This is a genomic window from Vibrio scophthalmi (genome assembly GCF_040869025.1).
In the GTDB taxonomy this organism is placed as follows: Bacteria; Pseudomonadota; Gammaproteobacteria; order Enterobacterales; family Vibrionaceae; genus Vibrio; species Vibrio scophthalmi.
In genome coordinates this window covers 342326-457668 of record NZ_CP134272.1, presented here as the reverse complement: position 1 = coordinate 457668, position 115343 = coordinate 342326, and the positions used below count along the sequence as shown (strand labels likewise).

Genomic DNA, 115343 nt, shown 5'->3' with positions numbered 1-115343 from the left:
TACTGAAGCTAAAATCGCAATCAGTAGATAAGACTCACCGTAACCCGCTTTGGCTGAGTTGAATTTTGCCATCATCACAATCGCTGCCGCCCAGCACAGCAGTGAAGAAATCACATACACATAGAGAGTGGCTTTTTGCGTGTTGATGCCTGAAAAGCGGGTCGCTTTTTCGTTCGAGCCCATCAAGTAAATGGTGCGACCAAGGCTGGTATGCTCAAGCAAAGCCCAAAGACCAATCGCAAAACCAACAAACAAGATCAGTGGCATTGGAATACCCATTAATGAGCCGTTTCCCAGTACCAATAACGCTTCAGGAAAGCCCGAAATTACGCTACCGCCTGAAATAAGCACATTAAGGCCATTAATGAGCGTCATCATACCTAGAGTGGCAAGAATAGGAGAAACACCAACGTAAGCGATTAACGCGCCGTTAAGCAGGCCAATCACGACCGCCGTCACTAAACCACCTGCAAGAGCTAAGACCAACATAGTCGAACTCTCTGGGGCTTGAGTAATGATGCTCGCCATCACTAGGCCACATGCGTTCGTCGTTGCGATGATCGAAAGGTTAATACCACCAGTCAGCATACACACGGCCATCGCCAGTGCGAGCAGACCCAATAGCGGCATCTGCGATGACATCGATTGTAAGTTACCGATTGAGAAAAATGCTTGGCCGCTGGTAAAGCCCATCACCGCCAAGATACCGACTAAAATAACCAACAAGTATCGAATGTTTTTATCCGTTGGCAGTCTTAAACTATTTAGAACCTGTTCCATTATGCCCCCTGCGCCGCTTGTTTTTTCTCATTAATTGCGGTCATGCTGATACTACAAACAATGATTAACCCCGTGACAACCGTGTGCCAGTAAGAAGGCACGCCTAATAGGGTTAGGCCGTTTTTCACCACGGCTAATAAAATCACACCAAGAATCACGCCAAATAGAGTCCCTTTACCACCCGTCATGCTGGTACCACCAAGCACCACAGCCGCAAGTACCGTTAACTCAAATCCCATTAATGAGTTCGGTGCTACCGATTGGGTAATTTGTGTTTGTACGACGGAAGCAATACCCGCCAAAGCGCCCATATAGCCATAAACAAACAGATTGATACCGAAGAGGTTAATACCGATACGGCTCGCTGCATCTGCGTTACCGCCAACGGCATAGATCTGGCGACCCAAGCGTGTTTTTGACATTAAGAATGAAGTCAGCGCAATCATGGCAATCAAAGTCAAGATTGGTAACGACAGCCCATAGTCATAACCATCACTGCCAGTGAAACTAAACAGCTCTACACCATTCATAAACCAATCTGGGAAGCCGTATAACCATTCGCCATTACTAAAGTAAATCAGCAGACCAAAGAATAGGTTCAAGGTCGAAATAGTAATAATGATTGCCGGCACTTTAAGCTTATAAACCAGTGTTGCGTTAATCATTCCCAATAGCATGCCGACCAACGCTGCAATACCAAAGGCAATCATAAAGTTACCGCCAATACTGAGAATGTAGCTGGCTGCCACATACTGAGCAATCGCAGCTGTCGCCGGGAATGAGATATCAATTCCGCCCGCAATAAGCACCACAAACAGGCCACAAGCCATGATGCCAAGTAGCGCCGAGCTGACCGACATATCGAAGATATTACCTAGGGTAAAGAAATCTTCCGAAGTTGCCGTTAACACCGCGACAATCAAGACGATCATCACAGAGAGATAAAACTCGTGACGCTTACTAAAGGAAGCCAACAAGCTTTTGGATTGATTAAGCATTGACGGCCTCCATAATTTCTTGCTCTGAGCAGTGAGTTGGTTGGAAGTCATGAGTAAAACGTCCTTCTTTCATCACAATCACACGGTGACTGTTGTAAAACACTTCTGGGATTTCATCACTCACCATGATGATCGCCATACCGTTCGCGGCGAGATCTTTGGCAATGTTATAAATCGCCTCTTTGTTGGCCACATCAACACCAACGGTTGGTGAATCAAGGATCAGCACTTCTGGCTCAGCGGCTATCCACTTGGCAATTGAAATACGCTGTGCATTACCACCTGACAGACTTGTTACAGGCAGTTTGGGATCAGCCACTTTAATCGCCAGTGAAGAGATAAGCTTTGCGACTAATTTATTGGCTTTCAAATGATCCAGTACGCCCGATGGCTTTTGTAAACGTTTTAGAACCGAAGCAGTAATGTTGTCTTGAATCGACTGCTCCATCACCAGCCCCGTCGACATACGGTCTTCTGAGACGTAGCCAATACCTTGAGCAATCGCATCACGATTGGAGTTAAATGAGGTGGCCTTACCATTGATCAGAATGTCACCACTGTCGGGCTGACTCATGCCAAACAGCGCCATACAAAGTTCAGTACGACCTGCACCAAGTAGCCCCGTAATCGACACAATTTCCCCGGCTCGAACTGACAATGATACGTCGTTAAATTGCCCTTTTTTGGTCAGGTTTTTAACCTCCAGCTTCACATCACCTTGCTGCTGATAGGGTGCTAAAGGCGAGAATTCAAAGCGCTGGCCTGTCATTAAAAAGGCCAACTCATCGCTGTCCACTTCGTCCGCTTGATACGTGCCAATGGTGCGGCCATCACGGATAACGGTAATGCGATCGGAGATCTCCATGACTTCATCCAGTTTGTGGCTCACAAATACCACCGTCACACCTTTCGATTTCAAATCGGCAACCACTTCGATTAGGTGGTTAACTTCGGTACGCGTTAATGAGGCGGTTGGCTCGTCCATGATCATTAACTTGGCATCCGATGCCATGGCACGACAAATCGCCACTAACTGACATTCAGCAATTGAAAGCTGCTCAACACGCTTATCTAGCGGTAGTTTTACGCCGACTTTTGCCATCGCTTTTATGGCAATTTCTTCAATGCGTTTTTGCTGAACCAGACCCTTTGTCCACTCAACATGATCTTGAATCGCTATGTTTTCCGCCACTGTGAGGTTAGGGAATAGAGACAGATCCTGATAAATAACCTGAATACCATGTTCAATCGATTGCTGCGGATTTAAGCGTGGGTAGCTTTTACCACCCAACCAAATTTCAGCACCTTTTTCTGGCGCATGAACACCTGAGATAACTTTAAACAGCGTACTCTTACCACAGCCATTCTTGCCTGCTAGACAGTGCACTTCGCCTTGGTTAAAAGTGAGATTGATACCATCCAACGCTTTAACCGAGCCAAAGTGTTTTGATACATGCTTGAGGGTAATAAAAGGAGTATCAGACATAAGAACTTCCAGAAATCAGGGGGCAGCGTTGCACTGCCCCATAGTTATGTATTGCTTTCGCCAGTCAGACTGAACGAATAGATCGAACGTAAGCGTTTAGAAACCAAGTTGACGCGCGTTGGTTTTATCGACTTCAAGGATCTTATTGAATTTTACTACGCGTTTTTCTGTATCGATTTCAGCATCGCCCAAACCTTCCACAGTGACGCCATCGGTAACCGCTTGGCCATCAAGCATCTGCTTCGCGACCGCAACCATTGCGTAACCTGCATCTGCTGGGTTCCATAAGTAACCTTTATCGATTTCACCACGCATTAGGTAGGGCGCAGCTTGGCTTGGCATTAAAATACCAACCACGCTGATCTTATCTTTGGCACGTTTTTTCTTGATCGCTTCACCGGCACCAATGCCACCTAGAGAACCGTAAGAGACAATCCCCGCCATATCAGGGTGTGCTTTCATCAAATCGTTAGTGGCAGCATAGGATTGGTCAATACTCTCAGCCACTGGCATACGGCTGGTCACTTCGTACATGTCTGGGTAAGTTTGCTTCTGGTAATCAATCGCTAAGTTCGCCCAGTTATTGTGTAGCGGAACCGTCAATGAACCCACATAAACTGCGTAGCCGCCTTTTTCGCCCATATTTTTCGCCAGTTCATCCATGGTTGCTTTCGCGTATGCTTGGTTATCGATGGTTTCGATATCCCAATCCGCGCCATGACCATCTGGCGATTCGTGAGTCAGAACGATGATGCCTTTCTCTCGTGCTTTTTTAAATACAGGTTCAAGTACAGTTACATCATTTGGTACAACAGTGATCGCATCGACCCCTTTTGCGATTAAGTCTTCGATGATCTTTACTTGCTGTGCTGGATCGGGTGTAGAAGGACCAAGCTGGCGAGCATCAACGCCGAAATCAGTTGCCGCCTGTTCAATCCCTTTGTTCATTTGGTTAAACCAAGGAATGCCAGACACTTTGACAACGTTTACGATTTCATAATCTTTGGCATGAACACCTGCGGCAGCAAGTGCAAGCGTTAACGCTGCTGCTTTTAATAAGACCTTTTTCATCTTCATCAATCCTTTTATGTTTATTACGTATGCGTAATTAGTTATGTGTAGGGTTAAGGTGAATCGATGACGTGATGGTAAGACGCGATTGGGCTGAAGCTCGTTAAATGAGCAGAAAACTGTGATGAACACACGTTAATGATAAAATACATAACAAGTAACGTTAACCAGTCGTTAACACAAAAGTGCGACGTAATTTTTCGATCAGTTAATACTGAATTGTCGCCACATAAACCAACAAAATTAGATCATTTCAATAACACCTAAATATGCCAGTTTGGCACTTAATAATTTTGAGCACCCAATCTGTACATAAAACCGGCTACGAGTTAGTCATAATCCGATTTTGATCACGAAAACATATTATTTGAATACAATACTAAGCCCAATTAAGCGCATGAGATGAGACACCGTGGATGACAAAATGTCATTTCCACTCGCCAATCTGTAGTTAAACTACAAAACACTTAATAAGCTCTATCTGGCGACGATTTACACAGCTTTACATCGCTTGACGTCACGTTACATTGCAACCACTAAGGTATAAGTTCACTAGGAGCTTATGCGATGAACAAACTCTATTTAACGGTGCTTGGGCTAGTTGCCACTGGCATGCTTATTTGGCTACAAGCCGAACCGACTATCTTTAGCAATACCAATTTTATGCAATGGCGAAGTAGCCTAATACAAGGCACTGGTATCATTGGCCTATTGCTGCTCACGCTGACGATGTTATTAGCACTGCGCTTGCCTTGGATTGAAAAGCTAACCGCAGGGTTGGATAAATCCTACCGTCTACACAAGTGGGTAGCTATTTGGGGCGTCATTCTTGGCGCTGCGCACTGGCTGCTCGCAATAGTGCCGAAAAAACTCGTGCAACTTGGCCTGTTGGAACGAGGTAACCATGCTCGACCTGAACTCGATCCCGACTCTTTGCAAGCCACTGTCATGGGCCTAAGAGGGGGCGCAGAATCAATTGGAGAGATCGCCCTTTATGGTTTTATTCTATTGACGCTCATTGCCCTGTTTGCACCGATAAAATACAAGCACTTTAAACTCACACATAAAGCAATGGCGGTGGCATTTATTGTGATCGCCTATCACTCAGTGGTACTGCTCAAACCGAGTTACTGGGATAATCTCATCACGCCGATGGTGATAGCCTTCGCTCTCATCGGTACTGCATGCGCCGTCGTTAGCTTGCTAGGACTGATTGGTAAACGTCGAACTCATCAAGGCGTGATCAGCGCTCTCACCTATAACCCAGAGAACCAAACGACGAAAGTGGCGATTGCCTTACCGACTTGGTCTGGCCACCAAGCTGGTCAGTTTGCTTTTCTCAAAGTTGCAGGTGAAGAGCCGCACCCTTTCACCATTAGTTCAAGCGCCGATGCGCCACAATTGGAGTTCACCATCAAAGCGCTGGGAGATTTTACTGCCACTTTGCACCAACGCTTAACGGTGGGCGAGAAAGTCACGGTTGAAGGACCCTATGGTAAATTTCAGTTTGATGATAACAGAGCCCAAATTTGGGTTGCGGGCGGGATTGGGATTGCGGCATTTAAAGCTCGCTTGGCCGAACGACAAAAAGATCAAAATACCACGCCAGTGACCTTGTACTATTGCACGCAAGCGCCATCTTCCATGTTTATTCATGAAATTGAAACGCTGGCAAGAAAGGCCAATATTGAGTTTCACGTGATAAACAATCGCATAAGGCAACACCTTACTATCGCTGATATCACGCAACAACAAGGGCCTTTAGATAACCACAGTGTTTGGTTTTGTGGCCCACTCGGGTTTGGGGAAGCGTTAAAATCACAGCTCTCCAGAGAGCAATTTGATTTGAAGCACTTCCATACGGAGCTGTTTAACTTTCGCTAATCCGCATAAAAAAGGCGCTCAATCGAGCGCCTTTGACGACCATCTACTTAGATATTTGGCCGTGCGGTTTCTGCTGTAGAAGGTGGTAAATGAGGTAATGTTACTTCCGGTTGATCCCCAGTAAGCGAGCGCAAGAACTCAGTGATCTTCTCCGCCTCTTGTTCATTAACACCCATCCCAAGCTGAATGTCAGCCATCAACATAACAGCCTCTTTCAAATCCCATACAGAGCCATCATGAAAGTACGGATAAGTCAGTTCAATATTACGTAATGTTGGAACTTTGAATACAAACTTATCAAAATCATTCCCCGTGATGGCTTTACGACCCACATCAGGATTGTCGGTCACAAATGGCTTCACTAACCCCATTTTTTGGTACATTTGACCACCAGCTAACGGGCCTGAATGACATGTAGTACAGCCTTTCGCTTTGAACAGGTTGTACCCTTCAAGTTGAACCTCTGTCAGAGCTAAATCATCGCCTTGTAACCATTTATCAAATGGAGCGTTAGGGGTGCGAAGTGTTTTTTCAAAGGTTGCAATGGCATCCGTAACTTCAACGATAGTGATGTCATCAACGCCATATGCCTCTTTAAACCAAGTTCGATATTGAGGAATAGAGCGTAGCGTATCAATCGCTAATTCATGAGTCAGCGCCATTTCTAACGGGTTGGCAATAGGGCCTGCCGCTTGTTCTTGTAGGTCTTTTGCGCGCCCATTCCAAAATTGAACAAAGTTCAAATCGGAGTTGAACACCGTTGGCGAGTTAATTGGGCCAATAGCCCATTTATGGCCTATCGATGTGACTAGGTTGTCGACACCGCCTCGCGCAACATTATGACAAGAGTTACATGAGATGGTATTAGATGCCGACAGACGCGGTTCAAACCATAAGGTTTTACCTAGATCGACTTTCTTTTCATCCAAACCAGCCATGGGTTCGATTATTTTGATTGGTTCTAATGCTTGGCGATCAGCCAATGCACCAAATGAGACCACCGACAGTACAGAGATTGCTATTATAGTTTTCATTGAGACTTCCTCTCTCAGAGATTTGATAAACCTCACTATATTGGCGTTCTTCTTCTCTGGAACGCTCTGGCAGCTAAACTAAAGTAATCACTAAATTTGATGAAATGTAAAAAAACGATTGAGGTAATGGTAATAATCGATTGTTAAATTGCATAAAATTCAAACAGATTGATTTGTCGGCGATTTTTCTTTATTGGTAACTTATTCGCAACAATATTACTTAAAATGCAACCGAACAACTTGTTGATTTTGGTCAATTATCACTCGATAAATAAAACCGCTAATAAATAAAAAGGCTAGGTTGATAACCTAGCCAAAGTCATTGTCTTTATCGTACACATGCGTGACTGCAATAACATTTCACGTCACGTCATTACCAGTATTTTTGATCATTTAATGCCGAAGCACATAACGTTTCACTATCAATGACACCCAATTCGCTTCCATCTAATTTTTGTCCCAACCAACCATGCGGATAACTCAGAACTAAAGGGGCTTTAATCTGCTCTTCAGTAATTTGCACAAAACCTGTTTTAGCGTAAAAACTTGGATCACCGTAAGTCACGACGACTTCAACACCGTGTTGTTTTAGCATATCCAAACCAAATTGAATCAGTTTTTGCCCCACTCCTTGCCCTTGTGTTGCCGTCGCAACTGCCGCTGGAGAAAGTAAATAGGCATTAGTGGTGTTGGATTTAAAATGGAACTTGGTAAAGATCACACAGCCAAGCAGTGCTTCACCTTCGCTTGCACCGACGATAATCATCTCTTCGCTGTCAGTCGTTGCAACAATTTGATTGGCCAAATCACCAATCACCGCACCTTCATCAACACCTTCAGAGTCGCTAAACGTATTTTGAAATAACGCTTGGATGTCGTCTTGGTGGGTTAAATCTAAAATTGAATATTTCATTGTTTTTGTCGTTTCTCTATTCGTTTTTAATACATCAGAAAGTTAACAACCAACCGCGGCTTAAGCTTTCATTAAAATAAACATTTGGTAGTCAAACTGACCATCTCTTTGGCGGTATGCATTCAGCTCTCGCTCAATATCTTTAATTGCTTGTGAGTTTGGCAACTCATCTTTTAGCGCCGCAACTTGTTGAGACAACGGTTGGTAATAAGCTTCCCACGCCGCATCACTAATTGGGAAAGTATCGACCAGTTGATAGCCAGCAGCTTTGGCCTGCTTAATTCGGGTCTCGACCGTGGTCATATCTGGGTATTCACTGCCCCAAAATGCTTTCGCCGTCTCATTGGCATCATCGGTTGACCAAACAAGATCGCTCAGCACCAAAACACCACCTTGATTGAGTAGTGGTCGCCACTGTTTGAAGGCATTTTCAACCCCCATGATATAGGCGCTACCTTCTGACCAAATCAAATCGAACGAGCGCTCGGCGTATGGCAAATCCGTCATGCTGGCACATTCAAAATGTATCTGTTCAGCATGCTCTTGATTGCTCGCCTGAAGCGCTTTGATCGCTTCTTCATCGTTATCAATCGCGGTAATCTGAGCATCACACTTCTGAGCCAATAAGCGAGTTGCGATGCCTTGCCCGCAACCAATCTCCAATATTTGGCTTGGTTTCATCGGCACTTTACGCAGCGCTGCCAAGGTATCAGATTCGCTGCCTGGACCTCTTCTCTCCAATAGATCAAAGATGCGATAAAAGTCTGCCATGTAGGTATCATGTGTATTCATGTCTTTGGATAACCACCGTAATCGTTGGGCATCAGTCTCACTAAACCCTTGCTTAATAAGCCAGTCAATATGAGCATCAGGCGCCAATTTATCTAAAGTTTCGTGCCATTGGTTCAGAGAGGTTTCACCCAATAGCGCAGCCAATAAGTCGCGTGATTGCTGCTTTTGGGCGATTTCTTGATCAAGATGCTCTAACCGCTCAAGCAACACAGCACGCTCCACTTTTGCTTCAAGACAAGCCTTACATTCTTTCAGCGTAAGCCCACCACTATGTAGTTGTTGAATTAAGCGTAATCGCTGCAGATCCATATCACTGTAAGTGCGATAACCGTTGCTTAACCGCTGACCACAAATTAGCCCCAACTTCTCGTAATAGAGCAAGGTGGTACGTGACAAGCCGAGCATTTGTGCCAACTCTGATATTCGATACATACCGATCTCCTTTAAGTGCCAACATCACCGCCAGCGAATCTTGAATATGTTTGCATCCTAAACTGTAAAGCTATAGACAGGTCAATGATTATTTACGTGATTTTCAATAACAAATCACAACGCTCAAAAAAACACGCTTACCAGTGCCATTTCACTCCTCAAACCAGTGACTAATCTCACTGCGATGCTCTCTAGGCCTTGTCCTGATTAGGGTTGCACTTACATCGATAAAAACGATTAATTTTGCAGCAAAAACTCATTTCCTCACCATACTTATTGGGTGCTATTTATAGCTCCGAACCACAGCAAGATGGTGATGTCACTGCGACATTGTGGTTGATTGAGCATCAAGCTCGATACTTTCAAAAAGGAAAATAATAATGAAATACAAACTATTACTTGCTGCTTTATGTGTGACTTCTACTGGTGTATTAGCGGAAGAACTTAACGTTGAAATGATTGACTTAAACAGCGGCAATTCTGCTGGTACGGTTGTCATCACAGAAAGTGAATACGGCACCGTATTTACACCACAACTAACAGGCTTAACGGCTGGATTACATGGCTTCCATGTCCACTCCAACCCATCCTGTGACAGCTCGGAGAAAAATGGCAAAACCATCATTGGTGGTGCCGCGGGTGGGCACTATGATCCGGCGAATACTGGCAAACATGGTAAACCTTGGACAACGGATAACCATCTAGGTGATTTACCCGCGCTTTACGTTGATATGGATGGCAATGCCAATCAACCGGTATTGGCACCTCGAATTAAACTGGCCGATCTCGATGACCGCGCTTTAATGATTCACGCTGGCGGTGATAACCATGCCGATCACCCAGCGCCACTCGGCGGTGGCGGTGCTCGCATGGTGTGTGGTGTGATTAAATAAAACCGCTAGTCCACCAAATTAATGAGGCCCTCTGAACCGACGTGTCCCCCTACTCGATAGGTTTTAAGGGCTTTTTTACCTTCAACTAGCGAGTCACTGCCAGCTTTGTTGCTTGCAATGCCGCGATGAAACTCTCCAAAACGGGGCCTGATGAGTGGCTGCGAGACACTAAGCAACCAGCCGTGGTTAGCCAACCATCTTTTTCGTGAGTCACCGGCAACGCAAGGAGCTTACCTTGTTCAACCAAAGGAGTGGCAATTAACTCCGGGATCACTGCCCAGCCGATACCTTGGCAGGCTAACTTGGCTAACATTTGGTGGGTATTGGCGTACCAAAAATTAGAGCTAATGCCATAGCTAAACCACAGCTCTTTCTGAGATGCACTGCGGTGAACGATTTGGCGATGCGCTTTCAAGTCTGAATCTCGCACGCGCGTTAAGTTCGCTAACGCATGTTCTGGCGATGCCACGGTTAAAAAACGCATTTGGCCTAGGGTGAAAAAATCCATATCTTCACGTAATTCACCATCAGCAAAGATAATACCCACATGGGCTTTATTGCTGCGCACCGCCTCTTCCACATCGAATGTCGCACTGATCGTGAGATCAAAATTAGTGATCGGAAATTGTTCCGCTAATTGGGTCAATATTGCTAGCAATTCATCAGTAACCAAACATTCATCAATCGCTATAAATAACTCATTTTCAATCGATTTATCCAACGACTCTACTTTTTGGTCGAAGTACTGCTGCTGGCTCAAAATCGATTTCGCGATGGGCAACAAAGCGTGGCCCGTCGCGGTTAATTTGGGAATGTTCTTATCACGAGTGAACAGATCTTGGTTGATGGCAAGCTCTAGATTCGCCACTGATTGACTCACCCCAGATTGGGCTCGTTTGAGTTTACGAGCTGCGGCAGAAAACGAGCCGCACTCACACACGGTGACGAAAATTTTAAGTTGCTCGAAGCTGTACATGATATGACCTATTCAAAGTGCGATATTGAGTGTGTGATAGTGCAATGCCAGCCAAGCTATCACGAAGTGTGATAGATGTTAACTTTCTTTCTATTGAGGAATCCGCATAATCGCCGCCTCTAAAGTCGAGACATTATTTTATTGGGGGAGTTTATGAGTCGATTAGAGCGTCTATTTCACGCCATTACATTTGAGGTACTAGCGGTATCATTATCGATTATTGGCCTAGCGATATTTACCGATCATAACGTGAGCCACTTATCAGGAACTATGATAGTTGTCGCCACTATTGCCATGATTTGGAACGTCATATTTAACTGGATCTTTGATAAGTTCGTACCGGGACAAAAAGAGAAGCGTTCACTGAAAACCCGCATTGTGCACGTACTATTGTTTGAAGCTGGCTTGCTGTTCGCCACTGTGCCTGTGATGGCTTACTTATTGAAGGTCAGCCTTGTTGAAGCACTCATGATGGATATTGGTGTTACTCTCTTTATCACCCTCTACGCCTTTGTTTTCAACCTCGCTTATGATCATATTCGCGCTTACATCGTCGCGAGAAAAACACCAGCACTCGCATAGGCAGAGTAAAGCAAAACCCGAGTTAGCGATTAAGCTGAACTCGGGTTGTCATCTCTCTTTTCTACTTAGCGTTTTTCTATCATGGCCCGCTAGTCAATCAGAGCCAACGAATCCAATATGCCTTGACCGCTATGAATGCCACCTTCGTTTTCACTCGCAGGTTTACTGCGGATCAAGTAACCCGCATACCCATGAAAATCCGTCACTGGCTGGCCTTGATAGTGAGCGGTAAACAAACCAATTTCGCTAACCAGATCAGTCACTAATGTTGCTTTACTATCACGAACTGCAACCGTTGGCGTTTCTCTCTCATGAGGGTATAAGCGTTGCATCAACGCCCATGCATCATATTCTTCCACTTTAAGAGTGGCCAATTTCGCACTAATCTCAGCGGCAAAAATACAGTGTCCACCACCCTCGCCTTGGTTTTTAAGCACCCACTCTTGCTGGTTGGCGTGCGTGTTAAACCACGCAATGCTTTCTGTGGTGATCGGTTTCATTTCCGCCAACACACTTTTGACTAAGTGTGCTTCTTCAAGGCTTAAACCCCAGCGAGTATATTGTTCTGCACTCATCATCGTCAGCAACATCTGCATCGATTTACTGGTCGCCAATTGCTGACTTACCGTGGCATTAACCGCAACATAATGCTGTTCTATAAACACGCGAGTTTGGCTAAGGGTATAACAGCACTCTTGTTCTTTCAGTTCTGGGGCGCAGTAGTCTTGATATTGGTAGCCTGCCCGCAAATAGACCGAATCAATCGCGCCAACCCCTTCTAGTATGAGTCGCGGCTTATTGGCACCATTCTGTGTATCATCACAGTTTATCTGGCTGCTTAACTGGCCACTTAGCTGGGCAAAGGTCCTTCTTACGGTGCGTACACCTAAGTTTTGCAGTGCCACTTCCAACAAGTGTTGATCATAAACATTATCTTCATCTGGCTGTACTACCATCAAAAACATCGGCTTGTTTGACTCAGCGGCATCATCGCCTAAGAAGTTATCTCTTACTTCACGCGCTGCTGTTGCAATCGCTAGTGCAAGTTGTTCCATCCCTACGTTATCGGCGGGCATTGCCTTAGGATCCACCACCCACTGATGGGTCGCCTCTCCCCATTGATCCGCAATGAATTGATGTAATTGCGTCGCACGTTGACCAAATGGTGCCATGCCTGCCGCAATGCCGTTGAACTCAATCACTTTTGCGCCTTGATGACGATCATCCATAAAATCGGTACGCATCAGCAGTAGAGGCTGACGCGGGGCGAAAAGCGCGCCATCACTTACCTTTGCATGGTGTTGATCTTGGTGATGCTTATATAAATACCCATGTAACTGAATATGCAGTTTCATCAGCAGACCAAAAAAGGGATCCGCTTGTGCCATCGTCGCTAAGCTCTGTTGTAAAAACGCATGATCTTCGGACACATTGGATATCAGTTTTGCAATCAATGGCGTGACATGACGAAGGTGTTGATAGGTGGAACGCTGCATCGTGGTTGGCGCAATACTAAACGGACAATGCCTTGCGGTTCTGTCTGCTTGTTTAAATGCCACACCATGCATTATTGCCCATTCACAAGCCTCATCTATCACTTGTTTCGGTATCAGTGCCGTAATGAGCGGCTTAATTGAATCCATCGTCAAAGGAGTTTGTTTCATCTTTGTCATTCACAAAATAAGGTAATCATCTCTAAGACGAACACCAACCAAAAAAGACGGCGCGAGTGTAAGAATTTTTTAGGCGACTGCAAACAGAAATCATCACGGAGCAAGCAAATAACCACAAACGGCAAAGAAGCTGACAAAGAGGCATAACCAAGCAAAATGCGATGACTCGCAATCATTAAGTCACAGAATTGCAATCTGTTTTTTTAACTCATTGCTACGGATTAAAGATGCCGATCGACTCGAATAAGTATAAAATTCACTCGTCGCTATATTGTCATTGTAGCGCGTAACATCGCCATCAAAGGAAGCATGAGGGGTGACCTGAGATCAGATGCGGTGAATATACGAGAAACGATGGATGTTAAACATTCATCAAGGCTCATGTATTCAGTTCAAGCCATTCGGTATTTACTATTATTCGCTGTAAAAAGCGAGTTTGCCGTAACTACCCTGAATTTCCCGAGGTAACTATGGAAATCGTGATTGATACTCACACACATACGCTGGCAAGTGGCCATGCGTACAGCACGCTGCTCGAAAATGCCGCAGCCGCCCATCGTAAAGGATTAAAAATTCTCTGCACTACCGATCACGCCCCTGAAATGCCGGGCGCGCCCCACTACTGGTTTTTTAATAACCAACGCATTATTCCGCGCTTTTTAAATGAAGTGGGTATTATTCGTGGCGTCGAAGCCAACACTTTGAACACCAATGGTGATATCGATTTGCACGCAACGACCGATCAACATTTAGATTGGATAATGGCCAGCTTCCATGAGCCGGTCTTCCCACCAGCCAGTGAAGCAGAACATACTGAAGCGTTAATCAATGTGATTAAAAGTGGCCGTATTGATGCCCTTGGTCACCTTGGGAATCCTAACTTCCCGTTTGATATTGAAGCGGTCCTAACTTGCGCTAAAGAGCACAACGTCGCGATTGAAATCAATAATTCTTCACTGCTCGGCCACAGCCGCATCGGCAGTGTTGAACGTTGCGATAACATCGCCCGTATCGGTAAAGAAATTGGCGTTTACTTTACCACCGGATCTGATGCGCATTTCTGTGAAGATATCGCCAATCTTGATTTGGCGATCGCACTGCTTGAAAAATACCAAGTAGATGAAGAGAAAGTCATCACATCAAGCACTAGCCGCTTCTTAAATTTCCTCGTGTTACGAGGCCGCAAGCCAATCGCTGAGTTTGCCGACCTTTACTAATTTAATTGCCTTAAACGTTTAAACGAAAACGCCCCTCTATCTTTCGATAAGGGGCGTTTTTTTAAATCGTTAAAAGAGCTAACTAAGGGCGAACGTTTTGATCCGCTTGCTGAGCAAAATCTGCCAAACGTTGGAATTGTTCAGGACGCCAAATCGCTTGTTGATCGATTGTATTTGGGAGAGCATAAAATGCGCTGTCTTGATCATCGGAATGCAGCTCTAAACTCACCCACTCTTCAATTCGCTGCTGATCAGCAAAACGATCCTCAAGCGCCAACGCGTGTACAGAGCCTGAGAAGTTTGGCATCAGATTAAGCGCTAAATGATAATCACGAAACAACACCACCCACTTATCTGGCAAGCGCTTATCGCTGTCCCACCAAACGCCATCCAATTGCTGTAACTTACTTCTTGTGACCGATTTAGGCTGCGCTTTTAACTTAATCAGTTGATTGGCAAACGCAATATCCATCGCCTGTGAAAACTGGGAAGCCGTCAAATGCGGCTGCGCCACCAGTATCTCTTGCGCCAATCTCGCACCAAGCATATTGGAATAGAGATCTTCAGAAGAAAAGGCTGAGGCGTACTCTTTAAATCCCGTCACTGAGACCATACCAAACCACTGTGCAATTTCATGCCACTGCGCCAAACGAAAAGCAATTAACGCCGCTGCTTGCGCACTGCGTTCAATACGTTCAAATTCAGAGAGCGGTCTCTCTTGTTTATGCCATTGAATGCGACGACTCTTGAGCTCTGATGGCAACGTCAAGTAGCCATTGTGTCCCAGCATCTGACGATTGAGTTGAAACAAATAGTAGCTATAGTCTGCCGTGTCGCGCACGTGGGCAGTATCAATAAACCCACCCAGTTCAGTAAAAATGATCCCATTACGTTCATCATTAAACCCCAGCAAACTGCCAGAGACGGACTCGCTACCATCATTGTAACGGTGTGAACCAATATTCGTTGGCTCAAGGACATTTTCTAATGAAAAGAATGGTACAGGGACACTGCCTAACTGCGCTTTTAGATCAACCCCAAAGGCACAACAAGGGCGCACACCAACAGGCGCTTTTAACGCTGAGAGCGCCTCTTGATCGACCGAATCTTGTGAAAGGTTTAAGCTTTGCAAGGTAATTTCATGTGCACTGAGGGTTTGATAGGCCAATAAGCCACCGCAAAAACTGAGCAATAACAGTCCGACTTTTTTCATCTCACACCTCAGAATGCTTCATTTATCTGAAAATAAAACCCACGGCTCTCTTTACCAATACCTAAATCAACTCGCACGTTGATGCGCGCCTTAAAGGCAAACCGATAGCCCACCCCTACACTTGGCAACCAATCACTTTCAAACAGTTGCGAATAGCTTGGAGCAACATTACCACCACCAAGCCATGCAACCACACCGTGGCGGCCTGACACCGTATGGCGGAGTTCAATTTGAGTCGAAATCTGATGTTTATCGCGGTATTGGCCTTGATAGTAGCCCCGCATGCGTTGATCATCGCCAAGCTGCGCATAATCAAACCATGGCGCATCACCAATAATCGATTGTGAATAGACTTCCATCGCAATGATGGTGGCCGTAGACCAAGGCTGGTAATGACGAATATTAGCAACAATATTGTCATAGCCATTATCGCTACCGAAGCTATCGCGGTTTGCAATCCATTCAATATCAATAAGCTGACCTCGTGCCGGGTTAGGCTCGAAGTCTCGCGAATCATATTCCAACCCCACAAGAGCACCACTACTGACTATGGCTGAACTTGATAGCATCTCTACTGGCAAGCGATCGCCATCAACCCCTTTTACATCGCGATAAGATTGGTACTGCCAACCAAATTTAGCGTAAGTATCGGGGAAGATCTCCACGGCAATCTTGGGACTAAATTGAACGCGCTGGCCTTGATATTGTCTTTTCTGATCGTCATTTTCCGCCGCATGTCGGCCAATCCCCCAGTAGTAACCCGGAGTATGACTGATCCAGGCTTCGCCTAGTAAACGCAAAGTATCATGATGTAAATAAGTACGGTTATTAACGCCTAAGCCATAAGATCCTGATGTCGAAGCGTACGAAGTGAGTGTGAGAGTAGAATAAGGATCATCTTGCTGCCAATCATAAGGGGTATACAAGCCAACCGCTGCAACACCGATACCAAAGCCTTGTTCTGGGTTAACAAATGGCCCTGGTAACACTCCCCAATCAATTAATTTGGATTCATCAACCGTTTCGCTAGACCCCAAATTAGTCAGCAAGTTATCAAACCAGCTATCCTCACTCGGCTCTGCGATGAGTATAGGAGAGTAGAACAAGGCAGAACTAAACATCGCAGCATAAGCAGCTTTTGGCAATGACATCAAACCCATCCTTCCCTGTAAAACAAATGAGTGGGCAAAGGTGGCATTGATAACCGATAACTCACTCTAACTAGAGCAATATTATCGCTAAGAACCAGAAGAGTAAACTCATAGGTTTACTTTTGATGTGCAGCTAACGCCCAACATAAGAAAGGCTCAATTCTTGCGAACTGAGCCTTGGGAGATAAGCCTTTTAGAATATGAGTAACGAATTAATCTACATCACTCTTCGCAACTAGTTACCGTCCATTAACCAAGCGACCGCTTCGTCATACTCTTCAAAAGAACGAATCTCACCATGAATAAACCAACTCCCCACCTTAGCAGCCCATTCTTGCCAACCATGTGAGCCGTACAAAGCTACACGTTCAAATTCCGAACCATGACTCATACCAAGTTTAAAATCATCCCAAGCCGCTCTCATCTCCCAGCCTTGAAACTCAGTCGCATCAAAAAACACGTTCACTTTCGGTTGTTCAATTTTCGCCAATGCGGCATCCAACATGGGAACGAGTCTTTGATAATCATCGTGAGTTAACTTTCCGACTGCTTTAATCGATAAAAAAACATCATTATCGACTCTATCAAGGCCGATAGAAATTCCATGTTTATTCATAATTCACCTCTGTGCTAGACCTTGTTCTAATTTAGTACAAATTTGCGTAAATAGAGGAAAATGAAAAGCCACATTTCGGTAAACAAAGTATGTAAATCTCAGCAATAGCCGCGCGCTCTAATAGCAAAAAACATTGATAATCTTATGCTAACCCTTATCTCAGAAAAAATCTAAACCATTGAAAATAAAGCCATAACAATTGAACGTTAACGATAAATCCAATAGGATAGGCGGCAATAATGGAGCTCAAGCCCAACACAAATAAGAGAATCCAACTTGACTGTTAGTAAGATAAATAGAAAAACGAAATTACTGATTGGAATCGGCGCTTGTATCATAGTGGGTGGCGGGATCACTTACACTCTCACCAAACCCTACTTCAAAGAAAGAGCCCGCATAGCGCTCTTGGCGGAACAACTGGATAGAAAAGACAGTGCGAGAGAGTGGCGCTATGCCTACAGATTTGAATTTCCTAATAATCCGAAAGTAGCCGATTGGAATACGGAAAACTTAGAAGTACCACAAATTTTATTTACCGTTGCAAATAGTGAAGATAAAACCAAACTCAGCTATTGGGCACTCAACGTCAATGGCGGAGAACCACAACTGCTTATCCCTGAAGGTCAATTACCGCCACCGCCTGCTCTAGGAAAGGGCGCCCGCGACAGCGCCAGTTATATGAGCCGCTCGCCTAATGGACGCTATATGGTTCTTCCACTCTCTATCGGCGTCGTGCTCTATGATTTAGCGACTGAAGAAATCACAAAACTCAATGACGAAAAGTTCACGTGGAATGCTGAGTACCTTTGGGCAGCCGATAGCAGCCAGGTCATTGTAAAAAATAGTGACTTACTTGTGTTGGTGAAATTGCCCAGTAAAGAGATTCTTGATTTTTTTGAGGTTAATGATCCTGACATCGAGGAGATATACTACTCTCCTCGCGATTACAACATTGTCTTCAACCGAGCAGAAAACCGCATCTATCTTCAAGAAAGCGGACATGGCTTAACGTGTATTGTTGACGCTACAACCTTCAAAGTGATTGAACGTAAACAGTACCTTCCAACTCGATATCAATGCAATGTTGAAGCAAGTAAGTTCGGTGATAGTTACATGTGTGATGGACATGGTGATGGCCGTGTCTTTAGCTCACAAGCCCCAAATAACAAGATAGCGACCTACTCGCCAGCTGAGCATATTGTCTCTCTAAACGGCGGGGATGTGTGGTATACCAATCAATACTATCATGGCCTCATTCGCAGACTCGCCCAAGCCACCCCAGAAAGCCCAACTCTAAAAATGAGTTATCATTATCTAGGCTATCAGAATGGGGAGCGTGTCTATATCTCACCGAAGAGCTTTGCTTTTAGCCGTTATGTCATCGAACATGCTGATAGCGAAAAATGGCGTGATTTTCTATACCCACTGCCCAGCCATGAAGACCTAAAGAAAGCCTTCGATACGCTTTATGACTGATCAATTCGACCAAGCTAAGTCATAGCGAGCTAAGCCACACTAAAAAATTGAGTGACTTAGCTTGTTATCGTATCTAGGGCTCGAAGTAATACGTAAATAAGAGACTATTTACGTCCCATAATGCGCAGAATACGTAGGAACAAGTTGATGATGTCCATGTAAAGCGCCGCAGCACTATCGACAGCGTTATCTAAGGTTTTTGGGATCTGATTTGCGCGACCCCAGTCATAACCGATGTAACCACAGAAAATTACCGCAACAGCCCAATCTATCCACGCTTGATGAATGCCCAAAACGAAGATTTGAAACAGCTCAACCACAATCACGGCGAGCAGCGCGATGGTCAATGCACCAGCGATCTTAGCGAAGAAATTCGGGAATAGAGTGCCAAGTATCATCATCACCCCAGTAACAAGCCCGGTCACTTGAATTGCCGATAACACCAATGCGGGATCGTATTGGGAGACCACCATATTAATGATCAGGCCAAAAGGCACCACCACGAAGTTATAGCCTAGAAAGCTGACTAACGGATTCGATGACGACCGAAAGAGATAAATACCGATAAAACAGCTAGCAAAATAGCCAATGAAAAAGACCCAAGGATTGATCGACGCAATCACCTCGACGGGAATGGCTGATACCATTAACCAGTTGATCCAAAACCCCCAACACAATACAGCGCCAATCGCCAAATTATAAAGGCGTGCACTAATCTCAGGTTCGCCAGTAAAACCGCGCTCAAATACGTTATCTTCCATTATGTCCTCACTTCCTTACATTTGATTTATATTGCCACGACTCTTGTCAGCTATATTTCCATTCCTATAGGTAACAGGAAAATAGTGACCAAAATTCACTATGCTTTTTTGACAAACTTCGCTGTCACCATCATTTCGCCTGCCCCATCCACTTTACAATCCAGTTGATGATCTTTGCCTTCAACAATACGTTTAATTATCGCTTTAGTACCAATCTTCAGTACCAACGAACTGCCTTTGACCTTGAGATCTTTGGCCAACGTGACTTTGTCGCCTTCAGATAACAAAGTGCCATTCACATCTTTGATATTTAAGCCTTCTTCGACCTCATCAGGGTTCCACTCATGCGCACATTCCGGACACACAAGATTGTTTTGATCTTGATAAACAAACTCAGACTGACAATTTGGACAAGCAGGAAAAGACATAACACACCTTCAATCAATAAACTTATTACACATGGTAATGGCTCTGATACGTCTTAGCGAGGGGATTGTGCAATGTGCCACCACTTCTATTGCGAATTATTGTCTAAATAAAACCGAGGAGATTCTGCCCCTATAACGAAAAATTCCCGCTAATGCGGGAATAAACAGATACAACGATTACGGCATTACTAAAACGCGTAGCGAGCACCAATATAGAAACCATCGAGGGTGATATCAACAGCATCAATCTCTGTATAAGCCGCTTTATAGCCTAAGTTCAAATCAATATTGTTAGCGAGACGTGTACCAATCTCAATACCCGCTTGAAACGCACTTTCAGACTCAGATTCACTCATATTTAGCGAACTTTCTTTAACATCTAGATTAACAATGCCAACACCAATCATCGGCGCCAAATAAACGTTACCGAAATCATACAGTACAAACAGCTTAGCTTTGGCATTAACAAAAAACGCATTTGCATCCACTGATAGCGTTGAATAAGAAGTGTTCCCAAAGTTTCGATATTCCAACTCCAAGCTTGGCTTTACTTGTTTGTGAGCGCTAAATTCATAGCCACCAACAACGCTAAAACCAATGTCACTGTTATCTTCAATCTTAGCATTGCCCAAACTCGCTTTAGCAGAACCGGCGAACTCAAGGTCAACACCTGCATAAAATTGATTTTTAGATTGTGTCACTTGATCGTTAGTCTGCGCATAACTCAATGGTGCTGAAAGTGAAGCCAATACCGCGAGGGCTAATGGTAGCTTTCTCATTTAACTTAACTCCTTGTCTAATATGAAAAATGATCACACTCATATCATACTACACACATAAAGGTTCATTTAAACTAATAGTCGTGTTTAATGAGTTTCCATTCAATCATTAGTACTAGTTCACATCCTTGACCACTTGATGGACGATATAATTGAATCACACTATTTCTAACAAAATATCCACTAAATTTAAGTTCTCTTCTCCCACCACAATCACTACAATTTGCGCGGTTAAAATCATTGAAACTCATAGGGAAATCACATGGCGTATCGAGTGCTGGATGTCAGCCAATGGGCGCGTGCCGAACACTTCAAATTCTATCAAGGCTTTAGCCATCCTTGGTATAACATCTGTTCCAATATCGATGTCTCTGCGCTATACCAATATTGTAAGCAGCACAATCATCGCTTCTTACATGCTTATCTTTATCTCACCCAGCAAGCGCTAAATAAATGTGAACCAATGGCTTATCGCCTAGTGAATGATGAAGTGCGTATTTACTCGCCTATGTGTGTTAGCGTCGCGCTGCTGGCCAACGATGATACGGTGCGTTTTTGCGATTTAGATTATCAAATCGATTTCGCTGATTTTACCGTTCGCGCAACGGAAGCCGAGGCTCGCATTAAAAACACACCATTTATCTTGGAGCAGTTCATTGGTCAGGAAATGAAGCAAAATACGGTTCATTTAACCGTGTTGCCATGGATAGATTTTACTAGCATGAGCCACGCGAGAGATGTCAATTTTCCTGATAGTGTACCGAAGATGGCCTTTGGCAAGTTGGTGCAGCAAGGCGAACAATGGCGTATGCCATTATCGGTTGAAGTGCACCACGGCTTGATGGATGGCTTGCACGTAGGGCAATTTCTCCAAACACTGCAACAACTCTTTGATGAGCCGACGCTGCTCGATATGAACTAAGTCAGTTTGCTTTCTTGCTTGGGCGAATGACTCAACTCGCCCAACTCACCACGATGTCAGTCAATCGATAATATCCGAACATCGGTATGCGAACCTGACCATCATCAATCCTTTGACTAACTCAATGAGCGCGTGAGAATTTTCTGACATTCAACCGCGCAAATATGCAGCGCTCACTAGTTAACTAATTCAATCGCAACCCATAGAATACGGCGCTTCAGTTACTGGATTGATTCTATGAATAAATATTGTTTGTCCCCACTGCTTGCTTGCGCATTGCCCGCGTTTGCTTCGCCTTATATTGGTTTGGAAGTGGGCCGTGCGATGCCCCATCACGACATCACCGTGTATGATCTGGCTACCGAGCAAAAACTCAGCCCTGATTCAACCGATGGCTTTATCGCATTATTGGCTGGCTATCACTTTGATAATAATTTCGCACTTGAAATGGGCTATCAAAAAAATTATCACTACCATGAGTCTGATAGCAACAATCTGTGGGATGTGTCATTAGAGGCTAAACAGTTTTCGTTAATGCCCGTCTATGCCCTATCACTGACTAATAGCCGCGATTGGAGCTTAAAAATGAAAGCAGGGGCGACCTATACGCAATATCAGCTTTCTGCCACCAAAGCAGGTGCAGATCCCCTCCATGCCTCCAAACAGAGCAATGAGCTGGGTATGGTTGGCGTGATTGGCATTGAATATCACCTAACCGACAATGTATCGATAAGTGCTAACTTCAAGTACCAAGCCGACAGCTTCTCAAACATGAGCATGATGACATTGGGTGGTCAGTACGACTTCTAATCCTCACTGATTCTAATCATCACAGAGAAATATCATAAAATAATCTCAATAAATAATAGAGCAGCCTTAATTTCTTAGGGGCTCTATTGTTTTTTTGAGTAGTGGCGATCCCATTTGCACTTTCACTCCCGTAAAATCTTACCCTATGGTATTTCCTAGGTTAAATCACTCCGCATTTTAAACTCGATATGATTACTATAGCGCCCCGACTCTAACACCCACGATTTCTTGAAAATAGACTCCGCGGTAGAATATAAATATAACAATGGAGTAGTATCATGTTCACTTCGCGAATCGCTCAAGCAGATGATTTTGAGTTTCTATTTGAACTTAAAAAAGCAGCGGAATATCTGCCGATAAAAGCGGTATTCGGCTGGGACGAAACAATCCAAAAAGAAATTCATCAGCAAGAATGGGATGAAGTAAAACCAACCATTATTGAAGTGAATAATCAACGCGTCGGCAGCTACTTAGTACAGCGTCATGATGATCATATCTACTTTGGCCGCTTCTTTTTACTTCCAGAAATGCAAGGTAAAGGGATCGGCAGCGTGATTCTTAAAAATGTCATTGAAGAGGCAAAGCAACTAGGATTACCGACTAAACTTGTGTATTTGCAAGGGAATCGTGTAGGAGAGCTGTACACCAGACTGGGCTTTGACATCACCTCTCAGGATCTGCAATTTGTCCGCATGACAAAAGCGAATTGATGGTATTAATATAAAAAAGGGTCGACTAAGTCGACCCTTTCTATTTTGCTATCAACAAATATCGCGAATATTACGCTTCGTTTGTCTCTGCTGAAAGTTTACTTTGGCGATGCTCTTCACGCTCACGTTTACTGAACATGCGTTCTACTACGACAAAGAATAGTGGTACGAAGAAGATGCCTAGGAAGGTTGAACCCACCATGCCACCTAGTACACCAGTACCGATTGCGTTTTGCGCGCCAGAACCAACACCAGAGCTGATTGCTAGAGGCACAACACCTAAACCAAATGCCAATGAAGTCATTAGGATAGGACGAAGACGTACACGAACTGCGTGCAGTGTCGCATCTCTCAGGCTTGCGCCTTTTTCGTAGTACTCTTTGGCAAATTCGACGATAAGAATCGCGTTCTTCGTTGCAAGACCAACGGTCGTCAATAGACCAACCTGGAAGAATACGTCGTTTGGCAAACCGCGTAAGTTCATCGCAACAATCGCACCAACTACACCTAATGGCACAACCAGAATAACGGCGATTGGTACCGACCAGCTTTCATACAGCGCAGCCAATACGAGGAATACCACTAGGATAGACAGTGCGTATAGTGCTGGCGCTTGGTTACCAGATAGACGTTCTTCATAAGAAAGACCGTTCCATTCAATGCCATAGCCCGGTGGCAGTTTGGTCAGCATGTTTTCGATGTCAGCCATTGCCGCACCTGTACTGTAGCCTTGTACTGGCGCACCTTGAATGTTCACCGCTGGCATACCGTTGAAGCGCTCTAGACGTGGTGGACCATATTCCCAGCTACCGGTTGCAAATGCCGAGAATGGCACCATTTCACCTTTACTGTTGCGTACGAACCATTTGTCCAGATCATCTGGTTGCATGCGGTATTGAGCTTCACCTTGCAACATCACTTTCTTGATGCGGCCACGGTCGATAAAGTCATTTACGTATGAACCACCCCATGCCGACGCCAATACCGAGTTCACTTCTGAAATGTTCAGATTCAACGCTCGTAGTTTTGTATGGTCGATATGTAACTGGTAGATCGGAGCTTCTTCTTGACCGTTCGGGCGGACACCCACTAGATTTGGATCTTGTCCTGCCATACCCAGCAGTTGGTTACGAGCCGCAATCAATGCGTCATGGCCATTGCCGCTACGATCTTGTAGGTAGAAGTCAAAACCACCTGCCGTACCTAGCTCCATTACTGCAGGCGGAACGAAGGCAAATACCATCGCTTCTTTGATCTGCATGAAAGCACCCATTGCACGATTAGCAACAGATTGTACGTCGGTACCTGGCTCGGTACGCTCATCCCATGGTTTTAGGTTGATGAACGCCATACCCATGTTTTGACCCATACCAGCAAAACTAAAGCCTGCAACGGTAAAGACTGATTCAACCGCTTCAGCTTCATCCGTATTGAGGTATGTTTCCATCTTATCCAGCACTTTTAGGGTGCTTTCTTGAGATGCATTCGCCGGTAGGATTGCTTGCGCAAACATAACGCCTTGGTCTTCATCCGGTAAGAATGCGGTTGGCATACGTAGGAATAAGAAACCAGTACCAATCGTGATCGCAAGGAAAATCATAAACATACGACCAGTACGTTTAATGATGCTTGCGACACCTGACTCATAGCGATTCGTCCAGCGATCAAACCAACGGTTAAATGCGCCAAAGAAGCCTTTATCAGTGTATGCGTGACCTTTTTCTACCTGCTTAAGCATCGTGGCACAAAGTGCAGGCGTAAGAACCATTGCCACCAACACTGACAAAGCCATTGCTGATACGATGGTAATCGAGAACTGACGGTAAATAACACCGGTAGAGCCCGACATAAATGCCATTGGTACGAATACCGCAGACAGCGTTAGACCGATACCAATCAATGCGCCAGTGATTTGATCCATTGATTTACGCGTCGCTTCCAAAGGCGTACAGCCTTCTTCCGACATAATACGTTCAACGTTCTCTACCACAACGATGGCATCATCCACCAGCAAACCGATGGCCAGAACCATTGCAAACATCGTCAGCATGTTGACTGAGAAGCCAGCCGCCGCCAAGACACCAAAGGTACCTAGTAGTACCACCGGTACCGCAATCATCGGGATCAGGGTCGCGCGGAAGTTCTGCAAGAATAGGTACATGATAACGAACACCAGTACGATTGCTTCTAGCAAAGTCTTCACAACGCCTTCAATCGAGCTGCTTACGAAAGGTGTGGTATCAAAAGGAACAACCATTTCTAGACCCGGAGGGAAGAACTCTTTCAGCTCATCCATACGCTCCATAACGGCATCTTTAGTATCCAGTGCGTTCGCACCACTTGCTAGCTGAATCGCCAAACCAGACGCGACTTTACCGTTGTAAAGACCCGTGATCATGTAGCTCTCAGCGCCTTTCTCCACTTTCGCTACATCGCTCAGTAGAACCTGTGCACCAGTAGAGTCAGATTTCAATACGATATCACTGAATTCTTCTGGAGTTTGTAGTAACGATTGAGACGAGATCGTCGCGTTAAGCTGCTGACCTTGCACCGATGGTGCCGCACCAAGTTGACCAGCAGATACCTGAGCATTTTGCTCACGAATCGCGCCAATCACATCATTGGTTGTCAGGTTGTACTGATTCAGTTTTAGCGGATCAAGCCAGATTCGCATTGCGTACTGCGCACCAAACACCTGAATATCACCCACACCCGCAACGCGGCTGATTGGATCTTGAATATTTGATGCAACGTAGTCGCCAATATCGGCTTTATCCATGCTGCCATCTTCAGAAACGAAGGCGACAACCATCAAGAAACCACTACCCGCTTTGTTTACGCTAATACCTTGCGCTTGCACTACTTGAGGTAATAAAGGCATCGCTAATTGCAGTTTGTTCTGAACTTGAACTTGCGCAATGTCGATATCCGCTTCAGCGTTAAAGGTCAGCGTAATTGTTGCGTTACCAAAACTATCACTTTGTGCAGAGATATAACGTAGATGGTCAAGACCAGTCATACGCTGCTCGATAACCTGAGTTACCGAATCTTCCACAGTCTTAGCAGAAGCACCAGGATAGTTTGCACTCACTACAACAGTAGGTGGCGCAATCGTTGGGTATTGCGATACTGGCAACGTGCTAATAGAAAGCACACCAGCCAACATAATAATAATCGCAATAACCCATGCAAAGATCGGTCGATCTATGAAATAACGAGCCATGTTGAGTTCCTGTTAGCTTGCTTGAGCATCGCTCATTACTGAAGGTGCAACCGCAGCGCCTGGACGGATTTTTTGTAATCCTTCCACTACGATTTTGTCACCTTCTTTCAGGCCAGACGTAATCAACCATTGATGATCGATTGCTTCTGCTGTCGTCACGACGCGCGCTTCTACCTTGTTCTCTACATCCACAACCATCGCGATTGCTTGACCACGAGGGTTACGAGTGATCGCTTTTTGTGGTACTAGAATCGCGGTTGGATCGGTACCCACAGTGACGATAGTACGGACGAACATACCCGGTAGTAGCATGCTTTCAGGGTTTGGGAATTCAGCACGCAGTGAGACTGCACCTGTTGATTCGTTAACCGTTACCTCAGCAAATTTCATTGAACCTTTGTGTTGGTAAACACTGCCATCTTCCAGAATCAAACGTACTTCTGCTGTTTCTGGTTGATGAAGCTGCCCGCTCGCAATACGTTGCTTTAGACGCAGCATTTGCGTACTTGATTGCGCAATATCGATGTTGATCGGATCAAGTTGCGAGATTTTTGCAAGAGCTTGACCTTGGTTAGCCGTCACAAGAGCACCAGGCGTCACGCTTGATTTGCTGATTTGACCCGCAATCGGTGCCGCAACTTTGGTGTACGCTAGATTGATCTCAGCATTATTGATTGCCGCTTTCGCTACCGCCACGCTCGCTTGCGCTTCTAAGTACGCCGCTTGAGCTTGGTCAAAATCTTGTTGGCTGATCGCTTTGGTTTTTAAAAGCTCTTTAAAACGTTTTGCCGTCGCGCCTGTTGATGCCAACGCCGCTTCTGCACGTTTTAGCTCAGCTTTAGTACTGATCAAGGCCGCTTTGTAGGTCGCATCATCAATTTGATACAGCGACTGGCCTTGTTTAACGTAGCCACCTTCGGTAAAGCTACGCGCAAGCACAATACCATTTACCTGCGGGCGAACTTCAGCTTCCATATAGGCACGGCTTCGACCTGGCAATTCCATTGTAATCGCTTGAGGTTGGCTCTTAAGTTCGATGATGCTTACTGGAACAGCTTGAGCGCCTTCTTGTGGTGCGGCGTGTGATGACATATCACAACCAGAAATCCACAGGGCAGCAGCAATCGCCGAAGCAATCCTAAGTTTGTTGTTCATTTAATCTCCAATATAAACACATTACGACTCTAGCGAAAATTGATGCACCGAACCAAATGATCGTCAGGAACACCCGAACTCCACAATTCAATCCAGAACGTCGTTAAGAATTAGAATAAACGCTTGAGTGCAATTTTCTCTTTACTATCCAAGTGGTAAGTAAGAGCGCTAAATATGCCACAAATACAAAAATCAATGTAGATAAAAATACCTCAAATAAGCATAAATTAATCAATTTATTCACATTAGATAAAAACGAATAAATAAAATTAATGATTACGATTAAATATACTTATCTCACTATTTTTTCCTTGCATACTGAGGGCAACTGTGAACAAGAATAGTCGCCATATATTTTTAAATAAAAACTCAAAACAAAACCACAAAACATTGATTTAAAAAGATAAATTTAAAAATACCGATAATGAGAGCAGTATTAACCAATGTAATTAAGATAATTATGAAATCGTTACAGATATTCTATTGACGCCAAAAGATTTATTTGTACAAACAAATTTAGCTGCAGAATAAAGTGGACATTAAGCCAATCTTGTGAGCAAAAGCACATCATATAATCCACCCCCACCCACCTAATATGGCATAACAATGCATATTTAAATCGTATTAGGCATCAAAATAAAATATTGCAATAACACAGCGATTTTAAGCACCATATTTACGTAAATTTACGCAATGATGCAAAGCTAAGCTCTATGAGATAGGAAAGTCGTGACGAAAAGAAACCAAGTGAGAAATAAGAGGTGAGAAGCGAGAAGTAGAGAGAACAGCCCTTAATTCACAAGAGCATATAGAAAACCTTGGGGAATATAGCCTGCCGAATAACCAAAGGTAAGAATCTGGCACTAGGCTCTCGCCAAAGGAAGAACCTAGAACCTCAAACCGCTAGCTGAAAGTATCAATATACAGAGCTTCAACTTTATCGCGAGCCCATTGGGTTTTACGCAAAAACTTCAAAGAAGACTTAATTGAAGGATCACTATTGAAGCAATTGATACGAATTCTTTGGTCCAGTCCGTTCCAACCGTAGTGTTCAACTAAGCGCGTCAGAATTTTTTCAAGACTTAAGCCATGTAATGGATTGTTTGGTTGTTGGCTCATTGAGCAGTTTCCTAAATCAAGATTGAGATCATCGTTATCACAACGAGGCAGCGCTACGCTCAGTAGCTGCTTGGATTGGGTGATTTTAACAGATAACCCATCATTCCCTATCGAAATTAATTCAGCAAATCCTTCTATACCCGTATAGAGCGCATAAAGCAGCACATAGCCAAAAAGATTTAGTGTGTTCAATCTCAACGATCACGACATAGTTTTCAATAAAAACAACACTTTGCTTACTCTTCAACACACTATATGATCACGTGAATTTATATAACCGTCTGTCTTTGTGTACGTTACGGTTCAGCCATACAGGTCTAATCAAAAGAGCATGAAAGGTTTTATTCTAGCTATGACATTGCTGATTAATCCCATTTTGGGATGTACTCATTACGCGATAGAACACCAAACAGGTAAAGAAACTTATGACCTTGGTGTTCAATACTATTTTGGTAATGGCGGATCAATAAATAAAGAGAAAGCCTTCGAACTCTTCAGCCAAGCCGCCACAGATGGGCACAGTGAAGCTCAATATTACCTTGGTCATATGTATTACTTTGGTGAAACAACACCAGTAGACAAAGCACAAGCAACACGGTGGATGGAACAAGCGGCAGAGCAAGGCAACATGCGTGCCCAATACAATCTCGCGACGATGTACTATCACGGTGATGGTATTAGTGAAAATCGATCTATGGCGTTTCACTGGTATTTAAAAGCGGCGGAACAAGGCCATGCCAAAGCACAACTTAACGTCGGGAGAATGTTGGAGTTTGCTCAAGGAGTAGAAGAGAATCTCCAGCAAGCACTGGAGTGGTACCACAAAGCGGCTGAGCAAGGTAACGCTGAGGCACAATATAATATGGCGGCAATGCTTGCTTATGGCATCGGTACCAATGAAGACTTAGGAGCGGCGCTATATTGGTACTATCAAGCTGCCGAGCAAAACCATCTTGAAGCTCAATACAGCGTAGCGTTAATGTTGGAGCTCGGTAAAGGCATCGAAAAAAATAAGCCCGAAGCAATAAAATGGTATCTGATCGCCGCACAACAAGGTCACGCCGAGGCTCAGTTTAATTTAGCTATGATGCTCTATTTCGGCGCTGGTATTGAGGAAAACAAACCCGACGCTTTCATGTGGTTCCTTAGGGCAGCAGAGCAAGGTCATGTAGAAGCACAGTATAATGTTGGCATGATGTACGATTTTGGTCTAGGCACAGAGCCAAATAAGACTAAGGCTTTCATTTGGTACCACAATGCCGCTGAGAATGGCCATGCCGACGCCCAATTTAGCTTAGCGTCGTTGTACGAACTCGGCGTAGGCACTCCCGTTAACAAAAAAGAAGCGTATTTCTGGTACGTCAAAGCGGCGAAGCAGGGCTCGGTAGCGGCTCAATATAATCTCGGTGTGATGCTAGAAGCAGGCAAAGGCATTGAGCAAGATATGGATGAAGCGATCGCGTGGTATACCATGGCGGCAGAACAAGGTGATGCTGAATCCCAGTACATTCTCGGTACGCTATATCACTCAAATCTCGAAGATTTTGAAAGTAAGCATTTGGCGATGATGTGGTATCAAAAAGCCGCCAAACAAGGCCATGAAAAAGCACAGCAAGCCCTACTGGCGAAAGAGTTTGAAATGGCTGCACCTAAAGCTCATTAACGCATTGTCATTCCTTAAACACGCCTTTGACTTTGCCTATATAGAACAATCCGCATCGAGATTGGACAAGTAACTAATCACAATGAGGGGTATCGCCCCTCATTGACTCTCACTCTTAGCTTTATGTCACTCCAAAGAAAACGCAATAACGACCCTGTTGCATCTCGCTAAACTGGATAAACCTTCTCAAACCGCTCTAACACCAGTTCTGACTCTTCAGTAAAACTAACGCCGATTTCTTGAGCGTATTGGTTAAAGAAATCGATATGTGCCTTGCGCCACCAAGCATAGGTGCCATCCCCCTCGCCTTCTGACTGGGCAAACGCCTCCGTCACTTGATTGAATGGGCAAATCTCAACGCTAGTCAGTTTAACAATGCAGATGGGTGTTGCATTCCAATCCAACACCACCGTTAAACGACCAACCACAGGCAAAGGCTCATCATCAATATCGTAGCCAGCTTTCAAACTGCATGAGGCGGTTTTGATCCCCAGACCGATTAAACGTGCACACTCATTCGCGTTGTATTCATCGGCACAAAAATACTCAGCCAAAAACTGCGGAATGTCGTTGCGCTCTGCTTCCGAGAATTGAGCAAGGTATTGGTCAAGAAACGCTTGTTGATTCGGAGTCATACTCTTCCTTGATATGCTATTGAAAACTCGAGCAATACTACCATGCACGACTTAGAGCGATAAGCCACATAGATGTAAAAAGAGGTGAACAACAAAAAGACGTAGTCGCAAAACTCCGCCCTTCATTTGGTACTTTGATTTTCATGATGAATTAGACGCGCAATACCCGCTCTATCTCAGCAATACTGGAGGGGTCATCAATCGTGGATGGCACGGTATAGCTTTCACCATCGGCAATCTGGCGGATGGTTCGGCGTAGAATTTTACCTGAACGGGTTTTCGGTAAACGCTCCACCACCAGAGCGTGCTTAAAGCAGGCAACTGCGCCAATCGAATCTCGCACCTTACTGACAAGTTCCCCCTCTAAAGTTATATCATCGATGCTGACACCGTCTTTGAGTACCACAAAGCCAAGTGGCAGTTGCCCTTTAAGCTCATCATGGATACCTACCACCGCGCACTCGGCAATAGCCGGATGGCCACCGACAATCTCTTCCATCTCACCGGTTGATAGACGATGACCGGCAACATTAATCACATCATCAATACGGCCCATGATAAACAGGTAGCCATCCTCATCGAGATAACCGCCATCGCCTGAAACGTAGTAATCTGGAAATTGGCTTAGGTAACCACTTTCAAATCGATCATGGTTACGCCATACCGTCGGTAAGCAGCTGGGTGGCAAAGGGCGTTTAAGCGCAATAAAGCCTTGTTGATTGGTCGCCACCGGCTGCCCCATCTCGTTTAAGATTGCCACTTGATAACCGGGTACAGGCATCGTGGCTGAACCTGCCTTCACTGGCATCATTTCAATTCCCGTCAAATTTGCCGCGATCGCCCAACCAGTCTCGGTCTGCCACCAATGATCAATCACAGGCTTATCGGTGCGGCTTACCACCCACTCTAAGGTTGGCGGGTCAAGGCGTTCGCCAGCCATGAAAATGGCTTTCAAATGAGAAAGGTCATATAGCTTAAGATATTCCCCTTGTGGATCTTCTTTCTTAATCGCGCGAAAAGCGGTTGGAGCGGAGAAGAGAGCATCGACGTGATACTCAGCGCACACACGCCAAAATGCCCCCGGATCAGGCGTCCGCACCGGTTTTCCTTCATACAACACGGTAGTGCAGCCATGAATCAGTGGCGCATAGACAATATAGGAGTGACCAACGACCCAGCCGACATCCGACGCCGCCCAAAACACGCCATCTCGGGGCATGTTGTAGATGGCACTCATCGAGTATTTCATCGCAACGGCATGACCGCCATTATCACGTACCACGCCTTTCGGTTTACCCGTGGTGCCCGAAGTATAAAGAATATAGAGCGGGTCAGTCGCCAACACGGGGACACAAGCATGGGGCAAGGCGTTTTGTTGTGCTTGCAGCCAATCAATATCGCGATCTTGATTAAGCTCAGCAAGGCATTGCGGCCTTTGCAAAACAAAGACATTTTCCGGCTTCCAGCGACTATCCATAATCGCTTGGTCGACCATCGGTTTGTATGGGATCAGCTTGTTGACTTCCACGCCACACGAGGCGGTCATGATCACTTTGGGTTCAGCATCTTCAATTCGCACCGCTAACTCACTGGGCGCGAAGCCGCCAAACACTACAGAGTGAATGGCTCCCACTCGTGCACATGCCAGCATTGCCATTACCGCTTCTGGGATCATCGGCATATAAATCACCACCCGATCACCTTTGCCCACTCCTTGCGCGGCTAACATGCCGGCAACGACCGCGACTTGATCGCGCATTTCAACATAACTATAACGCTGCTTAACGCCCGTTACCGGGGAATCATAAATCAGCGCGGTTTGCTCACCTCGCCCCTGATCACAATGAGTATCGAGCGCTAACCAGCAGGTATTCATTAGTCCATCAGGGAACCAACGTTCGATACCATTTTGATCCTTAGCTAGAATGGTTTGTGGTGCTTGAAACCAATCAATATTGTGCGCTTGTTGCTGCCAAAACTGCTCTGGGTGCTGTTGCGCCCACTGATATTGTTCTTGGTATGCCGACATAGTGCTTCCTCCAGTATGTCTTCGTTTCGACTTATACCAGCACAACGCAATGAGGTTGGAATGTCGTTGTGTTGGTAACGGCCTTTGCGAGAAATGCGAATGTATCGTCCTTGAATAAAGCGACTCACTGAGTTTATCTTTGCTTTAAACGAGGATGGGATCGAACGGAACTCGCACCATCCCTTCCATTAAGACTCGCGCACTGCGACTCATGGTGACTTTCTCTATCTGCCACTCATTGTCCGTTTGACTCGCCTGCGCCCCCACCTTTAGGGTTCCAGATGGGTGACCAAAGGTCACCGCCGAGCGCACACCTCCGCCCGCCGCAAGGTTGACCAGCGTTCCGGGGACACACGCCGCGGATGCAATCGCCACCGCTGCCGTACCCATCATGGCGTGATGCAGTTTGCCCATCGACAAAGCGCGAACCAGTAAATCTACCTCATCGCGAGCAATGACATTACCACTGGAAGAAAGGCTCTCTTTGGCTTCAGAAACAAAAGCGATCTTGGGGGTGTGTTGGCAACTTGTAGCTTGTTCAATATCACTGATTAAGCCCATTTTGAGCGCGCCATAGGCTCGAATTTTTTCAAACTTAGCCAGCGCTTGCTGATCAGAGTTAATCGTCTCTTGCAGCTCTGTGCCTTGATAGCCAAGCGAGTGCGCATCAATAAAAATCGTAGGTATGCCGGCGCTGATTAAGGTTGCGTTAAAGTTGCCAACTCCCGGAACTTCAAGATCATCAACCAAGTTGCCAGTCGGAAATAGCAGTCCAGAACCATCCGCTGGTTCGACAAAATCAACTTGGATTTCAGCGGCAGGGAAAGTGACCCCATCTAGCATAAAGTCGCCGCACTCTTGTACTTGCCCATTGAGCATCGGCACATGTACCACGATGGTTTTGCTGATATTGGCCTGCCAGATACGCACCTCTGCGATGCCGTTACGCGGCAGACGCTTGGCATCGACTAGCCCAGCGTGGATCGCGAACGGGCCGACAGCGGCAGAAAGATTACCGCAGTTACCACTCCAATCGACGAACGGTTGATCAATCGAAACCTGACCAAATAAGTAATCAACATCATGATCAGCACGCGTACTTTGGCTGACAATCACCGATTTACTGGTGCTGGAGGTAGCTCCGCCCATACCATCAATCTGCTTACCATAAGCATCAGGACTGCCAATCACGCGCAGAAATAATTGGTCACGCGCCTCACCCGCGACCTGCGCCGCAGGCGGCAGATCATTGAGGCGAAAGAACACCCCTTTGCTGGTGCCGCCCCGCATGTAAGTCGCAGGTACTTTCATTTGCATTGCGGTGGAATGTTCACACTGACGCTCTTCGTTGTGGCTTGCTGCCGAATACCCTTCTTGTTTTGAGCATGGGGGTTGTTTTAAGAAACGAATTTTATTCATGATCTTCTCTCCCTCACTCAGCCAAAAAATCTTGAGCAAAGCGCTGTAACACGCCACCCGCTTGATAAACATGCACTTCATCGGCGGTATCTAGGCGACACCTCACTGCGACATCGAGCTTTTCGCCATTGGTTCGGGTGATCACTAAAGCCAAATCAACACCAGCGGCAATCTCACCGACTACGTCGTAAAGCTCTGAGCCATCCAGCGCTAAAGTGTGGCGATTCGTTCCCGCTTTAAACTGCAATGGCAGCACTCCCATCCCAACAAGGTTAGTACGGTGAATGCGCTCAAAGCCTTCAGCCACAATCACCTCAACACCAGCCAAGCGCACCCCCTTGGCCGCCCAATCGCGTGATGAACCTTGACCATAATCAGCACCAGCAATCACAATCAAAGGCTGCTTGCGCTGCATATAAGTTTCAATCGCTTCCCACATGCGCATCACTTGGCCTTCCGGCTCCACGCGAGCTAGTGAGCCTTGTACCACTTCGCCATTGTCCTTAACCATTTCATTGAACAGCTTTGGATTGGCAAATGTCGCGCGTTGCGCAGTGAGGTGATCACCACGGTGCGTGGCATAAGAGTTAAAATCTTCTTCCGGTAGTCCCATTTGGGCTAAGTACTCCCCCGCTGCGCTCGTCGGTAAGATCGCATTGGAGGGTGAAAGGTGATCAGTGGTGATGTTGTCGCCCAATATCGCCAAAGGCCTCATCGCCGATAATGTTCGCTCTCCAGCAAGCGCACCTTGCCAATAGGGAGGGCGACGAATATACGTGCTCATTTCATGCCAGTCATAGAGCGGCTTTGTCGTTTGCCGATCATCATCGAGTTTGAACATCTGAATATAGACTTGCTTAAACTGCTCAGGCTTGACGCTGGTCTTCACTACCGCATCAATCTCTTCATCACTTGGCCATAAATCACTCAGATAAATCGGTTCACCTTGGCTATTGATGCCTAACGCATCGCGCTCAATATCAAAGCGCATCGTGCCTGCCAATGCATAAGCGACGACTAACGGTGGCGAAGCGAGAAAAGCTTGTTTGGCATAAGGATGAATACGACCATCGAAATTGCGGTTGCCCGACAAAACAGCGGTGGTGTACAGATCGCGCTCAATAATCTCTTGCTGAATCGCCGGCTCTAAAGCGCCACTCATACCATTGCAAGTGGTACAAGCATAACCAACAATGCCAAAACCCAATTGCTCAAGCTCAGTAAGCAAGCCCGCCTCCTCTAAATAGAGCTTGGCGACTTTCGATCCCGGCGCGAAAGAGGTTTTGACCCACGGCTTACGGGTTAACCCTAATTGATTGGCTTTTTTAGCCACCAATGCCGCGGCCACGACATTGCGCGGGTTACTGGTGTTAGTGCAGGAGGTAATGGCGGCAATGATCACCGCACCATCTGGTAGGTTTTGATTTGCGCTAAGCGTGTCAGCATGAAGTCTTTCGGCATCAGCAATACCTCGAGCAGTAAGCTCTGACGTTGGTAGACGAGAATGCGGATTCGAAGGCCCGGCCATATTGCGTGTTACACAGGAAAGATCAAACTCCAACACGCGCTCATATTCAGCATTTTGCAGATCATCAGCCCACAATCCCGTCTGTTTGGCGTAGTTTTCGACTAATGCTACCTGCTCGTCGTCGCGACCAGTCAGCTTGAGGTAATGAATAGTTTGCTCATCAATGTAGAACATGCCGGCAGTGGCACCGTATTCTGGCGTCATATTGGAAATCGTTGCGCGATCGCCAATGGTTAGCGCGCGTGCACCTTCGCCAAAGAACTCCAAATAGCACGATACAACGCGCTCACTACGCAAAAACTCAGTCATAGCCAACACAATATCGGTGGCGGTAATACCCGCTTGGCGCTGCCCTGTTATTTTTACACCAACAATATCCGGCAAGCGCATCATTGATGGTCGGCCAAGCATTACAGTTTCTGCTTCAAGGCCACCCACACCAATCGCAATCACACCTAGTGCATCCACATGTGGTGTATGACTGTCTGTCCCGACACAGGTATCAGGGTAAGCAACCCCTTGTTTAACTTGCACCACTGGCGACATCTTCTCGAGATTGATCTGGTGCATGATGCCGTTACCCGCCGGGATCACACTGACGTTTTCAAACGCCGTTTTACACCACTCAATAAAATCAAAGCGATCTTGATTACGACGATCTTCTATCGCACGATTTTTATCAAACGCCTCACGATCAAAGCCAGCATGCTCAACCGCCAACGAGTGATCAACGATCAACTGGGTTTCCACCACCGGATTCACCTTAGCCGGATCACCACCTTGCTCGGCAATCGCATCGCGTAGACCGGCCAGATCAACCAAAGCCGTTTGGCCGAGAATGTCATGGCACACCACCCGTGCTGGATACCATGGAAAATCCAAATCACGCTTACGCTCAATCAGTTGTTTTAAGCTCGCTTCGAGCGCAGCAGGATCGCAGCGGCGCACTAACTGCTCAGCGAAAACACGAGAAGTGTAAGGCAGCGATTGATATATATTTTCAGCGATGGCATCGACCGCTTCTCGCGCATCAAAATAATCTAACTCTGTTCCTATCAGCGGCTTACGATATTGGCTGTTTATGCTCATAACCGAGTTCCTATTCGATTCTCTTATCCTAATCACCACTTGCTAACGTCAACATTAGCAAGCCATCTGCTGTATTGATTGCCCTGACATTTATCGCTCCGCGATGGGTACCCAAGCTTGATAATCAGGGCCGGTGTAGTCGGCGCTAGGACGGATAATGCGGTTATTCTCGCGCTGCTCATAAATGTGTGCTGCCCAACCCGTTAAACGGCTCATCACAAAGATAGGGGTAAATAATTTGGTCGGAATATCCATAAAGTGATACGCCGAGGCATGGAAAAAATCGGCGTTACAGAACAGGTCTTTTTCTCGCTTCATCACCGCTTCTACACGTTCTGATACGGCGTACAAATGGGTATCACCGACTGCGTGTGATAATTCTTTAGCCCAGCGTTTAATCAGCGCATTGCGCGGATCGCTTTGACGATAAATGGCATGACCAAACCCCATGATCTTGTCTTTGTTTGCCAGCATTCGTAGGATGTTTTTTTCTGCTTCGTCTGGGGTTTGCCAGTTTTCAATCATTGCCATCGCCGCTTCATTCGCACCACCATGCAAAGGCCCGCGCAAGGTGCCGATGGCTGCCGTCACGCATGAATGAATATCGGATAGAGTTGAAGCACAAACGCGAGCCGCAAAGGTTGAGGCGTTAAATTCATGCTCGGCATATAAAATCAGCGAGCAATGCATTACCTGCTTTTGCATCGCACTCGGCGCTTTATCGGTGAGCATTTGTAAAAAATAGCCGCCAAGCGAGTCTTGGCTTTGATCTTCAGTATCGATTCGCACCCCATCGTGACTAAAGCGATACCAGTAGCAAATAATCGCAGGAAAAAGCGCCAACATGCGCTCTGTAGCGGATAATTGCTGCGAAAACTCCATTTCTTGCTCTAAATTACCCAGTATTGAGCAACCTGTTCGCATCACATCCATCGGATGAGCATCCGCAGGAATCAGCTCTAACGCATGCTTAAGCTGCAATGGTAATCCCCGCAGCGCAATCAAATGGGTTTTGTAGTTATCCAGCTCTTGTTGATTAGGTAGATGACCGCGCAGTAGCAAATGCGCCACTTCTTCAAACTGAGCATGATTCGCCAGATCGGTAATATCATAACCACGATAAGTCAGGCCCGTGCCCGATTTACCCACCGTACATAATGAAGTGCTTCCTGCGCTTTGACCACGCAGACCCGCACCACTTCCAGTTGCATCGATTGCTTGTGTAGAAGGCATGTTGAACTCCTTTTCTGTCTGGCGAGTTATCCTCTATTGGGATGCTTTATCGTCACCAGACGGTTTCACGTTATTGGTTATTTGCTGACTTATTTGTTGAATTGTTATTTGTTGAGTAACTATTTATTAGCCTGATTTTTATTGGGACAGACGGTATTAAGTAAGTGGTTACTTCGCCTCTGATACAACCTCATTTTCTAACGAAAACAGACTGTCGAGCTTATCTTCATAGGCGTGATAATCGAGGTGGGCGTAGAGCTCTTTACGCGTTTGCATCGAGCCCAATAGCGCTTCTTGATTGCCCACTTCAAACAGGTGGCTGTAAACCATTTCCGCCGCCTTGTTCATGGCACGGAATGCACTTAACGGGTAGAGCACCATATCCACCTTGGCTTCCGCTAGTTCTTCACCGCCATATAGTGGGGTTTGGCCAAACTCGGTAATGTTGGCCAAGATCGGCACATGCTTACCGCACGCTTTAACAAGCGCATTAGAAAACTGCACATATTGACCCAGCTCATTGACCGCCTCAGGGAAAATCATGTCAGCGCCTGCCTCAACGTAGGCTATCGCTCGTTGAATCGCACTTTCCATTCCCTCTACAGCCAACGCATCAGTGCGCGCCATAATGACGAAACTGGCATCACTACGTGCATCGACAGCCGCTTTAATGCGATCGACCATTTCTTGCTGACTGACAATCGCTTTGTTGGGGCGATGACCACAACGCTTCTGCGCGACTTGATCTTCCATGTGCACCGCAGCAACACCGGCTTTTTCCATCGCTTTAATAGTACGGGCAATATTGAACGCACCACCAAAGCCAGTATCGATATCGACTAGTAACGGTAAATCACAGGCATTGGTGATACGTTCAACGTCCACCAACACATCGTTTAAGGTGGTAATACCGAGATCAGGCAAACCATATGAGGCATTGGCAATGCCGCCACCAGAAAGATAGATCGCTTGGTGGCCGATATTTTTCGCCATCATGGCGCAATAGGGATTGATGGTGCCGACAATTTGTAAAGGATGGTTATTTTCTACTGCGAGTCGAAACTTCGCACCGGGGGATAAGTTCATGGTGATATCCTTATTTGGCCTATGCTGGCAAATGACAGCTTAGCGATTTTCAGCAAGAGAAATTTGTTGTTCGATTAGTTTTCGACTGCCGGAGATATGACGACGCATCAGCATTTCGGCCAGCTCTTCATCGCGATCTCGGATCGCCTGCAAAATGAATTTGTGTTCATTAAGGGCCTCTTTCGGTCGGGATTGTGAACGTGGAGATTGGAAGCGATACATACGCAGTTGGTGATAAAGCTCGTTACACAACAAACCAATCAGTTTTTGATTGCGGCTGGCTTTAATAATGCGGTAATGAAAATCAAAGTCGCCGTGTTGATGAAAGTAAGAGGCTCCTTCTACTTCATCAATATGATTAGAATGCTTCGTTAACAGCAACTCCAAAGCCAAAATCTCCTCTTGCTGAATATGGCGCGCCGCTAGACGTGCTGCCATGCCCTCTAATGCTTCGCGCACCGCGTAAAGCTCAACCAGTTTCTCTGGGCTTAAAGTAATCACTCGCGCCCCTATATGGGCGGCACGCTCAATCAACCCCAGCCCTTCAAGACGCATAATTGCTTCACGCAACGGCCCACGGCTGACTTGATAATGTTTGGCCAGTTCAGGCTCTGAGATCTTGCTACCTGCGGGAATTTGGCCACTGACAATCGCTTCCACCAATGACGTAACCAGAGATTCCGTCAACGTCGCTGACTTAGCACTCTCTTTATCATTCGAGCCGTTGTTGCCAATCGCAACCGTACTTTTCAGTTCTTGATTCATATCAATGCCCAGCGTTCAATCGAATAATGGGACACTTAGCTGCGCAGCGCATTAGCAAAACAAAGTGTCAACAATTTATTAACTTCAATTCAAAATAGACTAGTCATTCGCTATTAATCAAGAATATTGTCGACAATTTAGACTAAGGTATAACCTCGTTGTCACTGGGGAATAAAACAAAAAAGCCCTACTGACATAGCATCAGTAGGGCTGGAACAGAGCTTAGCGCGCTATATTGAGCAAGCAGTTAACGATAAATTAGCCACGACTCTTTTGGTACTGTAGGAATGTCACCACACTCAACACCGCAAAGAAGATCGGGTCACTCCAACCAAGGCCAACAAAGATACCAGTGAAGCCAGCGTAAGCAGTGATCACGGCGCCGAGAATGTTGGTTATCAATAGCGCTTTGATAAGCTGTTGCATCGCTTGGACAGAATCAATATTACGCATCATCAAACTGATCGCGGCAATACCGCCAAGAAATATCGACGTATGTTGAGAAAGAAAATACGCATATTGATCATTAATCTCAACGCCATACACTGGCCACATAAGGCTAGGAATGAAAAACAGCGCGAAAGCAAACGTGGTGTAAATAGCACCGTGGAGAGTTAGAAAAGTTTTATTGTTCATCTTAATATTTCTTTTGAGTTGCTGACAGCAAACGCATCAATAGTTTCTTTTGTCAGCAACAATATGATTTACAGTGTGAATTGAGCGGGATTCATTAAGCTAACGGCGCGCGATTTATCTCGCTAAGCGGTTGATTAATATCGAAGATAATACCTCTAATATTACTAATGCCCATTTGTTGCAAACGGGCAGAATGCATCTCTAAGTAGCGCTGAGCTGAGGCTTGATTTTCAAACAAATAGATCCCCCCACCCAGTTGATCTTTTTCGCTTTGCGTCCAGATCTTCCAAATCAGGCCCGGCTCTTGATTAATTGACTGAGCTAAGCCTGTCATCGCCTGCACCATCTCTTCACCAAATGGGCCTTGAAAATCAAAATCAACTTGCAGTAATTTCGCCATCGCTACTCATCCTATCTTTTTAAATATTATATCGCTCTAAGCCACAACAAATGGCTCACGTATTTTGATGTGATGATTATTACCTTTATAAAACCGATAAAAAAGTTCATAATTTTGCCATTAACTGTCGAAAAAACTGACCAATGAGACTTAAAACGACCTTAGAGCAATGGCAAACACTGCATCAAATCGACCAAGCTGGCAGTATTCAAGCCGCGGCAATTACGCTGAATAAAAGCCATACCACCTTGATTTATGCCGTTAGAAAGCTGGAAGAACAGTTAGGTATAGAGCTCGTAGCAGTACAAGGCCGTCGCGCAGTGTTAACCGAACATGGTAAAACGCTACTGCGTCGTGCTCACTCAATGCTTGAGCAGGCTCGTGAGTTAGAAATGATCAGCCAACAACTCAGTAGTGGTATAGAGTCGCAAATTACTATTGCTATCGATCACTTATGTGACCCAAGCTGGCTCTATCAACCGATGCAGCAGTTTTTAGCCACCAATAGCACCACCTCAATACAGGTCGTAGAGACCTCGCTGAGTAAAACCACCGAAATGGTGGTAACAGAACAAGCCGATATTGCCATTATCAATTTGCCGATCACCAACTACCCAGCCGAAGCTTTTGGTATCACCACCATGGTTCCGGTCATTGCAAACCACCATCCGCTAGCGAGCAAAGCCTCACTCTGCTTGGCTGATTTGGACACGACGTGTCAAATCGTAGTGCGTGATTTGGGTGATCGTTCAGCGAATAAACGCGATGTGGGTTGGCTTAAATCGCGCCAACGTATCACGGTCGATAATTTTGACCACGCCTTTCGCGCCGTGGAACAAGGTGTCGGCTTTTGTCGCCTACCATTGCATGTGGTTGAGCAACGCCGCAGCGATAAAATCACAGTAATAAATTTAGAGCAGTCGGAGCGCTATCAAGTAGCACTGCACATCACCCTACCCAAAGGGGCCAAAACCGGTCCAGCCGCGACAGCCTTCTACCAGCAGTTGTTGCAACAAACACCATCGAGAACCTAGATTTACTTGCGCTAAAAACGCAGCATAAAAAAAGAGAGCAAAAATGCTCTCTTTGATAAACAAATGACTCAGTTAGACAATTACGATACTAAGTAACACTCCGTCATTGCCTCACCTTGCGCAGATTCACCACCGACAATCACCATGCCTTGTTTGGTCGTCATTGCGACACCATAAGCACAGCCTTGCGGTAAATCAGCAACGTGTTGCCATTGTGCGCCATCGAAGCACCAAACCTTACTATCGAAGGTTTTGCTGAGTCCTTGATGGCTATACCACTGCCCTTGCTGGTATTTGTGTTGGCTACCAATGAAAAATGCCCCACCGGCCACTATCCATTGACCATTCAGTTCACCACAATACGCCCCAGCCAACCCTTCATGACTTGGGTGCAGATCATGAATCGATGGTAGATACATCGACTCCACCACCTTGCCATCTTTAAACTGCAGTTGCTTACTGTGTAAGCTGCGCAGACCCGGCTTCACTTCCCCTTCAACTAAGGTTAAGCGATCACCATCGCGGAAAACGCCTGCACCACAGTTTGCTTGGAAAGGATTGTTCGCAATCACATGCCACTGCTGGGTACTCACTTGATAACCATAAACTTTGTCGTTCCATTGATAGTCATCAATCGATTGGGACATAAACTGCACTAAACACGCTTGTTTCGCATCGGCATCATTAGCGATTAACGGCTCGTTAAGCTGTGCCATTAGGCCATCGAAAACCGATTTGTTATAGCCGCCAACAAAAGCCAAGTGATCACTATCGAGAGCGAAACCTACACCGCCGAGCAATCCAACCGGAGTCGTCACTGCCACTTGCTGCCAACTGTCTTGTTGGCAATCGTAGTAATAACCATCATCCAGAACAGTCGTGTAATGGCCCCCCTCTGCGATACCGGCACCAGAGAAAACATAACAACCGCCCTCTACTGGAATGCACACGGCGTCATTACGAGCCACACCGGGAAACGGCGCTTTTGCTTGCCAATCCGAGCTTCCATCCATATCAAACGATAGCCACTGCTGCCCTAAGCTACCAAGCCCTGCATAAATAACCTCGATGCTATTATCAGAGCTTGCGGTGTGGCTAAATCCCACACCGTTTTTCAATCCAGCAGGCAACGCCGCTAACTGTGTGAACTGAATCTTCATTGATTAATCCTGTTGTTCTACATGCTGACCATTCCAAGTTAACTTAGTAACCTTGGTACTGGCCGAACTATCTGGTTTCTCACCGCCAACCAGCAACACGTCATCGTTCACGGTAAAGGACAAGCCATAGGCAAGCGGTTCTATCAGGTTTTTATCTTGCTTCCATGCTCCTTGATTAAACACGTAGGTTTCGGCATTAAAGGCTTTCGCTAGGCCGTTATGAGCAAACATATTACCCTTATCAAAAGCTAATTTAGCACCGTGGAAATTAGCGCCACCCGCCACCAGCACAACACCATTACTGGTGCCAGCAAAGGCCCCCGCGACCCCTTCTTGTTGCAACTGAGACTCTGGAGTCGGTAGTGGATGCTCACTTATCCATGGCTGGCTTTCACCAAATTGATACGATTTTACTTCTGCTGTACGCAGCCCAGGTTTGATTTCTCCGCTAATGATCAACGCATTTTGATCTTCGACCACTAAGGCTGCCCCACAGTTCGGCAAATATGGCGAAGAACCAAGATCCTGCCACTGATTCGAACTTGGGTTGTAACTTAGTACTTGTCGATTCCATTGATAATCAACCGGCTTCATGCCCATAAAATCGTCGACGATCTTCTGCCATTGTTCTGGCGTGGCCTTTTTATCGGTGGTGATAACATCGTGCAGGTATTGATCAAACAATCCCTTGTTGTAACCACCAAAGAAAACGATCTGTTGATTGTCTGGTGAGTAGGACGCAGCGCCGAGCAACCCAACTGGCGCCTTAGTATTCACTTGCGACCACGTATTGGCATCGGTATCAAAGCGATAAACCGTTTCAAAAATAATCGGTGACGCAGCCTTGCTGTCTGCTTTACCTGAACCACCAAAAATATAGATATCATCGTTAATCACGCTTGCGGTCGCACCATCACGTGCAGGGCCAGAAAAGTCCGCTTGTGGCTGCCAACCTTTATCCAGCTGCTGCAGATCAAGCATATAAAATTGTTTGCCCATTGAACCAAGCCCAACATAGATCTTTGAATCTATTTGCGCACCAACACCATTTTTCACGCCGTTGGGTAAATCAGGCCAAGTTTGATTGGCATAAGAAGCCGCAGAGAAAGCAGCAAGCAAAGGTAGTGTGAGTAGTACAGGGGTTAATGGTTTCATGTTATTGATTTCCTTATTATGAGCGGATTACCCTCTCGATCATGTCAAGCTCGGCATTCGCATTAACAAAAATATTTTCCACAACCACACGTTAAGAAGAATTTTTTCTCTATTAAAAATGCAAAATAAAGCCCACTCTTTGGCAGGCTAAAATAATTTGACGGTTACTTGAGTAACGGTACAACCACTTCCGCGGTTTCAAGTACCGATTCAGAATACTCTGGGTGCTCTTCTAACAAGCTATTGACCAGCACATCCACCAGTAGTAATGCACCCACTTTCGAGGCAAATGCACCACCCGTTAGTGGGCCTTCAGGTCGGGCTGCCACCAACATCTCTGAGCAAATCGCACTCAGAGGGCTATGGCTGATATTCGTCAACGCCACCACTGGCACATTACGCGTATGAGCTTGTGTTGCTGCGTGAATCACTTCTCGCGTCGAGCCTGAGCTTGATACGGCAAACCACAAATCCCCCGATTGGCTTCTTACCGCATTCATCGCTGCTAAGTGCGTATCTTCATACATGGTCACTTTCTTGCCGATTCGTAATAAACGGAACGCAAGATAACGGCCCACAATGCTCGAAGCGCCAACGCCGACACAACTAATAAAGCTCGCGTTATGCACCAAATCACAAATACGTTTAAGCGCTTTGCGATCAATCAATTGTGCAGTATCAAGCAAACTCGCTGATGCACTTTGTGCTGACACTTCACAAATATCACCATCAGACTCTTGTGGCTGACGCTCTTGGCTTTGCGATAAACCCACCGCCAATGCCATACGAAAATCAGAATAGCCTTTGTAGCCCATATCTCGACACAAGCGCACAACGGTAGCTTCACTTGTTTCAGTATTACGTGCCAAGTCAGTGATCGTTTGGTACTGAACGTCATTGGCATTTTCTAGGATATAGTCCGCAACTTGGCGTAATTTCTTACTTAGCGGCTCTATATTTGAACGCAATCGAACCAACAAATTTTTAGGCGTATTCACAGGTGCCTCTTCTATGCTTGTTTTGACCGCTAAAAGTAACAAAGTGATGGTCACTTTGACACATCCACCACGAATTAATTGCTCCGATTTGCTCTAAAAGGCAGCATGCAAGTCGATTTTTCTTACATGCTGCGACGCAGTTAGAGATTTACTCGGCGATTCGCGTAACGCTATGAGTTGTATGCCTTACAGGTTCATGAAACCCGCATCGCGCATTTTCGCCAAAACGTCGGCCTTTTGCGCGTCAGTCAATGAGCGGATTGGCGTACGTGGGTTACCCGCATCAATGCCATGCAGTTGCATTGCGACTTTACCCGCCGCCACACCGCCGTATTCAACCAAGACACGAATAATCGCGATCACTTTATCCATCAGCGCTGCCACTTTTGCTTGGTCGCCACGGTTAAATGCTTCAATAATTTCTAAGTACAGTGGTGCTGCGTAGTTATATGTACTACCCACAGCGCCTACAGCCCCCACCGCTAAGCCAGCAGGTAAGAACTCATCAACACCAAAAGGAATATCGTATTTACCATTAGCAACGCGAACGCAACGTTGGTATTCGTACAGGTCAACATTGTTGAACTTCGCGCCCGATAGGTTTTCAATGCGCTCGCCACCTTTGATCAAAAACTGCTCTAGATCGAGGTTCACCCCTGACATACCAGAGTGGTAGTAGTAGAAGCCTTTTGACGGCGCGGCCGCTGCGATTTGCGCGCAGTATTCCACCAAATCATCCACTGAACCTGGCTTAAAGAAACAAGGACCAATGGCTGAAGTCGCTAAAATATCCAATGTTTCTGCATGTTCTGTCAGTTCAATCGCATCAGTAATACTCAGTGCACCAGTATGTAAAATCAGATCCAGTTTGCCATCCGCCGCTTTTACCCAGCGCTCAGCAATCGCTTTACGTTCTTCCACTGAACAGTGAATGCCTTCACCGGTAGTGCCACACACGTAAGCACCTTTTACGCCTTGTGCAATCAAGACTTCGGCAATTTGATCAATCGCGCCAAAGTTCACTTTGTTGTTGATATCAAATGGAGTATGCGGAGCAGCAATAAGACCAGTTAGTTTTTTCATTTTTATATCCTAGAGAGTTAGAGCCGGAGCACCCGGCTCATCACCATACAAGTAGAGTAATTGTTATTGACCGTAGCCGAGGAAGATCTCAGGTAACAGCAGAGTAAATTGAGGGAATACCGCCACTAGCGCCAACACGATAAACAGCGGCACAAGCAGTGGCATCACACCACGAGTAAGCACGTGGAATGGAATATCACCAACACGCGACACCACATACAACGCCATACCCATCGGTGGAGTTAAGATGCCGATCATCAGGTTCAAGATAGCCATTACACCAAAGTGAACAGGGTCAATACCGACTGAAACCGCCACAGGCACAAGGAATGGAACCAACAGTAGCAACAGTGCAAGTGACTCGATAAACGTACCCAAGAACAACAGCAGTAAGTTGATCAGTAGCAACAGCACTAGCGGGTTGTCACTAATCGTTAAGAAGAATTCAGCCAGCATTTGCGGTAGCTGTTCACGCGCTACAATCCAACCAAATACTGTTACGCCCATCACCATCAGAGCCACAACTGCCGTGTTATTTACCGTCTCTTTCAGGATTTCAATAAAGTTCTCAAGCGTTAGCTGCTTGTAAACCACAGTACCCAAGAATAGAGCGTAAAGAGATGAAACCGCTGCCGCTTCTGTTGGGGTGAATTTGCCTGAAAAGATACCGCCGATAATGATGATTGGCGTCAATAGCGATAGGAACGCTTCTTTGAAAGCAATCAAACGCTCACGACCCGTTGCACGAGGCAATACCATGTAGCCGCGTTTTTTACAGATGTAGTAGCTCATCACCATCAAAGCCGCACAGCACATCAAGCCCGGAATCGCACCTGCTAAGAACAGAGCACCAATTGATGTACCCGAGACCACACCGTAGATAACTAAAGGGATTGAAGGTGGTACGAGTGGGCCGATAATGCATGATGCAGCCGTTAAACCGCCGGCGAAATCATCATCGTATTTCGCATCACGCATCGATTTAATCTCTAGCTGACCTAAGCCGCCAGCATCAGCAAGGGCCGAGCCTGACATACCAGAGAACAGTAAACTCGCCATGATGTTCACGTGACCAAGACTGCCCGTGATATGACCCATCATTGATTTAGCGAAATTAAAAATACGTTCTGTAATCCCAGCACTGTTCATCAGGTGACCGGTGAGAACGAAAAACGGTACAGAAAGTAGCGTAAAGTTATCAACACCAGTGATCATTTGCTGAGCCGCAAAGTTGATACCTGGACTGCCTGTCACCAATAAGAAAATCAGTGCGACAAAAATAAGCGAGAACCCTACTGGCATCCCTGCAAATAGCAGACCTAACCAGCCAAAAATTGAAGTTGCCATGATCGATTACCTCTCAGCCATCTGTGAGTCAGATGCCGCTGCATCATTACTACTGGTAGAAAACTGCTTCGCAATGCCTACCATCTTTTGTACTTGTCTAAACACCATAAACAACCCGCCAATAGGCAGTGCATAGGTTTGCCAACTGCTTGATACACCTAACGTGATTAGCTCAAAAAAGGCAGTGCGCTGTACATGTTGATAGCCGAGATAAACAATGGCGAAAATAGAAAGAAGAACGGCAAATTCCAATGACAACACTAAAGCTAAACGGGTTTTCTCAGGCAACTTATCAGAGAAAAAAGTGATGTTTACATGCGAGCCACGTTTCAGCGCCATCGCACAACCAATCATGCACATGTACATGAAAAGAACCCTTGCAAGCTCTTCACTCCACAACGAAGGATCGTTCAGTAGCCAACGGCTACCAATTTGCCAAGTCAATACCACTAACAATGCTGCCATGAGCGGCACGGTGATGATTTCTTCAATATTGTCGATTATCTTGCGTAACATTTTGAACTCCACGGCTGGCCAGTCTCGACCAGCCTAGAAATTGACACTTAACTTAAGATCAAACCTGAGTGCGATGCTTACATTGCCGCAAGCTGCTTCACTACCGGTTGACCAACTTGTTCTTCAAACTCGGTGTAGAGAGGCTGCATCGCTTCACGGAATGGTGAAAGCTCTGGGTAAGTCACGGTTACACCTTCCGCTTCAAAGTAAGAAATCAGCTCAGCTTCTTGTTTCTTAACGAAGGCGGTATGTGCTTCACCCGCTTTTGCCACTGCTTTAGTGACAATGTCACGCTGCGCTTCATTCAAGCCTTGCCATGTCGTTTCAGAGATGATCACCATTTGGTCGTTTACGATGTGATTGGTCATCGCAAGGTTGGCCTGAACTTCATAGAACTTCATGGTTTTGATCGCTGGCAATGGGTTTTCTTGGCCATCAACCGCGTTGGTTTGTAGTGCTAGATACACTTCAGAGAAAGCCATTGGTGTTGGTGATGCGCCTGATAGTTTGGCGAAGTTCAAGTTAGCTTTAGCATTTGGAACGCGCAGCTTCAGACCTTTAAAGTCTTCAATGCTGTTAAGTGGACGGTTAGAAGAGGTTTCGCGTGTGCCGTTATACCAAGTATCCAATGCGCGCCAGTTAAATTTGGTTAACATTTCGCCGCGAATCTCTTGGCCAAAATCTGAATTAAAAATACGTTGTAGGTGTGCAAAATCACGCACGACGTAAGGCAACATAACCGCCTCAGCACGCGGGATCCATAGGCCCATACGACCAAACTCAGCATAAGTGATATCCAAATCACCCATCGAAAGTTGTTGCAGCATCGCACGGTCATCACCGAGTTGTGCGCTTGGGTAAAGTGCCACTTTCATTTCGCCGTTACTAAGCTCTTCAATCGTGTCTGCCAGCATTTTTGCCGACGTGTATTCCACTGACCCTACTGAAGGTTGCATACCCATTTTAAGTGTTGTCGCCGCTTGAGCAGAGACAGCACAACCTAGAGCAAGCATAGCGAGAGTAATCTTGTTAATGGCTTTCATAGTGTTCCCTTTTTGTTTTTTTAGCCTCGATTTTTCTAAACCAAGGCTTTTATTGACCAAGTTTCACGTATTTGAAAAAAGTTTTTATTTTGTTTGAAAAAAATCTTCGTTATGGATTATTATTGCGATGAAGATTATTTTCAAACCAACTTTTATTGAAATGTGATCGCGGACAAAAATTCGTCAGAGATATGATTCCTACACCCTATCTCGACGAATGTGATGGATTTTTAGTCACTATAAATCCGCTGTGAAATGTCTTATTGAGAGGCCAAACGTGAGAACAAAAAATATAAATATCAACCAGTTAAAAGAGCAACTCCAAGGTCAAACTGTCGTTTCGATTCAACCAGTGCCAGATAGCCCATTAGAAAAAACCGAATTCATCGTCGCAATGGCACAAGCGGCAGAACAAGCAGGAGCAAAAGCGCTGCGCATCGAGGGCGTAGCCAATGTAGCTGCCGTTTCGCGTGCCGTTAATCTACCAATTATTGCGATTGTGAAACGTGATTTAACGGACAGTCCTGTACGCATTACCCCTTACCTTTGTGATGTTGCTTCACTGGCTGAAGCAGGTGCGACAATAATCGCTTTTGACGCGACCAATCGTGAACGCCCAGAAAGTCGTGATGTGATTGCTAAAGCGATCCAAGAAAGCGGCTGTTTTGCTATGGCGGACTGCTCAAATTTTGAAGATGGTCTTTGGGCCAACGAAGTTGGGGTTGATATTATTGGCTCTACTTTGTCGGGTTATGTTGGTGGTGAAGAACCAACCGAACCAGATTTACAATTGGTGAAACAATTTTCCCAAGCGGGATTCTTTACCATGGCCGAAGGTCGTTACAACACCCCAGAACTCGCTGCTCAAGCGATCGCTCATGGCGCTGTAGCGGTAACCGTCGGTTCAGCACTGACTCGTTTAGAAGTGATGATTGATTGGTTTAATTCAGCCACTCAAGCAGCAGGAGAGCGTTAATGTCGACACTGGCGAAAAACACACTGGCAATTGATATCGGCGGCACAAAGATCGCAATTGGTTTGGTACACGGCGATGCCATTGTTGAACGTCGTCAGTTCCCAACTCCAACAGTAAAAGAAGCGAGCCAATTTGCAGCAATGATCCTTGAACAAGCGGCAGATTGGCTTGATCGTGCAACGCGAATTGGTATTTCGACCACTGGTCTCGTTACCGAGCAGGGTATCTCGGCCATTAACCCCGATACCCTAGCCTTCCCTGCACCATTCCCATTGGCCGCGGCGCTCGAAAGCCTAACCAACAAACCTGTTGCCATGCTCAATGATGCTCAAGCTGCGGCTTGGTATGAGTATGTCAATCTACCTCAACCAGCGCGTAACATGGCGTTTATTACCGTTTCCACAGGGGTCGGCGGCGGTATCATTATTGATGGTAAATTGCACAGCGGTGCTACTGGCCTTGCAGGTCACGTGGGTCACTTCTCGATAGATCCTAACGGCCCGCAGTGCGGCTGTGGTCAAGTCGGCTGTGTGGAAGCCATCGCTTCTGGTACCGCGATTCAACGTCGTAGCCACGAAACGTTTCACCCGCCAATCAGCAATGTTGAGTTATTTAAGCTCGCGCCAAATGAACCGCAAGCGGAAGCGATTGTCCAAGCCAGTGCGCAAGCCATTGCCACCTTATGTAGTAACCTTAAAGCAACCCTTGATTTAGATGTTATCGTGTTAGGTGGTGGTGTCGGCCTTGCCAGTGGGTATTTAGCCCGCGTCGTTGAACATATTGCTCAGCGTCCACACGCATTCCAAGTGCCGATTATTGCCGCTCAAGGTGATTATGACGCCTGCTTGCTCGGCGCTGCTTTCCAATTTAATAAGGACTAATTATGGGAATGAAAGCCATTTCTGCTGCACGTCTTTTTGATGGAACTCATTACCATCACGATGCCGCTCTCATTTGGAATAACGATGTGATTGAAGCGATCCTTCCGATTGCCGAATTACCTAGCGATATTGAGCATCAACATTATGCCAATGCCTTAATTGCACCAGGCTTTATTGATTTACAAGTCAACGGTGGCGGCGATGTGATGTTCAACAGCGACATCAGCGCCAGCGCGATTGAGACCATTTGTCACGCACACCGCAAACATGGCACGGCGTACCTATTGCCAACGCTGATCAGCTCTACCCCGCAAGACATTAGCCAAGCATTAACCGCCACCGAACAAGCGATTGAAGCACATGTACCGGGCGTGATTGGCGTGCATCTTGAAGGCCCATGGCTGAGTAAAGAGAAAAAAGGCGCACATAACGCTGAGTTATTTTACTCTCCTACCATCAACGATCTCGCTGATTTTCCTTGGCCAAAACAGGCCAAAGTATTGGTCACTGCGGCTGTGGAGAACATGAGTGATGAAACACTCGACTGGCTACAGCAACAAGGCGTAACCCTCTCTTGCGGCCATAGCAATGCCACCGCAGCGCAATTAACCCCGCGCAAACTCAGCCGCATCGATGGCTTTACGCACCTTTTCAATGCCATGTCAGCGTTTGAAGGGCGAGAACCCGGTGTCATTGGCACAGCACTCCACACTGACCATGCTTGGTGTTCAATCATTACTGACGGTATTCACGTACACCCAAACAATGTGATGCTGGCGCAAAAGGTAAAACCTGCAGGTAAGCTTTTGATCGTCACCGACGCGATGGCAACACTGGGCAGTGAAACCAACCGTTTTGAACTTGATGGGCAAGTTATCGAAGTGATCGATAATAAACTGGTCAACAGCGAAGGCCGCTTAGCGGGTGCACACATCGGCATGGATGAATCAGTCGCCAATGTGATTGCATGGGGCATCGATGAAGCAGAAGCGCTGAGAATGGCTTCAACCTATCCTGCCCAAGCGATGAACCTAACTCAATTAGGACAACTCAAACCGGGCTACCGCGCCGCAGCAACGGTACTCTCTAACGATTATCAATCACAAGCGGTATTGGTGGATGGCCAGTTGTTGTAAGCCGAGTTTTGTTTTGGTAGATATGAAGAAGGCGCTCATGATGAACGCCTTTTTGACTCATTTTTTGGACAACAGTCTGTCAATGGTTGAGCTAGATTAGCGGCTCGATTTAGACGTTCGCTTGAAACTGTTCAATAAAATAGTTCGTACAAACCTGCTGAGCCTGCTGAGCCTGCTGATTAAGCACAACCTCTTGCTGAGATCTAAGTTCAAGATAGATCTTAATACACTGTGTCATCGCCTTAATTAATGACTGACGTTCTGGTAATGCCACCGTTTTAGACAACTGCTGAGCAAACTCAGGTAAACGCTTTTCTATTGTCCTCACCCCTGATGGCGTCAGTCCAGCTTGTTGTAACGCAAGTGGTGAAAGGACGTTTTGGCGAAGGAATGAGATAAATTCCAGCGTTTCAAAATACTCTCCGCGTGCGATCTTGGTTGCTGCATAGTGAACCCAAATCCAAAACCTGTCTTCCACCCACTGCAATTCAGGGCAAGGATATTGTGGTTTAGACTTTGAAAAAACATCCGTCAATGCTCCCTCTCTCTCCCACAAAACTTTTGTGTCATCGACTCTTATTGCAGCATCTGGTAGCGAAACAAATTTGAAGTCGACATGGACAGCATTCGGCTCAAAAAGAGAAATAATAAGTCTTGGCTCGCCAACATGTTCACCGGTAAAGGCGGCAACATTCCCCTCTACCAACTGGATCAACTCAAATCGATGGCCCATTACCTCAGTAAAACTCTCAGGCTCGATGGCGATAACAAGGTCTAAGTCGCTGTATTGGTCCATGGAATCCGAAGCATAGGAGCCACTAACACCGATGCCACACACTCGGGGATCTTGAGAAAATACGTCGATAATTTGCTGTAAAAGAACTTGATGAGAATGAGGAATAGATTGAGGATATTTCATATTTTACCTATTTAGAAAATGGTTGACGATCGCAACTGCTGGTGCGGTAAAATTTACGCAGCATTACAGAATCTCTAAAAACCACTCCAAAAGCAATATCTAAATCACTCTAATTTCTGAAATCATCTTGCAAAGTAATAAAGGGCTAAACGGGACAGACATCCTAAAGCAACCTCACCATCATTATTTTAATAACGTCTGTCCTATGTATCTCCTATGAGGACACACACTCTAAAGTAACCAAAGTATGGTTTGGTGATAACCTCGTGGTAAGTTCGGCCATTGAGTCTTGCTGCTCTCTTTCAGCCTTTTATTCTTGAGAGGTTAAACACCTCTCGAGACCAACAATGACGACAGCCAGAAAACAACAGATATCCGTCGATGCAACACCTTATTATCACTGCGTTTCTCGCTGCGTTAGGCGCAGTTTATTGTGTGGTATTGACCCGTTAACAAAGAAAAATTTTGAGCATCGCCGCGAGTGGATCAAAAACAAAATATATGCACTCTCGCAAGTGTACTGCATCGACATTTGTGCTTATGCGATTATGAGTAACCACTATCATCTGGTCGTGCATATCAACCGAGATAAGGCAGTATCCCTTTCTAATCATGAAGTGGTCGAGCGCTGGCAGCAAGAGCACAAACTCCCAAGCCTTGTTTCACGTTGGTTATTGGGGCAACTAACCACTGAGGCGGAAACCGAAGCTTGTCTGTTAATCATTGACGCTTGGCGCTCTCGCCTATGGAGCCTTAGCTGGTTTATGAAGGGGCTCAATTTTGATATTGCCTTCCAAGCTAATAGAGAAGAAGGTTGTACAGGACATTTTTGGGAAAGCCGCTTTAAAAGTCAGGCTCTGCTCGATGAACAAGCACTCGCCGCAGCAATGGCTTATGTCGATTTAAACCCGTTAAGAGCGGGGATTGCCAACACTCTAGAAACCTCCGAATTCACTTCGATACAAGCCAGATTGAAAGCGTTAAATAATCAACAAGAAACCGCTCCTTGCCTGCACCCGTTTATCGGTAATCCCACCAATGAAAAACTTGATGGTATTCCCTTTCGGTTAATGGATTATATTGAACTGGTGGATTGGAGTGCGCGCCAATTTCGAGAGGGTAAAGCTTGTTTAGAGGCCAATGTGCCGCCGATACTGCAACGACTCAACCTAAACCAGCGCAATTGGCTCAAAGCCTGTACTGAACTAGAGCGTCATCGCAGTACCGCCGTCGGTTGTCTCTGCACTATCGAGCCAGCCAGAAGTCACTTGAACAAAAAGCGGATACATCTGTTTCGCTTAGATGGTTGAATATAACTATTTTGCTCTCTTCATAAAACGACCATAGCCAACGAATGACCGCCTTCGTTTACCTCCGTTCGCGCCAACCCAACTCCATTTAACCAATACCGTATTTTTCCACCAGATAAACGCTAAATGAGCAGTAATTTAAAGAGTATCGATGACCTTGATACTGCTCGATACCTCGGCATCATGATTTCTTTATATAGCGTCTGTCCTTTGTAGTTAGGGTATGTGTCCTTACACTAAGGTTTGGATGGCGAAGTTAAATTAGTCTATTGGCCAAAAACCGAAAAAAGCGCCCGAAGGCGCTTAGTGTTTGATGCTTTAAACACGCTTAGCGCGTAAAGATAACCGCGTCAGAAACTTCCCTTTCGCTGGCATCAGAAGAAGAGCCAGTGCGCTTGCCGTCGATCACCATCATCGAGGAGCCGCCACCATCAAGGTTGATGGCATTCTTGGTGCCAAGGGCTTCCATCACCGCCGCCACATCCGTAATGCTTGCGCCTTCTGTGACTGTTGGCGCACGGCCGTAAACCACTGCAGCGTATAAGATGTTATTGTCTGTTACGCCCAATGCTGTACGCGGATGACGGCGCAATACCCAACCGTTGTAAAACCCTTCACGGTTTTCCATCGCACCGCTCACGCCTAAACCGTCATCATCTTGAGAGCCTGCGTGATCGCCCGTTGATGGGTAAGGGTTAAAGCCTTGCGTGTTGCGAGAAGCAATATCGACGGCGAAATTAGTAACAAGACTTGGGCCCGCATTAAGCATGGACACACCTTTACGCAATTGAACCTCTTCACCATCAACCACCACTTTGCTCGCCAGCGTAAGGTTATCACCAAGTTTGACATCCAGCTTTGAATCACCAGTCAGTTGCACATAGCTAAAGCCTGCGTTAATCACACTGCCGCGCTTTGCTAACACCTCAACCACCTTACCGTTAGCGTCAATCACGATCTCCTTGCCTTCCCCTTGCGGGGTTTGCGCATCATAGGCTGAGTTGTAAACAATGATTTCGCTGTCGTCAGTACAGACGAAGTCATGTATCGCTTCAGTGGAAGGCGTATCATCAAGCCCACCACAGTTGAGGATCACGCCCGGCTTGCGGTTAATACCATCGATACGAACCGTATTTCCGTTGATATTAAGCAATACTTCAGTGGTCACTGAGTTACCAATCGACACTTTAGAGTGTTTGCCTGAGTTATCAATGATCAGAACCGGTCGCTGATTTGCCGCTTCGCGCAGCAATTGACCATCTTTAACGTATAAGCCCGCTGGCGCACCCATATCACCCACTTGATCGTTAAAGGCAAAAAAACCGCCATTGATCGCTGCCAGTGCTTGATTACGCTCCGCCATGCTTGATACGGTTTCTGCTGTGGTGATTTTATCGTTAGCAAGAATACTCGCCACTTTGCCTTGATATTGGTTTAGATCGACGCGCAACAGGCTAATATCAAACGGCCCTTTGGTGTCGTAACCATCTTGCGCTGAGAATCTTGGTGAGAAGTTCAACCCATGCTCTTTCAGTACTTTGGCTTGCGTTTCCGCGTCACCTGACGACTCAAATCCTTTTAAGCGAAGGATTTTGCCCATCTCCTGACCATTTGGCGCCGCTTCTGGCGCGGTTTCTAGATGGTAGGTTAGTTTGAGATCATCCAATTTTGCTGAGTAGTCTTTAATGGTCTGCTCGTTCAAAATGCCACTAGAGAGCAGGTAGGCTTCTCCTTGCGACGTGCCACGTTGGATCTGGTAGTAATCGACACCTTTAACCAATGACTGATGCTCTACTGATTGCGGTAATTCACCACCACCAATCGCTAAATCTGGTACATTCCACTGCGCAGCGTAAGAGCCAAATGCAACACTAGAAACGAGCATTGCTAGAATGGTTTTTTTCATTATTTTATCTCTTTTATTTCACGGATAAAAATAAGTGTATAAGCGCTTGGTTTTGCTGTCTGTGAGAATAACCACACGCTTTTTGTCTCACATTTTCAAAGTGTGAAACTCTCCCCTATTTTCAGAAATAACAATAGCGAGATTCCCTATTGCAATGGGGTAATAAGAAACAAAAGCAGCCAACGAAGGCCAAAAATGAGCCATGTCGATTGGCTCAGTTCGATTAATTCCAACTTAGTGAAAAATAACCAAAGATAACAAAATTATTCATCTTCCATTCAGCTGGCGGGCGTTACATTAGCGTCAGTCTCAACACACAATGGAAAAATAATAATGAAAACCAAATTACTAATTACAACACTTGCTCTTGCTGCTTCAACTTCAGTTTTCGCTCAAGGTTTTAACGGCCCACAAAAAGCATCAGGCTTTAATGGCCCAACTCAAGGTATTTCAACCGTTCAACAGGCGCTAGATGCGGGTATGTTCAGCGATGATATGCCGGTTACGCTAACGGGCAATATCAAAGCCTCACTCGGCGGCGAGATGTATATCTTTACTGATAAAACGGGCGAAATCACGGTTGAAATCGACCACGACAAGTGGTTAAACCAAACCGTAACCCCTGAAACAAAAGTGCAGCTAATCGGCGAGATTGATAAGAACATGTCAGGCACTAAAGTTGATGTGGATGCGTTAAGAGTTCTATAAGTCATTCCCTAACGACAAACTTAAAAAGAAAAAGGCGCTCAAAGCGCCTTTTTTAATAATTACTGATAGGGTTTATTACCCTTTACATACCAAGTGCTTTTTTCAAGCCCTCACCGTAAGCCTGATCGGCTTGGTAAGCGTGGTCAATGTGGCGCTGCTTGATGAACTCAGGCACACCATCCATTGCACGAGCGGTGTTATCAAACAACACTTGTTGCTGCTCGGCATTCATTAAACGGAACAGGTCACCCGCTTGGCTAAAGTAATCTTCATCGACACGGTGATCGTAGTTAGCACCTTGGCCATTGATGCGCAGCGGCGGCTCAGAGAAGTCAGGCTGTTCTGCCCACTCCTGCTGTGAATTTGGCTCGTAGCCGATAGTTGAACCAAAGTTACTATCAACACGCATTGCACCATCACGGTGGTAGCTGTGTACTGGGCAACGAGGCGCATTCACTGGGATTTGGTGGTGGTTAACCCCTAAACGGTAGCGCTGAGCATCACCGTAAGCAAACAAGCGGCCTTGCAGCATTTTATCTGGCGAGAAGCCAATCCCCGGAACCACAGCCGCTGGGTTAAACGCTGACTGTTCAACTTCTGCGTAGAAGTTTTCAGGGTTACGGTTTAGCTCAAACTCACCCACCGGGATCAATGGATAATCTTTTTGTGACCATACACGAGTCAAATCAAATGGGTTGAAGCTCACTTCGTCCGCTTCTAGCTCTGGCATGATCTGTACGTACATTTTCCATTTAGGGAAATCTTGGCCTTCAATCGCTTCATACAAGTCACGGTGGTGGCTTTCACGATCTTTACCACAGATGCTCTCGGCTTCTTGATCAGTAATGTTTTTAATGCCTTGCTGAGTTTTAAAGTGGAATTTAACCCAGTAGCGCTCATTGTTCGCATTGATGAAGCTAAAGGTGTGACTACCAAAACCATGCATATGACGGTAAGACGCAGGGATACCACGATCACTCATCACGATAGTCACTTGGTGGAAAGCTTCTGGCAGTGATGTCCAAAAATCCCAGTTATTGGTTGAACTGCGCATGTTAGTGCGCGGATCACGCTTAACCGCATGGTTAAGATCCGGGAATTTTAGCGGATCACGCAAGAAGAAAACCGGCGTGTTGTTGCCAACCAAATCCCAGTTACCTTCTTCGGTATAGAATTTTAGGGCGAAGCCGCGAATATCACGCTCCGCATCTGCCGCGCCACGCTCACCTGCAACCGTGGTAAAACGTGCAAACATCTCGGTTTTTTTGCCGATTTCAGAGAAGATTTTCGCACGGCTGTATTGGCTAATATCGTGAGTAACCGTAAAGGTGCCATAAGCGCCAGAACCTTTGGCGTGCATACGACGCTCAGGGATCACTTCACGATCAAAGTGAGCCAGTTTTTCCAAAAACCAAACATCTTGTAGCAATTGTGGACCACGCGGACCTGCGGTCATTACATTTTGGTTGTGGGCAACCGGACAACCAGCAGCAGTGGTTAATTTCTTACTCATCGTATCTTCCTTCCAGAGATGAATTAGGGATGTTGTTATTGGCGTTGGCCTTGTTTCTGCTATGAAGATTAATCCTGAAAGTCATTTTTTAAAAAACGCTTGTACTTATTAATTCAATAGGTTTTAGCGATGATTTAAGCAATTGTGAATACATGTTACCTATTAAGTAATCTCGTATTGATTAGACCGCGGTAAAACGCAGAAAAGATTCAGTAATTAAATCGATGCATAGCAATCAAACCATAAAACGAAATGAGGGCCACTTTTGTGCTCTATGGAATGAATTCGCTCACTCATCCAACAAACTCCTTATCCGTGACGATAAAAAATTCAAATCACAACAAACGTACTAAGAAATTTACCCTGTGACTTTTGCCTTCTTGCCAAGCTATTTTTGGTGAAAAAAGCAACTACACGGATTTATTTCAACTGGTCAGAGCGCCATTTCCTTGCTCAACAAACCATCAAAAGCTCGATATTTCGGGGGTTTCAAGCTTGTTTAGAATATTTATTCCACAAGATAGAAAATTTCTATGCGGTTTTTACTGATTTATTTGTTAGTCTTGGCAAATAAATTTTACACGTTGTTCTGAAATTATTTTCAGTAGGGGTCTTTTCTTTTGAATATGAAACTGTTTGGCAGTTCCTTAATCTTATCAGGCACTGCATTAGGCGCAGGAATGTTGGCAATCCCAATGGTATTGGCGCAATTTGGCTTTTTTGTCAGCGCAGCTTTGATGATCGTCATTTTCCTAGGCACCACATACTCAGCCCTACTGTTGGCTGAAGCATGCACCAAAACCCAAGAAAGCACAGGCATGAGCAGCATTGCTTATTTCACACTGGGTCGTAACGGTAAGCACTTCATCAACATTTTGTTCTACCTCTTACTGGCTTGCTTACTGATCGCTTACATCATCGGTATTGGTGACTTGCTGCACAGCATGCTGCTTGAAATTGGTTTCAACGTATCGCCAGTCGTCGGTTACACCCTATTTAGCTTAGTGATGGGCTTGGTGGTGGTCGCTGGTAAGTCGTACATCGACAAGCTAAACCGTGGCCTATTTATCCTGATGATTGTGATGCTATTTGTGGTGATTTTCTCTTTGATGAATAACATTCAATGGGAATACCTCAGCCAAGAGAGCAATTTCACCACCAGCGATGTGGTGCAATACAGTGCGGTGATCTTCACCAGCTTCGCTTCGATGGTGGTGATCCCGTCATTGGTCAGCTACAACCACGATGCATCGGAAAAGCAAATCCGCAACATGGTCTTACTTGGCTCGGTTATCCCACTGGTGTGCTACCTAATTTGGCTATTTGCCGTCATTGGTAACTTGGGGGTGGAAGCGGTCAGTCAGTTTGAAAATATTTCTCAGTTGATAGCAGCCTTCGGTGGTGAAGCAAAACTACTTAAAGGCGTAGTGGCGATCTTCTCCGCTTTGGCACTGATCACCTCATACCTAGGCGTATCCATGGCGCTGTATGACCAAAACAAAGATGCCATCACCAGCAACACGCCTGCCGCTTATGGTTTAACGTTTGTTTTCCCTCTAGTACTGGCTACGCTGTTCTCTAACCAGTTTGTTAGCATGCTTGACTATGCTGGCATGGTGTTAGTATTCCTCGCAATTTGGGGGCCGTTAGCCATGGTAGTCAAAGTCCGCCAACCTAATTTTGCCCACGCAAAATTTGAGCAAACCTACACCGCTGGCGGTGGTCAACCTGCGCTTGCTGCCACCTTCATCTTTGGTGCGTTGATTTTTGTTTCATGGTTTATGGGCTAACGTCATAACCACTGCGCAGATTGCTGCTGCGCACTGATTGTTCATTCAAATCAAACACTAGGCTAGCCAAACTCGGCTGGCCTTTTTTGATCTTCCCACTGCCATTTTTAGAAAACTTTATAAATAAAACTAAATCCTTGAAGGGCTAAAGCGCTTTCTTTGCTAGGCTCGCTCGTCTCTTGTTATACGTCTCGTAATAGATTTTAGGTAAGGTGTTTAGTTTTGAATATGAAGTTGTTTGGCAGTTCGTTGATTTTATCAGGAACCGCATTAGGGGCGGGGATGCTGGCCATCCCGATGGTATTAGCGCAATTTGGCTTTTACGTCAGTGCTCTCCTAATGCTGGTGATTTTCCTCGGTACAACCTACTCTGCCCTGCTTCTCGCCGAGACATGCACTAAAACCAAAGACAACTCTGGGATGAGCAGCATTGCGTACTTAACCTTAGGCCACAAAGGTAAGCACTTTATTAATGCGCTGTTCTACCTTTTACTGGTCTGCATGATGATCGCCTACCTGATTGGCATTGGCGATTTAGTGCATAACTTCTTGCTCGATTTAGGCATGGATGTTCCACCCGCTGTCGGTTATACCCTCTTTAGCTTGCTGACCGGTTTCGTCGTTGTCGCTGGTAAATCCCATGTCGATAAGCTTAATCGTGGACTATTTATCTTAATGGTCGCGATGCTACTTTTGGTGATTGCTTCACTGTTGAGCAATATCCACCTGAGTAATTTGAGCCAAGAAAGCGCCTTTAGTACTCGGAATGTGGTGAAATACAGCGCGGTTATCTTTACCAGTTTTGCCTCAATGGTGGTGATCCCATCATTGGTGATTTATAACCATGAAGCGAGCGACAAACAGATCCGCAATATGATTTTGCTCGGTTCGGTGATCCCACTGCTGTGCTACCTCATTTGGTTGTTTGCCATCATCGGTAACCTCGGTGTAGAAGCCGTCAGCCAGTTTGATAACATCTCACAGTTGATCGCCGCTTTTGGTGCAGAAGCGGGCATGTTGAAAGGGGTAATCGCTCTCTTCTCAGCCCTCGCCCTGATTACCTCTTACCTTGGTGTATCGATGGCATTGTATGACCAAAACAAAGATGCCATCACCAAAGGCAATACAGAAGCATACGGTCTCACTTTTATTCTGCCGTTAGTGTTAGCGACTCTTTTCTCGAACCAATTTGTCAGTATGTTGGATTATGCTGGCATGGTATTGGTGTTCTTAGCGATCTGGGGGCCGTTAGCAATGGTTAAGCAGGTACGTAAACCTCACTTCGAACACGCCAAGCTTGATCATACCTACACGGCTGCGGGCGGGCGGCCAGCCCTCGTGGCAACGTTTCTCTTTGGCGCGCTGATTTTTGTCTCGTGGTTTATGGGCTAAATGCCCCAAACCAAAAGCATCGTTAGAGAGTTTATTGGCTCTCTTTTTTGTTCGATCGTCTTAATACCAATAACATCAAAGATAAAAAAAAGCCCAGTGAAATCACTGGGCAAACGTCTTAAACCACGGCTTTTGAACACACGGGTTTTAAACGACAGATTTGAACTTGGAAAAACCAAGTAATAGGACGGACTAAATTGAAAACCCTAGTTTAGCGAGACAAAGACCTGCCTATCATTACACGTCTTCACTCGCTATTTTTGGGGGATAAACACTGACCTTAGGAGAGAAAGCCAGTGTTTGTTACAACATTTTCTAGGACTAAAACTAGAAGTTGTAAATCAATGCCAGTTCAATACGAGCAATGTCTTTACTATCTGGGCTGACTACGTCATCAGTGTAGTCACTTGCCAGTGCGTAGTAGGTATTTACTTCGCTCTTCAAGTTCGGCGTTAGATAGTTGTGGAATTGCAAGTAGAACTGGGTGTAAGCGTATTTCTCATCCGAGTCTGCGCCATACAATACATCTTGGTTCAAGGTGTAGATTGCATCTTCGGTGTTGGCTCGCCAAGTCGACATGAAGCCAGTAATAATGCTCTGTTTTGGCATGTACTCAATCACAGAGTAGCCACCAAATTGCATCGCGTTACCATAAGCACCATCGTGGGCGAAACCGAGCGGGTCTCCAGTCCACAATGGGTTAAAGGTGTTTACTTTATCGCTGTTCTTATCAGAACCTGACGCGTAATGCAGGTTAATACCCACACGGTAGTTCCAATCCGTTTTCCAGTTGTAGTTTAGGTCAGCGTAAGCCATGTATGCTGAGATATCTTTACCGGCTTGATCACCAAACTGGTAGATACCATCAACCATGTAACCAAAGCCTTCGCTAACGAAATCGTGCGCATGTAAGCCCAACACTTGGATGTCTACGTCACCATGAGGCGCATTAACAAAGCTTGAGTTAGTGAGCTCATTGCTCATCACGTAAGCTTGCATGGCGCCAAAGCTCGTACGCCAGTTGGCAAATAAACCGGTCGATTTTTTACCGTTGGTTTTATCGTCCCAGTTACCGCTCCAATCTTTGTCACCACGAACAGGGAAGATTTCTTCACCGTAGTACGCATCAAAATTGATGCCTGCGACTTTGTACTTGGCTGAAATTGCATTCCAACTGTTTTGTACTGGCGTCGGTTCACGGTTCATCATTTGCCATTCGTTCAGGTAGATCTCTTGGCGACCAAGGCGCGTACTCAGGAACTGCTCACCATCGTCGAGCAATTTGAATTCAGCAAACAGTTGATGGAAGTCCGTACCGGCATCATCAACTGGGCCTGGGCTATCTAAGTTGGTGTAGTTGGTTCGGATCTCACCATATAGGCGCATCCAATCTTGGTAGGTCACATCGGTAGCAAACTGCAAACGTGAACGGAATTCATTGTGTTTGCGCACTTCAGGATCGTACATATGGTTCCAACGGTTATCGAAAGAGGCTTTCACGTTACCCGAGAAAGAAACCTTCCAGTCACCGTCTTCTGAAATATCTAAACGCTTTAATTTCTCAGAGAAGCTTTTGTCATCTTCGGCAATATTATCTACGTATGACCAGTCTTCATTGGCACGATCGCCCCAAAAAACAATTGGGCTACGCTCAGGCCATGTGGGGGTTGTGTCTGCCGCATGTAGAACACCAGAAACACAGACTGCAAGCAATGATAATGAACACTTTGTAATGGTTTTCATGATTCAATTTTCCATATTTAGGGTACAGAGATCCCGTCCTGTGACTTAACGTCACAGGCGGGTTGCTTTTGTTTTAGTTATGGTTTTTGTAGGGTGTTGCTGGATGCTTAGTTCTTGATCAGCTAAGAATCGATAGCTATGAATCAATACCTAAGGCATCTTTAAGACCTGAAGCGATGGTGATCACGTTCGCGCCGTAGATAACTTGGATACCTTTTGGCATACGAACCACACCGATTGCGTTCAGTTCTTTCTTCCAAACCTCATCGCTTGCAGCAAGAGATTCATCATGCAGTGACACACGTAGACGTGTTGCACAGTTAGAGATGTTTTCAATGTTATCCGCGCCGCCCAGTGCATCGATGATTGCCACTGGTAGACCCGCTGTGTCTTGTTTCTGTTTCTTCTTGAAATCGTCTTTTGAGTACAGTGCGATATCAGCGGCATCATCATCTTCACGGCCCGGCGTTTTCGCATCGAACTTCAAGATGAAGAACTTAAACGTGTAGAAGTAAATCACGAAGTACAGTGGAACAATCCATAGTAGTGCCCATGCGTGTACTTTTTCAGGTTGCAGTAGGTTTGGCACCATGAACAGCAACTGGTTACCGTGGATAGAGACACCAAACATTTCTGTAATCACGTAAGCAAGACCGTTTAGTGGTACGTGCACAGCAAAGAACAAGAATGGTTGAACGAATAGGAACGTGTACTCTAGAGGCTCAGTAATACCGATAACTGCCGCCGTAAAGACCGCGGGTACCATGATTGCCGCGACTTTCTTACGGTTCTGAGTTTTCGCCGTTACATACATTGCGTACGCCGCACCTGTTAGACCACCGATCTGAATTGGAATACGACCGCTAGTAAAGTTGTGCGTAATGTAGCCTGTTGCGTCTGGTGAGCTCATTTGGCCGTTCATGATGTTACGAACACCTTCGTAAACCACGCCGTCAATTTCCATTACGCCGCCCACACGAGTGTACTCGATTGGGAATGCGATTAGGTGGTGTAGACCGAACGGTAGTAGGCCTTTATCGAACACGCCAAATAGGAATGATCCGAAAATACCAGAGCTAGTGATTAGCGTAGTGATTGATTGCAAGCCGCCTGCAATTGGTGGCCATGCGTAGTAAACAAACAAGGCGATTGGCATGATGGCAAAGTAAGCAAAGATCACAACAGCGCGAGGGCCAGAGAAGAAACTTAACAGTGCTGGCATCTCAAATTTGTAGTAACGGTTGTGGATCCACGCGGTGATACAACCCACTAAGATACCGCTGAAGATACCCATGTTGTAAGCGAAGATACCGAGTGAATCACCCCAAAGTGAATTGAAGTTTTGCGCCGCAACTTTATCGTAGCCCGCTTCCATTAGCGCAGGAACGCTGGTCGTTTCTGCAGTCCAACCGTGGTAAGCGGCAATCGAACCGATCGCTACGTTGAAACACATAAACATGGTGAAACCAGTAAATGCAGCCCAACCTTTTTCAGATTTCGCCAGTGCAAATGCCAAACCAATGGCGAAGAATGGTGGTAGGTTACGCATTACCATCAAACCAAGATCCAACATCAGTTTGAAGAATGCGAAAATCACAGAGTCGTGCGATGCCATCTGGTTGACAACGCCCGCGCCTATCCCGATAAAAATACCTGCGATTACTAGGACGATGATCGAAACCATCATACCGCCAGCAAGTGCTTGAACCTTATCTCTCATAATTTACTCCTGAAGTGATATGAGAACTTTCACGTATATCGTTATTGCTTTTATTAGCGACTCTAGATTGAGCTGTTCATTTGGCTCATGAACAAAAGTCGCTTCTCCAGGGAAAGTTGGTCCGAATGCCACTCCATACTCCAACGCGCGCGCATACGAAGCTGCGCCTTTGCTAAAGCACTGTGCGTCCATTCCTGTAACGTCGGAATAAGCTTTCCCCATCGTCTGGATAAGGGCACTTTCGGGTGAGAGGTAAGATAGAGGTAAGTACTGATGCTCGATAAAGTTCACGCCAGCTTGTTGGGATAAAGCGAGCAGTTGGGTACGAACTTGTTCGATTGTCAGGCCTTTAGGAAACCGAAAATCAAAATCCAAATTGTAGCCGCGCGAATCCAAGTTAATTGCTGAGACACAACTGGTGGTTGTGCCCATTTCATCATCTTGGTGGCTTAAACCTAATTTCGAACCATCATGACTCTTTGTAAATTGGGAGTTTAACAAAGTGATCAAGTGAGCCGAATTGGCGTCTAAACCCTCGACGTGGCGCATAACTTCAACAAACTTGTCCATACAGTTGTCGACTTTATGCGGATTGCGGGATTTCTCCCACGGCGTTGATAACTCAACGCGACAATGTGATTGGTCATAAATCACATTAGCAAAAGCAGCAAATTGCTCAGCCACCTTTACCGCATCAGCTCCAGCAAGCTCAGCCACTAAGTGGTGACACGTGGATGTTCGGTCACGCTCACTCACTAAGCTTTTAATCTGGCAAGAACCGTTATCACTAGAAGTTGGAAATTCCCGCTCTAGTGTTGCATACAGTATGCCTTTTTCACCATTGACGATTGGGAAGTCGCCGTCTGGAGAAAAACCATAATCTGGCTGCGGATTGTGTTTAAAGTAATGCTCAACACATTCCCAAGTTGTCTCTTCTGCGCCACCGATGATCACGCGGATCTTTTTATTCAGTGGCAACTCGAGCTGTTTAAACAACTTGAGGATGTATAGGCAGGCCATTAATGGCCCTTTATTATCGGTGACGCCTCGGCCATAAAGCATATTGCCTTCGCGCGTCATCTGATATGGCGGTGTACGCCATTGGCAATCATCGCCTGCTGGCACCACATCCACATGATGCAGCAAGGCAATTTCTTGCTCACCTTGGCCGACGCTGATATCCAGCGCATAGCCTTGGTGATCGCGCACTTCTAACCCTTGTTTTTCCGCAAATTCAATCAAGTAATCAAATGCTTGGCGAATCGGCTGACCAAAAGGAGCAAGCTCACCTTTGGTCGCTAAATCACGAACAGACGGAATCGCAATCAGACCAGATAAATCATTGAGAAAATCATCAATATGGCAATGAAGATACTCGATAAATTCACTAGAAAACTTGCTATCCATCATGTTTATTCCTTAATTCACGCTTTAAAAATGGGGTTATTAACAAAGTTGTTATCAGTGTCTCATTTTAGAGATAGCCAACGCACACCAAGGTGGTTAGAGAAGGCCATGTGCTTAGCTGGACACTGTGCAAAAATACCGTTTTCCACCACACCCGGAATCGCATTTAAGCGCATTTCTAGCTCAGCAGGTTCACTCATATCAAGACCTGCAACATCTAAAATGATGTTACCGTTATCGGTAGTACAGCCGTCACGTTGGACCGGTTTACCGCCCATCGCTTGCAGTGCTAATACCACTGGCGTTTTCGCCGCAGGAAGAATCTCGATTGGCAGTGGAAACTTGCCTAAGAACTCCACCAAACGGCCTTCATCAGAGATGGTGATAAAGCACTCTGCCATACACGCAATCACTTTCTCACGACCGAGCGCGGCGCCACCACCTTTGATGGTAATGCCATTACTTAGGCCTTCATCAATGCCATCAACATAGAAATCGACTCGCTCGCAATCTGCCAGAGCGATCTCTTTCAGACCCGCCGCTTGAATCGCTTTGGAAGAGCGCTCAGAGCTCGAGACACAGTGCGCAAACTCCACGCCTGATTGTGCCAATAGCTGAACGAAAACTTCGGCGGTAGCGCCAGTACCAATACCAATAACCGTCTCTGCGGTGATCGTTTGCGTAATATGGTTTAAGGCTGCCGAAGCAGCCTTAACTCTTACGCATTCATCCGCTGTATTAGAGATGAATGATTCCATTTATTTTTGCTCCATCAATTGGTTCGCTGTCTCCACCACGTTCGCCACGGTGAAGCCAAACATTTCAAATAACTGCTCAGCAGGGGCTGACTCACCGAAGGTGGTCATACCGATGATCTTGCCTTGTAGACCCGCATACTTGTACCAGTAGTCAGCAATGCCCGCTTCAATCGCGATACGCTTAGTTACGTTTGCTGGCAATACTTGTTGTTGGTACTCGGCGCTTTGGGCGTCAAACACATCGGTCGCAGGCATAGAAACAACGCGGCAACGGATGTGGCTAAGTTGTGCTTGTGCTTCCATCGCTAAGGTCACTTCTGAACCCGTGGCAATCAAGATAAGCTCTGGTTCGCCTTCACAATCAGACAGGATATAACCGCCTTTCGCGACATTCGCCAGTACCGCTTCATCACGTGGGTATTGCACCAAGTTTTGACGCGAGAAAATCAATGATGTTGGACCATCAGTACGCTCAACCGCGGCTTTCCATGCCACTGCCGCTTCCACCTGATCACATGGACGCCATGTGCTCATATTTGGTGTTAAGCGTAGCGATGCGATTTGCTCAACAGGTTGGTGTGTAGGGCCATCTTCGCCCAAACCAATCGAGTCGTGAGTGTAAACAAAGATGCTGCGTTGCTTCATCAGCGCCGCCATACGCAATGCATTACGCGCGTATTCCATAAACATCAGGAACGTACCGCCGTAAGGAATAAAACCACCATGCAGCGCGATACCATTCATCATCGCCGACATGGCAAATTCACGTACGCCGTAGCTGAGATAGTTTCCAGAAGCATCTTGCGCAGTAATTGCTTTAGAGCCTGACCAATTAGTTAAGTTTGAAGGGGTTAAGTCTGCTGAACCACCTAGGAATTCAGGTAGAGTGGCACCGAATGCTTCAATCGCATTTTGTGACGCTTTACGAGTTGCAATCGTTGCTGGGTTAGCTTGCAATGTTTTGATGAAATCATCGCTGATTTGCGCCCAGTGTTCTGGCAATTCACCGTTTACGCGACGTTTAAATTCTGCCGCTAACTCTGGGTAAGCACTTTGGTATTCAGCAAAACGGTTATCCCATTGCGCTTCGGCATCTTTGCCCGCTTCTTTGCCATCCCATGCTTGGTAAATGTCATGTGGGATCTCAAATGGAGCGTATTCCCAACCAAGGTTTTCGCGCACTAATGCCACTTCTTCTTCACCCAGTGGTGAGCCGTGGCAGTCATGGCTCGCCGCTTTGTTTGGCGAACCGAAACCAATCACAGTTTTGCAGCAGATCAACGTTGGTTTGTCGGTTTCCGCTTGCGCAGCCAGAATCGCTTTACGAATCGCTTCTGCATTATGGCCATCAACACCCGCAATCACATGCCAGCCATACGCTTCAAAACGTTTTGGCGTGTCATCGGAGAACCAACCTTCAACATGACCGTCAATTGAAATGCCGTTGTCATCCCAAAACGCCACCAGCTTGCCTAAGCCAAGTGTGCCTGCGAGTGAACACGCTTCATGAGAGATACCTTCCATCATGCAGCCGTCACCCATAAACACGTAAGTGTGGTGGTCAACAACGTTATGACCTGGACGGTTAAACTGCTCAGCCAGTACTTTTTCTGCTAGCGCCATGCCGACACCGTTGGTGATGCCTTGGCCTAGCGGACCTGTCGTTGTTTCAATACCCGGCGCGTAGCCATATTCAGGGTGACCCGCGGTTTTTGCATGCAGTTGACGGAAAGACTTAATGTCTTCCATGCTAAGATCGTAACCCGTTAGGTGCAGCAAGCTGTAGATCAGCATTGAACCGTGGCCATTAGATAGAATGAAACGGTCGCGATCAGCCCAATTAGGGTTAGTTGGGTTGTGCTTTAGAAAATCGCGCCAAAGCACTTCAGCGATATCTGCCATCCCCATTGGCGCACCTGGGTGGCCAGATGCGGCTTTTTGTACGGCGTCCATGCTAAGAACGCGAATAGTATCGGCCAATTTATTACGTGAAATCATTTGGTTCATATTCCTTACAGACGCGCTTCAATCATGGCTTCAAGTTTGCCTTGGTCCACAGCAAAGTTACGGATACCTTCAGAGAGCTTTTCCGTTGCCATTGGGTCTTGGTTCATTTCCCAACGGAATTCCGCTTCTGTCATCGCCGATGGTGCAGCTTGAATCGTGTCACGAGCAGCAAATAGAGTTTGTTCAATTTCGCCTTCTTGCGCCGCAAGTTGATCGAGAATCGCAGGGCCAATGGTTAGACGATCACAACCGGTTAGTGCCAATACTTCTTCCGCGTTGCGGAAGCTCGCGCCCATCACGACGGTGTTGTAACCATGGTCTTTGTAATAGTTGTAGATTTGAGATACTGACACCACGCCTGGATCTTCATGCGGTAGGTACTCTTTTTTATCGGTGTTGGTTTTGAACCAATCAAGAATACGGCCCACGAATGGTGAGATGAGGAATACGCCCGCTTCTGCACATGCTTTGGCTTGGGCAAAGTTAAACAGCAGCGTTAGGTTGCAGTTGATGCCTTCTTTCTCTAGCACTTCTGCGGCGCGAATGCCTTCCCATGTGGAAGCCAGTTTGATCAGGATACGCTCTTTGCTTACACCAGCTTCTTGATACATGGCGATCAATTTGCGCGCTTTTACTAGGCTTGATTCTTTATCGAATGAAAGGCGAGCATCGACTTCAGTTGAAATACGACCCGGAACAGATTTTAAAATTTCCACACCGATGTTTACCGCCAGTTTGTCACCCGCATCAATGATCTGCTGTGCTTTATCTGCGCTTTGCTTTTTCGCCCACTCGATCGCATCAACGATTAAGTGATCATACTGTGGCATTTCCGCCGCTTTAAGTACCAATGAAGGGTTGGTGGTCGCATCTTCCGGTTGGAAGGCAGCAATCGCGTCAATGTCACCGGTATCGGCAACGACTGTCGTGTACTTTTTCAGTTGTTCTAATTTATTCATTGTTCTATCTCGATAAGTTGAATTATCAATTGCGCTAGCGATAGCTGACTCATCGATGACAGCACCAAATTGGCATGCGATACATCGAGGTGCTGAGTCAGTAGGTTGGTTACCGCAACCGTTGAAATACCTGCCGATCGAGCCGCTGTGATCCCTGGAGGAGAGTCCTCAAAGGCGATGGCTTGATGGGCAGAAACTCCTAGTTTTTTTAGGCTTTCTAAGTAGATATCTGGCTGTGGCTTACGACGTTCTAAAGCAATTTCTTCTGCGCCAGTAAAGCAATCAAAGTAATGGTCAAGCCCGAGGCGCTTTAGAATTGGCATGTAGTGTTCGTATTCAGAACTGGTGGCTAACGCCATCTTAAGCTGTGCTTTTTTGGCGGCATCGAGATAATCTCGAACGCCATCTCGCTCGGAGATATGAGCGATGAGTTGGTAGGCAATCTCTAACACTTGATCACGAATTTCGTTATCAGTGCAATCGTTACCAGAGCTTTGACGATAAAGCTGATAAAGGGCGGTTGCTGGCGCTGAGTTCCCAACTAGGCCAGCAACCTGGAGTGGCGAAACATCCACACCGTATGGTTTTAACAAAGCTTCCCAAGCTTTGTACATACAGCTTTCTGTATCGACTAATAGACCATCGAAATCGAAGATTAACGCTCTGATTTTGCCGCAGTTCATGTCCTCTCGTTCCACACTCTCTGCTGCGCATTTCATCAAGCTAACTCCGTTTTCCATGTTCTCATCTCCGTTTCACTCTGTTATGCCAAGCTGGCGCGCAGAATGGTTTTCATTTCGTCACCGCTGGTAAGCGGTAGGTTGAAGCAAAATGCAGGCTCAAGAGCTGCAACATCTTCTTCCGTTACGCCAACTTGCGTCAGGTTATGCTCTAAGCCAATTTGCTGTAAGAACGTCACCATGTGTTGTGCCAACGATTGCGCTTTTTCTTCAGTGCTTCCCACGGCACCAAATAATTCCGCTACTTTGGCATAACGCTCTGGCTGTTTACGCCATTGCAGTTGAACATAAGCTGGGTAGACCACCGCCAACGTTAAGCCGTGTGGCAAGTTGGTTTTGCTACTACCTAAAATCTCACCCAGTGGGTGTGGTGCACCAGCACCGCCATTTGCCAGCGAGATCCCGCCCAAAGTATCCGCTGTCGCTAATCGACAACGACCTTCAAGATCAGAACCGTTAGCCACCACATGTGGTAGGTTTTCAACCACCAACTTCATCGCTTCTAGCGCTAGGCTATCCACTAATGGTGAGGGTTTTGTTCCAGTGTATGATTCAAACGCATGCGAAAAAGCATCAAAACCGGTCATTGCTGTCATGCGCGGTGGCAGAGTTAGCATCAACTCAGGGTCAATGATCGCTTCACATGGGTAAAACTCTGGATGGAACAAAGTCAGTTTTGAGTGACTTTCTAAATCAGTGATCACCGCTGCATGCGTGACTTGCGAACCCGTACCTGACGTGGTTGGAATCGCAATTAATGGCATCGTTGGAGCTGGTAGCGCTTTAACGTCACCAAATGGTGAATCGTAATTAGCAAACCAATGTGCCCAATCGATGGTTTCAACATTCATCGTTGCTGCAATGATTTTTGCCGTATCGATCGATGAACCACCGCCGATAGCAAGTACCACATCACAGCCAGCAGCAACACCAACTTGGCGACCAAGTTCAACAACGGTTGTTGGTGGGTTTGGTACCACGCCATCAAAGTGAGTCACTTCGATTTGTTGCTCAGCAAGTAGCGAAAAAATGCGCTCATAAGCAGGTTTTACTGCATCAAAAATAGGTTCCGATACCACAAGGCAGCGGCGGCCGTATTGTGCAACCATTTGACCAATTTGGTTCACATTGCCCGGGCCAAAGCTCAGCTTAGTCGGTTGGTAGTGATTGAAATGTGTCATGGTAAATCCTTGATTGGTGCCGAGCCGGAGCATATTGAGGGTGATTCAGCTCGACACCGTTTTTAGTTTAATTATGCTTTTTCAGCGGCAACGGCTTCTTCTGCTTTGTCTAGTGCTTCACGGAAATCATGAACACCTGCAGTGATACCGTCTTTGTGACCAAAGATGTTAGTAGAAGCAACCATGACGTCGATGTCTTCTTTTAGTAGCGCTTCTAGGTTGTGGTTACGGATACCACCATCCACACATAGCTCACAGTTCGGGTTACGCTCGTTGATCAACTGACGCGCTTCACGAATCATTTCAATTGCAGATTCACGCCATAGCCACTCATCGTTGTTCACGCCGTGGATAACAATGTGAAGACGGTCTAGGTAGTAAATCGCTTCTTTAACGAAAGAAACAGGAGTGAAACAGCCCACTGTTAGACCAAACTTCATGTTGTAGTCACGGCAGTACTTCATCATGTACGCCAGTGGTGCACCTAGGAAGTTTTCCGCAGGAAGGATCAGCATGTCTGCACCCGCTTTCGCGATTTTCTCTACGAATAGACGGTCACAATCTTTGAAGTAAGCGTGTACTTCGATTGGTTTGTCCGTGTATTGACGAATACCTTCAACGATTTGGTGGCCACCCATTAGCTGCATGTTTTTCAGATCGTGCATATCAGCTGCATCACAGTGGATGTAGTCTGCACCTGCATCAGACACTTCTTTTACGACGTCAGCGATGTGACCGTAATCTACGTGTGCTAGACCTGCTGCAATTTTTACTTTTTTCATGATATTTCCTTAATAGCTAAATGAGTGTTGGCAAGAGTGTTGACCTTCAGACACAACCAGTCTGAGATACTGTCCAATGCCGCAACCGTTATTATCTGTAACAATGAGGTTGGCTAAGCCGCGCAAAGCAGGGCTTGCATTTGCCATCGCTACGGGTTCACCAACAATACGGAACATTTCTGCATCGTTGTCACCGTCACCAAATGCGATGGTTTGTTTAGGAGCGATATTTTGCTGATTCAACCAGCACAGCGTTGCTTGACCTTTATTGACACCTAAACCGGTAATATCCAGTTTGTTGGGCGCAGAAAGGTCAGCTTGCAGGCTGCTTGTTAGGGTGTCGCGCAATTGACAAAGTGCGATTTTGTCATCACTCGACACTAATACTTTGTACACATCACCACAGTGCGCTGTTAGCGCTTCTACCGCCTTAATGATGGCAATCTCACCTTGTGCATTGTTCATCTCCATCTGCTTTTTCAAGCCAAGGAAATGCGCTGACTCTTGCGTGGCATAAATGCCGTTTTGTGCATAGATAGTGAAGTAGAACTGACCAAGATTGAGCATGTCGAGCAATTGAGTAAGTTGCTCGGTTTCAATAATGGTGCTGTGGTTAACACGTTGTTTCACTGGGTCATATTGGTAAGCACCGTTGCAACAAATAATGGGAGCAGTCACTCCCAACTGGTTGACATAAGGCAGCATCAAATTATGAGGACGACCACTGGCAAGTGTGACTTGATAACCTTCACGCAGTGCGAGCTTTATCGCATCAATATTATTCGCGTTGATCTGATGTTGGTCGTTCAGTAGCGTTCCATCTAAATCAATAATGATTGCTTGATACTTCACCTTGGCCTCCAATGACTCTTTGTGACTCGAAATGACTATAAATGACCAAATAGCGTCACGTAAAGTCATTTGTGACTTTTTATGACTAAAAACTCGCTAAAGATCACAAATTCAGGTCATTTAAAAATCATAAAACGTCATAATGAATTTTTATTTGCTCAAAACGTCAAATTCGGTCAAAATAAACCAAACATAAAAATCAAGGGCTTAGTTATGAATGAAGTGCAACGTCATAGAAGGTTGCTGGAGTATTTAGAAAACCATACTTACATCAGTACTAATGACTATGTTGAAATGCTTGATATCTCTCTTTCTACTGCACGCAGAGATATCACTAAGTTGGCAGAAGAAGGTCGACTGACTAAGATGCGCAATGGTGCTGAAGCAATTCGTCATGATGAGCAAGTAAGCAACGCCCACACGACCTCTCACTTCATTCCGGCAGAAATGGATATTGACAACTACGATGCGAAAGTACGTATCGCGCGTGCTGCAGCCGATCTTTGTGAAGAAAATGACAGTGTGATTGTCAGTGGTAGCAACACCACCTTTTTAATGGGTGAACATTTGGCCGGACATAACATCCAAGTGATCACCAACTTTATGCCGCTTGCTTATCAATTGATTCAAGCCAATCACCCTAGCTTGATCATTTTAGGTGGTCAGTATCTGCCAGAGCGTCACATTACGATTTCACCAGATGCTGAATCAGCCGATGAACACTCCAGCCGCTTTGTTTTCTTTACCGGAACTGGTATCACCAAAGCGGGGGTTTATACCTCTGATATCTTGGTTTATATGGCCGAGAAAAAACTGCTCGAATACGGCGATCGTTTAATTGCTCTCATGGATAGCTCTAAGATTGGCAAACATGGCGGTAAGTTACTGGCATGTGCCTCGCAGCTTGATACGCTGATCACCGATGAGGCAGCAGATAAAGAAACGCTGCAATCGCTGGTAGAAGCAGGGGTGAAAATTATTCTGGTTTAATTTGAGAGACCACCTCCCCCTCTAGGCTCCTACAAAAAAGCGCTTATTTCGATAAGCGCTTTTTTTATCTGCAATGATTGCCTCTATTGTGATACCGATACTCTTAGCACATGACGAGCGGCATTCGCTGCAGATTAACCAGTCTCACTTTTGAGAAATTGAAAGGCTATAAGTATGAAAAAAGTACGTATAGGCAACAGAATGAAATGCGCTTACGTGCCCTACTCTAATTATTAACCCTATATATCAAGTGGCTAAAACCAAGCCATCACGATAATTGCTTATTTCCATTGATTTAAGCGGTAAAAAATCCGCGTACCTACAGTGGCAAGAATCCTATTGCTGTCCTATCTAAGAGAGGGACGAATAATAAATAGGGACACAATAATGACAAAACCTCTGATACTTTCGCTGCCATTTCTGCTTTTCTCACCCGACATTTTGGCTGACAATCATCAAGCGCCTGAAGAAGCCAAACGAGCACAAACCGTTGCCGATGTAATTGAACGACCGGGGGTTTTAACGCCAAAAGGGCAATTTGGCGTAGAAGCGTCACTCAACTACTCACAAAACTCCTCTAATAAAGTCAATATCATCGGCTACACCGTACTCCCTACGCTTATTATTGGTCGCATTGAAGTGAGTGATTCCGATCGCACCACCATCACAGCCGGCTTAACAGGGCGTTATGGCTTAACCAACGATACTGAAATAGAAATCCGCCTACCCTTTGTCTATCGCAACGATCAAATATCGGTGAGACCGATTCAAGATGGCGCAGCAGATGAAACCATTAACAGCGATTTAGATGGCGGAGGATTGGGAGATATTGAGTTTGCCATTCGACACCAATTTAACTTTGAGACCACACCTTACTGGGTTGGTAGCCTACGGATAAAATCGGATACGGGTAAGTCCCCTTATGATATCGATGTTGATCCGCGCACCAATGCACTCAAAGACGCCCCAACAGGATCGGGATTTTGGAGTATCGAGCCCGGCATTTCGATGATTTATCCAACCGATCCGGCGGTACTTTTCGCTAGTGCTTCTTATATTTATAACTTTAAAGACGATGTAGATTTTGACGGGCAATCGGCAGAAATCGATCTCGGTGACACTATATCTCTTGGCGCTGGGCTCGGGTTTGCGATCAATCCCGATTTATCGCTATCGATCGGCTTTAGCCACCAAACGATTCTCAAGAGTAAAGTCGATGGAAGAACGGATGATGAAGCAAAACTGCTGCAACTTGACTCGATGACTTTTGGCGTAAATTATGCGTTTAGCCCGACGAGCTCAGTTAACATCAGCGCGCAAGCAGGCTTAACCGAAGATACGCCCGACTTTCAGCTCAACGTGCGTGTGCCTTTCTCATTTTAAATCATCAATTTCGGTCAACAATATAAAGTGCCAGCCTCTTACGAGATCTGGCACTTTAAGTGTTCTAACCGTTATTGAAAACTGAATTGCAGCGCTTGTTGTAACTTGTTACTTCGCTCAATTTGTTTCATCACTCCCCCAACCTGAGCATCAATATTAATGACGGTATCAAAGCCTAACACGGTATTATCCAACGAATTTTGAATGATACTGGTTATGGATGTTTGATTCACTTGAGGTAATGGTGCAACAGTTTGGCTCACATTAACTTGAGGTTCTGGGCTTTGAGGCTCAAAACTTTGCGATTCATTCGCTTCTAGTCCGTTAACTGGCGATACGTCAACTTGCTGAGCATTCGCTTGCAACGCTTCAGGCTCGTCATTAGCAGGCAATGATGTGGCCGTACTCACTGGCAGTGCTATTGAGTTTCCTCCTCCTACCTGTACAACCGTAGTCGTAGTAGGAGCCACCCTTTGTTGTCGTGCAGTAAGTCGACCGTTTTGAATCGTCAAATTCGCAATGTGATTAGTAAACAGCATTTCTCCATTAATGGATGTACGGATGCTTAACCCAATATTGACCATAAAATCATCATTGAATTTAAAACCTCCACGATAGTTCGATAGCTCGTGCTCTTGTAAAGGTACGAGTTGATTAAGTTGATAGGCCGCAGAATAGGCTTGCCCGCTAAAGCAAACCCCTATTACGCCGACCAACCAAAGTGTTCTAAACATTGTTAATACTCCCCACTTTCGGGCAGTGTAATGCTAAATACGCCTAATGAATCTCGGCTGATTCCCGATTCAACCGGCGAAGGCGCGTACAATGTGTAGTTGTCATCAGAAATATAAGTGTTCTGTGCAATGTTGAGATGGTTACGAATAAGCAACACAATACCAGAGTAGTACTGAGAAAATTTCTCATATCTCATCTGTATTGTTCCACGCGAAGGATCACCCAAAATCACTGAGTGATTGTTCATGCCTTTAATCACCACAAAATGCATGTAGCCATCAAAGTTGACCAGGGTAATACCCGGAACACCAAGCTCTCGCATCTTTTCGAGTGGTACATTAAATCCATCTGCTTGATACCCAAGAGATTCCAAGTACAGTTTCATATCTAGTAATGAAAAGCCGCTTTTTTTGATCTTACTTTGATCACCTTTCTCAAACATTACTTTGAAAATCGTATTTTCATCTGCTGGGTTATCGTAATGGTAGGTTAGAAGAGATGCGACCGCCGCCGAACCACAGCTAAAATCATACTGTTGGCGAACAACGTCGCCGAACAACATTTCTTTGTAGCTTTTGACCGGCACCGAGAATACGCCTCGGCTGGGCATGTAATCTAACGCATGGGAGGATGCGGATAAAACCAGCATCCCCAATATTACTGTTCGCCAAAAAACCATATCATTTCAGTGTCAGGTTAACGACCATTGAGTTTTGGATCAGCACATTATTGCCGGTGTTTTGAATCACGCTGGTGACGCCAGAGCTGGTTGCTAAAGCACCCGCCGCAATGACGTTACCACCGTTAATCGTATTGTTTGCAATATTGCCTTCACTCAAACCCACAATTTCCGAAGACGCTGTCACACTATCTAAATCTATGGTGTACTGACCACCTCGCGAGCTATCCATAACATCATTGGATAGCTCATAGTCGTCAGCCAGCACAAGATCATCAGCATAAGCGTTGACAGCGAGCAACATACTTAGTGCGATTAGTGCTAAGCGCATGACATTCTCCAGAGTTACTTCGTATGGACAGAAGCGTTAGTCACAACAGATTGTTGCACTAATGACGCCGCACCCGCATTTTGACCAATGGTGGTAATACCCGCAGAACTTGCAAAACCATCAATTGAGTTTGAATTGCGAACATTCACGCCAGCGCCTGCACATTTACCGCAGCCGCGGTGATACATCGATCCCGCTTCACCATACTCAACTTGAACGTTTGAAATATGGCCATCGAGATCGGATTTTGCCACCACCATATCGACTTCCATACTTAGCTGATGTTTGTTCAACGTATTGGTCGTAGTCGTTGTGGTATTGGCACTGTTTTTCCACGTTTTGTTGTTGTCGTCACCACCACCTGTGTTTGATGTTAGTGTGTTACCATCATTGCCTGCACCATTGCCATTGTTGTCATTACCTGCACCGATATTGCTGGTATTGTGGCTTAGGATGTCATTGTCTTCTGTCGTATCGCCACCACCGCCGTAGCCATAACCAGCCAATGCAGAACCACTCATAACGAACGCTGCCATCGCAATTGCCATACCTGTTTTTTTAAGATTCATAACCTTTCACTCCGTTGTGTATCCATGTCTGAATTTGATGTTTGTGCTGTGAAGCAACCGAAGTATAGGTAGGAGATTGACGTTGAAATTCTCAAAAATGAGACTAAGAAATTCTAGGGCCCGAAAAGGAGAAAAACCCATGATATGCATCTGATTAATTATGTTTATTAACAATGTATTACAATAAAACGTGAGGCGAAAATGGAATAAAGTATGAAGATTTATGTGCAATTTGACCTAATATTAGCCTCATACTTTTTAGGACAATATCAGCAATTTTTAATGCTAATGAGGACAAGGTTGACTCCGTTACTGTCACTATCGGCTAATTTCAGCGGCTTATACGTAAAATAATGACAAAAGAATCAATTATTTTTTTATCACCTAAACTTACCTACTAACCGTTCATGGTAGTTTGATGATGACATCGTTTGAATTATCGCTCTCATACTCGGATTTTGAATATACTTGATTTTAAACCTTGCTCAGAACAAGGGCATAATTCGGGTTTACTTATAAGTGGCGTCGAGGAGCTGTTAGCTATGGCTAAAAAGCACGTGGTGATATTGTCTGATAAAAATCTGCACTCAGGCTTAATGGAACGGCAGCTTCATGATGAGTTGGATATCAATATTTCGACCATTCCCCACTCCTTACTGGCTACGACGACCAATGACCAACAAACCGAGCTAGTTCTGCTTGATTTCGAGCACATAGAACCACTGATGCAAACAAACCAGATGCCTAATTTTGATCTGCTTGGCGTTGGTGTCCTCGTGCACAACACACCAGAAGCGGAACTGGAGCAACCCTTTCTCTACTGGCATTCACTCAAAGGTATCTTGATTAATACCTCACCAATACATCATTTGCATCAAAGTGTCGGTTATATTCTTAACGGAGGGTTATGGCTACCGAGGAAGTGTTTAGAAAAATTGGTGCAGATAAAGCGTGATCCAAGCCTTTTGCGCTGTGCGATGTACAACAGCTTGACCACTCGAGAGCGTCAAGTACTTGATCACGTCGCCGCTGGGCTCTCCAACAAACAAATTGCGAAGCAACTGTTTCTATCAGAGAGTACGATTAAATCGCACATTTATCGCGTTTATAAGAAGTTGGATATACATAAACGTAAGGATGCCATGCGTATGACAAAAGCAATCGACAATGAATCACAGAACTCGTCATAGGGCTAACTTTCGATGAAAAAAAAGCGCCTTACGCGGCGCTGTTTTTAGAATTTCTTCGGTGCAAAGCCCGTCATCACTTCGATACGAAGCTGTTTACCCATTTTGGTCATCGGGTGAACCAGTACCAGTCCTTTCACTGACTTTTTAAGCTTACCTAAGTCCGCTTGTTCTTCTTTCGTGATTTCACGGTAGAACGGCATATCTTGTAGCTCTTTACGCTCTTTATTAAGATCGTAGGTTTGTTTACCTTTTAGTGATGCCTGCTTCTTCGTTAACGCTTCTAAGTCATCCGTAAATTTACTGATCATAGCTTGATCACCACGAGACTTAGCAGCATCAAGTTTATGGCGGCAAGTATCAATACGGTTAGTTAGCTTCTGGATGTCTTGTTTGATAGTCATGGTGATCAACTCTTCATATTTTGAGGGCGCGGAGTATAGCATAGGTATCACTCCTTCCGTAGAACAAATAATACCAGTGCACGACGCGAAAAGAGACAATTTATTGTGCTAGCCTAAAAGCAACACATTTAAGAGACTGAGCCACCTCATGATGAAGAAAAAATATTCTACTTTATTCTTTTCTGTTGCCGTACTTTTCAGCCCACTAAGTTCAGCATTAGAGACGGTTGAATTCCAATACCTTTCGCCCACAAATCCCGCAGCTCGCCAAGCACAATCGGCAATAGAAGAAAGCCAGATAAATCAATTGTTCGCCGAGCTTGCCAATCAATACTTTCCATTTAGCCAACGCTTGACGGTGCAATATGGTAGTGAGGAAGGGCCACTCTATGATCCAGACACTCACACAATCCACATACCCTACGAGTTTTACCAGCAGGCTCTGCAATATTTTATCGGCAACAATTATCAAGAAAAGTTTGGCCGTTCTGCCCAACTTGGCACCATAGATACGCTTTTACATACCTTATTGCACGAAGGCGGCCACGCCTATATTGCTGACCGAAATATCCCGATTTTAGGCAAAGAGGAAGATGCGGTCGATAATTTCGCCGCCATCATGATGATTGAATATGTCGAAGGGGGAGATGATGCAGCCATCAGTGCCGCCGATATGTTTGCCTTTGAATCTCAGCAGAGACCGGATTATTACGATTGGGGGGAGTATATTGATGAGCATAGTTTTGATTTACAACGCTACTTCTCTACCCTCTGTCTCGTCTACGGTAGCGATACTGAAAAACACGCCGCGCTACTTGATGAAGTTGAAAAGGACTACCTCAGCGAAAGAAAACAATTCTGCCGTTATCAATTCCAAACCATCAGTCACAATTGGCATCGCTATCTGCATCATGGCGAACAAGAATGATGATAATTTGAACAACATTACTTAAACCGTAGATCAACATCAAACAAAGATAATTTACATCAATTATTAAATCTAAAACATTTAAGTTTCACATTTCTTTGCCGATAAATCTGTTAACATCTTTGCTACTTAATAAACAATTACTTACATATTTGTCTATCAAGTCATAATGGATTTAAGAAAATGAGTGCAGGAAATAGTATGAATCTAACAATAAGAAAACGACTCTATATTTTATCAATTGTTCCCTTGTTGCTGATGGCCATCGGTATGATGAGTGTGGCCTATTATAAAACCACGGCGCTAACAGCGCAGCAAGTCGAAGCGACTCGTAACAATATGATGGAGATGAAGCAAAACGAACTCACCGCGTATCTGCAAATGGCGAAATCCTCGATTCAACCTTTCCTTGATCGCGGAGCTTCGCTTGAAGAAGCCTTACCAACACTAAGAGAATTAGAATATGGTCAATCCGGCTACATTTTTGGCTACGACTCTAAAGGGGTGCGCGTCGTAGTTGGGAAAAACACCGACGGCATTGGTAAAAACTACATTGACCTAAAAGATCAAAAGGGCAATTACTTAATTCGCGATCTGATCAAAAACTCGAAAACCGGCGCCTTCACCACCTACTATTTCCCTAAATTGGGCGAAACCGTCGCACTGCCTAAACTCAGTTATTCCATTTTTATCCCTGAATGGGATTTAATGCTGGGGACGGGTTTTTACACCGACGACATAGATGCCGTTGTCGCTCAGATGAACCAGCGCTCAAATGAAGCACTGGAAAGCACGCTAACCGCTATTGCTACCTTCTGTTTAGCCATTGCCGCTCTGGTGGCGATTTTCGCCGTTGCTGTCAATCGCACCATCATGAGCCCACTTGAACAGTTTGATCGTTCAATTCAATCTTTTGCCAATGGCGATGCAGATCTCACTGCCCGAATGGAAGCGTTCAAAGCCCCTGAGTTTGCCCGCTTAAGCGTTAACTTTAATGCGTTTGTAGCCAGCCTGCAGAATATTATCAGCAGTGTCAGCCAAGTGGGTGTGCAAGTGGTCAGTGAAACCACCAACATGTCTAACCGCGCCGCTCAAGTGGATCAACTGGCAACTGGCCAGCGCGAAGAAACAGAGCAAGTAGCCACCGCGATGACAGAGATGACCACCACCGCTCAAGAGATTTCCAGTAACGCAAGCCAAGCGGCGGATTCGGCGAGAGAAGCCGATGACAATGCCAAAGCAGCGCAGCAAATCGTTAACTCTGCCGCCTCATCAGTTGAAGCTTTAGCTGATGAAGTGCTAAGAGCGACACAAGTGATTTCTCGTTTAGAAGGTGATGTACAAAATATTTCCTCATCACTGGAAGTCATTCAGGACATTGCAGAGCAAACCAACTTATTGGCTTTAAATGCCGCCATTGAAGCCGCTCGAGCAGGCGAACAAGGACGTGGTTTTGCGGTGGTGGCAGATGAGGTTCGTAATCTGGCCAGCCGCACTCAACAAAGCACAGGTGAGATTCACAAAATGATCGAACAGCTCAAATCTGCGTCTGATGATGCGGTTAAAGCGATGGAATCGAGCCAGTCTCGAAGTTCAGATACTGTTGGAGAAGCCAATGCCGCTGCCGCAGCGTTGGTTAAAATCCAACATTCTATCGATACCATCATGGACATGAACGCGCTGATCGCCACTGCCACTGAAGAGCAGAGTTTAGTCGGCCAAGAGATCTCTGAGCGAATCGTCATTATCTCCGATCAGAGCTCTCAATCAGCGAAATTAGCCAACGAAAACCGCGCTGGTAGTCAAACCCTCAATAGCCGTGCTAATGAACTGTATGACTTGGTTGACCGTTTTACGGTGTAAATGACGCCAACCAATTTAGTCGTGCACTTCAAATGAAAAAAGGCGAGCTGATGCTCGCCTTTTTCATACTAATCTATGATGCAAAATCACATAACTAGATAAACATGCCATCCGAACCTTTTGGATTTGGACCGTACTCGTTATGGCCTGGTGCACTGTCGCCCACCATGAAATAAATCAGAACCAAGATACCGATGATTGGGATCAAACTAATCAGTAACCACCAGCCTGTGCGTCCAGTATCGTGCAAACGGCGAACACCCACAGCAATACTTGGAATAAGTACCGCTAAGCTATAAACAAAGCCCAATACAACCGTACCTAAAAGCCCATCAACGAACCCTAGTAGTAAGGTAAAAATAAGGTTAATTAAAAAAAACATCCAATATTCTTTGCGTCTTGAACGACCACTAAATACGGCATATTTTTTTAATACTGCAAGATACCATTCCATCTATTTACTCCTAGTTGCATTAACGTTTTAAACTGATCTTATAAGTATGTAAGCCATGACGAGCGTTGGTTATGATCGTATGGGTTTATCACTGATAAGTTGTACTTCTTTGTAGGCCGTAATCTATAGTGAGGCCAAACTAAATTAAAGCACATCCAACAAAAAACTCGTCTGATATCAATAATATTATCGTCTATGCCGCTTCAATTCAGCAGCTCAATTAATATGTGCAAAAATGATAGTTGCTATGAGTGCATGCCAATTCAATCAACATCACTTCAACATTTAATGAATCACGAGAGGAAAAACATCATCGGCAAGGCCACGGATGGCATCGCTTTGCGGGTACTCGCGTTTTAAACGAGCCCAGCCGACGAGGTAAACTGGATGCGGGGTGCTGAGATCAAAAATACCAGAGTAATTTATCAGAAAATCAGTATTTTAATTCACTATGCAATGAAATCGTTCAGTCAACCTCTGCATATTCAATAGTGACCGCCTGATAAGCATGAACAATATGAGCAACGTCTTTGCTTTGTTGCATTCGGCGATAGTGCTCTAGAGTCCTCGTCAGGTATTTAGTTGCCACAAGAGATTGTTCTTCACAATTAGGTTGCCAAATGAACTCACCCACAGCATGGATCTTACGTGTCTTATCAGGTGCAGAAGAAACTAGTAGGATCTCATAAATTCGTTGGTTATCTTCCACCAGCGTTTCTTTATACAAACTAAAATCAAGCTTAATCAACGTTTGTCGTAGCGCGTAATGATGGTGAACGGGACACAATAGAAAATCGATTGCCAGCTGCGGGAAAGCGGTATGAATCTGCTCAACAAATTGCATCATCAGATCCCCACCTACTCCAGCAATGATCACCAAGTGCCGGCCTTGATACTGTTGTAATGGCAAGGTAGCAACATCAATACAGTGCGTATGCCATTGGGAGATGTAATGTGGGTAAAAGCGTTGTAGGTTCGCAGTAACCTCTTGCATCAATTTCGGTACAATATCGACAAAATGGACGTATTCTGCGGCCTGACGCGACAGTAATGTCATGCCAAGGAAACCATGATCACAGCAGCAATCCCAAATATGGCTATAACCACTGCCGACCATTTGATCAAGGTGCTTTAATCTTTTACTCAGTTTCAAGGAACATTCCGCCGTCATTATAAAATCCGGCGTATTGTAATGTTTTTCTGTGTTTTGGCTAATGTTACTTTGCTATTACGTTGTCAATATAACTTCACCCTTTCGAGCCATAGAACACAGGGGCACAGCTCTGTCGATGAGACAAAAAAAGCAGCCCACTGGCTGCTTTTAAGATTTTATCGTCTATCGATTTAAGCGATTAAATGTAATAAAAACACTCGTCAATCACCCATTATTCTTGTTGTACTAATGTGTAATTGTCTGCCATCGGGCCTTCGACTTTATTACCATCAACATCCAGCATCATAAGGGCGTTTTCAGCCACAAAGAACTGTAGTGAGCCATCTTCCTTAGATAGAGTGACAGTGTCACCCTTACTATTCCAAATAAACTCACCGCTTGATTTATATTCGCCTTCTTTGCCTTTACCAAGATAGTTTTGATCGTACTGGTACGTGCCATCAAAATTAAGCGTTAATGACGTTGCGATACCTGAGCAATCTGCGCATGGTAATGTGCCGATGTATAAACCTTCCCAATCAAGAGAATTGCGCGCACTATGCTGCAAACGACCTTCCGCTGAACTGACCGCTTCCTCGGGTCTTACAACGCTGCTACTGGCTTCAGACAAGGTCGAGCTTGCTTGTGATATCGTTTGAACACCATCGGTAACATCAACGGTCACATTTTCCGTCACTTGCTCCGCAGGGGCTTGTGCGAGAGGCTTTTCTGGCGCTTCATCTTGGCAACCCGCTAGAACGAAAACAGCACTGCTTAGAATTAATAGTGTTTTATTCATCTTTCTTCCTTATTCAACGAATCAGATATCGTCTTCTAATATTAGAAGTGTTTGAGCCAATTACGTCAGAACAAACACAATTTATTGATCTGCGTTTGTCAGAAGAGGCTGAATTTAATGGTTTTTTATAAACCTTACCTTCATATTTCTATCACTTTAACGCTGAATACAGATGGCGTGCAACTAACGATAACTGAATATTATTTTTTATTTTCAGTATGTTAATTACCTTTACACTGTAAACTGACAAACAATTCCATCAAGTTAAGAAGCATGATTAAGCGACTTCAAGGCACTAACACCCTCCATCAAGGCTTCAATAAAGAGAGATAAGGCCTTAGGTTGGTAGCGACGCTGTTTATAGACTAAATAAGCTTGCCGTGCACTGCGATGATACTGGGGTAATATTTGCACTAGATTATCACTTGGCGTCACATAGCGGCTTGGCAAAGAGGCAACTCCGAGCCCTTTCTCCACCGCAGCCATCACCGCAATAATGTCATTGACCACCAACTTGGGTTTAATCGTCATCACCTCGATGAGCGACTCTCCTTGATAAACGGGCAAATCAACCACGTGATCAACCGAAACCCAAGATTGGCCCGTTAGCGCTCTTAAATCATTAATCTTAGGCACTTTGGCAAGATACTCAGGGCTGGCATAAAAACCATGCTTAGCTCTGAGGAATCCCCTAATGATTTTGATAAAAATCATAAATTTAAGGTAGATGCACATCTTGTCATGTGATCAAATGGTTCTGAGAAAAATCAATAACCAGACAACAAGATGTGCGAACTCGATATTTTACACGACTCTCTTTACCAATTCTGCCCTGAATTGCACTTAAAACGACTCAACAGTTTAACGCTGGCTTGCCACGCATTACTTGAATGTAAAACGCTCACTCTTACCGAACTTGGTCGTAACCTGCCAACGAAAGCCAGAACAAAACATAACATCAAACGAATCGACAGATTGTTAGGTAATCGTCACTTGCACAAAGAGCGACTCGCTGTATACCGTTGGCATGCCAGCTTTATCTGTTCAGGTAATTCGATGCCCATTGTTCTTGTTGACTGGTCTGATATTCGTGAGCAAAAACGGCTTATGGTATTGCGGGCTTCGGTGGCACTACATGGTCGTTCTATTACTCTTTATGAGAAAGCCTTTCCGCTTTCAGAGCAATGTTCAAAGAAGGCTCATGACCAATTTCTAGCCGACCTTGCAAGCATTCTACCGAGTAACACTACACCGCTCATTGTCAGTGATGCTGGCTTTAAAGTGCCATGGTATAAATCCGTTGAAAAGCTAGGTTGGTACTGGTTAAGTCGAGTCAGAGGGAAAGTGCAATATGCAGATTTAGGTGCGGAAAACTGGCAACCTATCAGCAACTTACATAGCATATCCTCAAGTCGCTCAAAGACTTTAGGCTATAAGAGGTTGACTAAGAGCAACCCAATTTCATGTCAAATTGCACTGTATAAATCACGTCCTAAAGGCCGAAAAAATCAGCGTTCGACACGGACTAATTGTCATCATCCGTCACCTAAAATCTACTCCGCTTCGACAAAAGAACCATGGGTTTTAGCGACTAACTTGCCCGTTGAAATCCGAACACCAAAGCAACTTGTTAGGCTCTACTCGAAGCGTATGCAAATTGAAGAAACCTTCCGAGACTTGAAAAGCCCAGCCTACGGTTTAGGCCTCCGTCATAGCCGAACTAGCAGCTCAGAGCGCTTTGATATCATGCTGCTAATCGCCCTAATGCTTCAACTGACATTTTGGCTTGCTGGAGTTCATGGTCAGAAACAAGGTTGGGATAAGCACTTCCAAGCTAACACTGTCAAAAATCGAAATGTACTCTCAACAGTGCGCTTAGGGATGGAAGTTTTGCGGCATTCTGGCTACACAATAACGAGGGAAGACTTGCTCGCGGCTGCAACCCTGCTTGCTCAAAATCTATTCAAACATGGTTGTGCTTTGGGGAAATTATGAGGGGATCCCTCAGTGCTTAGCTTGAAACAGCGGCCGGGCAATCATCTCATCCAGATCACTAATATCAAAGGTCATCAACAAATCACGATCGGTTTTCGGTACACGTTGTTCTTGGCTTAACACCAAATCAAGCTCAACTTTAGGATATTGCTGTAAGAAAGCTTCGACCACCTCTCCAACAAAATTGCGATAAAAGTTATGGGGCAGCGCTAAACGAATCTTACCTTCTACATCGTGGCGGTTTTCGCTGATTTGCGCACAAGCGCTTTCAATGATTTCCATCCCACTTTTTAATTGGTTAAACACTCGCAAGCCCGTTTCCGTTGGTAATAACTCTCGGCCCTGCTTTTCTAGCAAGCGGGTATTCAAACGCGATTCTAAACCCGTTAGTCGCCGTGACATGGTTGATAACGGCAAGCTAAGTTGCTTAGCTGCACCTTGTAGAGAGCCCATCTCGACCACTTTGCTGAAGAGATAGAGATCATCAACGTTTCCAAATATGGAACTCATACTTCTAAACCTGACTATTTTTGTTAATTTTGAATGCTTATATACTGATTAGCAAGTCGCACGATGAGACTTATTAGCATACTTCTACTCACACTCAAGGACCGATATACATCAAGAGCCCCCCCTGTGACTGACAAACTTTATCAATACATACTCTATTTTGTGCTTGGCACAACGGCCACCTTCTCATTATTTTTGATCGCCTCAGATAACATCGCACCTTTTACCACTCAGGCATCACTGCATCGCAGTGTTGCAACGATAGCGCCAGAAGTCTCAGGGGTTATTCGTTCCGTTGCAGTCAAAAATGGTCAATCAGTACATAGCGGTGACACACTCTTCACTCTTGATGATCAAAGCTATCGACTCAATGTTCAACAAGCGAGAGCAGAACTCGCGCAAGCAAATGAGATGTTTCAAGCGAGCCAACAGCAGCTGATTGCTGCCGAGCAAGTATTCTCACAACACAAAGAACAACTTCTCAATAGCCAAGCCAAATTAAAACGCAGCAAAGTTCTGTTTAAAAAGGGCCTGACAACCGCTCAGGAACTGGATGACAGTAAAACTAATGTCAATGTTGCTTATAGTGCGCTTCAAGCGGCCAGAGCCGATATAGAACGAATTAAAGCACAGCTGTCTGACTCTACGGGTAATGCTGCGATTAAACTGGCCAAAGTAAAGCTTGCCAGTGCGGAACTGGACGAGAAACACACTCAGGTTCGTGCATCAACCGATGGCACTATCACCAACTTACAGCTACAAACTGGTAGCTACATTGCACAAGGCACTACCGCTTTACTGGTTATCAACGAAGCACAAGCTTGGCTCAGTGCCGACTTCAATGAAAAAGGTATGTCGCATCTGCAAGTGGGTAACACAGCCCACATTGCATTTGATGCCCTACCCGGCCAAGTTTTTATTGGCCATATTGAAAGCCAAGAGCGAGCAGTGCGCGATTTAGCCAACAGCCATGGACAGCTCTCAGATGTTGTCAATGACAGTCGCTGGATCCGAGAGCAGCAAAAAATCCGTGTACGCATCACCATCGAGCAACTTGATCCCGAATTGATTTCCGGCGCGCGAGCTTCCGTCAGCGTAAACAACGGTTCAACCGTGATCGATAGCATTAGTACTTTATGGATCCACATGGTGTCCCTATTCCGTTATTTCTATTAGCGGACGTTTCTTATGCTTGAACTATTTCGCTTTGAAAATCTCTATCAACGCAACGAAGCGTTTCGCGTTACCTTAGCAATTACAATTTGTATGGTCTTAGGTAAGGTTCTCGCTCTCGGCTCCCCGGTGTATTTAGCGCTCTACCCGACTATCATCATGACCAAGAGCAAAAACTATTCTTGGCAAGGAATCATTCACACATTCGCTCCTACGCTTTGTGCCGCGGCGGCTGCCCTGGGGATTAGTGAAGCGTTCCACTCTCATCCATTCATCATCTGGACATTGAGCTTGTTCTTTTTTGACTGGATGCGTCGCCGAGCAACAACACCAGCCAAAATGGGCGCGATGTTAATGCCAACCTTTAACTGGATACTGATCATCGTCTTTGATCAACACACAGAGGCTAATATGGCTGTACGCATCCATGAAATTTTTATCGCGATGCTGATCACTGCCTGTGTGTGTAAGTTTGCGGTCGCTTGTTTTCCAACCCAAGACCCCAACCAAAAACAACCGATACAGACACCATCAATGGAAGTTCCAGTGACGGCTCAACAAAGGGCTATTTCCCTCGCCTTAATCGGTATTGGTGTCGGGTTTCTTATGTTGGTGGATATGCTTTCAGCGACATTTTGTATGGTGCCAGTCATTGCCGCTTCACTACAAACGAATCGTCTTTCTTTTCAGCGTGTCGTCAAACGCCGCTTCATCACTCAAGTAGGAGGCTGCGCTATCGCTGCGATATTTAGCGTGTTATTGATCAACCACCAATCGGTGCTGAGTGCTTATATTTTACTATTGGCGGGGCTGGTCTTCCTGCTTGCCAGTTTGATGGTGAAAGGTGGTAGTGATGGGCGTGAGCTACATGCTGATGCGCTATTAGCCACCATGCTGCCAATTCAGCTGTATATGACCAGTCAAGATATCGGATTGGAACGCACGTTTTTACGAGGATGGGAGCTAGCAGTCACACTAGGTGTACTTTACATACTGTACAAGATCACTCTTCCAAAAGCGTCAGGAGAGAGGCAAGGTGAACCGTTACTCAGAGCTGGTAAATGGAAAATACTGGGTAAGCGGTAAGGTTAATATTAGGGCATTTAAATAGCAAAAAAGGCTTCGCAGTGCGAAGCCTTTTTTATACCAATTCAGCGCGAAGATTAAACTTCAGCGTTGTGGTAAACCTGTTGAACGTCATCACAGTCTTCTAGAAGGTCTAGGAACTTCTGGAATTTCTCTTGGTCATCTGCCGAGATTTCTGTGTACGTTTGAGGTACGAACGTGATTTCTTCAACGTCTAGCGTTAGCTCTGGGTATTCAGCTGCTAGTGCCGTTTTCACTTTGAAGAACTCAGTGTTTGGTGCGTAAACAGTGATTACGCCATCTTCTAGTTCGATATCAGCAACATCACAATCCGCCATCATTAGGGCTTCAAGTACTGCTTCTTCATCTTCACCTTTAAACTGGAATACAGCTTGGTGATCGAACATGTGAGATACCGTACCCGCAACACCAATTTTAGCGCCTGTTTTTACGAAGCATTGGCGAACATCTTGGAACGTACGGTTGCCGTTGTCAGTAAGACAGTCAACGATCACGCTAGCGCCACCAGGAGTGAAACCTTCGTAACGAGCTGGTTGGTAATCTTCACCGCCGCCGCCATTTGCTTTATCAAGCGCTTTCTCGATAACGTGCGCAGGAACTTGGTCCTTTTTCGCTTTCGTGATCAAGTGACGTAGTGACAAGTTCATGTCTGGATCTGAACCGCCGTTTTTGGCGCTCATGTAAATTTCTTTACCGTACTTGGAATAAACTTTAATTTTTGCGCCTGCAGTTTTCGCCATAGAGGCTTTGCGCACTTCAAAACTTCTTCCCATTGGGATGTTCTCTCTAATTTCAATTTAACGCGAGGGATTCTAGCAAAAAATGAGGGCTTTTCAATTTCGCCTCATTTGCTTTGGGTCACGCGATGCCCATCATTCGTTTGTATTTCTCAACACTTTGCATAAACCAAGTGCGTTCTACTTCATCAACCAGTTGGTTCGCCTGTTGTACTATCTCTTCAGGGCCAGATTTCGCCTCTCGAAGCTTCCACACTAAAAATGAGGCTTGCTTATCTAGCTCAACCTTATTTTTTTCATCTGCGGGTAGCAGCGACAAATTCACCGACATAGTAAGATCTCGAACAAAAAAAAATACAAAGCGGAAATATAGCACATAAGAGCGCAATGTTGAGAGAAGAAAACAGTGGTCAGATCAAAAACAACAAAGGGTGGCTTATAGATTAGCCACCCTGTTTACAAGTATATGCAATTAACGACTTAGTGAAGTAAGCCCAGTTCCTTTGCTTCTTCAATGGTTAAGCCACTTTCACGAATCTCACGCAACATTTCGATGCGGCGACGCGCTTGGGCAGTTTTGACAACTGTCACTGGCTTTAACGATTCAACTTCTTCCGTGAAGTCCCACTTATTTGCAATACTTGTCATTTCATCATGGTCGATAGAATTGATGGACATAGGAAACCTCCGAACAAACCATGCTAGGGACGCCCTAATCTTTAGCAAACTGAACCCTAGCTTGTTAAGTAGATTCGTTCGGGAATGTGATATCGCTAATAGTTCAAAACAGAGATATGAAAATCGGCTTTTTTTATTTTGCGCCTAATGAAATTGCGCAGTACAGTTAAAGGCTCCGCTGAAAATACTCCCTTTGTTCTAGATCATCTCAAGCACAAATAATCACCATTACTTCGATTAAATCCTTTCGTTCTTCCCAAGGGTTTTTGCGACTATTTTACGACCAGCTTCACTCTTTTATACCAGACTTCTTTTCTCGATTGAATTAAGAGTTAATGATAATCATTATCTTTATCATATGAGAATCGTTATGAGTGACCAAGCTCTTCAGCATGCTTTTCATGCTGACCCCATCATTAAAATTCGCAACTTATGCGTTGACTACATTACCGATACTGGCGATTTTAACGCCGTAAAATCGGTCAGTTTTGATATTGGCAAAGGTGAAATCTTTGGCCTAGCGGGTGAATCAGGCTGTGGTAAGAGTACCATTGCTTTTGCCATTAACCGTTTACATAAGCCGCCAGCCTTTATCTCAGCAGGACAAATTCACTTTGAAGGTCGTGATCTGCTGAAACTTTCGGATAAAGAGATTGGTGCAATCCGCTGGAGTGAGATCGCCATGGTTTTCCAAAGCGCCATGAACTCTCTCAACCCTGTGCTTCCAATCAAAGAACAATTTGCTGACGTACTTCGCCATCACCGTGGCATGAACGAAGAGCAAGCGACCAAACGCGCCGAACAATTGCTCGATTTGGTCAATATTCCTCGTGATCGTCTGTCTGAATATCCCCATCAATTCAGTGGTGGCATGCGCCAACGCTTAGTGATTGCGATCGCGTTATCGCTCAATCCCAAGCTGATCGTGATGGACGAACCCACGACCGCATTAGATGTAGTGGTACAACGTGAGATTTTGCAGCAAATCTATCAACTGCGTGAAGAATTTGGTTTCTCAGTCCTGTTTATCACCCACGACTTGGCGCTGATGAGCCAATTGTGTAACCGTATCGCGATCATGCGCCATGGTGAAATCGTTGAAGTGAACAGCTCAAAACAGATCCGCAACAACCCACAACATCCGTATACCCAAAAATTATGGGCCTCTTTCCCGAATATTCATGAAGGGAAGCACTCGACTGAAGGAGCAATGGCATGAGCGAACCAATCATTCAACTCAACAACGTCGTGAAGGAGTTCACCATTGGCGGTGGCTTCTCTTCTGTTGAGCGCTTTAAAGCCTTACAAGGCGTCAGCTTTGACATCCACAAAGGCCGCACGCTCGCTTTAGTGGGCGAATCAGGCTGTGGTAAAAGTACCTGTGCCCGCTTAATGACTAAGGTCTACCCTGCGACAAGTGGTGAGATCCTCTATCGTGGCAAAAATATCAATGACATCCACAGCCGTAAAGAATTACTCGATTATCGCAGTAAGGTTCAAATGGTCTTTCAAGATCCGTTTGGTTCACTCAACCCAACTCATACCATCGAGCATCACTTAACTCGTCCTTTGAAGATCCATAAACAAGTAAAGCGCGATAGTGATATCCCTGCACGCCTGCAAGAATTGCTTGAGCTGGTGGAACTCGCGCCGGACACCTTAGGTAAATATCCTCATGAGCTAAGTGGCGGCCAGCGCCAACGTGTGAATTTAGCGCGCGCCCTCGCAGTCGGCTCAGAAGTGATACTGGCAGACGAGCCAACCTCTATGCTGGATGTCTCAATCCGCCTAGGTGTACTGAATCTGATGCAACGAATGAAAAAAGATCTTGGTATCGGTTTTCTCTACATCACTCATGATCTTGCGACCGCGCACTACATCGCAGAAGAAACTGCAGTGATGTACAAAGGCCAAATTGTTGAATGGGGAGACACTCAAGCGATCCTCACCAACCCAAAACATCCTTACACCAAGCTGTTGATCTCTGCGGTGCCAGATCCCGATCTTCCATTTGGTCATTTGGTCGAAACTGAACCAAACTATTCAGTAGAGGCCGATCAAATTCGCGCAACCAGTGCGATTGTCACCCAAGGCGTGAACCAAGTCGGACCGAATCACTTTGTAAAACAGTTGGTTGAAGCTGCATGATGAAACTAGATACGTGGGTAAACGAGATCAGCGATTGGCATCAAACCCGAAAGCATGATCAAGAGAAACATCTTCAAGTATTGATCCTCAATGTACCCGATGCGGTATGGGGGCCATCGATCACCGAGCTGCAAAGTAAGGCGATCGCGTGTTGGCTCGACGGTTGCCTACGTATCTTTCATGCTTTTCGTTACCAGGATCCGAAGCTGGCTTACCAATACCTTCAATTGGCATACGCCAAGCTGCAAGCAACGGTAAGCCAACCAATGGCGGAAATCGAACTCAAAGATTGGTCAATGAAGCGTATGCAGCATTTAACGGTGCTGTCTTTAGAGTTTTGTAATCAGCAACAACAGCATCAGTGGCAGCTTGAATCAAATAAGATTGTCGAGACACATGTGGAGTTCATGGCAGCTCATGCCTGGAATGAAGAACGAAAGCATGATCAAGGATCGCAACGGTTGCATTAACTTATCGCTAAATGATCGAATGTTGCCTTGATCATCGTTCCGTTTTTTGCTTCATGCGTCCGAATGAACACTGGGCTTAGCGACTACTTACCAAGATGAGGCTCTCATCTCTATGGGAGAAATTAAGCGCAAAAAAAAGCGAGTTCAAAAGAACTCGCCAAACAATTCAGAATGAATGTAACAAATATATGAGCCAATCTATTGAGACTATTTCAATCTCAGGTTTCATCAGAAAGGACAAAAGGTTGTCTATTCGCCTTCATCATAACGTGCACTGTTGACGTTATGTCCTGAGGGATCCCCTCATAATTTCCCCAAAGCACAACCATGTTTGAATAGATTTTGAGCAAGCAGGGTTGCAGCCGCGAGCAAGTCTTCCCTCGTTATTGTGTAGCCAGAATGCCGCAAAACTTCCATCCCTAAGCGCACTGTTGAGAGTACATTTCGATTTTTGACAGTGTTAGCTTGGAAGTGCTTATCCCAACCTTGTTTCTGACCATGAACTCCAGCAAGCCAAAATGTCAGTTGAAGCATTAGGGCGATTAGCAGCATGATATCAAAGCGCTCTGAGCTGCTAGTTCGGCTATGACGGAGGCCTAAACCGTAGGCTGGGCTTTTCAAGTCTCGGAAGGTTTCTTCAATTTGCATACGCTTCGAGTAGAGCCTAACAAGTTGCTTTGGTGTTCGGATTTCAACGGGCAAGTTAGTCGCTAAAACCCATGGTTCTTTTGTCGAAGCGGAGTAGATTTTAGGTGACGGATGATGACAATTAGTCCGTGTCGAACGCTGATTTTTTCGGCCTTTAGGACGTGATTTATACAGTGCAATTTGACATGAAATTGGGTTGCTCTTAGTCAACCTCTTATAGCCTAAAGTCTTTGAGCGACTTGAGGATATGCTATGTAAGTTGCTGATAGGTTGCCAGTTTTCCGCACCTAAATCTGCATATTGCACTTTCCCTCTGACTCGACTTAACCAGTACCAACCTAGCTTTTCAACGGATTTATACCATGGCACTTTAAAGCCAGCATCACTGACAATGAGCGGTGTAGTGTTACTCGGTAGAATGCTTGCAAGGTCGGCTAGAAATTGGTCATGAGCCTTCTTTGAACATTGCTCTGAAAGCGGAAAGGCTTTCTCATAAAGAGTAATAGAACGACCATGTAGTGCCACCGAAGCCCGCAATACCATAAGCCGTTTTTGCTCACGAATATCAGACCAGTCAACAAGAACAATGGGCATCGAATTACCTGAACAGATAAAGCTGGCATGCCAACGGTATACAGCGAGTCGCTCTTTGTGCAAGTGACGATTACCTAACAATCTGTCGATTCGTTTGATGTTATGTTTTGTTCTGGCTTTCGTTGGCAGGTTACGACCAAGTTCGGTAAGAGTGAGCGTTTTACATTCAAGTAATGCGTGGCAAGCCAGCGTTAAACTGTTGAGTCGTTTTAAGTGCAATTCAGGGCAGAATTGGTAAAGAGAGTCGTGTAAAATATCGAGTTCGCACATCTTGTTGTCTGGTTATTGATTTTTCTCAGAACCATTTGATCACATGACAAGATGTGCATCTACCTTAAATTTATGATTTTTATCAAAATCATTAGGGGATTCCTCAGCGTTATGTCATTGTTTTGTCAGTGGAATGTACTAAAACTGTCTGTTTTTTCTACAATCCACTTCAAATCTAAATAGCCACTTCATCCAAAGCGCGGAATACACTTTCATCCAAGTGACCATCCATCACTTGTTTACACACTTTACGGCGAACCGCTAAGCCGGCGATCAGACGCTCGATCGATAAATGTTTGTTCTCACTTTGTGCGTTATACAGTTCGATCATCTTACTTAATGTCTCATAAGGGATCTTATCGTTACCAACACGAAGCCAGTCAAGCTTGTCTATGAGCTCCAGACACTCTTCTTTGATTGAGTTGTGTGAATGCCCTGTCATAGCCGCTAAAGCGCCTATACTGCGTTCTAGGGCCTCTGCTGAGGTATATTTGGATAAGGTTATGGTAATTTCATCCGCATTTATCTCTACAAGGTGCTTACGTTGCTTCACTCGACGGCCTAAATGACCTTTTGGCGAACGCTCTTTGCGCTGTATAGGCTCAAATTCACCATCGATAATTTGCGACAGTTCATCCAATTGCTGGCGCGTGACCATTTCGTTGCGAAGTGGGTTCGGCAAGGTTGGCGCCATATTGCGTTTACCAGCGTTAGTGGTGCGAGCACGTGAGTAACGTAACACCTCTTCAACATCGCATTTAATATCGACGTGATAATCTTTGATCTTATCTTTGTCGATCATTGCACTGATCGTTAAGTGGTAGCCCCAAAGGTTAACCACAAAAAGATCCTCTCCCCCTTTACCATCGGATAGGCGTTTCAATTCACGGATCAGATCCATCGAGAAACGACGCCATTCAATGTTACGCGCTAGTTTTTGGTTGAGCTCACTTAACAACATTGCATCGGTATGGCGGCGAGACATACGACTACGGAAATAGCTGTACAACTGGAATACCAAGGTGTGTTGTTTCAAAATTTCTGGTGGAAAAAGGAAGAAATAGTCGCGTGTTAGCAGTTCCTCATAGAACGATGGCTCCCATACCAGGATATACAGGTTCGGTTTTATGCGTATTTCGCCGTCAGAGCCCTCTGTAGGGGCTTCTTCCGATGCAGTAATGGTACGAGCTATAAAACGGAAACGATCGCTCTTAAAGCCTTCTGGCATGTTCTCGCTGAGCCAACGGCCTGTCAGTTCATGCAATTGAAAATCGGTAAATTCGATACGATCAATACTATCGCGAATAGAATCACGTGCCGGACCACTATCCTTCTTGCCACGCAGCGACAAAATATCAGTAATGTAGAGCGGTGTTTTATTCGGAACGTGTTTCGCGTCTAACTGATATTGATGCTGATGATGATCGTGGTATTGCACTGTCAGTGTAAACAACGCAAATAGGGTCATGAGATCATCAACGGTCATGATGTTTTTGGATGATCTTGTTTCGATCACTGCGCGTGTACCTGAGATCGAAACCATCGATTTTTGGTAGTTTTTACGTGTTCTTGGTGGCGCTAATGCTTGATCGATAATACCTGCCCAGTTGGTTGGTGAAACGATAAATTGATCCGCTTCATCTTTCATTGCTGGTGGTGTATTCAAGCCGTATTCATTCAGTAAGCGTTTATTCACTTGTGTTTGAGCAAGTGCTTTTGAACGTTTTTTCTTTTCCGATTGTTTCACGCTTTCGGTGACTAGGCTCGTTGCGCCCAGTGCTGAGATAAGTTTATTGGGATTAACAAACTTATGTAGCATGGTTTTTCCTGCAAGCCCTTCTTCAAAACGAACGGGGATTTGATCGAATAACCCAACGGTAACCGCCGCTCTTAATCGTTGTTGAATGGCGGCGCGTGTGATCTGACCATCTGTCGCATCGATCAATTCTGTTGTGGAGACCAAACCATCTTTGCTTGAAAAGCCTCGTAAAGAAATGAGATTTAAAAGTTCTACGATGCTTTTTGTGACACCTTTGAAATGTTGGTATTGCTCGATCCAATCAACTGCAATTTCAGACACTTCAAATAAGTGTCCATCTTTGTGGCTGCGAGGGTTTTTGATCAGTATTTTTTGTTCAGAACTCATTTTTGATCCGTGTCACAGAAGCCGTAATATCGCTATAGTTCCGAAAGAATAAAGAAAAAGAGATCATAAAGAAAGAAAAAACTTATTGCTCTTTTAAACTGATCTTTATGATTAAACTGATCTTAATTGATTATATGATCTAATGATCTGGACGATATTTTACTTGTAAGTTACTGAAGTTTAAGCGGTATTTTTTTTGCTTCGTGAAAGCATGATCAAGTGGGAGTCGAAAACATGATCATTGCATTAGTGAAAGCATGATCAAATTTAATCGAAACGATGATCATCCCTACTTCGAACCAATGATCAAACAAACGCTTGAAGCATGATCAACGTTAATGCACATGTTATCCACAGAACGATTGGACGCAAATTAAGTATATGATCGTGTTCATCGTTGCTGTGGTGTTTTTTACCGTAACGATGATCAAGGTAGAACGATCCTTTTTGCTGCTTTGTTTATTTTATCATCACTTTAGTAAATTGAAATACAATTCGATTGTGATTACTCACACTTAACCACGGGGAATAAACGCTACGAAAGCATGATCAAGTAATGTTGATTATTGGCCTGACCAACTCCGTGTTCGTCGTATTGTCGTATTATTGGCTTAAATCGCCCGTTAAGCCTTAGTTCATCAGCATTCTTCCGTAATTTACCCGCGAATTTACATGCTTCCGCACGCTAACTTGCCTTGATCATCGATCCATTTAACGATCTTGCTTGATGGTGATCCCTGGAGGGCTTTTTCCAGGTTATATTTCCTTGATCATGTTTCCATAGCGTCGCTATTTAACCGAAAGCATGATCATGAGTGTATCCTTGATCATGCTTTCGTTAACCGTAATGCTCTTTCCAAACTAAATCCTTGCTGTGACTGAGTTCGTTTCGTGTTGTGCTGGTCATTTTCGATCTCTAGTCCAGTAATTATTGTGGTTCGATTTACATCGGCCGTAATTTGTGGCAAGAAACTAATCGTTCCGAGAAAAGAGATGATTTTAGCGTTGAAATCCGTTTTTACATTGTAAATAAGTGACGGTGTAACCATTTAAATCTTCGGCTTTTCACTTGTAATACCACACAGAAAATAGAGCATTTTTTGAGTGGTTTTTACTATAATTCACTTAAACGATATATTGTTCTCATTTTAATGTGATGGCTATCTATAAGTGAATGTTCACCTTTTTATTGTTAAACGGATATAGTGCTGTACAATAGTGACAGTTACTAATAACGGAATTTGGCAATGAAAAGAGAACAGACAATAGAGAATCTCATTCAGCTTGCGGAGAAAACTGCACAGGTTCAAGCAGACCGTATTGAGATTGTATTAGAAGAGCGCAGTGACGACCATTTCCCACCGATGTCGAAGGCATTGATGGAGACTCGCTCAGGTTTGACTCGCCGTAAACTAGACGATGCAATTAGTAAGTTGGAGGCAGAAGGCCATCAGTTTACTAAAAATAATGCAAACCATTATTCGATCTCGCTGCAAGAAGCTCATATGCTGATGGATGCTGCGGGTGCGCCAAAGTTCTATGAACGCAAAAAAAATGTTGAGAACAAGCCATGGATTATCAACGTACAGAACCAAAAAGGTGGTACGGGCAAATCGATGACGGCGGTGCATCTAGCTGCGTGCATGGCATTGAATTTAGAAAAGCGTTACCGTATCTGCCTTATCGACCTTGATCCACAAGGTTCTTTACGTCTATTCCTTAACCCTCAGATCAGTTTAACTGACCACGATAATATCTACTCAGCTGTCGATATCATGTTGGAAAATGTTCCTGAAGGGGTAGAGATTACGAAAGAATTCTTACATCGTAATGTCTTACTACCGACTCAATATCCGAACTTAAAAACCGTGTCTGCTTTCCCAGAAGATGCGATGTTTAATGCGGAAGCGTGGCAAAATCTGTCACAGAATCAGTCGTTGGATATCGTAAAACTACTGAAAGAGAAGTTGATTGATAAGATTGCTGATGACTTTGATGTGATCATGATTGATACCGGTCCGCACGTCGATCCACTGGTTTGGAATGCAATGTACGCGTCAAACGCACTGTTGATTCCATGTGCTGCGAAGCGTTTAGATTGGGCTTCTACGGTTAACTTTTTCCAACATCTACCAACCGTTTATGAAATGTTCCCTGACGATTGGGCTGGATTGGAATTTGTTCGTTTGATGCCAACGATGTTCGAAGATGACAACAAGAAGCAAGTTTCAGTTCTGACTGAAATGAACTATCTATTGGGCGACCAAGTGATGATGGCGACCATCCCACGTAGCCGAGCATTTGAAACTTGTGCCGATACTTACAGCACCGTATTTGATTTAACGACCAGCGACTTTGAGGGCGGTAAAAAGACCCTTGCAACGGCTCAAGACGCCGTACAAAAGAGCGCACTAGAACTAGAACGAGTACTGCATAGTTACTGGTCTTCACTAAACCAAGGGTAATTGGCTCATGGCAATTAAAACTTCAGATTTAAACGCAAGACTGTTTGGTAAGACCAATAAACGTCGTGCGACGACGCCTCAAGAGGCACAACAAGCGGCTAAAGCACAGGCTCAGGTAATTGAGCTAGCGGTTGCTGGTGAAGATATGGTTGAATTCGAACTGCTTCGTATTGAAGCGGATCAGGTTGAATCACAAACGGTCGTTTTTGCAGAAAATGCTCGTGAACAATCATTTTTGAATGAACATGCTTTGTCAGATGTTTTAGTGACGTTACGTGAACGTGGGCAGCAATACCCAGCTGTCGGACGTATGCGTGAAGACGGAAAAATTGAAGTGCTTGATGGCAGTCGCCGTCGTATGTCTTGCATTTTAGCAGGCAAAGCCTTCCTTATTTACGTCGCTCAAAACATTAATTCAGAGCATGCTAAATTCCTTTCTGACGTTGCGAATGCACACAAGCCGCTTTCTCTTTTCGAAAAAGGCAAAGAGATGCAGGCGAAATTGGACAGTGGCGAAGCTGAAGATCAAAAAGCATTAGCAAAAATTTTCCAATGCAGTGAAGCGTTGGTGAGTGGTGCGTTGAAAGCGGCAGATTTACCGCTCGAACTGTTACAAGCATACCCGAACGTCGCGGATTTAGGTCGCCCAACAATCGTTAAATTGCATAAGCAGTTTAGTCAGCTTAGCCATGCTGATAAAGGTATGTTGCTTAAGAAGTGCCGTGATGAAGACAGCTACGCATGGCAACGTAGCGAAGCACAAGGTGTTGCGCGTATTACTAAAGATGTTTCTGAGATGATTGAGTCTTGGGTTGAAGAGTTGATGCCAGCGAAACGTCCAGTCAGTAATAAAATTGATCTTGTTAAAGGTCGTGTTAGTTACAGCCGTAAAGGCAGTAATTTAGCGCTTAATTTGAAAAAAGTGGACGATGAAACACTAAAAGAAATCCTTAGTTTCATTGAAGACAAGTTCAAATAATATTACTTGCTCTGATTTCTTCATTTTATTAAAGCCGCTTTAGCGGCTTTTTTTATGTCTGGAGTTCGGCTTTTTATCGCGGGTAAATCGAGTTAATCGATCGGTAATAGCGAGAGTAGGGCATTAACAAGTATACTAATCGAAACTCTTTCTGACTGTTTGCGACATGAATTCTATTGAGCAATATTTCCAAGCGTTGTCGTCGTTGGCAACGCACCGCAATCATCGATCTGGTATCACGGTTAAAGGTGATGCTGATTGGCAGCAATCGATCGTTCAACTGGCCATAGCGGCTTATCCCGACCAGGTCTTCCAATTAGGAGGAGAGCCTCAAATGGGGGTTGAACGTTACCTAGCTTACAATAAAGGACAACAATTTCTTGGGCAGGAATGTCGTTTGTTGTTGATTGATCTTCGTGATGGTTTTGACGCAAACAGCTTAACGTCGGTGCTGGGTACGGTACGTGGCGGCGGATTGGTTTTGTTTTTACTAAATCAACACGTTTGTGATGATTTGAGTTATGCCTGGTTGGCAAGGGCATGCAGCCAATTTGCCTGTATTGAACAACATAAACCGCTGCCAGTTATTCCGGTAGAAGGAACCCTCCGATCCCCGGAAACATCAATAAAAGATGCTTTGAGTCAAACGGAACAACAGAGCTTTGATTCTCATCGTTTAGGTTTGAAAAATCTCGCCCAACAAGACGAGGCAATCGAACGTATCATCAAGGTGGTGAGTGGCCATCGTCGTCGACCTTTAGTATTAACTGCCGATCGTGGTCGAGGGAAAACAAGTGCCCTTGGCATTGCGGCGGCACGGCTAATACAAGATAGGTTCACGCAGAATAAAGCGATGCGTATCCTAGTCACTTCACCGGTTATTAAGAACCTTGCACCTTTGTTCGAACATGCACAGCGTTTGTTACCCGAAGCGCTGCGTACAAAGTTAGCCTTAACGTGGCATAACTCGGTTATCGAGTTTATCGCGCCGGATGAGCTACTTCGTTGCAAGCCCAGTTGCGATTTATTGCTGGTCGATGAAGCTGCAGCGATTCCATTACCGCTGCTATTTTCTATTGTTGCGCATTATCATCGAGTTGTGTTCTCCACGACAATTCACGGTTATGAAGGGTGCGGACGTGGCTTTACATTGAAGTTCCAAACTTGGCTTCGTCAGCATAGACCCGGGGCGCACTTTTATCATATGGATCTGCCTATTCGCTGGGCAACGCAAGACCCACTCGAGCAATGGCAATATCAAACATTTTTGTTAGATGCCGAGTTGAGTGAGGTTGATGATGTAAGCGACGCAAATAGCCGCTTACGACTTTATGATCAGCAAGCTCTATTTTCATCCCCTCGCTTACTGCGTGAATGTTTTGCATTGTTGGTTAATGCCCATTATCAGACGACGCCGAACGATTTGATGTTGCTGCTCAGTGACGCTTCTATTAAGTTGTGGGCTCGATTTGAAGGGGAGGTTTGTGTTGGTTGCATCATTGGCGTTGAGGAAGGCGGATTATCAGCGGAATTGGTTGCACAGATTCGCCAAGGAAAACGCCGTCCTAAAGGGCAGCTAATAGCAACAACATTGGCCAACCATCTTGGATTAGATATTGCCGCACAAGAGCCAAGTTTGCGCATCATGCGTATTGCTGTGCACCCTGCATGGCAAAGTCGAGGTATTGGCTCATTGATGCTGACTGAGCTACAAAACAATCGTGATTACCAATTCTGTTCCACCAGCTATGGTGTTACCGATTCACTGCTTCATTTTTGGTTGTCGAATGGTTATGTTGCGGTAAAGCTGGGAAGCCAGCGAGATCAAGCCAGCGGTTGCCATTCTTTGGCGATGGTTAAAGGGGCCGCCGAATGGATTGTGCAAGCTGAGAGTTTGTTTAATTCAAGTTTTGCTTATCAATTGAAAGATGCATTTAGGGAGATTGAACCCTCCTTAGTGGCGAGTCTACTCCGCCAAAGCAAAACCAATGATAGCTATCAGCAAAGTGAAGATGTATCTCGTCTTAAGTTCGCTTTGATTGAGAGCTACATTGCTGGCGGCACAAACTACGAAAATGTAGCGCCCTTTATTGAACAGGCATTACTTACCCAGGGGGCGAAAGTTGATTCAGCATTGTTGATTCGTAAAGTTATTCAGCAGTGGGGTTGGGAAGCGTGCGCTCAAGAGTTTGGGCTAGTTGGCAGAAAGAAAATAGAACAAGCACTGCGTGATGAACTGCAACGGTGGGTCTCTAAGCTCTAGCGGCAGCGAAGTTTCCCCGCTCATCGATTTCTTTCTCTGGATCCTTTCTTGTTCTTTCTATCTGTTATTTACAGTGTAAATCATACCCTCTGATTTACACTGTAAAATCCTACTTTCATTCATATCATCGTGTTGATGTCGACAGCCCTGTTTACAGTGTAAATTGACACTTAGCTTTACACTGTAAATCGCTCAGTCTCTAAAAATAGTTTTATCATTAGCGCTATCAATCTGGCTAGACGAGATAGAACAGCGTCTGGTCAATCAGTGAGACGGCCCAATGTCATAAGGGTGATTGTGGTGAGAAATCTTCGCTCGATACGCGATCTAAACAGTTAAATCGTGACATGAGTTATTTGTTGTTCGACTGTTGGCGAATCGCTGAATCCTTCCTACACTCAACAATAAGCAATCAGTTTAATGTTGGCTAGACGAATCCAAACGACACAATTACGATCTTCTCTTTGTTAAATCGAATTCATTTGATGACAACCTTCTTCCATCGTACGGCGTCTATGCCTCTTTGGTCGAGTGAGGATGGTGAATGCGTTTTGGATCCTCTATTTCGAATTGTCATTCAAACTCTCAATCTACTATCAAAACAATCGAGAGTGAGTCACGAGAGGCGAAACGTTTCTTTAGGTGTCAGATTGGCAATGTCGTTAGCCAGCAATTGGTAACAGGTTAGGTCGTAAGGAGAGGGGCTTATGTCTGTAGAGACAGAGGTGAATCCGGATTCAAAGCACATTACAATTTTTGTTGAAGGGACGTTTGGATTCCACGTCATCCAAGAATTTAAGCGCTGCTATTCAGATAAGCGCGATTATCGATTTACCGTAGACTTGCGTAAAGTCGATTACATTGATAGCGCAGGTTTGGGTATTTTGATCAACATGCATAACTATCTGGAGCAAAGTGACGGTGAGATCCAAATTACCAACACGCTGCCTCAAGTTAGAAAAGTTCTCGCTATCTCGCGATTCGATAGAAAATTTAGAATCACGTGAGGAGAATAAGATGCGTATTATGATAATCGACGATCATGCTACCAATCGGGAGTTGTGCCGATTAATGCTCAGTCATATCACCTCACGAATTGATACGTTCGAGAGCGGCGTGGGTGTTGTTGAGTCGATGCGTGAAATGTCATTGTTGCCTGACGTCATTTTGTTAGACGTGATGATGCCAGAAAAAGATGGATTCACGACGGCCCAAGAGATTCGAGAGGCGTTTCCCGATCACCATATCGCGATCATATTTTTGACCGTCCTCGATGACCATGACTCTTTCGAACGATGTTTAGCTCTTGGAGATGATTTTGTTTTGAAGCCGGTTGAGCGAAGTGTGTTACTTGCCAAAGTTCAAGCACACTTTCGTATTGTTCGGATGCACAATGAAGTGATTTCTCAGCGCGACGAACTGAGTCAGTTTCATGAGCAGGTGCGCTACGATTATGCCATGGCGGAATCGATCTTCTCCAACCTCAAAGAAGAAATGAGTTCTCAGGTCAAACATATCTTTGGCATTGATTATATATCGACCCCATCAACTATTTTTAACGGTGACTTGATTGTCGTTGCTAATCGTCCCCATGGGGGAGTGTACGTGATGATAGCCGATGCTACCGGCCATGGTTTACCCGCTGCTATTTCAGCAATCCCTGCAACTCGCGCTTTTTTCTCGATGGCTTTGAAAGGAATGTCTCTAGGAGAAATTGCCACTGAGTTGAATGAAGTATTAGGCCGTTTTCTACCGAGTGGAATGATGCTTGCTGCAAGTATTTTTGAAGTTCGGGCGAATGGCTTCGAAGTCTCGATGTGGGGAGGAGGATTACCAGATGGTTACATTCTTTCTGAAGACGGTAAGATCGTCAGAAGGTTGGTGTCTAAGCATATGCCGTTAGGTGTGTTGTCGAACAGTGAATTCGAAACCGATCTGATTCATCTCAAGCTCGAGCCGAATCAAAAAATTATTGCTTACACTGATGGTTTAACCGAAGCACTCAATGAGAAAGGTGAATTATTTGGGCAGGACCGTCTCGAAGCGGCACTACAGCGGGGGGATTCTGCTATCCCTAAATTGTATGAATCCGTCCGTCAGTTTTCTCACCGAACCACCGATGACGATTTATCGATCCTTTCTATGACTTTTCCTATTTCAACTAACCAAGAAGTGACGTCGACAAGTAACGCCGATCCCATTAGCCATATTACCACGCAGTCGACATTACGCTTCTCTTCTGAAGTGATTAAGAGTGTCAGTTTGATGACCGACGTGCGTCGCTATCTTATGGGGTTAATCAATGATGGTACGCATTTGGATTTGGTCTGTTCAGTGTTGGCTGAGCTGTTGTCGAATGCCATTGACCACGGATTATTGAATCTTGATTCAAGCATTAAAGAACAACCGGATGGTTTCTTTCTCTTTTATCAGTTGAGAGAGGATAAGTTGGCCGAGCTCGATAAGGATGCATGGATTCGTCTTGACCTCGATTTCGAACCTGACAAAAGCCAATTATTGATGATGGTCGAGCACAATGGTGAAGGCTTCGAATTTCAAGGTGCGCAGACATTGAGTGATAACAGTCTGACTTATGGGAGGGGGATTGTACTAGCCTCAGAGCTATGCGACTCACTTGAATATACTAAGCAAGGAAAAAAAGTGACGGCTTTGTATCAATTTACCTCACCGCATAATTTTCCGCGTAGTCACTAATCCCATTGGAGTTTCAATTTACACTGTAAAATGAAAAGTGAGAGGCTTTAGCCTCTCACTTTTTAGTTTAGCCGTTCACAATGAAAGTGGCCGTTTAGTCACTATCACTCACGCATCTAACTTATTAGTTTAGATTCGGTCGGTAAAAGTTCGGCTGATCACATCTTGTTGCTGTTCACGAGTCAGAGAGTTGAATCGAACCGCATAGCCAGAAACACGAATAGTCAGTTGAGGGTATTTATCAGGGTTCTCAACCGCATCCAGTAACATCTCACGATTTAACACATTGACGTTTAGGTGTTGTCCACCTTCAATGTTATTCACTCCTTCGTTGCTTTCATGGTGGAAGTAACCATCCATGAGGGCGGCTAAGCTCACTTTCTGGTTTAGCTCATTTTTACCTAGTGCGCTAGGCACGATAGAGAAGGTGTAAGAGATGCCATCTTTAGCGTAGGCAAACGGCAGTTTAGCAACTGAAGCGAGTGAGGCCACTGCGCCTTTTTCATCTCGTCCATGCATAGGGTTAGCACCTGGCCCAAATGGCATGCCAGCACGACGTCCATCAGGAGTATTCCCTGTCTTTTTGCCATACACGACGTTTGATGTGATGGTCAAAATAGACTGGGTAGGTTCAGCCTCTCGATAGGTGTGTTTTTGTTGAATCTTTTTCATAAAGCGTTCAACAAGATCACAGGCGATATCGTCCACTCGCGAATCGTTGTTACCAAATTTCGGATAATCACCCTCGATATTAAAATCGATCGCGATACCTTGTTCATTACGAATGGGTGTGACTTTTGCGTATTTGATTGCGGCTAACGAATCGGCGACAACTGATAACCCAGCAATACCGCAAGCCATAGTACGGTGAACGTCGCGGTCCATTAATGCCATCAACGATGCTTCATAGCTGTAACGGTCATGTGAGTAATGGATAATGTTTAAAGCCGTTACATATTGAGTGGCCAGCCAATCTAACATCTCATCAAAGCGAGGCATGATGCGTTCATAATCCAATACTTCATCGTCGATGCGAGGCACTTGTGGCCCAACTTGGGTAATGGTTTTTTCGTCGACTCCACCATTGATGGTATAAAGCAGTGCCTTGGCAAGGTTCGCGCGAGCCCCAAAAAACTGCATATGCTTGCCAACAACTTGAGGACTAACACAACAGGCGATAGCGTAATCATCGTTATCGAAGTCCGGGCGCATTAAGTCATCATTTTCGTATTGAACCGAAGAGGTATCGATAGAGACTTTCGCTGCGTACTGTTTGAAAGCTGACGGTAATTGCTCAGACCATAGAATGGTCATATTCGGCTCGGGAGCAGGTCCCATGGTATGCAGTGTATGCAGGTAACGGAAAGTGGTTTTGCTTACTAGAGTTCGGCCATCGACACCCATACCCGCCATTGCTTCTGTTGCCCAGATTGGGTCGCCAGAAAACAATGAATCGTATTCAGGTGTACGTAAAAATCGAACCATGCGTAGCTTCATGATGAAGTGATCAATCAGCTCTTGCGCTTGTTTCTCATCAATTAGCCCCAGTTCGATATCTCGCTCAATATAAATATCGAGGAAGGTTGATGTGCGACCTAGAGACATCGCTGCGCCATTTTGAGACTTAACGGCAGCAAGGTAGCCAAAGTAGGTGAATTGAATCGCTTGTTGCGCTGTGCGCGCAGGTGACGACATATCAATACCGTACTTTAAACCCATCTGACGAATGTCTTCTAATGCACGAATTTGGTCAGTAATTTCTTCACGTAGGCGCAGGGTCTTTTCAAGATCTTGCCCGTTTTCTAGTTGTGCTTGAGTTGAATCCAGTTGCGATTTTTTATCGGCTTTAAGGAAATTGATGCCATAAAGTGCAAGGCGGCGATAGTCGCCAATGATACGGCCACGGCCATACGCATCGGGTAGGCCAGTAATGATGCCAGATTTACGACAAGCTTTAATCTCTTTGGTATAAAGATCGAATGCCGCTTGGTTGTGGGTTTTTCGATATTCAGTGAATGTCTTTTCGATGGAGGGATCAAGCTCGCGGCCATACACTTCACACGATGTTTTCACCATGCGAATACCGCCGTTGGCGATAATACCGCGTTTTAAAGGTTTGTCAGTTTGGAGGCCAACGATGGTCTCAAGGTTTTGATCGATGTAACCGGCGTCATGGGAGATGATGGTTGAAACGACGTCAGTATCAAAGTCGACAGGAGCGTGAGTACGACTTTCTTGTTTAATACCTTCTAATACTTGTTCCCATAATTGCAGTGTTGAATCATTTGCTTCGGCAAGAAATGATTCATCACCTTCATAAGGGGTATAGTTTTTCTGAATGAAATCACGCGTATTAACATCGGTCTGCCAATCACCGGCTGTAAAACCGTGCCAAGCTTCTATCATATCTGTCGTTGGGATAGTCATAGGACCTCCTAAAGTATTGACAATTATTAAGTATCGATTAATTGATCGAACTGTTGTTCGTTTAAAATCATCATAGGCGGCTGAGTTTGTGAGTAAAGTGCATTGTTTTTATAAATTACATGCATTTTATACATATATATTAAGATCAATAATTTATAGATGAAGTTAGCGAGAGCTACGCTAAATAAAGTTGATGTTATTTCGAGGGGTGGTTCATTTGGTGTTGAAATGAATAATGAACCACTGCATTATGAACTAATACACTAAATGAGCCTGTTGTTCTTACCCAGTATGGAGAGGTTATGGCCAGTTATATCTACACGCGTTTCTCACCCAAAAATCGTGCATATCGAGATCAACTTGAGCAATTAACCCAGTTTGCCCCAAACGCTGTGCATATTGAGGACCGAGTGCATGGCTTTGTTCCTCCCCTTGAAAGGGCGGAGTTTAGTGCACTAGCGACTCGTCTTCATTCTGGAGATACGCTGGTTATCTGGTGGTTAACAGTTTTTGGCCGTGATTTTAATCAAGCGGCGAATACTGTGACTCAGCTTCTTGAACAAGGAGTCACAATCAAACTGCTTTGCGAACCACTTTGTTTTGAACCCAATTCAGAACAAAGTCGAATTTTACTCTCGCTGCTTTCAGGTTATGACAAGGTGCAAACTCAGCATCGATTGTTTGCTGCTGAACAAGGAAGACAAGCGCTCAAGGACAACCCCGAGGTGTGGCAGCAGAAATTTCGCGGTCGACCTGCCAATAAAGAGAAGCATAAACGTATTGCAATGAAACTGTTACAGGGTCACTCAATTAGGCATGTAGCGGAGCTTTGTTCAGTGAGTGAATCAACAGTCAAACGAGTCAAAGCAAAATTGCAGCAATTTGATGCTGAAGGCGGTTTAACTGCACGTGGAAATAATCCATGGACAGAGGGTGAAAAGAAATGAACCAACCTTTTTCTTTTCGTTCTATTTTATTAGCGTGCTTGATTATCAGTATTGGTCAATTGAGCATGGGTCTCGTTTTTCCCTCGTTGCCGTGGATTGCAAAAGATTTCGCGATTTCACTTGAGCAAGCTCAGTTGTTGGTTAGTGTCTACTTATTGGGCTTTGGCCCTTCGCAATTTCTTTATGGACCAATTTCGGATGCGCTTGGGCGCAAGAAAGTCTTATTGACGGGATTGCTCATTGCGATGTTGGGTCTGTTGATGATCATTTTCTTCAGCCAAACTTTTACCGCGATGGTCGCAGGGCGTTTTTTACAGGGATTGGGCACGGGTTGTTGTGCGGTGTTAGCACGCGCCTCTACTCGAGATCGCTTTAATGGACCGGAGTTACCTGTCGCGATGTCTTATATCGCCATGGCGGCGTCGATAACACCATTGTTTGCCCCCGTCATTGGTGGTTTTATCAATTTTCATTTTGGCTGGAGCATGGTGTTTATCTCCTTGCTGGGGTATGTCTCTATCGCTTGGGTCATTATTGCCGTTCGCTTTAAAGAAACGGTGACCGAGTATTCGAAAGTGCCTTCGGCGAAAAAAATGTTGCGCCAATATCGCGATCTGTTGGCATCACGTTACTTTGTTAGTTTTGCCAGTATCAGTTGGCTTAATTTCAGTTTGATGATCACGACCGTTTCGGTTATGCCGTTTATCATGCAAAACCAAATTGGCATGACGTCCGATCAATATGCAATGTGGGCGATCATCCCTGCGCTTGGCATGCTAGCGGGTACGAGTATTTGTAATCGGGTCAGGCCACTTATTGGCAGTAAGAAAATGCTGCTCTGCACGCCAGTACTGCATCTTAGCGCCGCATTGTGGCTATTCTTCTGCCCAGTAGAACCACTTTATCTGATGCTCGGCCAGCTGTTGATGATCTTGGGTAACGGCATTGCACTGCCGTGTGCTCAAGCGATGGTGATGCAACCGTTCAAGCGTCACGCGGGGGCCGCTGCTGCAATGTCTGGCGGTGGACAAATGGTTGTCTCGTCATTAGTGAGTATGCTGTTAGTCCAACTTGGCTTGAGTCATGCTTGGCACCTTTCGCTGGTAATTGTTCTTTTTGCTGTGATTACATTCACCAATATTGTGCGGGGTTTCAATAGCCCCGAGCCCCAAATTGACTAACTAGCGATTTAGATTAAAACGTCGCGACTTAGATCCTCGCTATTCTTACAACGCTACTTCGATTCGTCGTGGTAGCGTTTTTTTATATTCTTTTCTAGTTAAAAATAGGCAAGACAGAGACTTAGATTGCTATTTTTGATTGTTGATGGCGAAAAAATCAACAACATCACTTATATTTTCCTTAGTTGATAGAAATGGCGTATTCGCCGCTCATCAAGGATGAGTTCATATAAGGTGCAAGGAATGCAAATCGGTAACGAAGCGCTGGTTTTAGCGGCGGTAGGGGTTGTTGGTTTAGGTTGTCAGTGGCTTGCATGGCGGTTACGTTTGCCTGCCATCTTGTTTTTGTTATTAGCGGGGATTGTTCTCGGCCCCATCTTACAGTTGTTCGATCCTGATGCCGTATTGGGTAATCTACTTTTTCCTTTAGTTTCACTCGCGGTAGCGGTGATCTTGTTTGAAGGTAGTTTGACGCTCAATTTCAAACAGATCAAAGCGGTAAGTGGCTCTGTTTGGAGCATTGTCTCGATTGGTGCATTGGTTTCTTGGCTATTGACCAGCGCCGCGACGCATTATCTTCTTGGCTTTGAATGGCAATTGGCCATTTTGTTTGCCAGCCTAACGGTGGTAACGGGGCCGACGGTTATCGTGCCGCTGTTAAGAACGGTGCGACCGAATGCCAAATTGGCCAATATCTTACGCTGGGAAGGGATTCTTATTGATCCCATCGGCGCACTTTTTGTGGTGATGGTGTATGAATTTATTGTTTCTCATAGCGCGGTTAACAGTGTTGAGGTCTTTATTACTCTAATTGCGGTAGGAGTGGGCTTTGGTATCGCCTCAGGCGCAGCTGTCGCGACGGCGCTACGCAGAGCATGGCTACCGGAATACTTACAACCTTTTGCGGTGCTCATGATTGTATTAGGCGTGTTTGCGATTTCTAACCATATTGAATCGGAAGCGGGCCTACTGACGGTTACGGTAATGGGCATGTGGTTGGCGAATGCAAAGGGGATCAATCTGCAACAAATCCTCCATTTCAAAGAACACCTTACGATCCTACTCATCACTGGATTATTTATTTTCTTAGCCGCTCGTATTCATTTAGATGATTTTGCCGCTCTAGGCGTTGCTTCAGTGCTGTTGTTTGTCTTTATGCAGCTTGTCTCTCGTCCAGTCTCTATTTTCCTCTCTACGATGCGTAGCGGGCTTTCTTTACGTGAAAAGCTGTTTCTGTCTTGGGTTGCCCCGCGCGGGATTGTGGCTGCGTCTATTTCATCCCTGTTTGCTATTAAGTTGATGGAGTACGGGATAAGTGAAGCGGTGTTGCTGGTGCCTTTAACGTTTATGGTGATCATTGGTACCGTTGTTCTGCAAAGTGCTACCGCACGACCAATGGCACTGGCGCTCGACGTAGCAGAAGCCAAGCCGCGTGGTTTTTTGTTGATTGGCGCTAACCGAGTTGCCCAGGAAATAGGCCAAGCATTGGCTCGTTATGATCGTCGTGTTTTATTGACTGATTCAAATTGGGATTACATCAGCCAGGTGCGAATGCAGGGAATGGAGGGCTATTATGGCAATCCGATTTCGAGCCATGCTGAGGACAATCTCAACTTGATCGGTATTGGCCAAGTGGTCGCACTTACCTCAGATCAACATTTCAACATGATGGCTTGTATGCAGTTCGTGACGGATTTTGGTGAAGATAAGGTCCATTGCTTACAGAAAACCATACGTAGCGAGAAACCCTCCAGTGAGAAGCATACGGTGTCTGCACAATATCATGGGCAATTGCTGATGGGAGGGAACGTCAGTTACAGCCAATTGGCCAGTTTACTCAGCCAAGGCGCGGAAATTCGTCACACCAAGTTAAGTGATAGCTTCAGTTATGCTGATTATCTTGAATTTCACAAACATAACTTTGTGCAACCGCTATTTTATGTCGCTGATAATGATCAGATCCATTTTTGTGATGATCCTGAACACTTCTTGCCAGCCAATGGGTGTACGGTTATCGCGTTGATCCGCGAAAGTGACACGATCAGAGATCAAGACTAACGTGATCCTGTGCTTTTTTATTGGCTGTAACGCCTAGATCTTCAGTTTGAGTGGATGAAAAGTAAGTGGTGTCCCTATGTTTTACTGATGATCTTGTAAATGTGGTGGCGATTTTGTCTACTATCGCCACCATATCGCAATGAGCCAATTTCCTCTTTTTCTTATCGGGTTTTGATTGTTTTTTCATGGGGTGGAGTAAAAGGTAAACGCATTTTGCCTTGAATTTGTACGCACGTTGTTTTTTTAGACAAAGCTGACGGTGAGGTTGAGGCTTGCTATTGGCTAATAGAGCGTCGTTATAGCCCCTAATTTGCGTTGGTTAAACGTGAAAATTAAGAGTAGATTCAAACCAGAAAGATCATCATTGCTTTGATCTTATTGAATCCTTTATTGAATGACATCAGTCGATCATTTTGCTGCGATCTCAACACCGAACGATAAATCGAGCATTGTCTAAATTCAAAGATCGTTAAGTGGTTGAGCCATTTTTTCGGTCCGCTGTAAGCTCATCGGAACGAAGCGGATTCCATTGAACTCTGCTTCTTCTCCGTTAGCCTCAAAACCTTGGGAGTGATAGAAGCTAACGGCATTCACTGACGATCGCAGTGTTATCGTTTCTGCCGTCGTTGAGTGGAGTAGGTGTGCAAGTAGCTGTCCACCAATGCCTTTACCTTGGGCTGATTTGGCAACGAAAAGGTGAGTTAAGTAGTTGCCATCTCTTAAAGCGGCAAAACCCACCAGGTGGTCATTGAGGATTGCTTTGATGGTGGTGAAGTTCGGGGTAGCAAAGGTTGCTTCAATCCCTGGTAGCACCACTCGTTGGTATTCATGTTGGCCTTGTGTGTTCAGCAAGGGTAAAACATCACTTTGAGATACATTTGATACCAGTGCTTTTACCGCAGTAAGATCATGCTTTGTGACGCGCTTAAATTCCATTTTCCACTATATCCTTGTTCAGTTGGCTTTAGGTTCTCGTCCAGCAAAGCTCAATCTTGACCATTGCTGAATCTAACCTAGCGGAGTGGATAGTTTGATGGCAAGCGATATCTACGACAATGTGAAAGCTCAAATCACTCATGTTTAGAATTCGATTCCCCGTTAAGTCTCTACTTTTAAGTACTTATCCTTAAGCACCTATCCTTAAGCACGGATGGGAGTCATAAACACCCACCGAAGATACGAACTTTACAATGTAAATAGCGGTGAATAGGCAGACTAAAAGCGTGGTGGGTAGAGAGGTACAAGCGATTTGTTTTGTCTCGACGAAGCAATATCTTGCTAGCGTCATAGAATCGAACGTTACACGTTGTTATAAAAGAAATAAAAGCACATTATTGCTGCCTGATCGAGCATTTAGGATTCAGGTATGAACTTAGATAAAGCCAAGAAACGCATTGCCAAACAAGTGAATAAAGGCTTCAAAGGTTATCCTCAAATTACGTTGGCTTATTATGGCCAAGATAAAGACTGCGCGACGGAAGTTGAGATCCAATTTATCCAAGCTGAAGGTGATGCACCACAAGAGCAACGTTTTTGCAGTGACACTGACGTAAGGGAAAGCGAATTGATCCAAACCACTTTGTTGAAAATCATTGAGAGAGCTAACGTAAACTCGGTTATTGAAGTGGCAGGCGTCGCTATTCGTTAACTGGCGAGTGATATTCGCTTATTAAAAAAGAACAAAACCTGTTATGAAGTTTAAATTTATGCTTTGCGCATTGCTATTGCCCCTTAGTCTTCACGCAGCGGAAAATCGTTGTGGCT

General features: G+C 45.2%; 101 protein-coding genes and 1 pseudogene (2 of these 102 running past the window's edge). 38 read left to right on the top strand and 64 right to left on the bottom strand.

The genetic code is table 11. The annotated features are described in order from the left end of the window. The 4 genes from RJD38_RS17035 to RJD38_RS17020 all read right to left on the bottom strand — a co-directional run. Window positions 1-780: the 5' portion of an ABC transporter permease gene (locus RJD38_RS17035; RefSeq protein WP_065546689.1), read on the bottom strand. 180 nt of this gene lie to the left of the window's left edge; 780 of the gene's 960 nt are visible here — the first part of the coding sequence; the start codon lies at window positions 778-780; the stop codon falls past the left edge of the window. Further along, the gene (locus tag RJD38_RS17030) at window positions 780-1778 is read right to left on the bottom strand and encodes an ABC transporter permease (protein ID WP_367971665.1); all 999 of its coding nucleotides are present in this window, start codon (window positions 1776-1778) and stop codon (window positions 780-782) included. The genes RJD38_RS17035 and RJD38_RS17030 overlap by 1 nt, the downstream gene beginning before the upstream one ends. Then, on the bottom strand, window positions 1771-3264 hold the full coding sequence (locus tag RJD38_RS17025; RefSeq protein WP_065546687.1) for a sugar ABC transporter ATP-binding protein: 1494 nt from the start codon (window positions 3262-3264) through the stop codon (window positions 1771-1773). The genes RJD38_RS17030 and RJD38_RS17025 overlap by 8 nt, the downstream gene beginning before the upstream one ends. Before the next feature lie 96 nt (window positions 3265-3360). Then, complete coding sequence (locus RJD38_RS17020) at window positions 3361-4335, bottom strand: autoinducer 2 ABC transporter substrate-binding protein (RefSeq protein WP_065431190.1); 975 nt, start codon at window positions 4333-4335, stop codon at window positions 3361-3363. A 567-nt stretch (window positions 4336-4902) separates the two neighbouring features. On the opposite strand from RJD38_RS17020, the gene RJD38_RS17015 reads away from it, so the two are divergent. After that, window positions 4903-6219 (top strand): ferric reductase-like transmembrane domain-containing protein, encoded by a 1317-nt coding sequence (locus RJD38_RS17015; RefSeq protein WP_065546686.1) that lies wholly within the window; start codon window positions 4903-4905, stop codon window positions 6217-6219. A gap of 47 nt (window positions 6220-6266) precedes the next feature. Here RJD38_RS17015 and RJD38_RS17010 read toward each other — a convergent pair whose 3' ends face one another. From RJD38_RS17010 to RJD38_RS17000, 3 genes are all read right to left on the bottom strand, one after another. After that, window positions 6267-7253, bottom strand: a complete 987-nt coding sequence (locus RJD38_RS17010) for a cytochrome-c peroxidase (protein WP_065546685.1) — start codon at window positions 7251-7253, stop codon at window positions 6267-6269. Window positions 7254-7626: 373 nt separating this feature from the next. Beyond that, window positions 7627-8166, bottom strand: coding sequence for a GNAT family N-acetyltransferase (locus RJD38_RS17005; protein ID WP_065546684.1), 540 nt, complete (start codon window positions 8164-8166; stop codon window positions 7627-7629). A gap of 60 nt (window positions 8167-8226) precedes the next feature. Further along, window positions 8227-9390 carry a MerR family transcriptional regulator gene (locus tag RJD38_RS17000; protein WP_065546683.1) on the bottom strand — a complete coding sequence of 388 codons (1164 nt, stop codon included), beginning with the start codon at window positions 9388-9390 and terminating at the stop codon, window positions 8227-8229. A gap of 380 nt (window positions 9391-9770) precedes the next feature. On the opposite strand from RJD38_RS17000, the gene sodC reads away from it, so the two are divergent. Further along, window positions 9771-10283: a superoxide dismutase family protein gene (gene sodC / locus RJD38_RS16995; protein ID WP_065546682.1), complete on the top strand. Its 513-nt coding sequence runs from the start codon at window positions 9771-9773 to the stop codon at window positions 10281-10283. Between the two features lie 85 nt (window positions 10284-10368). Here sodC and RJD38_RS16990 read toward each other — a convergent pair whose 3' ends face one another. After that, the gene (locus RJD38_RS16990; RefSeq protein ID WP_065546681.1) at window positions 10369-11259 is read right to left on the bottom strand and encodes a LysR family transcriptional regulator; all 891 of its coding nucleotides are present in this window, start codon (window positions 11257-11259) and stop codon (window positions 10369-10371) included. A 153-nt stretch (window positions 11260-11412) separates the two neighbouring features. Here RJD38_RS16990 and RJD38_RS16985 point away from each other — a divergent pair, with 153 nt between their 5' ends. Continuing rightward, the gene (locus tag RJD38_RS16985; RefSeq protein ID WP_065546680.1) at window positions 11413-11841 is read left to right on the top strand and encodes a PACE efflux transporter; all 429 of its coding nucleotides are present in this window, start codon (window positions 11413-11415) and stop codon (window positions 11839-11841) included. Between the two features lie 89 nt (window positions 11842-11930). On the opposite strand, the gene RJD38_RS16980 is transcribed toward RJD38_RS16985, so the two are convergent. Further along, window positions 11931-13505, bottom strand: coding sequence for a glutathione synthase (locus tag RJD38_RS16980; protein WP_231893181.1), 1575 nt, complete (start codon window positions 13503-13505; stop codon window positions 11931-11933). A gap of 479 nt (window positions 13506-13984) precedes the next feature. Here RJD38_RS16980 and RJD38_RS16975 point away from each other — a divergent pair, with 479 nt between their 5' ends. Beyond that, window positions 13985-14731: a phosphatase gene (locus RJD38_RS16975; protein WP_005596456.1), complete on the top strand. Its 747-nt coding sequence runs from the start codon at window positions 13985-13987 to the stop codon at window positions 14729-14731. A gap of 82 nt (window positions 14732-14813) precedes the next feature. On the opposite strand, the gene RJD38_RS16970 is transcribed toward RJD38_RS16975, so the two are convergent. From RJD38_RS16970 to RJD38_RS16960, 3 genes are all read right to left on the bottom strand, one after another. Continuing rightward, window positions 14814-15944 carry a DUF4056 domain-containing protein gene (locus RJD38_RS16970; RefSeq protein WP_065546677.1) on the bottom strand — a complete coding sequence of 377 codons (1131 nt, stop codon included), beginning with the start codon at window positions 15942-15944 and terminating at the stop codon, window positions 14814-14816. Between the two features lie 8 nt (window positions 15945-15952). Further along, on the bottom strand, window positions 15953-17065 hold the full coding sequence (locus RJD38_RS16965) for a BamA/TamA family outer membrane protein (RefSeq protein ID WP_406853492.1): 1113 nt from the start codon (window positions 17063-17065) through the stop codon (window positions 15953-15955). A 265-nt stretch (window positions 17066-17330) separates the two neighbouring features. Beyond that, the gene (locus tag RJD38_RS16960) at window positions 17331-17711 is read right to left on the bottom strand and encodes an STAS/SEC14 domain-containing protein (RefSeq protein WP_065546675.1); all 381 of its coding nucleotides are present in this window, start codon (window positions 17709-17711) and stop codon (window positions 17331-17333) included. Window positions 17712-17987: 276 nt separating this feature from the next. Between RJD38_RS16960 and RJD38_RS16955 the strand changes: the two genes are divergently transcribed. Then, window positions 17988-19187: a hypothetical protein gene (locus RJD38_RS16955; RefSeq protein WP_231893180.1), complete on the top strand. Its 1200-nt coding sequence runs from the start codon at window positions 17988-17990 to the stop codon at window positions 19185-19187. A gap of 104 nt (window positions 19188-19291) precedes the next feature. On the opposite strand, the gene RJD38_RS16950 is transcribed toward RJD38_RS16955, so the two are convergent. The 3 genes from RJD38_RS16950 to RJD38_RS16940 all read right to left on the bottom strand — a co-directional run bounded on the left by RJD38_RS16950 (window position 19292) and on the right by RJD38_RS16940 (window position 21155). Beyond that, a complete protein-coding gene (locus RJD38_RS16950; protein WP_174269652.1) occupies window positions 19292-19951 on the bottom strand; it encodes a Bax inhibitor-1 family protein in 660 nt (219 codons plus the stop codon). A gap of 95 nt (window positions 19952-20046) precedes the next feature. Next, a complete protein-coding gene (locus RJD38_RS16945; protein ID WP_005596445.1) occupies window positions 20047-20376 on the bottom strand; it encodes a zinc ribbon domain-containing protein YjdM in 330 nt (109 codons plus the stop codon). A gap of 188 nt (window positions 20377-20564) precedes the next feature. Beyond that, complete coding sequence (locus tag RJD38_RS16940; protein WP_065546673.1) at window positions 20565-21155, bottom strand: outer membrane beta-barrel protein; 591 nt, start codon at window positions 21153-21155, stop codon at window positions 20565-20567. A 262-nt stretch (window positions 21156-21417) separates the two neighbouring features. On the opposite strand from RJD38_RS16940, the gene RJD38_RS16935 reads away from it, so the two are divergent. From RJD38_RS16935 to RJD38_RS16925, 3 genes are all read left to right on the top strand, one after another. Further along, window positions 21418-22077 carry a CatA-like O-acetyltransferase gene (locus RJD38_RS16935; protein WP_065546672.1) on the top strand — a complete coding sequence of 220 codons (660 nt, stop codon included), beginning with the start codon at window positions 21418-21420 and terminating at the stop codon, window positions 22075-22077. Between the two features lie 237 nt (window positions 22078-22314). Further along, a complete protein-coding gene (locus tag RJD38_RS16930) occupies window positions 22315-22887 on the top strand; it encodes an AcfA family outer membrane beta-barrel protein (RefSeq protein WP_065546671.1) in 573 nt (190 codons plus the stop codon). A gap of 278 nt (window positions 22888-23165) precedes the next feature. Then, the gene (locus RJD38_RS16925; protein ID WP_083163757.1) at window positions 23166-23597 is read left to right on the top strand and encodes a GNAT family N-acetyltransferase; all 432 of its coding nucleotides are present in this window, start codon (window positions 23166-23168) and stop codon (window positions 23595-23597) included. A gap of 70 nt (window positions 23598-23667) precedes the next feature. Here the strand turns inward: RJD38_RS16925 and RJD38_RS16920 are convergent, their stop codons facing one another. The 3 genes from RJD38_RS16920 to RJD38_RS16910 all read right to left on the bottom strand — a co-directional run bounded on the left by RJD38_RS16920 (window position 23668) and on the right by RJD38_RS16910 (window position 29094). Beyond that, window positions 23668-26820, bottom strand: a complete 3153-nt coding sequence (locus tag RJD38_RS16920; RefSeq protein WP_005596439.1) for an efflux RND transporter permease subunit — start codon at window positions 26818-26820, stop codon at window positions 23668-23670. 12 nt (window positions 26821-26832) lie between these two features. Further along, on the bottom strand, window positions 26833-27975 hold the full coding sequence (locus RJD38_RS16915) for an efflux RND transporter periplasmic adaptor subunit (RefSeq protein ID WP_005596437.1): 1143 nt from the start codon (window positions 27973-27975) through the stop codon (window positions 26833-26835). A 903-nt stretch (window positions 27976-28878) separates the two neighbouring features. Continuing rightward, window positions 28879-29094: a VF530 family DNA-binding protein gene (locus RJD38_RS16910; protein WP_005596436.1), complete on the bottom strand. Its 216-nt coding sequence runs from the start codon at window positions 29092-29094 to the stop codon at window positions 28879-28881. Window positions 29095-29425: 331 nt separating this feature from the next. Here RJD38_RS16910 and RJD38_RS16905 point away from each other — a divergent pair, with 331 nt between their 5' ends. Continuing rightward, window positions 29426-30757, top strand: a complete 1332-nt coding sequence (locus RJD38_RS16905; RefSeq protein WP_065546669.1) for a tetratricopeptide repeat protein — start codon at window positions 29426-29428, stop codon at window positions 30755-30757. A 167-nt stretch (window positions 30758-30924) separates the two neighbouring features. Here RJD38_RS16905 and RJD38_RS16900 read toward each other — a convergent pair whose 3' ends face one another. The 9 genes from RJD38_RS16900 to RJD38_RS16860 all read right to left on the bottom strand — a co-directional run bounded on the left by RJD38_RS16900 (window position 30925) and on the right by RJD38_RS16860 (window position 41577). Beyond that, the gene (locus RJD38_RS16900; protein ID WP_065546668.1) at window positions 30925-31392 is read right to left on the bottom strand and encodes an ASCH domain-containing protein; all 468 of its coding nucleotides are present in this window, start codon (window positions 31390-31392) and stop codon (window positions 30925-30927) included. Window positions 31393-31543: 151 nt separating this feature from the next. Next, window positions 31544-33421 carry a propionyl-CoA synthetase gene (locus tag RJD38_RS16895; RefSeq protein WP_065546667.1) on the bottom strand — a complete coding sequence of 626 codons (1878 nt, stop codon included), beginning with the start codon at window positions 33419-33421 and terminating at the stop codon, window positions 31544-31546. Window positions 33422-33565: 144 nt separating this feature from the next. After that, window positions 33566-34738 carry a 2-methylaconitate cis-trans isomerase PrpF gene (gene prpF / locus RJD38_RS16890; protein WP_197497820.1) on the bottom strand — a complete coding sequence of 391 codons (1173 nt, stop codon included), beginning with the start codon at window positions 34736-34738 and terminating at the stop codon, window positions 33566-33568. Window positions 34739-34853: 115 nt separating this feature from the next. Further along, window positions 34854-37457 carry a Fe/S-dependent 2-methylisocitrate dehydratase AcnD gene (acnD, locus tag RJD38_RS16885; protein ID WP_065546665.1) on the bottom strand — a complete coding sequence of 868 codons (2604 nt, stop codon included), beginning with the start codon at window positions 37455-37457 and terminating at the stop codon, window positions 34854-34856. 90 nt (window positions 37458-37547) lie between these two features. Continuing rightward, window positions 37548-38690: a bifunctional 2-methylcitrate synthase/citrate synthase gene (gene prpC / locus RJD38_RS16880; protein ID WP_065546664.1), complete on the bottom strand. Its 1143-nt coding sequence runs from the start codon at window positions 38688-38690 to the stop codon at window positions 37548-37550. A 168-nt stretch (window positions 38691-38858) separates the two neighbouring features. Next, entirely contained in the window at window positions 38859-39776 is a 918-nt protein-coding gene (prpB, locus tag RJD38_RS16875; RefSeq protein WP_065546663.1) for a methylisocitrate lyase, read from the bottom strand. 39 nt (window positions 39777-39815) lie between these two features. After that, window positions 39816-40541, bottom strand: coding sequence for a GntR family transcriptional regulator (locus RJD38_RS16870; RefSeq protein WP_005596421.1), 726 nt, complete (start codon window positions 40539-40541; stop codon window positions 39816-39818). Window positions 40542-40799: 258 nt separating this feature from the next. Then, window positions 40800-41177, bottom strand: a complete 378-nt coding sequence (locus RJD38_RS16865) for a hypothetical protein (RefSeq protein ID WP_005596419.1) — start codon at window positions 41175-41177, stop codon at window positions 40800-40802. A 94-nt stretch (window positions 41178-41271) separates the two neighbouring features. Further along, window positions 41272-41577: a monooxygenase gene (locus tag RJD38_RS16860; RefSeq protein WP_005596417.1), complete on the bottom strand. Its 306-nt coding sequence runs from the start codon at window positions 41575-41577 to the stop codon at window positions 41272-41274. 143 nt (window positions 41578-41720) lie between these two features. On the opposite strand from RJD38_RS16860, the gene RJD38_RS16855 reads away from it, so the two are divergent. Beyond that, window positions 41721-42611, top strand: coding sequence for a LysR family transcriptional regulator (locus RJD38_RS16855; RefSeq protein ID WP_065546662.1), 891 nt, complete (start codon window positions 41721-41723; stop codon window positions 42609-42611). 80 nt (window positions 42612-42691) lie between these two features. Here the strand turns inward: RJD38_RS16855 and RJD38_RS16850 are convergent, their stop codons facing one another. From RJD38_RS16850 to RJD38_RS16820, 7 genes are all read right to left on the bottom strand, one after another. Further along, window positions 42692-43771, bottom strand: coding sequence for a YjhT family mutarotase (locus RJD38_RS16850; RefSeq protein WP_065546661.1), 1080 nt, complete (start codon window positions 43769-43771; stop codon window positions 42692-42694). 3 nt (window positions 43772-43774) lie between these two features. Beyond that, the gene (locus RJD38_RS16845; protein ID WP_065546660.1) at window positions 43775-44926 is read right to left on the bottom strand and encodes an N-acetylneuraminate epimerase; all 1152 of its coding nucleotides are present in this window, start codon (window positions 44924-44926) and stop codon (window positions 43775-43777) included. A 164-nt stretch (window positions 44927-45090) separates the two neighbouring features. Then, entirely contained in the window at window positions 45091-45924 is an 834-nt protein-coding gene (locus RJD38_RS16840) for a MurR/RpiR family transcriptional regulator (protein WP_038219506.1), read from the bottom strand. A gap of 186 nt (window positions 45925-46110) precedes the next feature. Continuing rightward, the gene (locus RJD38_RS16835; protein ID WP_005596408.1) at window positions 46111-47007 is read right to left on the bottom strand and encodes a dihydrodipicolinate synthase family protein; all 897 of its coding nucleotides are present in this window, start codon (window positions 47005-47007) and stop codon (window positions 46111-46113) included. A gap of 63 nt (window positions 47008-47070) precedes the next feature. After that, a complete protein-coding gene (locus RJD38_RS16830) occupies window positions 47071-48354 on the bottom strand; it encodes a TRAP transporter large permease (protein ID WP_005596406.1) in 1284 nt (427 codons plus the stop codon). Between the two features lie 6 nt (window positions 48355-48360). Further along, the gene (locus RJD38_RS16825; RefSeq protein ID WP_174269650.1) at window positions 48361-48882 is read right to left on the bottom strand and encodes a TRAP transporter small permease; all 522 of its coding nucleotides are present in this window, start codon (window positions 48880-48882) and stop codon (window positions 48361-48363) included. Window positions 48883-48947: 65 nt separating this feature from the next. Beyond that, the gene (locus RJD38_RS16820) at window positions 48948-49913 is read right to left on the bottom strand and encodes a sialic acid TRAP transporter substrate-binding protein SiaP (RefSeq protein WP_065546659.1); all 966 of its coding nucleotides are present in this window, start codon (window positions 49911-49913) and stop codon (window positions 48948-48950) included. Between the two features lie 292 nt (window positions 49914-50205). Between RJD38_RS16820 and RJD38_RS16815 the strand changes: the two genes are divergently transcribed. The 3 genes from RJD38_RS16815 to nagA are packed head-to-tail and all read left to right on the top strand — an operon-like array spanning window position 50206 to window position 52906. Continuing rightward, window positions 50206-50889 carry a putative N-acetylmannosamine-6-phosphate 2-epimerase gene (locus RJD38_RS16815; RefSeq protein WP_406853491.1) on the top strand — a complete coding sequence of 228 codons (684 nt, stop codon included), beginning with the start codon at window positions 50206-50208 and terminating at the stop codon, window positions 50887-50889. After that, window positions 50889-51770 (top strand): N-acetylmannosamine kinase, encoded by an 882-nt coding sequence (locus RJD38_RS16810; protein WP_065546658.1) that lies wholly within the window; start codon window positions 50889-50891, stop codon window positions 51768-51770. Before RJD38_RS16815 ends, RJD38_RS16810 begins: the two co-directional genes overlap by 1 nt. 2 nt (window positions 51771-51772) lie before the next feature. After that, entirely contained in the window at window positions 51773-52906 is a 1134-nt protein-coding gene (gene nagA, locus RJD38_RS16805) for an N-acetylglucosamine-6-phosphate deacetylase (RefSeq protein ID WP_065546657.1), read from the top strand. A 109-nt stretch (window positions 52907-53015) separates the two neighbouring features. Here the strand turns inward: nagA and RJD38_RS16800 are convergent, their stop codons facing one another. Beyond that, a complete protein-coding gene (locus RJD38_RS16800) occupies window positions 53016-53825 on the bottom strand; it encodes an aminoglycoside 6-adenylyltransferase (RefSeq protein WP_065546656.1) in 810 nt (269 codons plus the stop codon). 431 nt (window positions 53826-54256) lie between these two features. Here RJD38_RS16800 and RJD38_RS16795 point away from each other — a divergent pair, with 431 nt between their 5' ends. Beyond that, window positions 54257-55135, top strand: coding sequence for a transposase (locus tag RJD38_RS16795; RefSeq protein ID WP_065546655.1), 879 nt, complete (start codon window positions 54257-54259; stop codon window positions 55133-55135). A 328-nt stretch (window positions 55136-55463) separates the two neighbouring features. Here the strand turns inward: RJD38_RS16795 and RJD38_RS16790 are convergent, their stop codons facing one another. After that, window positions 55464-57041: a phosphodiester glycosidase family protein gene (locus tag RJD38_RS16790; RefSeq protein WP_065546654.1), complete on the bottom strand. Its 1578-nt coding sequence runs from the start codon at window positions 57039-57041 to the stop codon at window positions 55464-55466. Window positions 57042-57374: 333 nt separating this feature from the next. On the opposite strand from RJD38_RS16790, the gene RJD38_RS16785 reads away from it, so the two are divergent. Then, the gene (locus RJD38_RS16785; RefSeq protein ID WP_065546653.1) at window positions 57375-57749 is read left to right on the top strand and encodes a NirD/YgiW/YdeI family stress tolerance protein; all 375 of its coding nucleotides are present in this window, start codon (window positions 57375-57377) and stop codon (window positions 57747-57749) included. Between the two features lie 82 nt (window positions 57750-57831). Here RJD38_RS16785 and RJD38_RS16780 read toward each other — a convergent pair whose 3' ends face one another. After that, window positions 57832-59262, bottom strand: coding sequence for a catalase (locus RJD38_RS16780; RefSeq protein WP_065431227.1), 1431 nt, complete (start codon window positions 59260-59262; stop codon window positions 57832-57834). 626 nt (window positions 59263-59888) lie between these two features. Between RJD38_RS16780 and RJD38_RS16775 the strand changes: the two genes are divergently transcribed. Next, window positions 59889-61052 carry an amino acid permease gene (locus RJD38_RS16775; protein WP_065546652.1) on the top strand — a complete coding sequence of 388 codons (1164 nt, stop codon included), beginning with the start codon at window positions 59889-59891 and terminating at the stop codon, window positions 61050-61052. A gap of 228 nt (window positions 61053-61280) precedes the next feature. Continuing rightward, on the top strand, window positions 61281-62444 hold the full coding sequence (locus tag RJD38_RS16770; RefSeq protein WP_065546651.1) for an amino acid permease: 1164 nt from the start codon (window positions 61281-61283) through the stop codon (window positions 62442-62444). Between the two features lie 327 nt (window positions 62445-62771). On the opposite strand, the gene RJD38_RS16765 is transcribed toward RJD38_RS16770, so the two are convergent. From RJD38_RS16765 to RJD38_RS16720, 10 genes are all read right to left on the bottom strand, one after another. After that, window positions 62772-64187, bottom strand: a complete 1416-nt coding sequence (locus RJD38_RS16765; protein ID WP_005595656.1) for an alginate export family protein — start codon at window positions 64185-64187, stop codon at window positions 62772-62774. A gap of 136 nt (window positions 64188-64323) precedes the next feature. After that, window positions 64324-65907: a PTS transporter subunit EIIC gene (locus RJD38_RS16760; protein WP_009733779.1), complete on the bottom strand. Its 1584-nt coding sequence runs from the start codon at window positions 65905-65907 to the stop codon at window positions 64324-64326. Between the two features lie 3 nt (window positions 65908-65910). Continuing rightward, window positions 65911-67317: a Sapep family Mn(2+)-dependent dipeptidase gene (locus RJD38_RS16755; RefSeq protein WP_197497801.1), complete on the bottom strand. Its 1407-nt coding sequence runs from the start codon at window positions 67315-67317 to the stop codon at window positions 65911-65913. A gap of 59 nt (window positions 67318-67376) precedes the next feature. Beyond that, a complete protein-coding gene (gene rpiA / locus RJD38_RS16750) occupies window positions 67377-68072 on the bottom strand; it encodes a ribose-5-phosphate isomerase RpiA (protein WP_005596221.1) in 696 nt (231 codons plus the stop codon). After that, on the bottom strand, window positions 68073-70070 hold the full coding sequence (gene tkt, locus RJD38_RS16745; RefSeq protein ID WP_065546837.1) for a transketolase: 1998 nt from the start codon (window positions 70068-70070) through the stop codon (window positions 68073-68075). Window positions 70071-70084: 14 nt separating this feature from the next. After that, complete coding sequence (gene tal / locus RJD38_RS16740) at window positions 70085-71038, bottom strand: transaldolase (RefSeq protein ID WP_065546650.1); 954 nt, start codon at window positions 71036-71038, stop codon at window positions 70085-70087. Beyond that, window positions 71035-71778 carry an HAD family hydrolase gene (locus tag RJD38_RS16735; protein ID WP_005596227.1) on the bottom strand — a complete coding sequence of 248 codons (744 nt, stop codon included), beginning with the start codon at window positions 71776-71778 and terminating at the stop codon, window positions 71035-71037. The genes tal and RJD38_RS16735 overlap by 4 nt, the downstream gene beginning before the upstream one ends. 23 nt (window positions 71779-71801) lie before the next feature. Continuing rightward, window positions 71802-72959, bottom strand: a complete 1158-nt coding sequence (locus RJD38_RS16730; protein ID WP_065546649.1) for an iron-containing alcohol dehydrogenase — start codon at window positions 72957-72959, stop codon at window positions 71802-71804. Between the two features lie 71 nt (window positions 72960-73030). Continuing rightward, a complete protein-coding gene (locus RJD38_RS16725; RefSeq protein WP_005596232.1) occupies window positions 73031-73741 on the bottom strand; it encodes a ribulose-phosphate 3-epimerase in 711 nt (236 codons plus the stop codon). Window positions 73742-73750: 9 nt separating this feature from the next. Then, the gene (locus tag RJD38_RS16720; protein WP_038219486.1) at window positions 73751-74593 is read right to left on the bottom strand and encodes a Cof-type HAD-IIB family hydrolase; all 843 of its coding nucleotides are present in this window, start codon (window positions 74591-74593) and stop codon (window positions 73751-73753) included. A 213-nt stretch (window positions 74594-74806) separates the two neighbouring features. On the opposite strand from RJD38_RS16720, the gene ulaR reads away from it, so the two are divergent. Next, window positions 74807-75583 (top strand): HTH-type transcriptional regulator UlaR, encoded by a 777-nt coding sequence (gene ulaR, locus RJD38_RS16715; RefSeq protein WP_197497800.1) that lies wholly within the window; start codon window positions 74807-74809, stop codon window positions 75581-75583. A gap of 387 nt (window positions 75584-75970) precedes the next feature. After that, entirely contained in the window at window positions 75971-76966 is a 996-nt protein-coding gene (locus tag RJD38_RS16710) for a transporter (protein WP_065546647.1), read from the top strand. Between the two features lie 71 nt (window positions 76967-77037). Here RJD38_RS16710 and RJD38_RS16705 read toward each other — a convergent pair whose 3' ends face one another. From RJD38_RS16705 to RJD38_RS16690, 4 genes are read right to left on the bottom strand one after another with little or no spacing between them, the layout of a single operon-like run. Further along, window positions 77038-77700 (bottom strand): hypothetical protein, encoded by a 663-nt coding sequence (locus tag RJD38_RS16705; protein WP_005596239.1) that lies wholly within the window; start codon window positions 77698-77700, stop codon window positions 77038-77040. 2 nt (window positions 77701-77702) lie between these two features. After that, on the bottom strand, window positions 77703-78380 hold the full coding sequence (locus RJD38_RS16700) for a C39 family peptidase (RefSeq protein ID WP_231893179.1): 678 nt from the start codon (window positions 78378-78380) through the stop codon (window positions 77703-77705). A gap of 1 nt (window position 78381) precedes the next feature. Next, entirely contained in the window at window positions 78382-78711 is a 330-nt protein-coding gene (locus tag RJD38_RS16695; RefSeq protein ID WP_005596242.1) for a hypothetical protein, read from the bottom strand. A gap of 14 nt (window positions 78712-78725) precedes the next feature. Beyond that, a complete protein-coding gene (locus tag RJD38_RS16690) occupies window positions 78726-79280 on the bottom strand; it encodes a hypothetical protein (RefSeq protein ID WP_005596244.1) in 555 nt (184 codons plus the stop codon). 542 nt (window positions 79281-79822) lie between these two features. Between RJD38_RS16690 and RJD38_RS16685 the strand changes: the two genes are divergently transcribed. After that, entirely contained in the window at window positions 79823-80470 is a 648-nt protein-coding gene (locus RJD38_RS16685; RefSeq protein WP_065546646.1) for a helix-turn-helix transcriptional regulator, read from the top strand. Window positions 80471-80514: 44 nt separating this feature from the next. On the opposite strand, the gene RJD38_RS16680 is transcribed toward RJD38_RS16685, so the two are convergent. Continuing rightward, window positions 80515-80871: a YibL family ribosome-associated protein gene (locus tag RJD38_RS16680; protein WP_038219507.1), complete on the bottom strand. Its 357-nt coding sequence runs from the start codon at window positions 80869-80871 to the stop codon at window positions 80515-80517. A gap of 148 nt (window positions 80872-81019) precedes the next feature. Between RJD38_RS16680 and RJD38_RS16675 the strand changes: the two genes are divergently transcribed. Together RJD38_RS16675 and RJD38_RS16670 are read left to right on the top strand one after the other, a co-directional pair. Next, window positions 81020-81799, top strand: a complete 780-nt coding sequence (locus tag RJD38_RS16675; RefSeq protein ID WP_065546645.1) for a DUF4344 domain-containing metallopeptidase — start codon at window positions 81020-81022, stop codon at window positions 81797-81799. Window positions 81800-82000: 201 nt separating this feature from the next. Beyond that, window positions 82001-83662 (top strand): methyl-accepting chemotaxis protein, encoded by a 1662-nt coding sequence (locus tag RJD38_RS16670; protein WP_005596252.1) that lies wholly within the window; start codon window positions 82001-82003, stop codon window positions 83660-83662. A gap of 94 nt (window positions 83663-83756) precedes the next feature. Here RJD38_RS16670 and RJD38_RS16665 read toward each other — a convergent pair whose 3' ends face one another. The 4 genes from RJD38_RS16665 to RJD38_RS16650 form a co-directional block, all read right to left on the bottom strand. Then, complete coding sequence (locus RJD38_RS16665) at window positions 83757-84116, bottom strand: DUF805 domain-containing protein (protein ID WP_005600310.1); 360 nt, start codon at window positions 84114-84116, stop codon at window positions 83757-83759. A gap of 466 nt (window positions 84117-84582) precedes the next feature. Further along, window positions 84583-85287 carry a tRNA (adenine(22)-N(1))-methyltransferase gene (locus RJD38_RS16660; protein ID WP_065546644.1) on the bottom strand — a complete coding sequence of 235 codons (705 nt, stop codon included), beginning with the start codon at window positions 85285-85287 and terminating at the stop codon, window positions 84583-84585. A 214-nt stretch (window positions 85288-85501) separates the two neighbouring features. Beyond that, window positions 85502-86068: a copper resistance protein NlpE gene (locus RJD38_RS16655; protein ID WP_065546643.1), complete on the bottom strand. Its 567-nt coding sequence runs from the start codon at window positions 86066-86068 to the stop codon at window positions 85502-85504. 264 nt (window positions 86069-86332) lie between these two features. Then, on the bottom strand, window positions 86333-86803 hold the full coding sequence (locus RJD38_RS16650; RefSeq protein ID WP_367971664.1) for a LysR substrate-binding domain-containing protein: 471 nt from the start codon (window positions 86801-86803) through the stop codon (window positions 86333-86335). Between the two features lie 51 nt (window positions 86804-86854). Between RJD38_RS16650 and RJD38_RS16645 the strand changes: the two genes are divergently transcribed. Then, window positions 86855-88063, top strand: coding sequence for an IS4 family transposase (locus RJD38_RS16645; protein WP_032073033.1), 1209 nt, complete (start codon window positions 86855-86857; stop codon window positions 88061-88063). Window positions 88064-88075: 12 nt separating this feature from the next. On the opposite strand, the pseudogene RJD38_RS16640 reads toward RJD38_RS16645, so the two are convergent. Further along, window positions 88076-88573 (bottom strand): annotated as a pseudogene (locus tag RJD38_RS16640) (LysR family transcriptional regulator); the annotation flags it as partial. 126 nt (window positions 88574-88699) lie between these two features. Between RJD38_RS16640 and RJD38_RS16635 the strand changes: the two are divergent. Together RJD38_RS16635 and RJD38_RS16630 are read left to right on the top strand one after the other, a co-directional pair. Beyond that, the gene (locus RJD38_RS16635; protein WP_065546641.1) at window positions 88700-89749 is read left to right on the top strand and encodes an HlyD family secretion protein; all 1050 of its coding nucleotides are present in this window, start codon (window positions 88700-88702) and stop codon (window positions 89747-89749) included. A 12-nt stretch (window positions 89750-89761) separates the two neighbouring features. Beyond that, entirely contained in the window at window positions 89762-90832 is a 1071-nt protein-coding gene (locus tag RJD38_RS16630) for a DUF2955 domain-containing protein (RefSeq protein ID WP_065546640.1), read from the top strand. A 77-nt stretch (window positions 90833-90909) separates the two neighbouring features. Here RJD38_RS16630 and RJD38_RS16625 read toward each other — a convergent pair whose 3' ends face one another. The 3 genes from RJD38_RS16625 to RJD38_RS16615 form a co-directional block, all read right to left on the bottom strand. Further along, window positions 90910-91626 (bottom strand): YebC/PmpR family DNA-binding transcriptional regulator, encoded by a 717-nt coding sequence (locus RJD38_RS16625; protein WP_005600314.1) that lies wholly within the window; start codon window positions 91624-91626, stop codon window positions 90910-90912. 85 nt (window positions 91627-91711) lie between these two features. Beyond that, a complete protein-coding gene (locus RJD38_RS16620) occupies window positions 91712-91921 on the bottom strand; it encodes a DUF3283 family protein (protein ID WP_005600315.1) in 210 nt (69 codons plus the stop codon). 149 nt (window positions 91922-92070) lie between these two features. Next, window positions 92071-92268: a hypothetical protein gene (locus tag RJD38_RS16615; protein ID WP_005600316.1), complete on the bottom strand. Its 198-nt coding sequence runs from the start codon at window positions 92266-92268 to the stop codon at window positions 92071-92073. Window positions 92269-92638: 370 nt separating this feature from the next. Between RJD38_RS16615 and RJD38_RS16610 the strand changes: the two genes are divergently transcribed. Genes RJD38_RS16610 through RJD38_RS16600 form a run of 3 tightly spaced genes read left to right on the top strand, consistent with a single transcriptional unit; the run spans window position 92639 to window position 94886 of the window. Then, window positions 92639-93487: an ABC transporter ATP-binding protein gene (locus tag RJD38_RS16610; protein ID WP_009733798.1), complete on the top strand. Its 849-nt coding sequence runs from the start codon at window positions 92639-92641 to the stop codon at window positions 93485-93487. Further along, window positions 93484-94416, top strand: coding sequence for an ATP-binding cassette domain-containing protein (locus RJD38_RS16605; RefSeq protein WP_065546639.1), 933 nt, complete (start codon window positions 93484-93486; stop codon window positions 94414-94416). Before RJD38_RS16610 ends, RJD38_RS16605 begins: the two co-directional genes overlap by 4 nt. Then, a complete protein-coding gene (locus RJD38_RS16600) occupies window positions 94413-94886 on the top strand; it encodes a hypothetical protein (RefSeq protein ID WP_040758069.1) in 474 nt (157 codons plus the stop codon). The genes RJD38_RS16605 and RJD38_RS16600 overlap by 4 nt, the downstream gene beginning before the upstream one ends. 303 nt (window positions 94887-95189) lie before the next feature. On the opposite strand, the gene RJD38_RS16595 is transcribed toward RJD38_RS16600, so the two are convergent. Both RJD38_RS16595 and RJD38_RS16590 read right to left on the bottom strand, forming a co-directional pair. Next, window positions 95190-96398, bottom strand: a complete 1209-nt coding sequence (locus tag RJD38_RS16595; RefSeq protein WP_032073033.1) for an IS4 family transposase — start codon at window positions 96396-96398, stop codon at window positions 95190-95192. 175 nt (window positions 96399-96573) lie between these two features. After that, complete coding sequence (locus tag RJD38_RS16590) at window positions 96574-98544, bottom strand: replication initiator protein RctB domain-containing protein (RefSeq protein WP_005600321.1); 1971 nt, start codon at window positions 98542-98544, stop codon at window positions 96574-96576. Window positions 98545-99791: 1247 nt separating this feature from the next. On the opposite strand from RJD38_RS16590, the gene RJD38_RS16585 reads away from it, so the two are divergent. From RJD38_RS16585 to RJD38_RS16565, 5 genes are all read left to right on the top strand, one after another. After that, entirely contained in the window at window positions 99792-101009 is a 1218-nt protein-coding gene (locus RJD38_RS16585) for a ParA family protein (RefSeq protein ID WP_065431247.1), read from the top strand. A gap of 7 nt (window positions 101010-101016) precedes the next feature. Then, window positions 101017-101988: a ParB/RepB/Spo0J family partition protein gene (locus tag RJD38_RS16580; RefSeq protein WP_005600325.1), complete on the top strand. Its 972-nt coding sequence runs from the start codon at window positions 101017-101019 to the stop codon at window positions 101986-101988. Window positions 101989-102154: 166 nt separating this feature from the next. Continuing rightward, window positions 102155-104251, top strand: coding sequence for a tRNA(Met) cytidine acetyltransferase TmcA (locus RJD38_RS16575; protein WP_065546638.1), 2097 nt, complete (start codon window positions 102155-102157; stop codon window positions 104249-104251). A gap of 707 nt (window positions 104252-104958) precedes the next feature. Then, window positions 104959-105258, top strand: coding sequence for an STAS domain-containing protein (locus tag RJD38_RS16570; RefSeq protein ID WP_005600328.1), 300 nt, complete (start codon window positions 104959-104961; stop codon window positions 105256-105258). 10 nt (window positions 105259-105268) lie between these two features. Continuing rightward, on the top strand, window positions 105269-106966 hold the full coding sequence (locus RJD38_RS16565; RefSeq protein ID WP_065546637.1) for a fused response regulator/phosphatase: 1698 nt from the start codon (window positions 105269-105271) through the stop codon (window positions 106964-106966). A 129-nt stretch (window positions 106967-107095) separates the two neighbouring features. Here RJD38_RS16565 and pflB read toward each other — a convergent pair whose 3' ends face one another. Then, window positions 107096-109393, bottom strand: coding sequence for a formate C-acetyltransferase (gene pflB / locus RJD38_RS16560; RefSeq protein ID WP_065546636.1), 2298 nt, complete (start codon window positions 109391-109393; stop codon window positions 107096-107098). A gap of 302 nt (window positions 109394-109695) precedes the next feature. Between pflB and RJD38_RS16555 the strand changes: the two genes are divergently transcribed. The 3 genes from RJD38_RS16555 to RJD38_RS16545 all read left to right on the top strand — a co-directional run bounded on the left by RJD38_RS16555 (window position 109696) and on the right by RJD38_RS16545 (window position 113579). Beyond that, a complete protein-coding gene (locus tag RJD38_RS16555; protein WP_005600335.1) occupies window positions 109696-110340 on the top strand; it encodes a recombinase family protein in 645 nt (214 codons plus the stop codon). Continuing rightward, window positions 110337-111521 carry a multidrug effflux MFS transporter gene (locus tag RJD38_RS16550; RefSeq protein ID WP_065546635.1) on the top strand — a complete coding sequence of 395 codons (1185 nt, stop codon included), beginning with the start codon at window positions 110337-110339 and terminating at the stop codon, window positions 111519-111521. The genes RJD38_RS16555 and RJD38_RS16550 overlap by 4 nt, the downstream gene beginning before the upstream one ends. A 243-nt stretch (window positions 111522-111764) precedes the next feature. Beyond that, window positions 111765-113579 carry a cation:proton antiporter gene (locus RJD38_RS16545; RefSeq protein WP_065546634.1) on the top strand — a complete coding sequence of 605 codons (1815 nt, stop codon included), beginning with the start codon at window positions 111765-111767 and terminating at the stop codon, window positions 113577-113579. A 459-nt stretch (window positions 113580-114038) separates the two neighbouring features. Here the strand turns inward: RJD38_RS16545 and RJD38_RS16540 are convergent, their stop codons facing one another. Beyond that, the gene (locus RJD38_RS16540; RefSeq protein WP_065546632.1) at window positions 114039-114515 is read right to left on the bottom strand and encodes a GNAT family N-acetyltransferase; all 477 of its coding nucleotides are present in this window, start codon (window positions 114513-114515) and stop codon (window positions 114039-114041) included. Between the two features lie 430 nt (window positions 114516-114945). On the opposite strand from RJD38_RS16540, the gene RJD38_RS16535 reads away from it, so the two are divergent. Both RJD38_RS16535 and RJD38_RS16530 read left to right on the top strand, forming a co-directional pair. Beyond that, window positions 114946-115227, top strand: a complete 282-nt coding sequence (locus tag RJD38_RS16535; protein WP_009388146.1) for a hypothetical protein — start codon at window positions 114946-114948, stop codon at window positions 115225-115227. Window positions 115228-115270: 43 nt separating this feature from the next. Continuing rightward, window positions 115271-115343: the 5' end (the start) of a DUF4087 domain-containing protein gene (locus tag RJD38_RS16530; protein WP_065546631.1), read on the top strand. 296 nt of this gene lie beyond the right edge of the window; 73 of the gene's 369 nt are visible here — the first part of the coding sequence; it begins with the start codon at window positions 115271-115273; the stop codon falls past the right edge of the window.

What these genes read in the sequence shown, in the direction of transcription:
- RJD38_RS16695 (WP_005596242.1), bottom strand. Translation starts at nt 78,711, where the DNA reads ATGCGCTTAGCACTAATCGCACTAAGTATGTTGCTCGCTGTCAACGCT.
- RJD38_RS16595 (WP_032073033.1), bottom strand. Translation starts at nt 96,398, where the DNA reads ATGTGCGAACTCGATATTTTACACGACTCTCTTTACCAATTCTGCCCT.
- RJD38_RS16780 (WP_065431227.1), bottom strand. Translation starts at nt 59,262, where the DNA reads ATGAGTAAGAAATTAACCACTGCTGCTGGTTGTCCGGTTGCCCACAAC.
- RJD38_RS17020 (WP_065431190.1), bottom strand. Translation starts at nt 4,335, where the DNA reads ATGAAAAAGGTCTTATTAAAAGCAGCAGCGTTAACGCTTGCACTTGCT.
- prpF (WP_197497820.1), bottom strand. Translation starts at nt 34,738, where the DNA reads ATGCAAATGAAAGTACCTGCGACTTACATGCGGGGCGGCACCAGCAAA.
- RJD38_RS16590 (WP_005600321.1), bottom strand. Translation starts at nt 98,544, where the DNA reads ATGAGTTCTGAACAAAAAATACTGATCAAAAACCCTCGCAGCCACAAA.
- RJD38_RS16900 (WP_065546668.1), bottom strand. Translation starts at nt 31,392, where the DNA reads ATGACTCCGAATCAACAAGCGTTTCTTGACCAATACCTTGCTCAATTC.
- RJD38_RS16930 (WP_065546671.1), top strand. Translation starts at nt 22,315, where the DNA reads ATGAATAAATATTGTTTGTCCCCACTGCTTGCTTGCGCATTGCCCGCG.
- RJD38_RS16870 (WP_005596421.1), bottom strand. Translation starts at nt 40,541, where the DNA reads ATGAATCAAGAACTGAAAAGTACGGTTGCGATTGGCAACAACGGCTCG.
- RJD38_RS16775 (WP_065546652.1), top strand. Translation starts at nt 59,889, where the DNA reads ATGAAACTGTTTGGCAGTTCCTTAATCTTATCAGGCACTGCATTAGGC.
- RJD38_RS16940 (WP_065546673.1), bottom strand. Translation starts at nt 21,155, where the DNA reads ATGAGAAAGCTACCATTAGCCCTCGCGGTATTGGCTTCACTTTCAGCA.
- RJD38_RS16860 (WP_005596417.1), bottom strand. Translation starts at nt 41,577, where the DNA reads ATGGCGAAATTACTGCAAGTTGATTTTGATTTTCAAGGCCCATTTGGT.
- prpB (WP_065546663.1), bottom strand. Translation starts at nt 39,776, where the DNA reads ATGAACTTATCCCCCGGTGCGAAGTTTCGACTCGCAGTAGAAAATAAC.
- RJD38_RS17025 (WP_065546687.1), bottom strand. Translation starts at nt 3,264, where the DNA reads ATGTCTGATACTCCTTTTATTACCCTCAAGCATGTATCAAAACACTTT.
- RJD38_RS16670 (WP_005596252.1), top strand. Translation starts at nt 82,001, where the DNA reads ATGAATCTAACAATAAGAAAACGACTCTATATTTTATCAATTGTTCCC.
- RJD38_RS16550 (WP_065546635.1), top strand. Translation starts at nt 110,337, where the DNA reads ATGAACCAACCTTTTTCTTTTCGTTCTATTTTATTAGCGTGCTTGATT.
- RJD38_RS16865 (WP_005596419.1), bottom strand. Translation starts at nt 41,177, where the DNA reads ATGAACAATAAAACTTTTCTAACTCTCCACGGTGCTATTTACACCACG.
- RJD38_RS16625 (WP_005600314.1), bottom strand. Translation starts at nt 91,626, where the DNA reads ATGGGAAGAAGTTTTGAAGTGCGCAAAGCCTCTATGGCGAAAACTGCA.
- RJD38_RS16545 (WP_065546634.1), top strand. Translation starts at nt 111,765, where the DNA reads ATGCAAATCGGTAACGAAGCGCTGGTTTTAGCGGCGGTAGGGGTTGTT.
- RJD38_RS16615 (WP_005600316.1), bottom strand. Translation starts at nt 92,268, where the DNA reads ATGTCCATCAATTCTATCGACCATGATGAAATGACAAGTATTGCAAAT.
- RJD38_RS16705 (WP_005596239.1), bottom strand. Translation starts at nt 77,700, where the DNA reads ATGTTTAGAACACTTTGGTTGGTCGGCGTAATAGGGGTTTGCTTTAGC.
- RJD38_RS16810 (WP_065546658.1), top strand. Translation starts at nt 50,889, where the DNA reads ATGTCGACACTGGCGAAAAACACACTGGCAATTGATATCGGCGGCACA.
- RJD38_RS16905 (WP_065546669.1), top strand. Translation starts at nt 29,426, where the DNA reads ATGAAAGGTTTTATTCTAGCTATGACATTGCTGATTAATCCCATTTTG.
- RJD38_RS16790 (WP_065546654.1), bottom strand. Translation starts at nt 57,041, where the DNA reads ATGAAAAAAACCATTCTAGCAATGCTCGTTTCTAGTGTTGCATTTGGC.
- RJD38_RS16910 (WP_005596436.1), bottom strand. Translation starts at nt 29,094, where the DNA reads ATGAGCCAACAACCAAACAATCCATTACATGGCTTAAGTCTTGAAAAA.
- RJD38_RS17010 (WP_065546685.1), bottom strand. Translation starts at nt 7,253, where the DNA reads ATGAAAACTATAATAGCAATCTCTGTACTGTCGGTGGTCTCATTTGGT.
- acnD (WP_065546665.1), bottom strand. Translation starts at nt 37,457, where the DNA reads ATGAGCATAAACAGCCAATATCGTAAGCCGCTGATAGGAACAGAGTTA.
- RJD38_RS16785 (WP_065546653.1), top strand. Translation starts at nt 57,375, where the DNA reads ATGAAAACCAAATTACTAATTACAACACTTGCTCTTGCTGCTTCAACT.
- tal (WP_065546650.1), bottom strand. Translation starts at nt 71,038, where the DNA reads ATGAATAAATTAGAACAACTGAAAAAGTACACGACAGTCGTTGCCGAT.
- RJD38_RS16730 (WP_065546649.1), bottom strand. Translation starts at nt 72,959, where the DNA reads ATGACACATTTCAATCACTACCAACCGACTAAGCTGAGCTTTGGCCCG.
- RJD38_RS16925 (WP_083163757.1), top strand. Translation starts at nt 23,166, where the DNA reads ATGTTCACTTCGCGAATCGCTCAAGCAGATGATTTTGAGTTTCTATTT.
- RJD38_RS16845 (WP_065546660.1), bottom strand. Translation starts at nt 44,926, where the DNA reads ATGAAACCATTAACCCCTGTACTACTCACACTACCTTTGCTTGCTGCT.
- RJD38_RS16945 (WP_005596445.1), bottom strand. Translation starts at nt 20,376, where the DNA reads ATGTCTTTTCCTGCTTGTCCAAATTGTCAGTCTGAGTTTGTTTATCAA.
- RJD38_RS16680 (WP_038219507.1), bottom strand. Translation starts at nt 80,871, where the DNA reads ATGACTATCAAACAAGACATCCAGAAGCTAACTAACCGTATTGATACT.
- RJD38_RS16835 (WP_005596408.1), bottom strand. Translation starts at nt 47,007, where the DNA reads ATGAAAAAACTAACTGGTCTTATTGCTGCTCCGCATACTCCATTTGAT.
- RJD38_RS16760 (WP_009733779.1), bottom strand. Translation starts at nt 65,907, where the DNA reads ATGAGAGATAAGGTTCAAGCACTTGCTGGCGGTATGATGGTTTCGATC.
- RJD38_RS16970 (WP_065546677.1), bottom strand. Translation starts at nt 15,944, where the DNA reads ATGAAAAAAGTCGGACTGTTATTGCTCAGTTTTTGCGGTGGCTTATTG.
- RJD38_RS16585 (WP_065431247.1), top strand. Translation starts at nt 99,792, where the DNA reads ATGAAAAGAGAACAGACAATAGAGAATCTCATTCAGCTTGCGGAGAAA.
- RJD38_RS16755 (WP_197497801.1), bottom strand. Translation starts at nt 67,317, where the DNA reads ATGATGGATAGCAAGTTTTCTAGTGAATTTATCGAGTATCTTCATTGC.
- RJD38_RS16575 (WP_065546638.1), top strand. Translation starts at nt 102,155, where the DNA reads ATGAATTCTATTGAGCAATATTTCCAAGCGTTGTCGTCGTTGGCAACG.
- RJD38_RS16570 (WP_005600328.1), top strand. Translation starts at nt 104,959, where the DNA reads ATGTCTGTAGAGACAGAGGTGAATCCGGATTCAAAGCACATTACAATT.
- RJD38_RS17000 (WP_065546683.1), bottom strand. Translation starts at nt 9,390, where the DNA reads ATGTATCGAATATCAGAGTTGGCACAAATGCTCGGCTTGTCACGTACC.
- RJD38_RS16725 (WP_005596232.1), bottom strand. Translation starts at nt 73,741, where the DNA reads ATGAAAAAAGTAAAAATTGCAGCAGGTCTAGCACACGTAGATTACGGT.
- RJD38_RS16855 (WP_065546662.1), top strand. Translation starts at nt 41,721, where the DNA reads ATGAGACTTAAAACGACCTTAGAGCAATGGCAAACACTGCATCAAATC.
- RJD38_RS16985 (WP_065546680.1), top strand. Translation starts at nt 11,413, where the DNA reads ATGAGTCGATTAGAGCGTCTATTTCACGCCATTACATTTGAGGTACTA.
- RJD38_RS16915 (WP_005596437.1), bottom strand. Translation starts at nt 27,975, where the DNA reads ATGAACAACAAACTTAGGATTGCTTCGGCGATTGCTGCTGCCCTGTGG.
- sodC (WP_065546682.1), top strand. Translation starts at nt 9,771, where the DNA reads ATGAAATACAAACTATTACTTGCTGCTTTATGTGTGACTTCTACTGGT.
- RJD38_RS16645 (WP_032073033.1), top strand. Translation starts at nt 86,855, where the DNA reads ATGTGCGAACTCGATATTTTACACGACTCTCTTTACCAATTCTGCCCT.
- RJD38_RS16700 (WP_231893179.1), bottom strand. Translation starts at nt 78,380, where the DNA reads ATGGTTTTTTGGCGAACAGTAATATTGGGGATGCTGGTTTTATCCGCA.
- RJD38_RS16990 (WP_065546681.1), bottom strand. Translation starts at nt 11,259, where the DNA reads ATGTACAGCTTCGAGCAACTTAAAATTTTCGTCACCGTGTGTGAGTGC.
- prpC (WP_065546664.1), bottom strand. Translation starts at nt 38,690, where the DNA reads ATGCCTTCTACACAAGCAATCGATGCAACTGGAAGTGGTGCGGGTCTG.
- RJD38_RS16605 (WP_065546639.1), top strand. Translation starts at nt 93,484, where the DNA reads ATGAGCGAACCAATCATTCAACTCAACAACGTCGTGAAGGAGTTCACC.
- RJD38_RS16965 (WP_406853492.1), bottom strand. Translation starts at nt 17,065, where the DNA reads ATGTTTAGTTCTGCCTTGTTCTACTCTCCTATACTCATCGCAGAGCCG.
- RJD38_RS16820 (WP_065546659.1), bottom strand. Translation starts at nt 49,913, where the DNA reads ATGAAAGCCATTAACAAGATTACTCTCGCTATGCTTGCTCTAGGTTGT.
- RJD38_RS16770 (WP_065546651.1), top strand. Translation starts at nt 61,281, where the DNA reads ATGAAGTTGTTTGGCAGTTCGTTGATTTTATCAGGAACCGCATTAGGG.
- RJD38_RS16850 (WP_065546661.1), bottom strand. Translation starts at nt 43,771, where the DNA reads ATGAAGATTCAGTTCACACAGTTAGCGGCGTTGCCTGCTGGATTGAAA.
- RJD38_RS16980 (WP_231893181.1), bottom strand. Translation starts at nt 13,505, where the DNA reads ATGAAACAAACTCCTTTGACGATGGATTCAATTAAGCCGCTCATTACG.
- tkt (WP_065546837.1), bottom strand. Translation starts at nt 70,070, where the DNA reads ATGATTTCACGTAATAAATTGGCCGATACTATTCGCGTTCTTAGCATG.
- RJD38_RS16735 (WP_005596227.1), bottom strand. Translation starts at nt 71,778, where the DNA reads ATGGAAAACGGAGTTAGCTTGATGAAATGCGCAGCAGAGAGTGTGGAA.
- RJD38_RS16620 (WP_005600315.1), bottom strand. Translation starts at nt 91,921, where the DNA reads ATGTCGGTGAATTTGTCGCTGCTACCCGCAGATGAAAAAAATAAGGTT.
- RJD38_RS16600 (WP_040758069.1), top strand. Translation starts at nt 94,413, where the DNA reads ATGATGAAACTAGATACGTGGGTAAACGAGATCAGCGATTGGCATCAA.
- RJD38_RS17005 (WP_065546684.1), bottom strand. Translation starts at nt 8,166, where the DNA reads ATGAAATATTCAATTTTAGATTTAACCCACCAAGACGACATCCAAGCG.
- RJD38_RS16685 (WP_065546646.1), top strand. Translation starts at nt 79,823, where the DNA reads ATGGCTAAAAAGCACGTGGTGATATTGTCTGATAAAAATCTGCACTCA.
- rpiA (WP_005596221.1), bottom strand. Translation starts at nt 68,072, where the DNA reads ATGGAATCATTCATCTCTAATACAGCGGATGAATGCGTAAGAGTTAAG.
- RJD38_RS17015 (WP_065546686.1), top strand. Translation starts at nt 4,903, where the DNA reads ATGAACAAACTCTATTTAACGGTGCTTGGGCTAGTTGCCACTGGCATG.
- RJD38_RS16650 (WP_367971664.1), bottom strand. Translation starts at nt 86,803, where the DNA reads ATGTGCATCTACCTTAAATTTATGATTTTTATCAAAATCATTAGGGGA.
- RJD38_RS16895 (WP_065546667.1), bottom strand. Translation starts at nt 33,421, where the DNA reads ATGTCGGCATACCAAGAACAATATCAGTGGGCGCAACAGCACCCAGAG.
- RJD38_RS16535 (WP_009388146.1), top strand. Translation starts at nt 114,946, where the DNA reads ATGAACTTAGATAAAGCCAAGAAACGCATTGCCAAACAAGTGAATAAA.
- RJD38_RS16580 (WP_005600325.1), top strand. Translation starts at nt 101,017, where the DNA reads ATGGCAATTAAAACTTCAGATTTAAACGCAAGACTGTTTGGTAAGACC.
- RJD38_RS16630 (WP_065546640.1), top strand. Translation starts at nt 89,762, where the DNA reads ATGCTTGAACTATTTCGCTTTGAAAATCTCTATCAACGCAACGAAGCG.
- nagA (WP_065546657.1), top strand. Translation starts at nt 51,773, where the DNA reads ATGGGAATGAAAGCCATTTCTGCTGCACGTCTTTTTGATGGAACTCAT.
- RJD38_RS16800 (WP_065546656.1), bottom strand. Translation starts at nt 53,825, where the DNA reads ATGAAATATCCTCAATCTATTCCTCATTCTCATCAAGTTCTTTTACAG.
- RJD38_RS16555 (WP_005600335.1), top strand. Translation starts at nt 109,696, where the DNA reads ATGGCCAGTTATATCTACACGCGTTTCTCACCCAAAAATCGTGCATAT.
- RJD38_RS16655 (WP_065546643.1), bottom strand. Translation starts at nt 86,068, where the DNA reads ATGAATAAAACACTATTAATTCTAAGCAGTGCTGTTTTCGTTCTAGCG.
- RJD38_RS16960 (WP_065546675.1), bottom strand. Translation starts at nt 17,711, where the DNA reads ATGAATAAACATGGAATTTCTATCGGCCTTGATAGAGTCGATAATGAT.
- RJD38_RS16830 (WP_005596406.1), bottom strand. Translation starts at nt 48,354, where the DNA reads ATGGCAACTTCAATTTTTGGCTGGTTAGGTCTGCTATTTGCAGGGATG.
- RJD38_RS16540 (WP_065546632.1), bottom strand. Translation starts at nt 114,515, where the DNA reads ATGGAATTTAAGCGCGTCACAAAGCATGATCTTACTGCGGTAAAAGCA.
- RJD38_RS16660 (WP_065546644.1), bottom strand. Translation starts at nt 85,287, where the DNA reads ATGACGGCGGAATGTTCCTTGAAACTGAGTAAAAGATTAAAGCACCTT.
- RJD38_RS16665 (WP_005600310.1), bottom strand. Translation starts at nt 84,116, where the DNA reads ATGGAATGGTATCTTGCAGTATTAAAAAAATATGCCGTATTTAGTGGT.
- RJD38_RS16610 (WP_009733798.1), top strand. Translation starts at nt 92,639, where the DNA reads ATGAGTGACCAAGCTCTTCAGCATGCTTTTCATGCTGACCCCATCATT.
- ulaR (WP_197497800.1), top strand. Translation starts at nt 74,807, where the DNA reads ATGAATGAAGTGCAACGTCATAGAAGGTTGCTGGAGTATTTAGAAAAC.
- RJD38_RS16920 (WP_005596439.1), bottom strand. Translation starts at nt 26,820, where the DNA reads ATGGCTCGTTATTTCATAGATCGACCGATCTTTGCATGGGTTATTGCG.
- RJD38_RS16565 (WP_065546637.1), top strand. Translation starts at nt 105,269, where the DNA reads ATGCGTATTATGATAATCGACGATCATGCTACCAATCGGGAGTTGTGC.
- RJD38_RS16675 (WP_065546645.1), top strand. Translation starts at nt 81,020, where the DNA reads ATGATGAAGAAAAAATATTCTACTTTATTCTTTTCTGTTGCCGTACTT.
- RJD38_RS16690 (WP_005596244.1), bottom strand. Translation starts at nt 79,280, where the DNA reads ATGAATCTTAAAAAAACAGGTATGGCAATTGCGATGGCAGCGTTCGTT.
- RJD38_RS16935 (WP_065546672.1), top strand. Translation starts at nt 21,418, where the DNA reads ATGGCGTATCGAGTGCTGGATGTCAGCCAATGGGCGCGTGCCGAACAC.
- RJD38_RS16765 (WP_005595656.1), bottom strand. Translation starts at nt 64,187, where the DNA reads ATGAAAACCATTACAAAGTGTTCATTATCATTGCTTGCAGTCTGTGTT.
- RJD38_RS17030 (WP_367971665.1), bottom strand. Translation starts at nt 1,778, where the DNA reads ATGCTTAATCAATCCAAAAGCTTGTTGGCTTCCTTTAGTAAGCGTCAC.
- RJD38_RS16710 (WP_065546647.1), top strand. Translation starts at nt 75,971, where the DNA reads ATGACAAAACCTCTGATACTTTCGCTGCCATTTCTGCTTTTCTCACCC.
- RJD38_RS16975 (WP_005596456.1), top strand. Translation starts at nt 13,985, where the DNA reads ATGGAAATCGTGATTGATACTCACACACATACGCTGGCAAGTGGCCAT.
- pflB (WP_065546636.1), bottom strand. Translation starts at nt 109,393, where the DNA reads ATGACTATCCCAACGACAGATATGATAGAAGCTTGGCACGGTTTTACA.